Origin of the sequence: Acinetobacter sp. RW6, from assembly GCF_041956835.1 — a bacterium.
Lineage (GTDB): Bacteria > Pseudomonadota > Gammaproteobacteria > Pseudomonadales > Moraxellaceae > Acinetobacter > Acinetobacter calcoaceticus.
Genome location: NZ_CP167121.1, coordinates 1268771 through 1384113 on the forward strand (window position 1 = coordinate 1268771; position 115343 = coordinate 1384113).

Consider the following 115343-nt stretch of genomic DNA (forward strand, 5'->3'; position numbering starts at 1 on the left):
ATGCAAGATGTTAGGACAGGCTTATTAATACTTGAAAATAAAGAACTCGAAAATATTGCTGAAGTCTATTCTTTGGAACAAATTAGAGAAATACTTATTTTTGCTCTAACTGATAGTACTTCTGAATATTGGACAATATTAGCTTTAAACCTATTGAGTAAAAAAAACGAGTATATTTCTGATGAAATAATCTTAATACTTAAAGAAATAGCAGGCATGCCAAAAAAATATACACAAAAAACTAGACATGAGGCATTAAAAATATTTAAAAAACAACTTGTAAATATTAATTCTTGAGCCTATATGAATTGATTTTTCAAAGAATATAGTAGTTAATTTAACATAGGAATGGCTATGTGCTTTCTAATTGAAATTTATGATGGTTTATATGGTTTTAGACTTACTTGATGGTTTGATGTTTCAGGTTTTAAGCTCGAACAGTTTGGAGGATAGGGATGTGGTGGTGGAGAGGTTTTTTGAGGTATAAATTTTAAACTGAATTGTTTGAAAATATAGTTTTGTGAATTTCAATTTAAATTTTCCGTTAAACTTAAATACCTATATATGTAAATGAAAATTACGTTAATCTTTTCATAGGGTTGGAGTTGTATTGTGCAAAATATAAAAATTAAAGATGATTCATGTCATTTTTTTAATAAGCAAGAAACAAATAGTAAGCAACTTATTAAAGTTTGCTTTGACATATCTGGTTTTGATGATCTTCAACAAGTTTATGATTTTTTTGGCGAGAAAATATATGGAAATAATCGAGAGCATTTGAATGACATTCATCCAAATACAAAATATTTTGGAAGGAATTTGTCTGCATTTCATGACTATTTAAGAGGATATCTTATTGGTATTTTTTTAGAAAAAAGAGATGAAATTTTATCAGTGACTATAACTAATAAAAACAATAAAAACATTGATGAAGATTGGTTGGCTTTTTTTAATATAATAGTGCAAACTTTTTTTGAATCGCATAGAGATATAAAATATGGGCTTTATATGGAATTGGATTTTTCAAGAAGCATCGTAGTTAATATGATGAATTATTTTTCTTTTTTAATTTCTGATTATAATAATAGGTCTAAAGATGAAATAGATGCGAATGGCAATTATGTGTAAAATTTTTTAATTTGGTTTACTAACTTATGAATCTATTTAAAAATTTTAAATTATCTATATTAATAAATATTGATAATTAATTTGGTCTAAAATTATTATTTTGAATGTATGAAATTCATAATATTTTAGGTTTTTAGAAATTTACTTAGATGTTAATGGTTTTTTAAAACTAAATTTTCATTTTATTTATCTATTTCAAGGTTTTCCAATCTATAAGGTGTTTTATATGAATAACTTGGTGACTATGCTTTCTTCTATTAAAGCTGAAAAAAATTATTTTATTGAAAAATTAGAAAAAGTTAATGGGTACTCAGAAAAAGAAATATCTGAAATTGAAAAATTAAATAATATTTCTATACATGGGCAGTTAAAAGAGTTTTTAACAACAATGGGAAAGTGCTCTGGAGGCTTATTTATAGGTGATAGTTTTTATGTATACAGATATTATAGATGTGCTGGGTTTAATTTAGAAAGACAGAAAAATTTAATGAGTGATAAAGAATTAGCTATTAATTATCTCGAAAATGGAGAGGAAATTAGTTTAGTAGAGAAACAATATTTTGAAATTTGTGGTGAAAATGAGCACATGAATATTTTCTTCATGTATACGAAGGATGATAATGATTATGTTTATGAGTGGGATGAAAATAGTAATATAGTAAAAAGGTTTGGAACATTATTCGAGTACTTAATCAGATATAGAAAAAGTTTAGGTTCTGATTCGACCCAAGGAACAATTCGAGGTGATGAAGATCCTACTTTATTCGATGAGTTAACAACAGGAAGACTATTGCTTTCTAGCTAAATTTAAGTAGAAATAATACAACTTTATTTATAAAAATTCTTGCAACTTATATATTTAAACTATCTTATGAATTTTAAATTATTTTATCCAGAAATATTGGTTTTTAAATTTATAATCATTAAGTTAACTATTCTTAAGAAAGAATTTTTTATATTGTAAAAACTATTGGGGTTATCTGATGAAAGCAATAAGAGAATTAAATAAATTATTAAAATGTTATAAAACATATAGTATTGAAAATTTGGCGTATTCGTTAAAATCTGATGAAAAACATATACTAGATACCTTAGATGGGAAAGACATACTTTTTCCTCATCATATAGTGGGTATGTCTATATCTTATGCCCAATTGGCATTCTTAAAAATTGAAAATAATAATGCAGATATAGATGCTTTAAATAGTTTAAATCTTGCTTTGATGTATGCAGAGGTGGGAAGAGAATTACAATTAAAAGATTTTAAAATAAAACCTTTAGATAAAATGAATGTACATGAGTTAAAGAAGTATTTTTCAGAATTTTCTGCATTACTTTTTTGGGCGATTCTATTAAATAATAAAAATTTAGCAAAGAAATTAGCACGCCAAGTGGAGTTTTGCTTACAACAACAATTTTTATCTGACTTTCCTTTAAGTTATGACTATTTTTCATTATGGGCTTATTACAAATGGATTAATGAAGAATTTAGATTAGAATCAAAAATAGATGGAAAATTTAAAGATTTGATAAATAATTGGTCATGTGACTCAGTATTTTTAGAACCATTACTAATAGATATAGCAAATTTACACTGCGAAGAATTAATAGATAATGATTTACGTAAGTATCCTCCAAAATTTATTAGTCCTCCGTTTACTTTATTGCCACTTGAAATTCATGTGATTAATAAATTAAGAGCATTGGATGAATTAGAGGAAATATCTTTAAATCATCCTTTAATGAACACTCGTTCTGCAAAAATTAAAGTATTTGAAGTGATAGGTGATGATTTAATTGAAACGATACAGATAAATTTTTTGTAGCTGAATCAACCTACTCAAAAGTGTGGTTGCAAACAGCTGGGGTACAGGAGGATACAATGGCATGAATTTATATATCTACCGAATATATTGATAAATTTGAATTAATTATAGTCATTACTTAGAAATGGCTATGTATAGATGGGATATACCGCAGTGCAAATTATGATTGAACCATCAGTTCTTAGAACCAAATCTCCATTTTTTATTATTGCTAAAAATTTCTTTATTTTTGGATTGCTTTGGATTTTATCTTCATTCTTGTATGGTGTTTTTGACTATGAGTCATATTCTTCCATATTTATTTATCTAATTAGTTTCTATGCTATTTATTTTTTTGCATATTTAATATCTAAACCTATTCTTGCAGACCTTGATTCTAACACTCTTAATCGAGTTAAGTTTTTAAGCCTTATATTTTTTGCTCTTTATTATCTAATAATACCTCTACGGTTCTTTCTATTTGATATTCATAATGATTTATATGGTTTTAGACTTGGATTTGGATTCGTTTTTCCATTCTGGACACTAACTCCAATTTTTATCACTAATCTGAAGAATAAGTTTTATATTTATTTATGTGTCTTGCTATGCGCTCTAGAAGTAATTTTTTGGGTAATGTTTTTTAAAATGAGTGAGTCTGAATTTTACAAGAGACCTTCATTTGTTGCTATGTTCACAAGTTCTCTTATATTCGCATTAACTTTTCCTTGGTATTTATCTTGGCTAAGAGAAATAGACATCAATAAATGGGTTTTACCATTCTTTTTTAAAGAAGATAGATTTATATCTAAGCTAATATCATGGGGGGCAATAGGACTCGGTAGTGTCTTTATGTTTTTATTCTATCTTTTCTTCTAAAAAAGAATTCTAAAAAAAGGAGTACCTATGAGATCTTTGCATCAGGTGGCAGCTAGTGAAATAGCGGTAGTACCTTACTATTTGAAAGGCTATCAGCAACATGGCTTGCAGTACGGTATAAACGAATATGAAAGATGTGAACCATTAGGTGCGCAATGTGCAAATTGCCATACTATTCTATGGGTCACAGGACGTAGTGATCCTATTTTAAACGAGAAAAAACCTGAAAGTATTCCAGATAGCGGCCCTATTTATTGTGAGTATATTCAAGATAATCTTAAGCGTTTTTTAAGATCATTACCTGCTTGCCCAAATTGTCATCAACAGATTTATGATTTATTTGTTCATAATACGACATTAACTAGATTTGAAGATGGCAGTCCATATCCGAAATATCCAGAAGAATATTATGGTGTTGACGAAGAAAAGTCTGCACCAGTGAAAGACAAAGCCGTGTGGTGGTATGGTGATAAAGCTGAAGTTAAAAGACTTAATTTGAAATTGTTATAATATTTTTAAATATATGCTTGATAATTAATAAACTATTACTTGTGAAGATTTTGCACATAGTAGAATTACAGTCCTTTTATTAAGAACAGAGACACAAAGAGATGACGTTGTTTCCAATACCTGCTGATTTTATTGATGAAAAGGTGAACCTTTCATGGTGTGATATCAAATGGGGCTATGAAAATAATCTTCTCACTTCAGAAATACCAATAAAAAAAGCAGAAAATATTGTATCAACAGGGAGTTATACTAAAGCTGAACTTGAGCTGTCATTCCTTATACCGAGTGAATCAAATGACATCACTCCTTTTATTAATGAACTATGTCCTAACTTTAAAGAAGATGAATATGCGATTACCAATCAAAAATGGTTATATGTAATTCTTAGCTGGCTTTGGATTAATCGCGCAAGTTTTGAAGATCCTTTAGATGAAGTAGAAATTATTTATACAGATTTTGATTATCCAGCCGAAATGGATAGTTTTATTAAATATATGCCTCCTACAGATGGATATAATCCATCATTGTATTCTTATGCAGAAAATATTAATCGCTTAATGAAGAATTGGGAAAATTACTTACAAAAGAGTGCCCTAAAGTACAAATAAAGCACTGTATGATTTATGACATTTAAGAATATTAGGCAAATTTTTTAAATAGTGGAGAACCATCAAATGCTACAAGATATTGGGGATCAGTATCCAAATGGCGCAATTAATAAAGAAATTATTGAAAATTTTGCAGCTACCTTAGAGGTAGTATTTCCGCCAGAATATGTTGAACTTATTTCTCAACATGATGGCATCTATCCTGAAATTTCTAGCTTTGACTATGTTGATACTGACGGTGAGCTAAATATCAGTACAGTAGAGTTAGGAGGATACTTGCATGAACCTCGAATACAAGGAATGCAATTTCCTGAAGGCGATGATGATTATGCTGGAAAATTGATAGGATTTGGATCGACACCTGGTGGAAATTTTATTTGTTTTGATTACAGATTTCCTTGGATAAAAGATCAACCTAAGATTGTGCTTGTTTTACACGATGAATTCTATGATTTTGGAATGAATGAGGGTAAAAGAAAGATTCTGTACCTAGCAGATAATTTTGAAAATTTTATTAATGCTTTACATGAATTTATTGAGTATTAGCAATCTACGATAGTTTTTTGATTTTTAAATAATACTTTATTTAACAGTGCTCAATAGTTGAAAAATAGCGGTTTGGAGACAGAGCGATTGGTAAATTAAATATTAAAGGTTACTAATGATTTTATATGTTTGTAGTTATGTAGTAAGAACTCCATTTTTTTCAGAGAAAAGAATAGATTTAAAAGAAATGGGTTGGGAAAAATTATCAAATATAATTAAGAACGTTTTTTCTTTTGGAGGTAGTGTCATTATTCATAAGACAGATGCGGATTATTCTGAAGAGTCTGAGCGATTAGCATATAGTGATATTGATAGTTACAGCATGGTTTGTGACTCTAGATATGGTTATTTATTTGGATACAGTATTAGTGAAAATGAGGAATATCCGGCGGGTATGTATTTACGTCTTATAAACAGAAAAGCTAAAAACCCTGATGAGATTTATATTTTTGGGCCCCATGAAGATGAATGGAAAGCAAAATATGTTAACCACGATTTAGAATTAGCATTAAATTTTTTTAAAGATATTTATGAGTATGGCGATTTATTAAAAGAGTCAAAAATTATGCTTGAGTAGTTAATTAGAGTTTTAGTCAATATTTAATTTTAAGAAAATTAGCTTCTTCATGGAAAATCAGCCTTTATGAATAGTATTAAAAATAAGGAAGAATATCAAAAAGCATTAGCACATGTAATTCAACATGCTGAATCTAATGAAAATACAGTTAATTTGATTGACTACATTACAAATAACAAAGGTGATGTACCATTTTGTATAGGAATGTTAGGGATTTATGCTGAAGCCAATGCAATAGTATCTTGGTTTCGGGATAGTAATTTAATTGCTTTTAAACAGTGGTGTTTTATTACAGCTAGACTGAATCGTATGGTGTTTCAGTTTGATGCTATAGAATGGTTTCCTGCCTATAAACATTTATATGCTTTATTATCAGATAACGAAGAGATTATTTCTTGGTATAGTCAGCACCGAGTATCATATGATCGACTAGGCTCAATTAAAGACCGTGATAATCCACGTAAGCCCGATTTTCATGGGTACCAGTTGATCTTAGCTCTTAATCATGAGTGGGATAAATTACGTGAACGTTGTGAACTCATTTTGCAAACTGATTTAAAAAAGGATAAAAAGTATTTAATTGACCATCGTTTTTATCTTGCCTTAGCCAATGGTGATAAGGGTGAAATGGAAAATATTTTGACTGAATTAACTAGTCCAAAAATTGCCAAAGTCCGTAATTTTGAATTTGCATTTACTTTTACTGAGCATTTTATTGCTACTCATGCTGTAATTTATAGCAAATTAGCATGGAGAAATGGATATCAGTTAAATATAGATACTCCTTGGATACCTAAAGAATGGTTGCCTGTAAAGCCTTTACCTGAATATCCCGAGCCTTGGGAATTTATGCGCGAATTTGATATTTTCACTCCTTTTGAAGGTGAATGGAAAGATTGGTCACCCAAAAGGAACACTAAATAAGTTCTGAAAATTTGGCTATGTCCAAGATAAATAGTGGGCTAACAATCAGTAAATTGCACTACTTTTGGCATTAAAGAAGGCTCTCAAAGTTGCGGGCTTTTTTATTGTAGTGGTGTTTATTTATTTTATTGTTGACTGTTAAAATTTAAAAATATAGTTTGTCTTTTTTTATTTCAACGAACTAAGAAATTATGAATAAATATCTACTATTAATACTTGCAACATCTACTCTTTCTTTGACGGGTTGCGCACAAATGTTTCCAGCTCAAGCTACTAAACTTGAAAATGGAAATTATATGATTCAGACCACTTCTAATATTTTGGGTTCTAATGAAGCAATGGAAAACAAAGTAAACAAAAAGGCTGAAACTGTTTGTGATGGTAAAGGCTTTAGTGAAATAAATAATAACCATCAAACCCATAGCCAACAGATATATACAGCTCAAGTAATTACAACAGGCACCTATAAGACCTTCAATAAGACTATTAAATGTAATTAATCACTTTTATAGATAGCAATTAAACTCACTTCGGTGGGTTTTTTAATAGTTGATTTTAATTTGCCGAACTTCTTACAGCCCACGACGCCTACTTTGATTTGGTCTTGGCGGAGGTCTCTTTTTTTTAACATTCGTGTTCATAGTGGAGAAATTTCAAGATATTTAAATTTATCATAGTGTTAATATAAGCAAGTTTAATATTAATTAACTGTTATATGGATAATATGTATAAATTGCATAAGAATGAATCTCCGGAAATGATTCTAGCTTTTGAGAAAGCTATAAGTACATTTAAATATTTTTGGCGAGAACTCTATTGGGAATATCGACGAATTGTTCCTGCTCTAGAACTGGCTTATGTGAAATGTGCATTTACCCAAGAAAATCTTGAGGATAAAAATCAACCTTTGATTGAGTATATGTGGATTGATCAAGTTGATTTTGATGGGAGTACAATTTCAGGAACTTTGTTAAACGAACCTTATATTATTGATAATGTCCAAGCTGGTGAAACAGTAAGGCTTCCATTTGAGTCTATAGTTGATTGGATGTTTTTGTCTAATGGCAATGTTCATGGTGGGTTTACGATTCAAGAATATCGTAAAACTTTAGATGCAGTAAATCGTAAAGAATATGATGAGGCGTGGGGGATTGATTTTGGCAATCCTGATGAAATTTTTCTAGTTTATGACCAGAAAAATTATCCCGAAAATCTAGATGAACATCCCATGTGTAAGAGTATTTTGGATCAGTTCATAAATATTACAAATACAGACCCTACAATTATTACTGAAAAAGATGAAAGTGGTAATCAATTATTACATCGTGAAGTTATAGCCGGTAATTATTTATTTGTTCAAGAACTTTTAAGGTTGAATACTAATAAGTTAGAAGTGAATAATCAATCAATGACTCCTTTAGATTTGGCTCATAAAATGGGGTGGACCAATATTGTAAATTTACTTAATTAGCTTTGACCCAAACCCTCTAATGGAGGGTTTTTTTATGGGTGAAATTTATGAAAAATAAAATCAGCTTTCAAGTACTAATACGGTATATGCTATCTAGGATAAAATTCTCAATGATCTTGAGAATTGACCCAAAAAATTTAAGTTCATCTAATAAAGGTCAGCTTTTCTATTACACATTGCTTAAAATACATACAGAAACCTCGCTAAAACGAGTTGGAAGGCTACAAAGGCGAATGATACTTTAAGTTCCACTCTTCCCAATAAGTGAGGTGAGCAATGAAATTGTTAGCGTTGTTCAGTATGGGAGTTGCAGCGAGTTATTGGTATGAAACTATAAAAAATAGTAAGCCCGCTCTTCTGAAACCAACTTTTGATGAAATAGTAAAAAACTTTGTATTAGCAGAATTTAAAGCCTAATGCATTTAATAATCTTAATTAAATAAGAAGCTCATCAGAAGATGGGCTTTTTGCTTTACTGGAATATATAGAAATTGGTGCGAACGTATTTTGATATCATTATCTACTTTAATTTTTTATTTAATTCTTCAAACATCTTGTATTGTTCCTCAAATATTGTTTTATGATTTTCAATCGTCTTTAAATATTTAACACATTCAGGGCATTGATCTACAAGCAATGATTGCTCAAGCCTTACAAGGATCTCTCTATTTAAAGAGTGATGATTTTTATTTGCTGCATGTGTAAGCTTATCTTTGAGTTCTTTTGGTAAGCGCAAGCTATATTGAGAAGGAATCGGTTCACTATCACTGATGTTCTTCATGCTTATTCCATCCATGTAATAAATTATTATTTATAAAGTGAAGATAATTGTAGGACAATTTGAAAATAGTATATTGTTCTCATATTAGAATAACAAGATATCTTATTGATTAATATAAAAGTTGATTAGGTGAAATTAACTTGAACTATTTAGCTTTTTGGCTGCAAAAAGTTAAACAGGTTCGCATTAATGGTGGTGGAATTTACTGAATGAGTTATGGTGTAAATGGCCCCTAAATATTGATTATTGGCGGGGCTTTTTATTTTTTATTTGATATATTTGAGATTCAACATCTTGAGTAATTATTATGACGATTAGAATTGATTTAGTTCAGGGCAGGACAAGCTATCATGATCGTTATGATAGAAATCCTGATTTAGTGTTTATCAGTTTACAGACTTACGAAGATATCTTGCATGACCCAAACACCGATTTAAGCAAAAACTTTAATAATTTTTATGGTTGTGACGTCATTACAGTGAACTCTTTAAATATTGATTATATATTTTTTGAGAAAACCGATTTGGATGCGGCGCTTGAAAAGTATCTAAGCCAAAGAACTCAATTGGTAACTATTCCAAAGCATTTGCCTTCACATAGTACATCGGCTCCTACAAACTCCAATGTACGGTCTATTGAAGATGATTTCACTTTAGAAAATTTACAAATTGAAGAGAAGATAATTGTTGCTTACCAGCAGTATCAAGAAAGTAAAAATTAGATTTTTAAGGGCCGGAAGGCTCTTTTTTAATGGGAGTAATGTATGAACAATGAAGTCAGCTTTCATGTTCCAGTGCGGCCACGCTTCTAGGATAGAATTTTCAATGATATTAAGAGTTGATCCAAAAAATTTAAGCTTATTGAGCAGTAGGCTTTTTTTATTACATATTGCTTTAGTTATATACAGAAACTTTGCTAAAACGAGTTGGAACGCTACAAACGTGGATGATAAGTTAAATTCTACTCTTCCCCATAAGTGAGGTGAGCAATGAAATTGTTAGCTTTGATTAGCATGGGAGTTGCAGCGAGTTATTGGTATAAAACTATAAAAAATAGCAAGCTAACTCTTCGAAAACCAAATTTTGATGAAATCGTTAAAAAATTTGTATTAGCAGAATTTAAAGACTAATGCATATTAATAATTTTAATTAAATAAAAAGCTCATCGTAAGGTGGGCTTTTTACTTTATGTGTTAAGCTGAAATTCATAATTTTACGGTTTCTTATAATGTTCATTTGTATTGGTGGTGATTTAGACGGCGAAGTTGTAAATAACCGTGAAGGAACGTTCTTTAAGGCTAGTGAAATAGATACAAGTAAGGAATCTACTTACAATCGTCAAAGTTACATTATTGGTGAAAACACTTATCGCTTTTGGCTGTGTGCAGAGTTGACCTATGCTGAGACAACAAAAATAGCGAATGATTACTTGGCGCAAAAACATCCATACCTTTCATAATTCAGATATAAAAAATAAGCCCGCCAATTTTGGTGGGCTTAATCTATCTAGGGTGGTCGGCTAAATACTGGTTAAGTGGAAAAAACAATTAAAAAAGCCCCTCATATCTGAGAGACTAGTCATATCAATTTTCTGGAATGAATGGCTGTAATTTCTTAAATAACTAAACAAATCAAATTGATAAAAGTAGTTAATATTATAATAAATCAGTGCACTAATTTATTCTTTATAGTAGCAGAGCCTCAAAACAACGTCCAAGGCACTGTTAATAAGAAATTATTTGTTATTAGGATCAGGTTGTTCATTATTCTCAGGCAGATCTTTTACAGTGCCAGGAACTTGTGAAGGCTGAGTTTCAGTAGGTGGTGTTGCTGAAGAATGCTTGTTCATTTGAGCTTTGATGATATTAGTGTTGTTTGTTGTATTCTGAGAAAAACTTTTAAAACCTGACATTTTTATCTTCTTATCTTCACTAGGGAGAGTTCATAGTACGCTTTAAAAGCCTTTACATTGCGGTAGTTTTAAGACTTATATGTGTTGATATGTCCTAGAAAAGATCTTTATCTCGATGACTTATTTCATAAATAAAATCAATTATATATAACCTGTTGAGTCTTATCCTTTAAATTTTGAAATTACGTCATCCGAATTTCAAGTAGGGGTACATAAAGCACACATATATAAATGATTTCAAAATAGTGGATTAATAAAGTTTTAAAATTAATTCAATCTAGTTGCCTACAAAATATTGATAGTATAAAAATATCGTTAGGCATAATATGCATGATTAAATTGGAGCATATGAATGCTAAAAGACATTACAATTATTGATTTCCAAGGTAAAGAAAAAAGAGCACAGGCAAATTATATAGAAGTAAACACTAATAAAATCAATCATTCATCTAGAGTTCAGAGACCCAAAGTTGAATATATTTTGTTAAAAGGTGAATTTATTTACCCTACTTCAAATTCGATTTTCTACAGTTCTGATGGCAACAGCTATTATATAGAGTAAATATGACCCACTTCAGTGGGTTTTTTAATAGTTGATTTTGATTTGCCGAACTTCTTATGGTCCACGAAGCCCGCTTTGAATTGATCTTGGCAGTCTGCTAAAAGAATGCGCAGTAGAAGCATGATGACTGCTCCAATGGTGTCGTCAGCCTTGGGTGAGCTTAAAGAAAAATGTATGAATATAAAGCACATTAAATTTAGTCGCCAAGATGAGCTAAAAAACTTAGCTATCTCCTAAACAACGGGCTTTATCTTTTGATGGGATGAAAAATTAAACTGACTTAAAGGTCGCCGTGATATGGTATAAAAGCACCTCCAATAATAAGGATTATATATGTCAGACAATTCAACAAAATGGCTTTGTGTGGGTGGTGTTCTAAGTGGCGAGTGGAGAGAGCAGCAATTAGAAGCATTTGATGTTGATCCCAATGATTTAAATACTCATAGTTATGAACCAATGAAACTCATTAATCCTGTTACCAAGGCAGAACAGGATTTCTATGTATATACTGAGCTACAAGAACACGCATATGACAGGGCAATAAATTTTGCCTTATCCAAAAATCAATGAGAACGAGAGAGCACTTAGGTGCTCTTTTTTAAAGTTTTTAAATAATCTTGTGATTTTTACCCTTATAGATAATTAAGCAAATGGGTGTGCTTTAATGCATCAGGCATAAATAAAATGCTGAGCTTAATTACCCTTCTGAATTAGTTATGAAACTATTCTATAAATTACTAATAATCTGTAATAGTTGCGTCTTACACCACGCTATTTGGTGTTCATGGGACTTTTGTTGATCCCAATATAAGTTCATTTGGTATCCAGCTATATCAATGGGTAGTGGATGCACCTTAATTTGAGGGTAATTATCTTTAAAATAAGCAATTTGGCATTGAGGAATTGTGAGTAAATGGTCCGTTTGTGTAATTAATCGGATTGCCGTTTCATATTGTTGGCAGCGAAAGCTAATAGTTCTTTTGATACCTAGTTTAGATAAGAAGAAATCTTCAAAGACACGACCTGTGGGGCGAGAGGACACAGTAATGTGTTTGGCATCTAAATAAATTTCTTTTGTTAGGTCCGTAGATGATAATAATGGATGCTGCTTGCGGCTTATTACCACAAACTGGTCTTTATTACAGCATTCATAATCAATGCTATCCTCAACGGAATGTTGAACATCAATTGCAAAATCGATTTTACCCGTAGACAGCTCATACCTTAAGTTTTTACGATCAATGCGTACGCTATTTAACTGCAAATTAGGATTAAATTGGGTTAAGTGTTGAATAATAGAAGGCAAAAAAATCCCTTCATACTCATCAGTCATAGCGATTGTGAGATGCTTTAAATCTCGTGCTGGCACAAAGTCATGCGTGCTTTGAATTGCTTGATGCATAAGTTGCAATGACTGTTCAATTTTAGGCCATAACCGTTTGGCTAAAGGCGATGGAACAACGCCATGCCCATCTCGAATAAATAGTGGGTCATTAAAATGATCGCGTAAACGAGCCAGAGCATGGCTAACAGCAGGTTGGCTAAGAAATAGCTGTTCACTCGCACGTGTTAGATTTTTTTCTTTATAAATTGTGACAAACACCCGAAATAGATTGAGATCAATACGAGCAAGAGAGGCGACATTATTATTCATTTCATTCATGGTTTGTTATTCAAACAATTCATTTTATTCATTGTAGCAAGTTCGGTATGGTCAGGAAATAGCATAACAAATAGAGTGATTAAAACTGTGAATTTTGAACTTAGCGCTCGTGGCAAACAATATTTAGAAAAAGTTAAGCAATTCATGGCAACTGAAATTGAGCCTATTGAGGAAGAGTTTTGGGCTGAGGTTCGACGGACTTGCGACCATGAGGATTGGACCACATGGAAATGGCCGACCGCTTTGGAAACATTAAAAAATAAGGCAAAGGAAGCTGGTTTGTGGAATATGTTCTTACCTGATGACACATTAGGTGCGGGTCTGAATATTCAAGAATATGCTCATATCGCAGAACAAACGGGTCGTAGTTTTTTAGCCCCAACCGTTTTTAACTGTAATGCTCCAGATACTGGCAATATGGAAGTTTTATGGCGTTATGGGAATGAAGAGCAGAAAAAACAATGGTTAGCACCATTATTAAAAGGTGAAATTCGTTCAGTTTTTTGTATGACCGAGCCTGAAGTTGCATCAAGTGATGCCACCAATATGCAAACTACCGCAGTTATTGAGGGTGATGAAATCGTTCTCAATGGTCGAAAATGGTGGTCATCAGGTTTAGGTGATCCGAATGCTAAAATATTGATTGTGATGGCACGTACACCCGATGCAAATAAAGGTCAACACCAACAGCATTCGATGGTTTTAGTACCTATCGATACGGCTGGAATCAAGATTGAAAGAATGCTTCCAGTTTTTAATGAAACTGAGGCACCCCATGGTCACGGTGAAATTAGTTTTAATAATGTACGTGTACCCGTGAGTAATTTCATTAGCGAAGCTGGACAAGGTTTTGCAATTGCACAAGGGCGTTTAGGGCCAGGGCGAATACACCATTGTATGCGCTGCGTGGGAGCATCTGAACGTGCTTTAGAATTGGCAATTGATCGTGGTATGAACCGTACGGCATTTGGTCAACCAATTTTAGAATTAGGCGGCAATAAAGAGCGTATCGCAGATGCCCGAATTGCGATTGATCAAGCTCGATTATTGACTTTGTATGCAGCATGGAAAATGGATACTGTTGGGAATGTTGCAGCTATGACTGAAATTTCAGCCATTAAAGTAGTCGCACCCAATGTGATGCAACAAGTCATGGACATGGCGATTCAAATTCATGGTGGAATGGGAATATCAAATGATACACCGTTGGTTCGTTTTTTTGCTCTTGCGCGAACTTTACGTTTAGCGGATGGTCCAGATGAAGTTCATAAACGTGTTATTAGTAAAATCGAGTTAAAAAAGCGGGGATATAGCCACCATCGAGCAGAGGGGAAATAACCATGTCTGTGATTGATGTTGGTGGTCAGGTACGTCAGGGTGAAGAACTCAACATAACTGCTATACAAGAGTGGCTGTTTCAACAGGGTATTTATTTAAAAGGTACACCCAAAATAACTCAATATTCGGGTGGGGCCTCTAATTGGACTTATCGGATTGAATGCGATAATCACGATTTGATTTTACGTCGCCCACCATCAGGTACAAAAGCAAAATCTGCTCATGATATGGTGCGGGAATATCGGGTGCAAAAAGCACTTAAGCCACTTTATCCTATGGTTCCAGAAATGGTGGCATTGTGTACAGATCACACCGTTATTGGTTGTGATTTTTATGTGATGGAACGTATCGAAGGCATAATTCTTCGGGCTGATCTGCCCCAAGACCTAAGTTTAAGTAGAGATCAGCTCAAAGTTCTCTGTACAAATATGCTGGATTCTTTAATCGCCTTACATCAACTCCCTTATCAAGGCACTGATTTAGAAATGCTAGGTAAAGGCGAGGGTTATTGTCGTCGCCAAGTTGAAGGATGGGATAAGCGTTATGAAAAAGCATTAACGCCTGATGTACCAAATTTCAGTGAGATAAGACAATGGCTACATGCGCATGTCCCTCAAGACATTAAAACGTGTGTCATTCATAACGATTGGCGATTTGATAACCTCATTTTAGATCGTCAACAACCTACCTCTATTATTGGGGTGTTGGATTGGGAAATGACGACGCTCGGCGATCCACTTATGGATTTAGGATGTGCTTTGGCTTATTGGGTACAAGATGACGATAACGCAATATTGAAATCTATGCGTCGTCAGCCAACCTATTTACAAGGCATGTTTTTACGTCAGGAAGTCGTGGACTATTATCTGCAAAAAACAGGTTTACATACCAACAATTGGACGTTTTACGAGGTATTTGGCTTATTTCGTTTAGCCGCTATTCTCCAGCAAATTTATTATCGTTATTACCATAAAGAAACTCAAAATCCCGATTTTAAAAATTTTGGGAGTTTTGTCGAAAATTTATATGAGCGTTGTTTACAACTGACTTTACAAAACCCATGAACATAAGGAAATGATATGGCTACAAATTTATTCGATTTGACTGGAAAAATAGCCTTAGTTACAGGTGCAAGTCGTGGTATTGGTGAGGAAATTGCCAAACTTTTAGCTGAACAAGGCGCACATGTGATTGTGTCTAGTCGCAAGGTAGAAGATTGCCAACGCGTTGCTAATGAAATTATTGCAGCAAATGGTAAAGCGGAAGCAGTTGCTTGCCATGTAGGTAAACTAGAAGATATTGCAGAAATTTTTGAATATATTCGTAAAGAACATGGTCGTTTAGATATTTTAGTCAACAATGCAGCTGCCAATCCCTATTTTGGCCACATTCTTGATACGGATATTGGGGCCTATAACAAAACGGTTGATGTCAATATTCGTGGATATTTCTTTATGTCTGTCGAGGCAGGTAAATTAATGAAGGAACAGGGCGGCGGTGCAATTGTGAATACCGCATCTGTAAATGCCCTACAACCCGGAGACCAACAAGGTATTTATTCTATTACCAAAGCTGCGGTGGTGAATATGACCAAAGCCTTTGCAAAAGAATGTGGACCATTGGGTATTCGAGTGAATGCTTTATTGCCGGGTCTTACCAAGACCAAATTTGCATCGGCACTATTTGAAAATGAAGATATTTATACAAGCTGGATGAGTTCAATTCCATTACGCCGTCACGCAGAGCCACGTGAAATGGCGGGAACGGTAATTTATCTGGTGTCCGATGCTGCAAGTTACACCAATGGTGAATGTATTGTGGTTGATGGCGGTTTAACTATTTAGGGAGGAATAGCAATGTACGAACATTATTCAGATCAAGTGGTCTTAATCACAGGTGCGGCGAGTGGATTTGGTGCATTGCTGGCAGAGCAACTGGCAAAGTATGGTGCAAAATTAGTGTTGGGCGACTTGAATATTGAAGGGTTAAATACTGTAGTTGAACCGCTACGCCAAGCAGGAGTGGAGGTGGTTGCGCAAGTGTGTGATGTCAGCTGTGAAGCAGATGTACAGGCTTTGGTGCAAAGTGCAGTTACTCAGTTTGGTAGAATCGATGTCGGGATCAATAATGCAGGTATGAGTCCGCCTATGAAAAGCTTTATTGATACCGATGAAGCAGATCTGGATTTGAGTTTTGCCGTCAATGCCAAAGGTGTGTTCTTTGGAATGAAGCATCAAATTCGTCAGATGTTGCAACAAGGTAGTGGCATTATTCTGAATGTTGCTTCTGTTGCAGGTTTAGGCGCGGCTCCCAAATTGGCTGCCTATGCTGCGGCAAAGCATGCTGTGGTGGGATTAACCAAAACAGCAGCGATTGAATATGCAAATAAAGGCATTCGAGTTAATGCAATTTGTCCATTTTATACAACCACCCCGATGGTGGTCGACAGTGAACTCAAAGAGAAACAAGACTTTTTAGCGCAGGCCTCGCCAATGAAGCGTCTTGGCCATCCAAGCGAAGTGGTGGCAATGATGCTGATGATGTGTGCCAAAGAAAACTCATATCTTACAGGTCAAGCCATTGCAATTGATGGCGGCGTGACAGCTTATTAAAACATTTATTAAATACATCTTATTCATTTATTTAGGAAAAAATCATGACAATTAATTTAAACAATCGAGTGGCTATTGTTACAGGTGCAGGCGCTGGTCTAGGGCGGGAACATGTGCTGTTACTGGCTCGTTTGGGTGCAAAAGTGGTCGTGAATGATCTGGGTAGTGATGTAAACGGAAAAGGCGGCTCAACCATGGCGGCCCAAAAAGTCGTGGATGAAATTATTGCAGCGGGTGGCGAGGCGATGGCAAATGGCGCTTCAGTCACTGATATTGAACAAGTTCAACAGATGGTAGATGAAACAATTGCCCGTTGGGGACGTGTAGATATTTTAATTAATAACGCTGGAATTCTCCGAGATAAAACCTTTAGTAAAATGTCATTAGAAGATTTCCGTACAGTAATTGATGTGCATCTCATGGGGGCGGTAAATTGCACTAAAGCCGTATGGGATATTATGCGTGAGCAAAAATATGGACGTATTGTCATGACCACTTCATCCTCAGGTTTGTACGGCAATTTTGGGCAGTCAAACTATAGTGCTGCAAAAATGGCCTTGGTTGGGTTAATGCAGACGCTTGCTTTAGAAGGTGAAAAATCTAATGTTCGAGTGAACTGTCTAGCACCAACAGCAGCAACTCGTATGCTTGAAGGGTTGTTACCTGAAGAAGCACTAAAAGCTCTTGCGCCAAGTGCGGTCAGTCCTGCAATTGCGGCCTTGGTTAGCGAAGATGCGCCTACCCGTATGATTCTTTGCGCTGGCGCAGGTAGTTTCGAAGCTGCCCACATTACCCTTACGCAAGGAATTTATTTAGGTACAGATGAACAAGTTCCTCATGTTTTAGCACAACGTTTAGCTGATGTTTCAGACCGAACAGATGAGTTTGTGCCTGTCAGAGGAGGCGCTCAGGGTGAGCTTGAGCTGAAAAAGGCTTCATTAATGGCAGGAGAATAATTTTGACAAAAAATACATTAAGCATCGAGCAACTCTTTGAGTTACAAGGCAAGGTACTCGGTAGCTCAGAATGGATTGCAATAGAGCAAACCATGATCAATACCTTTGCTGATGTAACACTGGATCGTCAATTTATTCATGTGGATGAAGAAGCTGCTCGTCAAACTCCTTTTGGTGGCACGATTGCGCATGGTTTCTTAACCCTATCTTTGCTTTCAGCCATGGCCGCCCAAGTCATTCCTACTGTAAAAGGTCAGCAATCTGCCGTGAATTATGGCATCAATAATTTGCGTTTTATCAGCCCTGTGCATAGCGGTAAGCGTGTGCGTGGGCATTTTCACTTAAAGAATGTTTCCGAGAAAAATAAGGGCGTTTATCAACTGATCATGGAAGTCAGTATTGAAATTGAAAACCAAGCCAAGCCAGCACTTGTTACAGAGTGGCTTACACTTGTGAACGTATAGGAATAAACCATGAGCAATGAATTAATTCTCTCTCGCCGTGATGTAGATTTTTTGCTATTCGATTGGCTAAAAGTCGAAGAACTTAGTCAACGCAATTCTTTTGCAGGACAGGACCGTTTTGAATATACGTCTGTTTTAAACGTTTACGAGGCTTTGGCAACCGATTTATTTGCTCCTCATAATAAAAAAAATGACAGTAACGAACCTGTTTTTGATGGTGAGCGTGTGACCGTTAATCCTGAAGTCGGAGTCGCGCTTAAGGCCTTTGCTGATGCGGGTTTGATGAGTGCTGCTTTTCCATCAGATTGGAATGGTATGAACCTACCAAATACCATTGAGCGTACAGGTATGGCATATCTACTCGGTGCCAATTCAGGAACAGCAGGCTATGCCTTTTTAACCATTGGTAATGCAAATTTATTAATGGCCCATGGTGAACCTGAAAAAGTGAAACCCTATGTCAACGCCATGATGGAAGGTAAATGCTTCGGAACGATGTGTTTATCTGAACCACAAGCAGGTTCAAGTCTTGCTGATATCCGTACACGTGCGATTAAAACAGAAGATGGTCGTTATCGCTTGTTTGGAAACAAAATGTGGATTTCAGGTGGCGAGCACGATATCTCTGACAATATTGTTCATTTAGTTTTGGCAAAAATTCCAGATGAAAATGGACAATTACCAGCAGGTGTGCAAGGCATTTCTTTGTTTACTGTACCGCGCAAATTACTCGATGAAATTGGACAGCCAAGCGAACGCAATGATGTGGTGCTGGCTGGGATTAACCATAAAATGGGCTATCGGGGAACAGTGAATTGTGTGCTGAATTTTGGGGAAGGTCGTTTCACACCCGAAGGAGAAGCAGGTGCAATTGGCGAGCTAGTCGGCGAAGCTGGTAAAGGGCTGGCCTATATGTTTCATATGATGAATGAAGCCCGAATTTCGGTTGGACTTGGCGCGGCAGCATTGGGATATACAGGTTATCTGCATGCTTTAGATTATGCAAAAACCCGAGTACAAGGTCGCTCTCGTAGCGAACGTAATCCAAGTTCTCCACAAATTCCTCTCATTCAACATGCAGATGTTCGCCGTATGCTCTTAGCACAAAAAGCGTATGTCTCAGGTGCATTGGCACTCTGCCTCTATGCAGCCCGATTAACCGATGATATTCAATCACTTGAAAATGATGAGCAACGCAATCAAGCCAATCAATTACTTGATCTATTAACGCCTGTGGTGAAAAGCTGGTCTTCTGAATGGGGACTTGTGGCCAATGATTTAGCAATTCAAGTTCATGGCGGCTACGGTTATACCCGTGAATATAACGTTGAACAGTTTTATCGGGACAATCGACTTAACCCAATCCATGAAGGAACATTTGGCATTCAGGCACTCGATTTATTAGGCCGTAAAACTCGTCTTAATCAGGGGCTGTCAATGAAACTATTACATGAAAAAATCATGAATACGATTGAGCAAGTGAAAGCAGAGCCTTCTTTAAAAGATCATGCAGATCACTTAGCCCAAAAGTGGCAACTCATCCAAAATGTAACAGAGAAATTACATGCCTTAACCGATGTAGAACTCCAACTGGCAAATGCTGCTAATTATCTGGAAGCCTTTGGACATCTTGTGGTGGGATGGTTGTGGCTTGATCAGGCCGTAGTGATTCATAAGCTCATGCCAAACTCAACAGACCCTGATTTTTTGCACGGGAAGCTTGCAGCTTGTGATTATTTCTTTGGTTGGGAAATGCCAAAAATTATGAGTTGGTTAGCCGTACTTGATCCGGTAGAAACGACTCCACTCACTTTGCCGGAAGAATGGTTTTAGTAAGAACCATTTCTTAAACATGCCGTTGAACGGGTAGGAGGATAACCTGATTTTATAGAAAATACCTAATAACAATCATCATGTAAAAACAAACTTCGGGCGTTCGGTATAAGAGCGCCCTAATAAGTAAAAATAAAAATCTAGGACGGATTAAAAAGATGAAAAAGAAAACTTTAGTCATGGTAATGGCTTCATTTTGTACGAGCCCACTCTATGCAGCAGCATTTGATCGAACAGGACAATCAATTTCTGCATTTCTACAGCCGGGTAACTATTTTGAGGCCAGTTTATCTGTTTCAGACACTTCATTAGAAGGACAAGAAGCGGGTACGAACCCAACGCGTAATACTATTTCTGATATTGCAAATTCTGATTATCGTCCGAGTGCAGCTTTAAAATTACAATTAGCTCCGCAGTTTTCATTTGGCTTTCTTTATGATCAGCCATTTACATCCGACTCAGAATATTATGGAAAGAACAGCTTTGTTGCTACCCCGAACGATACGGTTTTAGTACCAGGCATTAATTCTGCAACACTTGCTCAAAAGACAGGTGGAGAAGTCGTAACAGGGAACACCAAATCAAATTTTGTTATGCAAAATTTTAGTCTGATTTTTGGTTATCAACTGAATAAAAACTGGAATTTTTATGCAGGTCCGGTTTATCAAACTTTTAAAAGTAACGTCAATTTAAGAGGTCAAGTTTTCAGTTTATATAATGGCTATGACTTTGATGCCAAAGAAGTGGGAGATTGGGGATGGACGGCAGGATTGGCTTATCAAATTCCCGAAAAAGCCATTAAAGCCTCATTAACCTATCGTTCAGAAATTATGCATGAAGTGACTGCCAATGAAAATGCACCAATGGTTGATATGTTAAGTACGCAACAAGGTCGTGATTTTCTTGATCAGCATTTGGCGTATATGGTTTCTATAGGGCAACTCACTGAATCACGTAAAGAAGCGCTCAATCATATTGTTGCGGGCTTACCAGGCGCAGGAACCTCAGGTCCAACTAAATTTAGAGCACCAGAGTCGGTTAATTTGGAATTTCAGACTGGATTACGCAAAGGCACTTTATTGTTTGGTAACGTACGCTGGGTTCACTGGAATGATTTTGAGTTTAAACCCTATCGTTTTGGTGAAATCTCAGAAGTTGTTGGTGTTTTATCAACACCAAGTCGTCCAAATGGTTTTAATCTGGTTCGTTATTATGACGATCAATGGTCTGCCAATCTTGGCATTGGTCAACGTCTAAGTGATAAATGGTCAGGTTCAGTTTCTGTTGGATGGGATTCGGGTGCAGGTGAGCGTGTTTCCACAGGTGGGCCAGCTAAAGGTTATTACAATGTCGGTCTAGGTGCGCAATATAGTCCAACTGCCAAATACTTTATTTCAGGTGGAATGAAGTATCTATGGCTAGGTGATGCCAAAGGCCAGCTTGGTGCTCAGGCAGGCAGTGAATATTATGTCGGTGAATATAAAAATAACTATTCAATTGGTTATGGTTTGAAAATTGGTTATAAATTTTAACTTAACAATAATGACATAGATGACACAGAAGAAAATCGAAATTCCTCTCTATCATAAAGGACGATAAGATGACAAATCAGATCTGGTTAGATGAATATAAGCAATGGAATATTGAAAGTACGATTACATTGCCAGATGAAAAAACTTCACTTCTCGATTTTTGGGACAACAGTTTTAGTAAGTTTCAGCAAAGAAATGCGTTCATATTTGCAGATAAATCTTTTTCTTATGCTGAAATCGATTTATATAGCCGAAAAGTAGCAACCTTCTTGCAAAGTTTAGGGTTAGAAAAAGGTACACGTGTTGCCGTAATGATGCCCAATATTATTCAATACCCGATTATTTCACTTGCCGTAATTCGGGCAGGTTACATTCTGGTCAATATTAATCCACTCTATACCGCACGTGAATTAAAGCATCAATTAAATGATGCAGGCGCAAAAGTCTTATTTATATTGGAACAGTTTTTACCTGTTTATGAGGCTATCAAAGAGCAGGTGCCGGTTGAGCAGATTATTACCACCACAATGACTGAAATGTTAGTCGAACAACCTGCTGAATTAGACACATCAGATTTAAAAAACTATAGTTTTAAGCAAATCTTATTGAAGGTAAATGCCCAAGATTATATACGTCCCCAACTTGTTCTTGATGATACTGTGCTTTTGCAATATACGGGAGGAACAACAGGTGTATCAAAGGGTGCGGAATTAACCCATAAAAATATTGTCGCCAATTTATTACAAAATAATGTGGTTTTTAAAAGCTATTTTGGTGACCGAGATGTTTTTGAAGATGAAATAGCGATCTGTGCTTTACCGCTTTATCATATTTTTGGTTTTACTGTGTGTTTATTGCACAGTGCAATGAATAAAGGTTATGCCACTGTTTTAGTTCCAAACCCGCGTGATTTAGATGCTCTCGTGCATTGTTTTGAAAAATATCGCCCTACAGTTTTTCCTGCCGTAAATACTTTATTTAATGCACTGCTTAATCATGAAGGCTTTAATAAATTGGACCATAGCCGTTTAGAAATTACCACAGGTGGCGGTATGGCAATTTTAAAATCCACTGCTGATGGATGGGAAAAACTGACTGGACGTATTATCCGTGAAGGATATGGCTTATCAGAAACCTCACCAGTTGCTACCTTTAACCCGCCCATCTCTAATCTGTTTAGTGGCACGATCGGTATTCCTGTACCGAGTACAGATATTGCTATTTTGGATGATGAAGGTAATCAATTAGCACCCGGTGAAACTGGAGAAATTGCAATTCGTGGCCCGCAGGTCATGAAAGGTTACTGGAATTTGCCTGAAGAAACTAAAGCTGTCATGACCGATGATGGTTTCTTTAGAACGGGTGATATTGGGTTCATGAATGAAAAAGGCTATACCAAAATCATTGACCGCAAAAAAGACATGATTTTAGTTTCAGGCTTTAATGTTTTTCCAAACGAAATTGAAGAAGTTTTAGCGCAACACCCAAAAATTTTAGAAGTCGCCGTGGTCGGCATTGCAGATGAAAAGTCGGGTGAAGTGCCTAAAGCCTTTATTGTTAAAAAAGATGATTCTTTATCGGTTGAAGAAATCCAGACCTATGCAAAAGAAAACCTGACAGGCTACAAACAACCACGCTATATTCAATTTATTAATGAATTACCCAAGTCGAATGTGGGTAAAATTTTAAGAAAAGAACTAAAGGTTTAATAAGAATTTTTAATTTTTTAATTAAAAACATAAGCATATGGAACTAGAAGCTCCATAAAGAAATGGAAAAAAAGGAATGAGATTATGGGTTCAGGATTAATTACCGTATTTTTACCAATTGCACTTGCAATTATTATGGCTGGTTTGGGTCTGGAGTTGACCATACATGACTTCAAACGTGTACGACAACACCCAAAAGCAGTTTTTATCGCATTATTTTGCCAACTGGTTATTTTAGTCAGCATTGCTTTTATTATTTGTAAGGTTCTTGCTTTACCACCCATGCTCGCCGTGGGTTTAATGCTACTTTCTGCATCACCAGGTGGCCCAACTGCTAATTTATTTAGTTATCTCTATAAAGGAGATATTGCTTTAAATATTACTTTAACCGCTATAAATTCGGTGATTGCTGCCTTTACACTTCCATTAATTGTGAATTTTGCAATACAACACTTTATGGAAAATGGACAAAATGTAGGATTACAATTCTCTAAAATCATACAAGTTTTCCTCATTATTTTAGTACCTGTGGGTATTGGGATGTTAGTCCGTCATTTTTCACCGCATATGGCTGAAAAGCTCAATAAACCTGTGCGTATTTTTGCTATCGTTTTTCTTGTATCAATCATCATATTGGCAGTGGCGCGAGATTACCAAAATCTGATGACATATATTGGACAAATTGGATTGGCTACTTTGCTTTTCTGCGTGTGTAGTTTAATGGTTGGCTATTTTGTTCCACGATTATTCGGTGTAAATAGCTTTCAGGCAAAAGCTTGTGCGTTTGAAATTGGGATTCATAACAGTACTTTAGCCATGACTATTGCTTTTACAGTAATGGCAAGCAGTATGGCCGCTATGCCAGCAGCAGTTTATTCATTATTTATGTACATTGTTGCAGCAATTTTTGGCACATTGCTAAATCGTCTAGAAAAGAAACAGATAGCACAAATATCAACTACCACCTAAAGTGAAATCAAAGCATCTTTAGTAATATCTATCAAATAAAGATATTTAATCATCAGCAAATCTTTACAGTTTGAATTAAAAAAGGAGGTCACTACCTCCTTTTTTAATTCTCAAGATCGAATATGTTGATGGCTAAGTAAATACCGTTATTCTCTGAACTGTCTCTTACATCAAAGAATATAAAAAATAATAAGTCTTTGTTTCGTGAGAGCCCTCACCACCAGCTTGATGGCAGCCAAGCTAGTGTACAGTCTAAGTGATGCTTATTGCTTTAAAGGAATCCAGCCAGGCATGCCTTGAATGATGGCCCAAAGCTTCTGTGGAATCTTGAGAGTATCTATCTTAGTTGGATCAAGTTCAATGTTCACTTCCTGTTCTTGTTTAAGATGATCGACCCAGTCTGGATTGATGATCAGCCCGCGTCCAACCGAAACCATAGATAGCCCAGTATCCAGTGCTTGCTTGGCTTGATCTGGTGTCAGAATGCCACCAGCGGCCAAAACAGGTACACGATCGTCGACCCGATTAATGATACGACTGATAATGGATGGTCCTGTTGGATCGTCGATAGGGCAGTCAGTCAACAGGTTAGCCAAAGAGACATGAATATAATCGACCCCGAGGTCCAACAATTGGTCAATAAAAGTAAGAGTTTGGTCAATACGGTAACCTTCATCGACTGTCTCTTCAGGTGAAAGGCGGACACCGATAGCAAATGGGCGGTCAGCATAATTGGCTATAATGCGCTTGATTTCTGCAACGACGGCTAATGGGAACCTCATGCGATTTTCTGACGAGCCACCCCATTCATCGGTGCGTGTATTGGTAGCTGGCGACAGGAAATTTTGCAAAAGAAAACCATGGGCGCCATGCACTTCGATGCCGTCAAAACCCGCCTCAATACCGCGTCTTGTTGCTTCACCGAATGCCTTGATCATCTGCAAGATTTCATCGCTTGTCAGTGCTCGAGGTGTCAGCGGTGCCATGAAAGGAGTAGCTTTCGTCAAGATAGCGCTCGAGCTCACAACATCTGCATCGGGAATGAGATGAGGTAGTGCCTTGTTGCCTGCATGAAATAGCTGAAGAATGGCTGGTGCGTCACCACTCTTTGCAGCGTCAGCAAGCCGCTTAAGACTTGGAATATAGCTGTCGTCAGCAGCAGAAAACTCATTTGTGAATCCAATACCATTAGCGGTGACTTGTGCACAGCCGCTAATGACCAAACCCACACCTTTAACGCGAAGACGGTAATAGGCTTCCTCTTCATCCGAGATTTGAAAATCATCAGTGCTTGACCAAGTTGTCATTGGCGACATCACAATACGATTGCGAAGAGTTATGCCTGAAGCAAGCTCAAGAGGATGGAAGAAGTTATTCAGAATAGACATCAAATAGACTCTAAAAATGTGTAAGTCTTAATGGTATATATTATAAACCTAGTGTCAATTAGGTACTTTAAGTAGACTAGGTATACTCACGTAAACCACCTCAAACTTCATTTTCATAGTAATTACTTGCCACACTGTATGATGTGACTCTCAATTAAGCTGGCTAAGCGAGTGGATTGAGAGCTTGTTGTTCAAGCGTTTAGATTGGTATAAAATTTAAACCTAGTACCACATTGGTGTGTAGTTGTTCAGGGAGAGTCATGGAACATTCGATGTTAGTTATTGAACCGCAGTGTTTTTCATCAGATTGCCCAAGCAGAGCCTTATTTGATCAAATTGCAGATAAATGGTCGATGATGGTATTGGCTGTTTTAGAGGATGGTCCACATCGTTTTAATGCGATTAAGCGTCGGTTGGAAGGTGTTACACAAAAGGCTCTGACCCAGTGTCTGCGCCGTTTGGAGCGTAATGGACTTATTTCCCGCCATGTGATTTCGTCTCCACTGGCTGTTCAATATGAAATCACGCCTCTGGGCAATACCTTGCAGCAACCCTTACGACAACTGCATGCGTGGACAATTGATAAGCTTCCAATGGTTGAACACGCTCGAAATGCATTCGATCTGCAAAATTCTGTATAAATAATTTCTAACCGTGCTCATATCCTAAGAAATAAGCTAATTTTTAATGAGGAGTTAGGGTAAAACTACAACTAGCACTAGGTTGTGAATTGTCTTCAATGCATCTGTAAACTACTGACTATTTTTTAGTAGTATCAATAGAAACTAAAACAGATAAATAAGGCATATTTTAAATATAAAAAGGCCATGTTTGAGCTTAATAAATTAAAAAAGATAGATTTTTAATTATTTACGATCCGCTTCTCAAGCATCTCCATAAAGGTTTTTAAAATAATATTGTGGTTTTTGCCTTTGTGAGTAATTAAGCAAATGGGGGTACTGTAATGCATTTCTCCCTTTGAAACAGCTTGCATAAAACCATCTTCAACCCATTTTTTAGCATAGTGGTCGGGTAAAAAACCTAAAAATTTTCCAGTTAAAATCAGAAATGCAATTCCTTCACGGTCACTTGCTGTCGCTTTACAGTCTAAAAGCTGGTGCAACTTTGCTGCTTCTGGTGTAATCGCATAATTGGGGAGTACCGCTTGCCAGGTTTTTAACTCATCTAAATTGAGGTTGCTACATTTGCCAAACAAGGGATGGTTTTTACCGCAATATAAAAATGAGCTTTCGCTATATAAATCAAAGTAATCAAGACCAGACAAAGGGGTAACAAGGGGAATTGCTCCTGCATGTAAACGATTATCTAGCACACGGCACTCAATATCTGAAAGTGTGCTCATACTAATGTTAATAATCACTTCAGAATGTTCTTCGGCAAGTTGTGCCAGCGTATTGGTAATGTAGCCACTTGGCATGGTCACAAGGTTGTTAATAATGCCTATATTAAATTCACCTTTTAGACGGTTATGCATTTGATTAACTTTAGAGCGAAAGTCTTCGATAGATGCGGTGAGCACTTCTATATATTCTAAAATTTCCCGTCCTTCATCCGTCAGGGCAAACCCTGCACGGCCACGTTGGCATAACCGAATGCCCAGACGATTTTCTAAATCACTCATATGCAGACTAATTGCAGAGCGGCTAATGCCAAGAATACTTTCGGCAGACGTAAAGCTATGACAGTCACAAACTGTTTTAAAAATTTTAAGTAATTTAATATCAAAATCAGTGACTTGATTTAATTTTTTAGGTTTCATTTAGTTTTGTTTTTTTAAATCTAAACTCAAGATAATTTGAATTTATCAAAACTATATCGCTATGTACACTCAAAAAATAGCCTCAAAACAAGAAGAGTGATTATGTTTGATATCGACAAATTAACTGATGACAACGCAGCATCGGAAACCGTTCAATCAAATGCTCAGATGAGCTTAAATTATCAAGCGCATTGGATGCCATTTTCTGCAAATCGTAATTTCCATAAAGATCCACGCATGATTGTTGGTGCTAAAGGATCTTATTTAATTGATAGCGCAGGCCGCGAAGTCTACGACTCTTTGTCGGGCCTTTGGACTTGTGGTGCAGGGCATACGCTTCCAGAAATTCAGCAAGCCGTGAGTACTCAGTTAGCCAAACTTGATTATTCTCCGGCATTTCAGTTTGGTCATCCATTATCGTTTCAGTTGGCTGAACGAATTATTCAGCATATGCCTGAAAAATTGCAGCATGTGTTCTTTACCGACTCGGGTTCAGAGTCAGCTGACACCGCAATTAAAATGGCGCGTGCCTATTGGCGAATTAAAGGCAAACCAAGCAAAACTAAACTGATTGGTCGCGCACGTGGGTACCATGGGGTAAACGTTGCAGGAACCAGCCTTGGAGGCATTGGTGGCAATCGTAAAATGTTTGGTCAGCTCATGGATGTAGACCATTTACCGCACACCTTGCAGCCCGATTTAAGTTTTACCAAAGGCTGTGCTGAAACAGGTGGTGTAGAACTTGCCAATGAAATGCTTAAGTTAATTGAGCTGCATGATGCATCTAATATTGCCGCTGTCATTGTAGAACCAGTTTCTGGTTCGGCAGGATGCATTGTGCCGCCGACTGGTTATTTAAAACGCTTAAGAGAAATCTGCGACCAACACGATATCTTGCTGATTTTCGATGAAGTCATTACTGGTTTTGGGCGAATGGGTAAATGGACTGCTTCAGAATATTTTGACGTTACGCCAGATATTTTAAATTTTGCCAAACAAATTACCAACGGCGCTATTCCGCTTGGTGGCGTGGTGGCAAGCCATGAAATTTATGATGCCTTTATGCAGCAAGATTTACCGGAACATGCGGTTGAGTTCACCCATGGTTATACCTATTCGGCGCATCCTGTGGCTTGCGCGGCTGCTTTAGCAACACTCGATGTTTTAGAGAAGAAAAATTTAATTCATCAATCGGCTGATTTGGCTCCAAGCTTTGAAAAACTTTTACATGAATTAAAAGGCGCTCCAAACATTCTTGATATACGCAACTGCGGGCTGATTGGTGCTGTGCAATTAGCACCACGTGATGGCGATGCGACGATTCGTGGTTTTGAAATTGGCATGCAACTTTGGAAAGCGGGTTTCTATGTGCGTTTTGGCGGCGACACACTCCAATTTGGCCCAATGTTTAATAGCACAGAGGCAGAGTTACAAAGACTCATGAACGCCGTAGGTGAAGCAATTTACCAAGTCAAATAACACTGATCGACTTAAAACTTAATTGGAAAAGATGAATAGACACAAGGAATAAAGATGAACACTTTAGAGAATTTTGACAGCAACGCGATTGCCAACACAGACACAGATTCAAGTCAGCAAACCGTTAAAGTAGTAGGGCATTTTATTGATGGTGGCCCCGTAACCAAAACTACCAAGAAACAGCCGGTTTATAACCCAGCGACTGGTGAGAGTACTAAAGATGTTGCACTTGCAGACGCAGAGCTGGTCAACCACGTGGTTCAAATTGCAGAGCAGGCTTTTCCAGCATGGCGTGATACACCAGTGATTAAGCGTGCACGTGTTATGTTTAAATTTAAGCAATTACTCGAAGAAAATGCTGACAAGCTTTGCCAGCTGATTGGCGAGGAACACGGGAAAATTTGTCACGATGCAAAAGGTGAATTACAACGTGGCATCGAAAATGTCGAATATGCATGTGGTGCGCCTGAGTTTTTAAAAGGTGAATATTCGAAAAATGTTGGGCCAGATATTGATTCATGGAGCGAATTTCAACCACTAGGTGTGGTTGCTGGGATTACGCCTTTTAACTTTCCAGCAATGGTCCCATTGTGGATGTTCCCAATGGCGATTGTTTGCGGTAACTGTTTTATTTTAAAGCCTTCAGAAAAAGCGCCGTCGGCTGCTTTATTTCTAGCTGAACTGTTAAAACAAGCAGGATTACCAGATGGTGTTTTCAATGTTGTAAATGGCGATAAAGAAGCTGTTGATGCGTTATTGCATCATCCAAAAATTCAAGCGGTGAGCTTTGTTGGGTCAACGCCTATTGCGGAGTACATTTACCGTACAGCAACGGCGAGTGGTAAACGTTGTCAAGCATTAGGCGGAGCCAAAAATCACGCCATTATTATGCCCGATGCTGACATTGATAATGTGGTGACTTCTTTGTTAGGTGCGGCATTTGGTTCATCTGGCGAACGTTGTATGGCACTGTCCGTGGCTGTGGCAATTGGCGATGAAGTTGCAGATGTTGTGATTGAAAAATTAAAACAAGAAATGAAGCAGTTGAAGTTTGGACACTATGCAGATGAGCGTAATGACTTCGGACCGCTCATTACGCAAGCACATAAAGACAAAGTACAAGCTTTTATTCAAAGTGCTGAACAACAAGGTGCTAAAATTGTTGTGGATGGTCGTGATGCAAAACCAGCAGGTTATGAGAAAGGTTTTTTTGTTGGGCCAACTTTAATTGATCAAGTTTCACCAGACATGACGAGTTACCAGCAAGAAATATTTGGTCCTGTTTTACAGGTCATTCGTGTACAAACCATGCAAGATGCAATGCAACTTATTAATGACCATGAATATGGTAATGGAACGTGTATCTACACTCGTGATGGCGAGGCTGCACGTTATTTTACCAGCCATATTCAAGTTGGAATGGTTGGGGTCAATGTGCCACTACCTGTGCCAGTTGCATATCATAGTTTTGGTGGCTGGAAACGTTCATTGTTTGGTGATTTATATGCGTATGGGCCAGATGGTGTGCGTTTTTATACACGCCGTAAAACCATTACGCAACGTTGGCCTTCGACTCAAGTCCGTGAATCCAAACAGTTCGCTATGCCTACATTAAATTGATGAATAAAAAGGGAAAACTCTGATTTTCCCTTTTTTGTTTCGTACAAGTTGGAGAAGTACATTTTTAAGACGGTTTTAAAATCAGTTTGTCAATTTGAAGGAATCGAATATGAACAATGATAAAACAACAAAATTAGGTGAAGGACTTTCTAACCGACATATCACCATGATTAGTATTGGCGGCGTTATTGGTGCGGGTTTATTTGTAGGTTCTTCTGCGGCAATTGCAAAAGCAGGGCCAGCTGCCGTACTCGCTTATATAATTACAAGTATTTTGGTTTTTCTGGTTATGCGTATGCTGGGTGAAATGGCGGTAGCGCAACCAGACACAGGTTCATTTTCTACATATGCCCGTAAAGCAATCGGCCCTTGGGCTGGGTTTACCATCGGATGGTTATATTGGTGGTTTTGGGTACTGGTTATTCCAATTGAAGCCATCGCAGGGGCTGAAATTTTACATGCATGGTTCCCACAAATTTCCAGTGCCCTTTATGCGTTTGCCTTTATTATTTTACTCAGCCTAGCTAACTTTTTTAGTACCAAAAGTTTTGGTGAATTTGAGTTTTGGTTTGCCCTCATTAAAGTCGTTGCAATTGTAGTATTTATCATCATCGGGGCAATGGCTGTATTTGGAATGTGGCCTTTAGCAAAAAATGTGAGTGGTATCGGCAATCTATTTTCAAATGGTGGCTTTATGCCACATGGCATGGGCGGAGTTGTATCGGCTATTTTAATCTCGGCATTTTCATTTTTTGGAATCGAAATTCTTTCAATTGCTGCGGCAGAATCTAAAAATCCCGAAGAAAAAATTAAACGTGCGACTAATTTGGTGCTTTACCGAATTATTTTATTCTTTGTTGTTTCTATTTTTCTTGCAGTTGCTTTGGTCGATTGGAGTTCGCCAGACTTACAAAAATTTGGCACCTTCCAGTTTGTGTTAATGAGCCTGAATGTTCCTGAGACTAAATTGATTATGGATGCTGTCGTTTTTATTGCAGTTGCAAGTTGTATGAATGCCGCAGTTTATACCTCATCTCGAATGCTATTTGCTTTAGGTACACGTCAGGAAGCCCCGAGAGTTGTGACAAAAATTAATGGAGCGGGCGTACCGACTTCGGCTGTGTTTTTATCTACTTTGATTGGTGTGGTCTGCTGTGCGGTCAACTATATGTTTCCAGGCCAAGTCTTTGGGTTCTTGCTCTCAACAACTGGCTCAATTGCGTTACTGGTGTATCTGGTGATTGCATTTTCACAATTGCGTTTAAGACAGAAATGGGAAAAAGAGGGTACAGCGGTATCTTTTAAAATGTGGTTGTTCCCATGGTTAACTTGGTTTGTGATTTTAGTCATTATGACTGTTTTAGGTTATATGTTCTTATCACCAGCTTATAGTTATGAAACTACTTTATCTTTGGGCGTAACTTTACTTGTGGTTGTTTGCGGGTTGTTCATCACCCGAAAGCGTAAAGCAACCAGAGCGGTTGCCATGAATTTAGATTAATTAAAAAGGCTTTACATATGAAAGGACGGGCAAATACCGTCCTTTCTGAAATTTCTAATGATTAGATTTATTTTGATAAGACAGTTTTAATCCAAAAACGATACTGTCGTTATTTGTAAATCTTCCAACAATATCACCATTTTGGCGTTTAGCTTCAGCATCTCCGAGCCATAAATATTTGCCGCCAAATGAGATAGCCCATTCGGGTAAAAAATGATATTGGAATCCAAGTCCGACTCCCCAATAACCATTAATTGGACCTAATGCATTTGCAGGGTCTCCAAGGCCTGAGTCCCAATTAATTGATGTGGATAGGACAAACTTTTCAGTCATTTTTCGAGCCAATCCAATTTGTGCAGACCATTGATCCTTCTCATAACTAATTAATGGAAACCCAGTATGGTCGGGACTCGCTGGTGCAGTTCGCTCTGCTAATTTGGCAGGCTTTAACTCGAAATCTTTCCATGGTACCCAACGGACATTTGCAGTTAATAAAGTTTTTTTATTCAAACCTGTTTGAAAATCAAAATTAATCGATTCTGGAGAGGTAAATATTACAGGTGAAATGTAAATATCATTACTTAATGCGCTAAATTGTTCTGTGCCTTCGGTTTTATGTCTGATTTCTGAACGATAGGTCAGGGCTGCTTTTAACCCTAATTCAGGCTTTTTAATATTTAATCCCATGACCCAACCAGTAGCATAATCTGAGTCTAGGTCAGCATTGTAATTTGCCATACCTTTATAAATGTGCCCACGTAATTGTACTTTACCTTGTATCTCTTCAATCGCAGGCCCTGCATAAATACCTAAATATTCATTAATATTCAGGCCAACTAAACCAGTCAAATTATGACTACTCAACGTAGCATTAGTTCCTTGTGCTAGGTGATTCACAGGCTGAGAGACAAAATCATTTTGGCCATGATGTTGAAGATCTATACTAAAGGGTTGGTCATAAAGAAGGCCAACACTAATATTTTCATTTAAATCAGTTTTTAATCCGCCTCTGAGGGATGAGTAGTTGTTGGTAATATTCGGAATATGTTGTGGATTTCCATGAGAACTTAGACCAGTATCTTGCCCACTTATTTGGGGAATAACATAGTTATAAGAAACGGAAGCATAGGTACCATCTTGAAAAAAATCAGTCACTGGCTGTCCAGATCTATCCAAAGCAGCAGCAGATGCTGTATTCATAAATGGTGATGTTGCTAAAATAAATAACGAGTAACGAGTAACGCGTGAATACATGAGAGCCTCAAATTCCTTTTGGGGCATACAACATTCTAATTAATTTTTTTTATTAGAACGCTGTATGAATATCATCAATATAGTGATTTCAAGCTAAGTACTTATGCTTGATTTAGTGTTTATGAATTCTTTCCTTTAATCTTCTCCTATTGAGTTATTTTTTATATTTCAGTTATGCACGGATGACACATCGGAAACCTATATGACTACTAGAAGTGTCAACAGCTTCAGGATGTCTGGCGGCTGGTCTGTATCGTCGACAATAATTAGGGGCGCAGAGGTGAGAACCTCCTTTAAGTACTTGCCGAGGGATAGAAATCTCAGGCATTGCGGGGTCATAACTTTGATTTTTCGCACCGCCGCGTGGATTGTGTCGTATACAGCAAGGTGAAACCGATTTAAATTGGTGGGTTGGCGACCAAAAATCTGCTGTCCACTCCCATACATTTCCAATCATGTCATATAGCCCATAATCATTTGGGGGAAATGTTTTTACAGGAGAAGTTCGTGAATAACCATCTTCCATTGTATTTTCATAGGGAAAGTCTCCTTGCCATGTATTGGCCATATGCTTGCCAAGAGGAGTGAGTTCATCACCCCAAGCGAATTCACAACCTTCAAGAGTTCCTCTAGCTGCATATTCCCATTCCGCTTCAGAGGGTAGAGATTTTCCACGCCATGATGCATAAGCCAAAGCATCACAATAAGCAATATGAACAACAGGATGATCATCTAAACCATGAATAGTTGATCCAGGGCCTTGTGGATTACGCCATGTCGTTCCAAATTCAAATTTCCACCAAGACCAATCTGTTAAATCAGTGGGCTTTAAAGGGGGAACAAATAGTAAGGAACCCGGTTGTAACATGTGAGCTGGAGCCCCCGGATAATCGTTTGGATTAGGAGGGAGTTCGGCAAAAGTGATGTAACCCGTTGCTTCAACAAATTGTTTAAATTGCAAGTTTGTAACAGGTGTTTTATCAATCCAAAAAGGAGAAACACTAACCTGATGTGCTGGGGCTTCTTCGGGATAATGGGTGTTTGAACCCATTAGGAAAGTACCACCATTGAGGTAAACCATATCATTCATATCAATATCTATTAATAGCTCGTTGTTGGTCTGTCTTACTCATTATCTAAATAGCACAGGAGTCTTATATCTTTTCATGGTTTCTAAGTGCCTCATTACAGCTTCTTTTAAAACCGGAATTTGAGGTTGCTTTAGAGGAGCCATTGCGTGCTCTTCTTTCGGATCAATAAGTAAGTTGAAAATCTTACCGCCGTATAGCAACGGTTGAGCTGTACCTTGAAAAGGACTTGCTTGTGGCCATGTATCAGGAATGTTAAAGCTTTGTTCTTTAACTAATAATTTATATTCGGCAATGCGAACACCCATAAAATTATCATTTGCCCAATAATATTGGACTCGACGGCGTGATTTTCCATCGTCAGCAACGAGGAATGATGACTGATCGATAGTATCCATATAGCGATCACTTGGCATACTATTCGTCGCACCAGCTAAGCCTAAGGCAGTCGCATAAATATCTGTCAGATCAAATAACCCTTCTGATATACGTCCAGGTTTTATTACTCCAGGCCAGAAGGCAATACCGGGAACGCGGACGCCTCCTTCAAAACTGGTCGCTTTTGCTCCACGAAATGGGGTGACCCCTGTATCTGGGAAGGCTTCTGTAAATGGGCCATTATCACTCGCTAAAATAATCAGCGTATTCTCTGATTGTCCTGACTTTTCTAATGCTTTTCGAATCTGTCCTATTCGATAGTCAATTTCCACTAAGGCATCTTTATATGGATATTTAGCAAGTGATTTGCCTACAAAATCAGGATGGGGATAATTATCATTGTGACAGCAACGTGCGCCCATATAGAGAAAAAATGGCTTATTACTATTTTTTGAATCATTAATAAAGCTAATTGCTTTATCTGTTAGTTTTTCATCCACGAGACGGATTGAGTCATTATCGATAGGAAAAACAGCTTTAGCTTCTTGTCCTTTAGACGCTTCAACAATGGCCATTATTTCACCTTCGGCAGCCCATTTTTTTCGAGCAGGATCCAGCATTAACTCTGGATTACGCCAAGGTTCTCGCCACGCCGTATAATCGTCAGATGAGGTCAGAATTCCATAATAATGATCGAAGCCCACATTTTGAGGTTGAGCTTCTTTGGTAGAGCCTAGATGCCATTTACCTATTGCTTGCGTTACATAACCAGCATCTTTGAGTTTTTGGGGAAGGGTTGTGTTGGGGTTAATACCTCTTTCATGAGCACCTTCGCCAGGTAGCATTGGACGTAATAGTCCTGTTCTGATGGGTAATTGTCCGGTTAAAATTGAAGCTCTGGTCGGTGTACAGGATGGTTGTGAATAGGCATTCATTAACTGTAGACCATCTTTAGCCATACGATCCATGTTTGGTGTAGCAGCACCGGTAGAAACCCCTCCACCGTATACTCCAAGATCGCCCCAACCAACGTCATCTAATAAAATAACGATAATATTAGGAGAGTGGCCAAACCGTTGTTTAAGTACATTTAATCGTTGTTGGGCGGATGACTCTTGTTTAGCGCGAGTAATGGATGGTTCTTGATTTGGGTGTTCGGTTTTAGTTTGAGCTAAAAATGTATCATCCGTCATCGCTGTAGTTTGAGCATTAATATTTTGTGCCAATGCCGATAGGGCGAATGCGGAAATTAGAGCTGTACTCATGCGTAATTTTGTAGTCAAGGGCATGATATGTTCCTGATAATTAGATGATATCTCTAACTTTTAGCTCCTGTAGTGTTGAGCTTAATCATTAGAAAATTAGTAACAGAAGAGAGTTGCATTAAAATAGGTGACCTAAATTAATTTACAAATCAATCTCTTAGAGAACAGAAAGCCCTGACTGATAATTTTTCTTCTTCAAATGATTTTTTAAGAAGTAAATAACTTTAAAAAAAATAGATGGCAATCCAAAATTGAACATAATTTATTCCTTTAATTAATCTATTCGGAATTCCCCAAACGTAAAAACTTAAGCCGGATTTGGAAAATCTTTAACGTAAACTATATTTTTTATAAGTAACTTTCAATTGATAAAAATTTATGAAAAATACATATATATATGATATTAAACATTATTTTTTGAAAATAGACCTAAAGCAGAAATGAAATGGCATAAATTAGAAATAGATGTTTAGTAAGGGAATACTCTTCCAAGAGAAGGCTATGGGGAGTGGCTGTAATAGAGGTGAAAAATAAATGGAAAAAGCTAACTCTGTATGTAAGTTATTGTTTAGTGTATGATAAATTTAGGATTAGAAGAGTAGTAGTTTATATTTTACTGAGATAGTTTGTGATTAAGACTTTCAAAATATTTCTCAAAGTTTCTTACTAAAATTTATTTATATTAATAGGTTTTATTGGTGTAAAAGTGAAGGAAAAATTTAATACAAATGGGAAAGTTCGAGTTGGGTTAATTAATCATATACTAGATAATTGTGATTTTTTTAACATTACCCGCGAAGAGTTAATAGATAAAATTAATTTAAATGAAAATCTATTGATAGATCCCAATTCTTTTGTTTTATTTGAATATTTAGAAAAAATAATACTTTTTTTATTTTCTAATTCAGATGATCCATTAAGTATATTAAAGTTTATTGAAAAAAATAACTCGGTAGCAAATGGGGTATTAGGTTATTTAATTGAAATTAGCTCATCCTTAGAAGAAGCCATAGAAACCTTTGAAAAGTATTGGGAGCTAAATGGTAGAATTGGTAAGGTTTTTTTGATTGAAAAAGATAATTATATTTTCTTGGAATGGGTATGCCTATTAGGCAGTCCTAAATTCATACAATATGCAACAGAATATAAAATTGCTTGGTGGGCTAGTATTGTTCAACTTGTAAAAAGTAATGAACAAAATGTTTTACAGTCAATACATTTTAAACATGATATTTTAAAAGCTGAAGATATCATCTTTTATAGAAATTTTTTTAAATGCCCTGTGTATTTTAACCAACCTGAATCAGCAATAATTTTATCAAAGAATGCCTTAAAACTACCCTTAAAAACAGCAAACCGTAGGTTGTATGAAAATGTTGAAAATTATGCGAAATTAATTATTAAAGAATCGGTAGGTAGTAGTGAGTTTACTAACGGTGTGCGTTCTATTCTATATGAGCAGTTACATATAAGTGGAAATTTTTCACGTGAATATATCGCAGAGAAATTAGGAATAAGTGTACGTACATTAAGTAGAAAATTACTTGAAGAGAATAGTAAATATAGTGATATTTTAGATGAAGTTAGATTTGATCTCGCAAAAAGTTATTTGGAAAATAATAATTTTAAAATATCTCTAATTTCGAAATCTTTGGGTTTTTATACCAGTAATGCTTTTATTACTTGGTTTAAATCTCGGACTGGTAAATCACCAAAGAAATATCGGGATGATTTTATTTGATCACAATTTTCTTTTTTTTTAATTCTCATTCTGAAAAAAGCTCAAAACATACTCTTCTTAACCATTGATTGCTTGGAGGATAAGAGACCACAAATGGTCTCTTTTTGCTCTTATCCCAAAATACAAATGAGTTATTTCTGAGTTGTATCCACAGAAACTAAAACAGATAAACCAGGACGCAACAACTTAATATCCGGTTGGTTCTCAACAAGTTTGATGCGTAACGGAAGGCGCTGAACAATCTTGGTAAAGTTACCCGTCGCATTCGTTGCAGAAATTGGAGAGAAAAATGCGCCCGTAGATGGTGAAAAGCTATCTACTACACCTTTTAACTCAACATTATAAGCATCTACATAGATATTAACAGGTTGTCCGATTTTGATTTTTTTTAACTCAATTTCGCGAAAGTTTGCTTCTACGTAGACTTGATTTAAAGGTACGACAACCATTAATGGATTACCAGCGCCAACAAAGTTACCGACGTTGGCAGACTTCTGACCAATCATGCCATCAATAGGCGCATGAACCTCTGTATAACTCAAATTTAGTTTTGCTTTATCAAGGGCGGCCTGTGCCTGTTTAAGGGCAGCTTGTTTAGCTTGTACTTGAATCTTGTATTGGTTTAATTGATATTGCGCATCGATTACTTTTTCTTTGCTGCTGTCTAAGTCGGCATATTGCTCAGTCAATGTGGTTTTTGACTGTTGCGTAATTAATCTAGATTCCGCCCCAAGAGCTTGTAGCTGCTCATAACGCGCCGTGTTGTCTTTAGTAAGTGTAATTCCTGCTTCTACTTTTCTAAGCTGAGCTTCTGTTTCTCGAATAACAGTCGGTTGTCTATCAACTGCGAGCATTGCTTCGCTTAAGTCCGCTTGTGCTTTTGCATAATTAGATTCAGCTTCAGCCAAAGCAGCTTGATAATCACGTGGATCAATGCGAGCTAAAAGTTGTCCTTTTTTTACAGTCTGATGATCTTTAATATAAATTTCTTCAATATTGCCAGACACTTTAGGGGCAATGGTTGAGTACTCTACATCCACACGTGCATCGTCTGTTTTAACAATCGAAGAGGGTAAAAATATAAGTTTTAAAACCCATAAAATGGATGCTAAAACGATGATGAATGCGATAACCATAACCCAATGCTTTTTGAGATATTGCACCTTTGTTAACTTAGGTGGTTCGATGTTGGTGGTATCTAGGGCTTCGAGAGTACTCATAAAGATTTTCCTGAGTTATGACTATTCATTAACTTAATGAGAGCAATACGTGGCGGATAAGTTCTAACGGGCAAAATCAGCATAACGATCAATAAAAACGCAGCCAATCCCGCTAAAAGTAGATATTGATCGCTAATGACTAAAACAGATTGCTGCACTTGAATCGCAGAATTTAGAGCAGATAAACCACCTGAAACACGTTCTGCGCCATTTTCAGTCAGTACAGGTGGGGTAAGAGGGTTAATAACAGGGCCTTGAATATTTTGGAAAACATGTTGGGCTGTATTTTCAATTAGTCGTGTTGAATGATATTCACCGCGTACTCGGTTCACCCAATCCAAAATACAAACGCCAAGTACGCCACTAATGGCACGTGGGGTATTAATCATTGGTGAAGCATAAATTGCCATGGTTGGATGTACGCTGTTTGTACCCATCATGAGCAACGAGAGCACTACACAGGTTTGCCCTAAACATGAAATGGCATGCCAAAAATAAAATTGATCTTGATTCCATGTGGTGTCGAGTTGACTTGCACCTAAACAGCCAGCAATCACCAAAAGCAAACCAAAGCCATGCACATATCGACTATCGACCCAAGCTTGATTTAAAAGCTTAACGACAATGGGAATATAGATAAATTGCAATGCCGCAATTTGTAAACCAATCCACATGGTTTGGGTAGGTTTATAGCCATGCACAGCACTCAGGTAATTGAGCGGTAATGTACTTGTCGACATCCCAATGATTACAAAGCAAAACAGTGCAAAGATAGCGTAAGCAAAATTTCGTATTTCGAGCATTTGCGGTTTAATTAATGGGGATGGAGAACGCCATTCATGTATCAAAAATAACGGTAATGTGATGACACTTATTAAAGCCAGTACACAAATTAATTTGGAATGGAACCAATCTAGATGATTGCCATGTAACAACATGGTGCTCAGGCTTGCCAAGCTAACAATGGCTAAAATAGCGCCTGTCCAATCGTAAGTCTTTATTCTTGAATAATTTAAAGGGTCTTGAGGAATTCCAAAATAAACCAGCGCAGCACTTAGCGCACAAAAAGGAATGGTTTGGAAAAATATCATTTTCCAGCCAATCACATCTAAATAGAAGGCAGAAAGTGCAGCACTTAAGTTGGGAAAGAATGTTGCAGTTAATGCGTAGCAGGCTAAGCCCCATAGACGAATATCTGGCCCCAAAAATCTGAGCGCACATGCCATGAGCAAAGGAATAGTTAAACCATTAGCAAGACCTTGTAAGGCGCGTAATAAATAAAATATTTCGATATTTGGACTAAAAGGAATTAAAACACTAGAGAAGAGGCAAAGCCCTATAGCAAAAAGAAGAACTCTCCGCATAGAAAAAATGACCGCCCAACTGGTGGAAAGTATCATTCCAATAATCATGGCGCTGGCATAAATACTGTTGACCCAATAACCCGAGTCGACACTAATTCCCATAGCTCCACGTATGTCGGCTAAGGTAATGCTGGTGATTCGGTTATTAAATTCGACAGTCATTGCAGCAAAAATTGCACCTGCCAAACCGATGAGGGGGCGTATATTCATCTTTTACCTTAAATTTTAAACACAAATTTATGCATGGAGCAGGCATTGCAATTAACTGTACCGATCGGTACTCTACTCTTTAATTAAATTTACGTCAATTCTCGATTTTGAACTTTTCGATGAGTTACACTACAAACGAAGTCGCTAAAATTGTTATAAGGTCACTATGTCTGGTTCATCGAAAGCTAATGAAAAAGATCAAAAAATTCTGGATGCAGCAACAAAATTTTTTCTGACTCATGGCTTTAGCGGCACCACAACAGATATGATTCAAAAAGAGGCGGGTGTTTCAAAAGCAACCATGTATGGCTGTTATAAAAATAAAGAAGTGATGTTTGCTGCCGTGATTGAACGACAATGCACAAACATGCAAGAGCAAATTATATTAGTCGAGACAAAAGCTGAAAACCTACGTTCTGCTTTAACTGAAATTGGAAAAACTTATCTGTGTTTTATATTATCGCATTCAGGTTTGGCTTTTTTTAGGGTATGTATTGCAGAAGCAGTCAGGTTTCCAGAGTTATCTGAAAAATTCTTTCAAGTTGGCCCACAGCGTCTTGCTAATATTATTGCGGGTTATCTTGAAAAATCAGCCAAAAATGGTGAAATTGAGTTAAATTCTTCTTCAGATGTCGCTGCGAATATATTTTTAGCGTTACTACGAAGTGATGCGCATCTTAAGTGTCTTACACATCCTAATTACGTCATATCGGATAGTGAAATTAGTTCTTGGGTTGAATATGCAGTTGGTTTTTTTATGAAAAATATCAATTACAATGAGAAGTTAAAATAAGTTTATAAGTACTTCTAGTCTCAAAATTGATAAGAATAGTTTCTATTTTTTGCTTATTTAAGAGTAAAACAACTTGATATTTAATCTATATGGATTATTCTTTTTCTTTAAAGGTTAATGCCTAAGAATGGGGATATTTTCTTAAGTTAATACCATTAATTTTAACTTGTACTGTGGAAGCTAATGAGTAAACAAACTAAAGAAAAATTGATAGAAGCAGCCATCATTCTTTTTTCACAAAATAATATTGAAACGCTATCAGTACAAAGAATTAATGAAACTGCTGGAGTTGCAAATAAGTCAGCTCTTTATTACCACTTTAAATCAAAATGGGGACTCGTGGAGGCTGCATTAGATCATGTTATGCAGCCTTATGTTATTGATAGTTTAGAGTTATTAAATGCTATTCCACCCGATAATGTACAAGTTTCTGATGTTGTAGATGCTTTAATGAAACCTATGATAAAAATACTTTTACAGCATAATGGCATTCATTACATAAAATTTTTCTCTAAAACGATTAGTGCCGGAGATGAAGGGCGCGTTATTGTTGCAAAAACTTTAGTACCTATTTCCAATAAAGCCGTAGGTCTATTACAACAAGCTTTACCAGATGCAGACCCTAATGCGATTTCACTTAAAGTACTTTTTACTTTTAACATCATTTTAAATGTGATCAGTGATGTTGGAATTGAGCATTTTTGGCCAACAGAGGTTAAAGATCATAAACTAATCGCCAAATATCTAAAAGATTATATTGAAGGTGGAATTCGTTTTAAAGTAGATCATTTTTATTCATAAGCCTCAAAAAATTTCCTATCTTTCACTGAGTAAGCATCGCTTCATCTCACCCTACATTTTTTATAGAACCAGTTTAGATAGTACGGTTTGAACTCTACTCTCTTGTGTAATCAGAATTGATAAAACTTTTTCTGTAGTGTTGATATTTTAATAAATGTTAATAAATATTTGATTTTATTTAAAAAAATAATTTTATTCATTGTTGATAAAAATAGCTTGATATTTAATCTAGTTGGATTATTATTTTAATCTAAATGGATTAGATCTCGAAAAAATTCGAGATTAAGAAATATAACAAAAAATCAAGTTTGTATCGCTTGGTCAACATGGAAAAGTATTATGGAAAAATTTAATCAGTTAAGGATTGCAATATTATTGACGGTGATCGGCTCTGTGGGTTTGAGCGCGTGCAATGATAGTGATGATTCTACTCAGGTAAATAAACCAACAAACCCAGGAACTGAGTTAACAGATTGCATGTGGCAAGATTCTGTAACAAGTAAACAGCATACGGGAGAAGACCCGTTAAATTATGCGTTTCCTGATTCTAATGTAACGTATTGGTCATCAGAATTTACGGTTCCAGAAGGTGCAAAAGTAATGATTGATGGGGATTATCCTTATTCGCGTCACTTTTCATTGGTGAGCTATACCGCAAAAGGTGAGCGAGTTAATTCCCTATTAGATGCAGCCATTTTACCAAATCAAGGTTCAATCAACCCGTTTGTAGTCGGGAATAACCGTCTTGGCAAAGCGCGTAGTTACTCAGCACAATTGCAATTAGGAGATTTACCAAATAATCCTCTAAATAATACGTTGTATGCCCCAAAAACAGGTGATGGCAAAGTTGCCATTTTATATCGTGTATATGTACCCAACAAAAATATGGATATTAAAGGAAATGTGAGTTTCCCTCGATTTAAAGTACAACTTGCAAATGGGGAAGTTAGAAAAGGCCAAGATGTTTGTAATGTTCTACAAGTAAAAAAAGCACCTATTGATCGTATATCGGCAGTACCATTAAAAAATACTGTAGATGCATTTAACCAAAATAGATATGTGGGTTTTCCTGCACAACAGGAACCGAAATGGTACAAAGCTTTTAGTGCTTTAGATAGCTTCAAATGTATTTATAAATTCGATCCTATTACAAAACAGCCGATTGATAAATGTGAAGGTTTGGCTGTCACACCAAAACTTGGTTTTTGGGCTACACCTGACAATGAATATGTTTATGCGACAGTAAGTAGACGATTAGGTAAAGTGATCGAACTTCGAGGTAAAGTTCCAACTACAGCGAAAACTTTTAATAATGATCCGTTTGTTCAAAAAACAGATGTACGTTATTGGTCAATTTGTACAAATGAAGTGATTTCAACCGCGACAAATTATTGTCTCTATGACGAAAATATTCAAAAAGTAGATAAAGACGGTTTCTATACCATTGTTGCTTCGTTACCAGAAGATCGACCAGCGAATGCACGAGAAGAGTGTGGCGTATATTTCCTTGAGCTAAGCCCTCGTGGTTCAGGCTATACAGCTGAGGATGGTAAAGCTTTCGGTCACTCAGACTTTGGTTTATTTATTATGCGTAATTTATTACCTGATAGCGCTTTTGCTCACGCCGTTCAGAAGGTGAAAGTACCGGGTGAAGAAAAAGCAGTAATGGGTGATTATTTGCCAGACATTCGCTACACCTCTAAAGACGCTTTTGAAACAAAGGGTTGTTCTTAAAATCTAGATGTAAAGAAAATCAACCAATCTTTTAATGAAAGATTGGTTTTTTCTTTGCTCAATAAGAAGGTTTAAATCAATAAAAATATTCCCAATCTTTATGGGATAAACAGCATATAAAATATTAAGGAAATTTTATGAAAATCAAAGTACTAACGGCTTCATTGTTATGCACTTTATCATTTAACACATTTGCAGAAACTAAAGTAGAGAAGGCCGTTATTGACTCCAATGCCTCTTACGGTAGTAAGTACAATCTACAAGATGCTGATGAGTTTAAAAATGCTGAAAAGGGTTTTATCGCTAAACCTACTGGCCAAATAAAAAATGAGCAAGGAGATGTAATTTGGGATTTTGATGCATTTAATTTTATTAAAGATCAAGCTCCCAATACTGTAAATCCAAGCCTGTGGAGACAAGCAAAATTAAATAATAATGTTGGTTTGTTTAAGGTGACGGACCGTGTTTGGCAAGTTCGGGGTTTTGATCTGGCAAACATGACCATTATTCAGGGGAATACGGGCTGGATCATTGTTGACACTTTAACCTCTAAAGAAACTGCTGAAGCGGCTATTAAATTTGCAAGACAGCATTTAGGTAACCAGAAAATTTCAGCGATTGTTTTTACGCATAGCCATGTTGATCATTTTGGTGGTGCTCTCGGGGTTATCTCTGCTGAAGAATTGAAGCAAAGAAAGATACCCATTGTTGCTCCTGAAGGATTTATGGAAGAAGCGACTAGTGAGAACATTATGGCTGGGCCAGCCATGAGTCGCCGAGCAACTTATATGTATGGTACATTTTTACCTAAAAATACAGAAGGTTTGGTCGATAATGGTTTAGGTAAAGCGGTAGCAGTCGGACAAATCGGAATTTTAGAACCGAATCAGTTGATTACGCAGAAAGAACAAAAATTAAATATCGATGGTTTGGATTTTGTATTCTATAACGTTCCAAGTTCAGAAGCGCCGTCAGAATTAACTTTTTCCATTCCTTCACTTAAGCTTTATAACGGCGCAGAGATTCTCTCCCATACGCTACATAATCTTTATACCCTAAGGGGTGCTAAAGTACGCGATACGTTAAAGTGGGTCGGTTATCTTAACCAAGCTTTAGTGCAAACCCAAAACTCAGAAGTTTTTATTGCCCAACATCACTGGCCAGTTTGGGGGCAACAAAATATTCAAGACTTTATTAAGACACAAAGAGATGTCTATAAATTCATTCATGATCAAACTGTTCGTTCTATGAACTCTGGTTTAAATGGTGCTGAAATCGCAGAGAAGATTAAACTGCCACCAGAGTTAGACCAAAAGCTATATGCTCACGGCTATTATGGAACCTTAAAACATAATACAAAGGCTGTATATCAATACTACATGGGTTGGTTTGATGCCAACCCGTCAAATTTAGACCCTTTACCGCCTAAAGATGCTGCAAAGAAATATATTGAACTGGCAGGTGGAGAGGCGAATGCTTTAAAAAATGCTCAGCAAGCTTATGACAAGGCTGAATACAGATGGGCTGCGGAAGTTCTAAAACATTTAGTATTTAATAACCCAAAGAATTTTCAAGCGAAAGAATTGCTGGCAAAAACTTATCGACAATTAGGATATTCAGCGGAAGCTTCGACTTGGCGTAATTTCTATTTATCGGGTGCACAAGAATTACAAGGCGTTACTCCAGTTAAGAATACTTCGGATTTATTAGGTTTATTTATTCATACGCCGACTGAAAAATTTCTTGAAGCGATGGCAACCAATCTGGATGTTGAAAATTTAAAAAATGAAAATCAGTGTATGAACTTAGTCTTGACCGATACACAAGAAAATTTTTCATTACGGATTGAAAACTCGGTCATGCTCTTTGATAAATATGACAGCGATAATCTACCTACAAACTGTCCAACGTTGAAGCTGACTAAACTTTTATATTTAAAGTTAATTACAGGTGAAGTGAGTGGTTCGAAAGTTTTATTTTCTAAGGAAAGCGAAATAAAGGGCAATCCGTTAAAAATTGGAAAGTTCTTTTCTTTATTTAAAAAGTCTACCAATATTTTTCCAATTGTGACTCGTCCAGAAAACTGAAACGATCAAAGATAGATTCCTAGGAAACTTAAGCTAAAGCATCCTTTAGCAATGATTTCAACTGATCTAGATCTGGCAGTACCTGATATACCTGACAATCAGGTACTGCATTTTTAACTTTATATAAACCAAATTATGAGATGTGCTGGTGTAAATTTGGAGGTTCTAACTTCTAGTCTCTTTAAAAAGTGAGCGTTACGTGAGAAGAGTAATTTTAGCTGCTACATTAAGTTTTGCCGTACTAGGTATGCAAGGTTGTCTTTCTTTGCCTAATAAAGTTGATGAAAAACCTGCTGAAAATAAAAATGAGTATTTTTCAGAAATTGTTAAATTCAAAGGTTTAAGCCAAACGCAAATTTATGATGCTTCTAAAAACTGGCGAAACAATGTTGTGGATTATGTTTCAAGTCGAAAGATTATTCAGGCAGATGAAGTAAATAAAGTACTGACCATTAAAGGACATGCAGGGCTAAAATTTGATAATTGTATGGACTGTCTAAGCAGAAATATGATTAAGGTAGCGGACGATTCTTTTAATTATATTTTGAAAATAGAAGTTAAAGATCATCAAGCTAAGCTTACTTTTAGCAATATAGAACCTCGTGACAACCGTAATAATCATTTTTATAAAGATAAAAATGCATCCATCAAAAATCAATTAAAGAACATTGTGGAAGACTATAAATTTCATATCTCACATCCGAATGCTCAACCTGTAGGCGCGAGTCCAATGTAGTTTTCTATATATTGGCTTTTAAAAAAATATAGTTGAAGAGGCCCCACATTGGCTCGTGAGAGATAAATGTCTAAGAAAAATAGGCATTTATCTTTGCTAAGTAGGTGATGTATATCTCTTTAATATAAAAAAAATAAATATTGCATATAAATATCTTGAATAAATATTGATTTCCTGTATGCTTAACTTAACTAGAAAAAAGACTTGTAGTAAATCTTCTTTAAGTATCGCAGTTTTAGTCATAATCCTTCGTTTTTTTCAGATCTTAAGCTCAATTCGTTATTATTTTTTCAAAGTTATATTTGTCATTTTAAAATGACTCAAATTATTAAAATCAAAGGATATATTATGTCTAATACAAGTAATGGTACAGTAAAGTGGTTTAACGAAACTAAAGGTTTCGGTTTTATTCAACAAGAATCTGGTCCAGATGTGTTTGCCCATTTTAAAGAAATCGCTTCTTCTGGCTTCAAAACTTTATATGAAGGTCAGCAAGTAACTTTTAATATCGCTCAAGGCCAAAAAGGTCCAAGTGCTGTGAATATTATTCCACAGTAATAAGCGATAAATAAAAAAGCCCTGAATATTCAGGGCTTTTTTATTTATTCTGAATCAACTTTTACCTGACGATGGATTAATCTTAATTCTAAATTTTCTAAGCTAACGACCTGATCATTTGAATCGACCAGCTTTAATTTAAGTAAATCATTTGTATTTTTGTGGAAAACTTTAACCACATCTTTATCAGCTTCAATAAAGTTGCTGCCAGACTCAAGCATTGCAAGTAATACAATATTTAAGCTTCTACCTTTTGGTGTGAGTAAATACTCTTTGCGCTCTCTAACGCCGATTTCCTTATAAATAGATAATTCAAATATTTCTAATTGAATAAGATGTTTTAGTCGATTAGATAAAATTTGCTTTGATATGCCTGTATTTTCTAAAAATTCATTAAATTTAGTTACCCCATAAAAAGCTTCTCTTAATAAGAGGATGGTCCACGTGTCATTCAATATTTCAGCAATTTGAAAAATTCCACACGCATCTGCCGAGAATCTAATATTTGGAATAATTTGATTTGACATTCAGTGGGGCTCCAATTAGCATGAGTCTACAATTTAGACCTAGGGTTGATTCAGGTAGCATTATGCCATTTATAAATATACAAACAATAGAAGGCTTACTAGATAAAGAAAGTAAGGCTGAACTTTTTAAGCGAATAGCAGATTTATTTGTAGAGATTGAAGGAAAGGGAAATGCTGCTTTTCGAGAGCATGTCTGGATACGAATTGATGAGTATCCTCCTGAACAGTGGCAATTAGGCCACTTACGACCAACAAAAGAGATGATTGAAATAATATCTAAAGCTAACTAACTATTATTGTTCCAGTGGTGTTCGGTGTAGAAATACCGACATAACAAACCTGAATTATTTTAGGGTAATTCAGGTTATTAAATAAATTTTAACTGTTAGAAAATTACTTCTGAAAGTTAATTTTCCTGTACTGATGAGGTGTTAAACCAAATTGCTTTTTAAAAGCCCTAACAAAGTTAGTAGACTCTTCATATCCAATCAAGGTTGCAATATCTTGAATTTTATATTGTTCTTTTGCTAAAAGTTTTTTGGCTTCTTTGAAACGAATCTCATTGAGAATTTGAAGAAAGCTTGTTCCTTGTATCTGTAAATGGCGTTTAATCGTTCTTTCAGACATATTTAAACGTTTAGCAATCTCGGGAAGAGATGGATAGTTTTTATTGAAATTATGTAAGAGTTCCATCCTTATCGAATTTTGTAAATGATATGTGGCATCTTTTACTATTAAACTTTTATCTTTTTCACAGTATTGAATAGCTTGTTGGAAGGCAACTAAATCACCTTGCGGATTGGGGTGTTTTAAATATTTTAAAGGAAAAGCTATAGCATTCCGCTTACTATTAAAATGAATTTTTGTATTTTTATTTAAAACTTCTTCATAATCTGAAGATTCACACCAATCTAGAAAAATTTCACAGTCCTCTAAATTTTCTTGAATGAGTAGTTCTAATAAATGAATTCCACCAAATAAAAGACTTTCAATTAAAAATGTTCTTAATTGTTGAGACTGCTGTTCGTCGCCTAATTTTACTGGGTGGACATCATCAAGATAAATGTATACAAGCTTTTCGTTGAAAGTCCAATTTGGTATGAAACTTTGAATGCGTGTACAGAAAAAATGTTGGCAAAGATTTAGTGCTGTTTCTACATCAACGCAGCTCAAAAAAGCAAACCCTAATGAACCATGGGCAGTTGGTCGTAAAGCATATCCATATTCTATTCCTAGCCGATAGTTACCAGTCAGCTGAAGTGCATTAGCTACTAATTTAGACCATTGATGTGCACTCATCTTTGCATCATGTTGCTTAATGTCTAATAAGGTTAGTCCTGTATTTTCTAGAAGAGTCACAGCACTAATATCGTATTTTTCACAAATCTCTAATAAAAGACGGGCATAAGAGATCGATATGGTCTCGTTAAATAATCCAAAAGGATCTTGCATATATTTAGTCTTGGCCTAAATTGATCATTAATATGGCATAACTACACCTATTGTGTGAAGAAGTTTTTTAATAACTTATAAAATAATATTTGATCATTTTGAGTTCCCCGATGTTAGATAAATATTCTTATGCCGTTGTTGAAAATCCAAGCACGATGAAACAGTTTCCTTTCAATGTAGCCTCAAGATTTTTTAATAAAGATGCACCGAATGCTACAGAAGCACAAATGGCATCCTTTAATTGCTTTAGACAAATTGGTGATCCTGTAGCAGATAATTTAGTTGAATGTATGCATAGAGTTGGATCTTCATCTAGGCATATGTTTAATCAGGCGCTTGAATATGGAATCGAAACGGTTGATAACCCACCCCAAGAACTCATAGATTTTTTTGCTGTAGTGGATGACTTCCCATATTGGGTAGATCATAAAAGGCTGGAGCGTGCTACTCGTTTTTATCAATTAATAGGTAAAGAGGCTTTTGCCATTTTTATTCCTGGTTTGGCTGTGAGTTATGTCGCTCCAGTTGCTAATCACGTTTTATTAAGATCGGGAGATCTTTATAAAAAAGCAGGAAAGCGTGCTGTAGAAACATTAAATTGGTTTAATGATGTCACTGCTCCGAATGGTATGTGCAGTCGTTTTAGTCCGGGATATAAGGCATGTATACGAATAAGAATGGTTCATGCACATATGCGAAAAGCGATGAAATCCAAAAATGACTGGGATTTTGATCAGTGGGATCAACCTATTCATCAAGTTATTTATACTGCAACAATTTTACCATTTGCCTTACTTACAACTTTGGGTGCAAATATTTTAGGCGTACTTTATGCGGAACAGGAGCGTGAAGATATTTTTCACCTGTGGCGTTTTATAGCACATGTTGTTGGGGTGCATCCTTCACTTGTTCCAACGAATGAACGAGATATTTGGCGTTTAACCTGGATGGAATTACATCAAGTTTTTATCCCTGATGAGACATCTGCCATGTTAGGAGGCGCACTCTGGCAATCCTTAGATGAAATAATACGTTTCGATCAGAATAAACTTATAGACCGTATTCAAAGAAAAATGATTCAAGATTATATTAGTACTCTTGCTCATTTAATGCTTGGTAAAGAGATAGCAAGCTCACTAACTTTTCCAAAAAAAACAATTACTGGTACCGCATTAGTTGGTGGCTCATTTGCTAAGAATTTTGTTATCACTTCAGTTGCACGCATTCTGCCTAATGGTATGGATCGTTTAGGCAAATATAAAGCTAAACAACGCAATGAGTTTATGCAACAAATTATCAAAAATACACAGGCAGATCTTAGTTATGAGAGGGGGTAAGGTAATATATTGAATAAAAGTATGGAATCTATTTAATAAAAAACTGCTTTCAGCAGTTTTTTATATTTAGGAGCAAATTCTAAATAATTAACTTATAAATTTTGAAGATGCTAAATATAAGATTCATATTGGATTGAACTTTTTTCTTGCAATGAAATCTGCAAATGAAAGGTTCTTCTTTATACGCTCTTTATATCCACCGACGGCGGAACCCCAAAAAAGCGTTTATATTCTCTAGAAAATTGCGACAAACTTTCATAGCCTACTTGCATGCTTGTAGATGAAATATCGCATTCTTCAGTGATTAATAAACGCCGTGCTTCGGTCAGTCTCATTCTTTTTTGATATTGTAAGGGGCTCATTGAAGTTATATCCCTAAAATGCTGATGAAAACTTGAAGCACTCATGCCCATTGTGCTTGCAAGTTCCTCAATACTAAATGATTTTGCAAAATTTGTTTTCAACCATTCAATGGCTTTCACAATTCGATGACCTGTAGTTCCCGCCGCTACAATGCGTTTAAGCCGATCACCTTGTGGACTCATCAATAAGCGATAAAAAATTTCCTTGATAATCAGGGGAGACAAGATTGGGATGTCTTGTGGTGTGTCTAGTAGTTTTAATAACCGTATAAAAGCATCATTCAGTTCCGAACTCACCACTCCAACAGCCATTCCTTTTTTTTCAGTATTTGTATCTTTAAAAGGAATATGCGCTTCAAGCATGATTTGGGCAAGTACATAGGGGTCTAGTCGTAGCACTATTGATAGATAAGGTTGTTCAACCGAAGCCTCAAGAACTTGAGCAATTACTGGCAGGTCAATTGCCGTAAAAAGGAAATGATTAGAATCATAGGTATAGGCTTCTTCACTGAGAATAACCTGTTTTTTCCCTTGAGCGATCATACATAGACTGGCATCCATCATACAGCTCGTTGGTTGGGTCAGTGTTTCCGCACGGAATAAAGTCAGTCCCATAATAGGCGTTTCGAATGTACCTTTTTCACGGGTCCATTGATCGATAAGTTGAGCCAGTGTTTCATTATTGCCTAGAGACATATTCGTCATTCAGATTTCACCTATTGTCATCTGTGTTTTTATTGTAGGCATTTCAAATAAGAAAAATAGAGAGAATTGCAACAATTCGGAGGATTAGGCAAATCTGTGAGAGGAATAGAACAACGTGTTACTACTTTCATTTTTATACTGATGAACATGGCAAAAAAGTCGATAGATTAAAGCCTGTTGATTCACCGTTCCCACAACATATTCACGGTTTTTCAAAATTAATAGCCGTCAATGAAGGTCCAGCCAAGAAATCGTCTTTATTTAAACATTAAACATGAGAGAAAAATATGACAATTGAAGTTCTAGGATATGCCGCGCTGTCATCAGAAACTCCTTTAGTTCCATTTAAGTTTGAACGTAGAACTCCACGTGAAGATGATGTCGTTATTCAAATTGAATATTGTGGTGTTTGTCACTCAGATTTACATCAGGCCAAAAACGATTGGGGATTTAGTTCTTATCCGTTAGTTCCGGGTCATGAAATTGTAGGGCGCGTAACCTCAATTGGCCCCAAAGTCACAAAATATAAAGTCGGTGAGTTGGTGGGAATTGGCTGTATGGTCGATTCATGCCGTACTTGTTCAGCTTGCCATTCAGGACTAGAACAGTATTGTGAACAAGGCAACATCCAAACTTATGGCGCTGTAGATCGTCATGACCAACGACCGACACAGGGCGGATATTCTCAAACCATTATTTGTAGTGAAGATTTTGTATTAAAAATACCTGAAAATTTGGATGCACAAGCTGTACCACCGTTGCTTTGTGCGGGAATTACCACATGGTCACCACTTCGCCATTGGAATATTGGAAAGAGCAGTAAAGTTGCAGTCGTTGGTTTAGGTGGCTTGGGGCATATGGCCATTAAACTTGCAAATGCTCTAGGTGCGGAAGTGACCTTATTTACCCGCTCAGCCAACAAAGAACAAGATGCAAAACAACTCGGTGCACATCATGTTGTGCTCTCAACAGACGAAGCTCAAATGAAATCAGTGTTAAATCAGTTTGATTTAATTATTGATACTGTGCCTTATGACCATGATCTTAAGCCTTATATTCCAACGTTAGCTTTAAATGGAACAATTGTGTTGGTTGGATATTTGGGTGAAATTAGCGCAAATTCAATCCCAATGATTTTGGGTAGAAAATCAATTGCTGGCTCGGTCATTGGTGGAATTAAAGAAACACAAGAGCTACTCGATTTCTGTGGTGAGCATAATATTGTTTCTGAAGTAGAAATGATTGACATGCAAAACATTAATGAAGCTTTTGAGCGCATGTTAAAGAGCGACGTGAAGTATCGTTTTGTGATTGATATGAAAACTTTATCTGATCATTAAGCTAGTTTGATCTTGACTGTGCATCTTTTTAGAAAGGTGCACAGCACATAGCTTTAATAACAATGTGAGTGTAGGTATTTATCTGAAAAGTATTATGATTTTTATTTCTTATTTATTTGAAGAAACTTCGATCACAATTTTCCCAAACGCGCCTTTAGAAAGATGGTTAAAGGCTTCAATAGCTTCTTCAAATTTATATCCATAGTTAATAACCGGTTTAATTTGATGTTCATTTAGAAACTTGTTCATACGTTCAAATGATCAGCGTACTGTGTTTTGAGAACTAGCATGTGTACCAACTTTGATACTGTATTTACAGTTTGATTTGCTACTACTGAAAAGCTATTACATGATTTAGAAGACCATCAGAGAGGATGGTTCTTTAAATAAAGTAAATCAGGTGAAGTGACAATTTGCTATGAATTTGTTAAAATTTAAAAACTTTATAACGAATGGTAAAATATTTATTGTTTTATCATGATTGTTAGGTGTTTTTTATTTTTTTGAGTATTTGTTTAAATATTGAGTTGGTTAGAATTATAAGAATTAACAGTTGTTCCTAAGTGCAAAATTTTTAGGAACTTTACAACCTTTGCATAGGTATTTTAATAAATATAAAGCTTATGCTTATTTAAATAATCTATTCGAAAAAATAAATTTTTGGTTAATGTTGTCGCTATAAATTAAATTATAGATAGTGGTTATTTTTTTGCATTAATAATGCAATTTGTGTGAAGGGTTTAGTAATTTGATTTTCAAATTTGTTTTAAAGTTTTTTTTAGCTATTTTGATAGGGATTATAATTTGTTTTTTGATTTGTGGAAAAGTAGATATTGAATGTTTGAAAGAACAGACTCGAAAGATTGTATCGTTAACAGAAAGCAAATCACAATCTAGCCTTAATGATTCTTCTTACAGAAAATCTGATATCAAACCTGATAGAAGGGTTGTTTGGCAAGCTAAACAATATTTTAAAAATAATACTAAGTCACCTGATTCTCTACAGTATCGAAATATCAAAAGTTTTTTTGGAAAAGATGGGAATAGCTATGCATGTGGAGAATTTAATATAAAAAATAGTCATGATAAGTATATTGGATTTAGACGATTTATTTTTAATGGTCATAGTATATTGATAGAAGGTGAAACTAAAATTTCCTTTGATAGCCTTATTAAGGATTTTTGCATTCTTGATAAGTTACCTCAATCTTAAAATATTATTAAATTCTTTTTTTAAAGACTTCTATTTTGCAGGACACGATAATAAATATAAGATCAATTAAATAGATATGGGAATTATTAATTCTTTATTTTAAAACAAAAAGGCTTAAATTGTTCGGATTTAGGCCTTTTGTATATTTTAATAAATAAGCGAGACAAGCATATTTTTAATAAATAATTCAATCTGTAAACCCCAAAATTTTCTGGTATAAATCTGCGAAGTAAGTTGATCTGGCCACATTATTTTCCTACTGTATAGCGTAACTTTGGTTGAGTTGCAGTCGCTGCTTTTACTACTATTGCTATTTCTGTTTATTTTTCATTTAAGAATTTCCTTAATTATGTAATTTAATGAAAAACAATAATTATTTAAATATTTTCTAGCCAAACTATACATTTTTGCCTGATATTTACAGTTAAAATTAAAGACGTAATGCTTCTACTAATAACCGAAATAAGGGTGAAGACTCACGACGGCTCGGGTAATACATGTAGTAACCTGAATAACTCATGTCCCAATCTTTTAATACCGTCACAAGATTACCTTTTTGTATTTCGGCCTCAACCATAATTTTCGGTAGCCAGACAATCCCTAACCCATCTAAACCCGCTTTTAACTGTAATCTTGCATGACTAACAACCATTGAAAACTCAGGAGATAGTGTTTGAATTTCTGAGTTTTGCTGTGAGTTTTTAAACTCCCATGATTGAATACGTTCATGACTGGGTAAGCGCAATCCAATACATCGATGTTGGTGTAGATCATCAGGAATTTGAGGAGCGCCGTATGTGTGCAAATAGGCGGGCGAAGCCAGAGTCATCATTTCTAATTCATGACTCACTTTAACCGAGATCATATCTTTATGGACATTTTCTCCCAATCGAATCCCAATATCGTAGCGATCCTTAACAATATCCGTAAAGGCATAGTCCATGGTCATTTCAAGTTGTATGTTGGGATGGTCATGTGAAAATTTCGATAATTTATCCCATAATAAAAAGTTGAGACTTATCTCAGTTCCATTAATTCGTAACTTACCGCGGGGTGAATCCCGAAATTCATTCAAGTTATAGAGCTTTTGTTCAATGCCTGTGATGAGAGGTTCAATATCATTAAGAAGTTGCTCACCTTCTTGTGTGAGGGAAACACTTCGAGTTGTTCGATTCAATAGTTTAATGCCAAGCCTTTGTTCAAGCATTTTAAGGGTATAGCTTAAGGCAGATTGGGATACACCTAATTGTCCCGCTGCTTTGGTAAAGCTCCTTGTTTGAGCAACAATAATAAAAGATTTTAAATCATCTAAATTTTCAGACATGCGGCACCTCGAAAATACTATTTTTTTTGTTAATAGAATTTTATTAATCAAAAATTCATATAAATGTAATCGAAATTGCCTAGCTAATACATTCCTTATTGTCGAGTTATAGTTATTTTTTAACCAATACCTTGTATGTACGTGGTGAGAGATAACGATGAAAACAGTTCGATTAAATAATGATGTTGAAATGCCTCTTGTTGGTTTTGGCGTGTTTCAAATGACAGATCCTGTGGAATGTGAACAAGCTGTATTACATGCGATAGAAGCAGGCTATCGACTGATTGATACGGCAGCCTCTTATCAAAACGAAACGCAAGTGGGTAATGCTCTTCGCCAAAGTCAAATCGCTCGTGATGAATTATTTGTCACTACAAAGTTATGGTTACAAGACGCCAGTTATGAAGGCGCAAAAGCACAATTTGAACGTTCATTGAACCGTTTGCAACTAGATTATCTTGACCTTTATCTCATCCATCAACCGATTGGTGATGTGCATGGCGCATGGCGAGCAATGGAAGAGTTATATGCTAAAGGTAAAATCCGTGCAATTGGTGTCAGTAACTTTCATCCTGATCGTTTAGCCGATCTTATCGCATTTAATAAGGTAAAACCTGCGGTCAATCAAGTTGAAGTCAATCCATTTAACCAACAATTGCATGCTGTGCCATGGATGAAATCTCGTGATATTCAACCAGAAGCATGGGCACCTTTTGCTGAAGGCCGTAATAATTTATTCAATCAGCCTGTACTGGTAACAATTGGGCAGAAATACGGTAAGTCTGTAGGACAGGTGGTTTTACGTTGGTTATTTCAACGAAATATTGTGTCTTTAGCGAAATCTGTGCGCAAAGAACGCTTGCAAGAAAATATCGATATTTTTGATTTCGAATTATCAACAGAAGATATGACCCAAATTGCAGCAATGGATACAGCAACCAGCGCATTTTTCTCACATCGTGATCCAGCCATGATTGAGTGGTTAGCCCATCGAAAAATAGATGTATAAGTTTAGATGAGGAATGATGATGAAAATTTTAAATACCATTTTAATGTCAGCAGTAATTACGACTTCTGGTGCTGCTTTTGCAGCAGATAAAAAAGACAACCCTTTTGGCCTAGTCTATGGTGGTGCAATTACTAAAAACGTTAAAGGGCAAGTCAATATTCATCCTGTGACTTATAAGCTGAATGGTTTAGATATTGTCGCTAATGTTTATACCCCAGCTAATTATGATGCCAATAAGAAGTATCCCGCAGTTGTAGTGGCACACCCAAATGGTGGGGTCAAAGAACAAGTTGCCGGATTATATGCACAACGTCTAGCTGAACAAGGTTATATCACTATTACGGCCGATGCTGCTTATCAAGGTGGCAGTGACGGACAGCCTCGTAGTGTAGATAAACCCACAAATCGTATTGAAGATGTGCATGGCATGGCAGACTTTATTACCCAATATGCAGGTGTAGATAGTCAGCGTTTAGGTTTACTTGGAATCTGCGGTGGAGGTGGCTACTCCTTGGCAGCAGCGGAAACGGACAAACGTTTTAAAGCAGTGGCTACCTTAAGCATGTTCAACTCAGGACGAGTTCGCCGTAATGGTTTTGCAGATTCTCAGTTAGACACGATTCAACAGCGTATAAAACAAGCCTCTGATGCTCGTGCTCAGGAAGCGGCAGGAGGTACGGTTCTCTATGCAGGTGATGCCGATATGACTGATGAGCAGATTGCCAAATTACCATTTGAGATGTATCGCCAAGGTTATGAATATTATTGGAGAACACATGCTCATCCGAATTCGACTTTTAAATATACCATGAGCAGTTTACTTGATCTGATGCGTTGGGATGCAACTGATCAAATCGAGTTGATCAATCAGCCCTTATTAATGATCGCAGGCAGTAAGGCCGATAGCCTTTATATGACTGAAGATGCTTTTGCAAAAGCCACAGGCACAAAAGATAAAACCTTATTCAAAATTCCAAATGCGACTCATATCGAAACATATTGGAAGCCTGAATATGTCAAACAGGCAATGGGTCAGTTGACCGCTTTCTATAGCAAAAATTTGAAATAGAAAACTTTGTGATTTGCATATTATAGGATGATAGGAAATATGATGAAAAATCAGGTGAATGCCTTACTTGTAATGAGTTCTCTTTCGGGAATGGTCTGGGCTGAAGACAAGATAGAACAGCAGATTACTCGAGCAGAGCAGCTTGCTATTCAATCAGCCCCAGACAATAACTTTTCAGGTAAAGCTGAATTTTCACGTTTCCCTGTAATGCCTTCCACAGGTAATGTTGCTCCTGCCATTGTTAGTTTTGAAACAGGAGCTATCACTCACTGGCATACACATCCTCATGGTCAATATTTAATTGTGACTGAGGGCGAAGGGCGTACACAGGAATGGGGTAAGCCTATTCAAACCATTCATAAGGGAGATGTGATCTGGTGTCCACCCAATGTTAAACATTGGCATGGAGCAAGTGAACATAGCCCAATGTCGCACATCGCCATGAGTCCTGTCGCTACCGATGGCAAAAGTGTTACATGGTTAGAAAAAGTAAATTTAACTGATGCTAAACCAACATCAGAATCTTCCAAAAACAGCAAATCAGTAGTGTTAAATCAAAAACAATTAAGTTTGATTCCAATTGCTGCATTTACTGCAAGAGGAGATATTGAAAAACTCAAGCCAGCACTAGTTAGTGGGTTGAATAGTGGTTTAACGGTCAATGAAATTAAAGAAGTATTTACGCATCAATATGCTTATGCAGGTTTTCCACGCGCGTTAAACGGGATGCTAACTTTTAAAAGCCTACTTGAAGAGCGTGAGAAAAAGGGTATCAAAGATACACAGGGCGCAATGCCAAGCACTTTACCAAGTAATACCGATTATTATCAGCTTGGTATAGAACGACTCGCTTATCTGAATAAAACCTCTATCGAAGACAATTCAAAACCGCTGTTCGATAATTTTTCACCTACGATGGATCACGCTTTGAAAGCCCATTTGTTTGGTTATCTGTTTAGCCGAGATAACTTGCCTCCTTTAGAACGTGAATTAGTTGTTGTGAGTACGCTATCTGCATTAGGAGATGTTAATGCGCAATTACGTTCGCATTTAAGAATTACTCAAAATCTTGGTGTAGATGCTACTCAAATGCAGAAAATTATGATGACTTTACAGCAAGCCGTGGGCAATGATTTGGCAAACAATGCTCAAAGTGTTGTACAGCAATTAAAATAATTGAGATGAGAAAGAAATGATGAATACCAACTCGATGTTCGGCAAAGTGCTGCTCTCAATCTGTATTGCGGCTTCAATTTCAGCCTGCTCAATCAACCCTCTGCAATCAAATATTTTAAAGATTGCCCAACAAGGTAATTTTGCAGCGGGTGGGAAAGTGATCCAAACTGCGGGTCAATTTGATGATAAACAATTGTTTACCCCTCAAGGTCAAACTTTGCATGGTGACCATGCTTCTGTATTTTATCAAATTCCTGAAAATGCCCGTCCTCATCCACTGGTTTTTTTACATGGTGCAGGTCAATCGGCCAAAACGTGGGGAACAACCCCCGATGGTCGAGAGGGATTTCAAACAATTTTTCTACGTCAGAATTTCCCGATTTATGTAGTAGATCAGCCACGCCGTGGACAAGCAGGCCAATCGACTGTAGCGGCGGAACTACCTGCAACGACTAACGACCAAGCTTGGTTTAATATGTTTCGTATAGGGCAATATCCTAATTTTTTTAATGGTGTACAGTTTTCAAAAAATCCAGAAGCTTTAAATCAATATTTCCGTCAAATGACTCCAAATACTGGAGCTTATGATGAACAGGTAATTAGCGATGCAATGGTTGAGGTTTTGAAGAAATCGGGAGATGCCGTACTCATTACACATTCACAAGGTGGTGGACCAGGTTGGTGGACAGCAATCAAATCTAGTCAGGTTAAAGGCATCGTGGCGTATGAACCAGGCAGTGGTTTTGTTTTTCCTGAAAATGAACTGCCTGAGCCGATGTCGAGTGCTACAGGAACAGTGGCTCCGACCCCTGTAAAAATGGCACAGTTCGAGAAGCTGACCAAAATGCCAATCATTATTTATTATGGCGACAACATTCCCACTGAAAAAAATGGCTATGCAGGACAGCAAAATGCAGGGCAAGACAATTGGCGTGTGCGTTTAAAAATGGCACAGCTTTGGGTTGATAAGATTAATCAACATGGTGGACACGCTCAATTAGTCCATTTGCCAGAAATTGGTATTTATGGAAATACTCATTTTCCTTTTTCTGATCTGAACAACGGACAAATTGCACAACTGCTTTCAGAATGGCTTAAGCAAAATAAACTGGATTAAAAAAAGAGGGAATACCATGTCAAGCATTCTGCGGATGATGTGGCTATTCTTGTATACACTCTGCTTAACTGCTTGTCCAAGTACAGAGAATACAGGAGTTGCCCAAACCATAAGTCCTTCTTCAAATCCAAATGTGCAAGGCAATGCTAAAGCCTTGATTGTTTATCTGTCTCGAACCAAAAACACTGAAGCTCTTGCCAAAATGGTACAAGACAAAGTAGGTGGGGAATTGGTGGCTTTAGAGTTGCAAAACCCGTATCCAGAGAATTATCAAGCGATAGTTCGTCAAGTCGATGAGGAAAATCAGAAGGGTTATTTACCATCCTTAAAAACTCAAATCGATAACATTGGGCAATACGATGTCATCTTTGTCGGTTTTCCAACATGGGATATGCAGTTACCACCACCAGTCAAAAGTTTCTTGAAACAGTATGAAGCCGATCTGAATGGCAAAACCATTGTCCCTTTCAATAACAATGCTGGTTATGGCATGGGACAGAGTCTTACTCAATTCAACCAATATTGCCGCGGCTGTCAAATGGTCCAAAGTATTGAGTTAAGAGGTGGAATTGAACGTGATGGGATTTTATTTGTGATGGAAGGAGAAAGAGCCAATCAAGCTAAAACTGAAATTGCACAATGGCTACAAAATTTGTCAGTGAACCATCCTCTTATTCATCAGCTATTGCAAAACCATGCAACGAACTAATTCTTTTTTATCTAAGCAAAATTTATAGAGTTTCTCAAATGCCAACATCATCTGCCCCTATCTCACATTCTAAAAACACCATACAGACCTCAAGTTGGTTCTTTATGATGATTTTAGGTGCATTAATGGCATTTACGTCACTTTCTACAGATATTTACTTACCAGCCATGCCACAAATGGCACATGAATTAAATGGGAATGTTGAGCTGACAGTTACAGGGTTTCTGGGTGGCTTCGCATTGGCACAGTTAATATGGGGCCCAATGAGTGACCGTATCGGACGGAAAATTCCTTTATTCATTGGCATGATTCTTTTTGTAATTGGTTCAATTGGTTGTGCATTATCACAATCAATTGAACAGATCGTATTTTGGCGAGTTTTTCAGGCTTTTGGGGCATGCACAGGTCCTATGCTTGGTCGCGCTATGATTCGAGATTTGTATGCTCGGACCCAAGCTGCTCAAATGCTTTCAACTCTAATGATTATTATGGCAATCGCTCCGATTGCTGGACCACTATTAGGTGGACAAATCATTAAGTTTAGTACGTGGCATAGCATTTTCTGGTTGTTAGCAATGATTGGTGCAGTAATGTTTATATCGTTATTCTTTTTGCCCGAAACTCATGCTCCCGAAAAAAGAACCACAACCTCAGTGATGAATACGTTTAAAAATTACGGTCAATTACTTAGTAATGCGCAATTTATGCGTTATACATTGTGTGTGACATTTTTCTATGTTGCTGCTTTTACTTTTATTGTTGGCTCACCCTTCGTTTATATTTCTTTTTATAGCGTAGATGCACAACATTATGGCTGGTTGTTTGCACTCAACATCATTGGGGTGATGGGATTGAGTTTTGTGAATCGTAATTTGGTCAAACGATTTAGCCTCGATCAACTACTCAAATTTACCACTGCGATTGCCATGTTGGCACTCTTAATTCTTTGCGTTTTGTTCTATGCCCAAATTGGGGGAATCTATAGCATTATTGCCATGGTTTTTGTCTTTTTTTCTATGAATGGCATGATTGCAGCTAACTCAACCGCGGCTGCACTAGATGGTGTACCTGAAATGGCTGGTTCAGCATCGGCACTGATTGGTTCATTGCAATATGGAAGTGGAATCATTTCTTCTCTTTTGCTTGCATGGCTATCTACGGGCACACCTACGACCATGATTGTCATTATGACAATTTTTACAGTACTGAGTGCAGTAATGGCGTTTATTCCTCATAAACATTCGTAAAGAAGATTTTATTAATGAATCTGATTCATAAGGGCTATAACTTTTAAGGTGTTAATCATTCGAAAATCAATACCTATAATGGTTTCATTACCATCTTAAGTGAATAAGAGAGAAAAATGAAAAATGTCATTGTGGTTATAGGTGCAGGTTCAATTGGACAAGCAATTGCTCGTCGAGTGAGTGTAGGCAAGCACATTTTGTTGGCTGATTTAAAAAAAGAAAATGCGGAGGCGGCAGCCAAAGTACTCAGTGAAGCAGGTTTTGAGGTAAGTACAACTCTTGTTGATGTTTCATCACGTGAGTCTATACAACAGCTTGTTCAACGTGCTGTATCACTTGGTAGCATTTCGGGTGTTATTCATGCGGCAGGTGTTTCTCCATCTCAAGCTACACCTGAAGTGATTCTGAAAGTAGACTTATATGGTACCGCAGTGATTTTAGAAGAATTTGGAGAGGTGATTGCAGCAGGGGGCTCTTGTATTGTGATCTCTTCACAATCTGGACATCGAATACCGGCGTTGACGATTGAGGAAAACAAAATTCTCGCAACAGTACCGGCTGATGAGCTGTTAAACCAGCCAATGTTGCAACTCAATCAAATTAAAGATTCATTGCATGCATATCAGATTTCTAAACGAGGTAATTCTTTACGCGTGATGGCGGAAGCTGTCCGTTGGGGTAAGCGTGGTGCACGGGTTAATACAATCAGCCCAGGAATCATTATTACTCCTTTAGCAAAAGATGAATTTACTGGTCCTCGAGGTGAAGGATATCGAAAAATGCTTGAATTATCACCTGTGGGACGTGCAGGAACGCCAGATGAAGTTGCCGCCGTGGGTGCATTATTAATGGGGCCAGAGGGTACTTTTATCACTGGCAGCGATTTTTTGATGGATGGTGGTGTAACTGCTTCTTATTGGTATGGTGAACTCGCACCAACAGCTTCCTAAGCAACCTTCATTCAGACCACAGAAGATAATTCTAAGTATGTGTTTATACAAGCACAGAACATAGTTGAATATTAGAAAGTATTAATCTTGAACAAAGTCAGAAATCTAGGGGCTAGATGTCTGACTTTTAAAGCTTTAAAGAATTTACGAATAACATAAAAAGAGGGTTCGATTCTTGTCGATGTGGATAGTAAAGATAATATCCTTCATATGTCATAGCCCAATCATCTAAAACTTTAACCAGCTCACCTGATGCAAGTTCATCTTGGATTCTATCTTCTTGAACCCAAATGATACCTAAGTGATCTTTGGCTGCTTTAATGAGCATAGGAACCTGATTAAATGTGAGTTGTCCATCCACATGTTTATCAAATATTTGACCATTTGAGTCTTTAAAATCCCACCCCATGATTCCACCTTTTGTAGGCAACCGCATATTAATACAGTTATGTGTAATCAGGTCATCAGGAGTTATGGGTATTTGATTCTGTTTAAAATATTCTGAACTTGCGACAACTGCCATTTTGATATCATGAGATATACGTCTAGATATCATGTCTTTATCTATATGCATTCCTATGCGTATACCCATGTCATAACGTTCAGCAACAATATCGGTAAATTTATAGTCAGTCGCAATTTCAACATTAATTTCAGGATATTTTTTAATAATAGGAATTAATTTATCCCAAACTAAATAATTAATAACATGATCTGTAGCATGTATTCGTATATTCCCCGCCAATGTATTATGAAATTGACTAAGGTTATTTATTTCTAAATCAATTTGGCTTAATAGAGGCTCAATTTTTTTGAGAAATTGTTCACCAACTGGCGTAGGGGAGACACTTCTTGTAGTTCGATGCAACAGACGAAGATTTAACTGGTTTTCTAAGGATTTAATTGTATGGCTTAAAGCAGATTGCGACACGCCAAGTTGTGCAGCAGCTTTAGTAAAGCTACCTGTTTGAGCAACTAATATTAAAGCTTTGATATCATTTAAATTATCAATCATTAGTGGCTTCTCTATAGTCATCAAAATTCTTATAACATATTAAATTTTATAGCTGTAAATGTAAAAATGATTTATGAATATTATTCATAAACCCTTGCTATTTTTTGATCTTAATCAATCTATAGATAAATTTTATCATTTGTTCATGAAATTGATAAATGAGATTAAAAATGCAAAAGCGTAAATTAGGTGAACTAGAAGTTTCTGCAATTGGTATGGGTTGTATGGGATTAAGTTTTGGCTTAGGTGAGGCAAAATCAAAACAGGAGGGTATTGCTCTGATCCGTAAAGCCTACGAAGACGGAATAACTTTCTTTGATACTGCTGAGGCCTATGGCCCCTATATAAATGAAGAACTAGTCGGGGAAGCACTTAAGCCCATTCGAGATCAGGTTATTATTGCAACTAAGTTTGGCATGATTTCTGATATAGGAATCAATAGCCGCCCAGAAAATATTCGTAAAGTGTGTGAAGACTCGTTAAAACGTCTACAGACAGACTATATCGATTTATTTTATCAACATCGTGTTGACCCTAATGTACCTATTGAAGACGTAGCAGGAACGATTCAAGAGCTTGTTGATGAAGGTAAAGTTAAATATTTTGGTTTATCTCAAGCAAGTGCGATAACAATTCGTAAAGCTCATCAGGTATTTCCAGTCACTGCTGTGCAGAATCAATATTCTCTCTGGACACGTGAACCTGAAAAAGATGTATTACCTGTTTGTGAAGAGTTAGGAATTGGATTTGTGCCTTGGGGGCCTTTGGGTACAGGTTTTTTAACTGGGACGATTAATCCAGATACAACTTTTGACCCAAAGACAGATTTAAGAGCAACTTTCCCTCGTTTTACCCGTGAAGCCATGGTTGCGAATATGCCATTGGTCAATAAAATTGCAGAAATTGCACATAAAAAGCAAGCAACATCAGCTCAAATTGCACTTGCATGGTTACTTGCACAAAAAGATTTTATCGTACCGGTTCCGGGGATCGATAAAGAACTTTATTTAGCTGACAACATTCGTTCTGCCGATGTTCGGTTGAGTACAGAAGACTTAAACGAGATAGAGGTGATTCTTGCTTCAATTGAGATCGAAGGTGAACGCTTATCTAAAGAACTTTTAGATATGGATGATCAGTAATCCATATAAATTGGTAATATTTGAAGGTAGTATGCCGATTTCTTTCTAATTACGATGCATGGGGAGATGAGTTCTTCCTATGCATCTCACACCAGTTATGCACCATACAAACAAAAGATAGAGAACTTATATTGATGTTGTAAAAGTAGAATTTAAATTGTTAAGCCATTATTTAAGGTTTTTCTTAATTATGTAATTTAATGAAAAACAATAATTAATTAAATATTTTCTAGCCAATTTCACATTGACACCTTAAATATTGAAGATTACCATTTGCATACTGGCCTACATTGCCAGTCGGTTTTAGCAGACCGCATGTAATACCGCATCAGAATTATTCCTTCTGAGGGATAGTTTTGTGTGTAAGCTCCTAGTCTCCTCCCGTAGCGGTAGGACGGGAGAGGGACACCCTCGGGTGTGCTTGTGTATTACCAAGTCTGCTAACCCTCTTTCGTTCTGCCACCATAATTTATAATGTTTTGGCAGAACTCCCAATAAAAAGGAGTTGGCTTTGTACATTCATCATTTCTTGGCAGCCATTGCCAAAAGCTATAACGATACAACTTAAATCATATTATCAGCTTGATTACCTTTAGGGTTTTTAGGCTTTAAGTCATTACGGCTCAAAAACTTGCATCAACAATAAAACTTGAGATGTGCCAAGCACAGTCTTTGTGGCTTTGCTATGCCTTTTATTTGATAGAAAAAGTATCTCATTTATATACAACAAAAATTTATTTTATAACGGTAAAACTATGCCACATTCAGATCTTCCATTTCGTGCTTTAAGCGCGCTTCATACATCCCGTTATCTTTTTAACAATTATGGCTTTCATAATGTCGGGGTAGACCGAATTATTGAAACTGCAAAGATGCCGAAAGCCACGTTTTATAACTACTTTCACTCAAAAGAAAGGCTCATTGAAATGAGCTTAACCTTTCAAAAAGATGGACTTAAACATGAGGTCATTTCGATTATCTATGTTCAAAAAGAATTAACCCTGCTTGAAAAGCTTCGCAAAATTTACTTTTTACATGCAGATTTAGACGGACTCTATCATTTGCCTTTCAAAGCTATTTTTGAGATTTCAAAAACACATCCCAAGGCGTATCAGGTGGTCGTTGAATATCGAAACTGGTTGATCAAAGAAATTTATAATTTACTTTTAACAATTAACCCAAATGCTTTAAAGCCAGATGCCCACATGTTTTTATTTGTGATTGATGGGGCGATGGTTCAGCTTTTAGATGTAAATAGCGTGGATGACAGGGAAAGGCTGCTGGATTATTTTTTGGCGGGGTTTGTGTAAATTAAAGTTTGACGCAACAGTTGGAGACAATGCAAGAAAGCTGAATATTTCTTAGGTTTTCTATCTTTGCGTCACTGAATCCAAATTTTCTATAAACCGACTTAAGCCCTTTAACGGGCTTAACATGCTAACTTCTCTGGTGAGTTAGAATTTTTTAACTAAATTTTATTTAATATATCCATTAAAACTGATATTTGATCTTTGCCGATTTTATTCTCAATTTCTTGTTGAACTTTCTTCCAGTGAGGATAAGAGTCTTTCAATAATTGATGGCCTTCTTGCGTTAGCTTTAAGGTAACTTCTCTTTGATCGCTTTCTCCGGGTAATAACTCAACCAATTTCATTTTAGCTAGAACCTTTACATTCCGTCCTATTGTAGATCGCTCTAACTCCATCATTTTGGCCAAAGTCGAAAGGCTAATCGGTTCCATTCTTTTAATCATTGATAAAAGAGAAAATTGGGTAATATTAATTCCAAACTCGGCGAGAGCAGTATTGTATTGATGGCTTAAGCGTCGTGAAGCACTACGTAGAATGGCGCTGTAACAAGGTAAAATCATAATTTCAGTTGCTTTTATCAAGTTAAATCTATTTTGCCACAAAGCGTAATTCTTGTAAGGAGTATATATTTTTACTAATATGCGGGTATATACCCGTATTTTTTAGTTCTTATGGTGTTTGAAAAATGAAAATTGTTGAATATACAAATAAGTATCAGGATGAGGCGATTAATCTAATTTTGAAAATTCAAAATGATGAGTTTAAAGTAGATATACAATTAGATGAACAACCTGATCTGCTTGATATCACAAAATATTATATTCAATCTGGAGGAAATTTCTGGTTAGCTTTAAATGACCAAGATGAAGTTGTTGGCACCTTGGGACTCCAAGCCTATGATTCCAAATCAGCAATTTTGAAAAAATTCTTTGTTAACTCAGAGCTAAGAGGGGAAAAAGTTGGAAAGGCTTTGTATGATGAACTCATAGCATTTGCTCAAAACAAGAAATTTGAAACGATTGTTCTTGATACTCCATCAAAGGCCACTAGATCGCATAAATTTTATCGACAAGCTGGTTTTATAGAAATTGCTAAAAGTGATCTTCCATTTAACTATATTTATCCAGATCGAGACTCTTTAATTTTTCTGCTCAAGCTTTAAATTTTAATAATCAGAAAGACTGCATTTAAGAAAACGCTAATGATTTGAATGAAATTATGTTATTTTCCGGCTTACATTGATGAGAATAAGTTTTCATGTACCGGTTTGGGATCATAATAGGCTTGCTAGCAATATTGCTACAGAACTTTGTGTTCTGGCAAAGCCTATTGCCCAATGAAATGCATCAGCAGTTGGTATGTGCTCAAATTGTAGAAGTAATGCACCATTCTAAAATGAGCTCGGAACCACATTCATCTCATCATCTATCAACGCATGTAAATAAAAAAATTTCAAACAAGAGCGCCCAACACGATTCAAGCACAAGCTGTCATTTTTGTTATTTGTATAGTCACATTGCAACAATTGATGGCTTCAAATTATCTCTGTTTGAAATTGGAGTGACTGTTCGCTTAATCATATTAGCAACCATCACTTATATATTATTTTATTTACGGCGTTTATTTCTCTCGCCCCAAGGCCGTGCTCCACCTCAACAACTTTGTTTTGCTTAATTGGTTAATGGGTACAGATAAGTCCCTCATTCATTACTAAACAGAGTTTGTCATGTCTAAATTTTTACTCAATCCACTTGCGTGGAGTATCTTGTTTGCTCAATTTTCGATGTCGGCAATGGCACAAAGCCAACCTAATAATCAGACGACTGAATTAGAGAAAATTACAATTAAGGCTGAAGATGTTGCCGAGACTTCTTTTTCTTCAACAGGATTAACTCAATTTGAACACAGCTTATTGAGTGTTCCATTTACTAAGTCTCATGTGTCGGCAGAAGATATTAAGAACAATAATATTCAGCGGGTGAGTGATGCGTTATCACGAGTGAATGGCGTAGTTTATCAGGATAGTTATGGTGGCGGTTTTTGGGATAACTACTCATTTCGTGGCTTTAGTACCGACCCAAATATGGGAACCAGCTATTTACGTAATGGTTTGAGTTCTTTAAGTGGCATCCATACCCCAAGAGACATGGTCAATATCCAAGCAATTGATTTCTTAAAAGGTCCAATGGCTGCCATGTATGGACAAGGTGCTATTGGTGGCATTATGAACATTACGACTAAACAACCCGAGTGGACGCAAAAAAATGAGGCGAGTTTAAGCGGCAGTACCTTAGAAGAATATCGGGCTTCTCTAGACAGTACAGGCGCATTAAATGATGCACTGGCTTATCGCTTGGGATTGGCTTATGAAAATAACCAGAGTTTTAGAGATCATGTCGATAGTCAGCATTACTTTGTTGCTCCACAGCTCGCATGGAAAATATCGGATCAAACACAACTCAATCTCGACACCGAGTTTTCAGAACATCAAGGTGTTTTTGATCGTGGTATACCGATGGTTAATGGACAGTTTGTTGTCAACAAGAAGACCTTTTTAGGCGAACCATCGGATGGTGACATTAAGGTTAAAGATCAGATGTATCAGTTACGTTTGAATCATCAATTCAATGAGAACTGGAATAACACCACCGCTCTTAGCTATAACCATGGGGAACGAGCAGGAACCTCAACTGAAATTTCAAGCATTGCGGCAGATGGACAAACCGCAAATCGTTTTAGACGTTACCGTCAATTTGAAACAGATACATTTCAGCTTCAGTCAATTCTGCGCGGAAAGTTTAATACAGGGGCGGTAAAGCACGAACTTGTTGCAAATGTCGAAGCTGGCCACTACACCATAGATCAAACTCAACTGCGTAATGCCGTGGGTACATCAAGCCCAATTAATATTTACAATCCAGTGTATGGGCAAAATATTTTAGCGCTGGCTAGAACCACGAAAAACTCTAAAGAAATTCAAAATATGCTGGGAGTGAATTTACAAGATCAGATCTTTTTAAATCCCGAATGGAATGTACTGATTGGGGGACGTTTTAACCATCTGGAACAACAAATTGATGACTATAAAACAGGTCTTTCAGATCAACAGGACTTTACGCCGTTTAGTCCACGCGTGGGTGTGAACTACCAGCCTACGACAAAACTTTCCTTTTATAGCAACTGGGGTAAATCTTTTGAGTTAAATACGGGGCTTAATAAAGACAATCAACTTTATGACCCAGAGAAAACTCAAAGTTGGGAAATTGGAGCTAAATACGAATATCTACCGCAAAGCTGGTTGGGGTTAACCTATTTTGATTTAGATAAACAACATCTATTGACCGAAGGTATTACCGATAGTTATGTAGATAGTGGCCGTGTACAAAGTCATGGTGTAGAAGTCGAATTAAAACATCAATTCAATGATCATCTCCGTGTGGGAGCCAATTACACTTTTACAAAGGCATCGGTCATTGAAAGTGAAGTTGATACAAAAGGTGCTCGCCTTAAAAACATTCCCAAACACACCGCAAATTTAAATGCAGATTATCAGTTTGAACTATTGGGTAGAGAAGCTGGTTTGGTAGGAACAATCAACTATTTTGGCAAACGCAGTGCGAACTACATAGATAATGGAACCAGTTTGCCAGAATTTACGGTGGTGAATGTTGGGGGCTATATGCAAGTTCGTCCTGATCTGCGAGCGCAATTGAACATTGATAACGTGTTCGATAAGGATTATTACGTTTCGAGCTATACAGATGAATGGGTACAACCTGGAGAGCCGTTAAAGGCAATTTTATCTTTGACTTGGAACTTTTGATTAAAAAAGGAGTTAGGCACAGTTTTTCAGTCTAACTCCTTACTAAAATGAAGACTTATGATTTAGAAGGGATGTATTTACGCATTGTAAGGATGAATAGCGTAAATAATATGCTAAAACCGAACACAGGTAAGCTTAGGCCTAATACTAGACTCACCAATATTAATGATAATTTTTGTGGGCCAGTTGCACGTTTCCAAACCAATAAGCTTTGACCAACAAAGTGAGTTGTCATGAGTTTTAAATTTGAGTTTTTAAACGCGGCTTTATATGCATAAATAATCATGATACAAAGCGTAAGCGCATAAAGTGCGAGAACCAACTGATTTATCCAACCAAATAACATACCAATATGGGCATCTACTCCCCAACGAGTGAGTTTTGCCACCAGTGAGTAGTCTTTAAAAGCAATTTGATCGATGACTTTATGTTGTTCCATATCAATTGCGATGCTGTCAGCTTGAGTTGGCCATTTACGCTGAATTTCGGCCACTGTCCAAGCTTGATTTCCACTGGTGGGTGGTTTGATTTGTATTTGTGCCGCCTCAATGCCATGTGCTCTAGCTATTGAAAGAGCGGTATCGTACTCACCTGACACAATATTTAAATTAAGATTTTCACTGTGTGGCATCTCGTGATGTTCATGGTGCATCACTGTAGGTAAATTATCTGTCTGAAGAGAAGTTGCTAATGTTGGGGTTTGCCAGTTGAGCCATTGACGAGCAACCCGAATATTATCTCCAGCCCACTCGGACCATGTAAGACCCGTAATGGCAATGAATAATAAAAGTGGAAATAAAACTAAACCAAGCGTGCTATGCCATCTCAATAATTTATTTTTTTGTGTTTGTCTGATTTTAAGATTTTGACGGCGCTTCCACCAATTATATAAGCCAGTTAAAGTTAAAATGGCTAACCAGCTTGCAGCCAGTTCACTGTAAAAGCGGCCCCATTTTCCTAGTAATAAATTGCTATGTAATTGATCGAGCGTAGTCCGAAACGGCAGTACTCCACTGGTCCCATAGACAGCTAAGTGGCCTTTGGCTTTAAGCGTAAAGGGATCAATGAAAACAGCTTCACTGGTAAAATGATGTATCGGGTCTGAGAAAATGACACGAGTTGTCTGATCAGAGCTTGGGGCTGGTCTAACTTCAATTACCTGTGCAGACTTAGGCATCACTTTTTTTGCAGCTTCAATTTGCTGACTGAGCTGATATTGCGCCTTATTTAGCGGTTCAACATACAGAACATCTTTATAAATAGATTGTTCAAGTTGAGGTGTAATTGCATAGAGTAAGCCAGTGAATGCAGCGACCAATATAAATGGTGCAATAAAAATACCAGCATAAATATGAATTAAACGATAAAGACTACGCCAGAAGGATGAATGGGTCAGCATCAGAAGATAATGTCTATCAGGTGTTGGGCGGATTATAACGACTTATTTCTCTTAATGTTGATCGAGCTGTAACTGCTATTAAATTATTTGATTAGCTCTTATGTAGACAAATTGGCCTAACAATTAAGCAGTTTTTATTGCTTGGTAAATTTTATGCCTTTTTTAATTACTATTTAAGACCTTATTTGATAACTCTACAACTTATAATTCAAACTGTTTTACTTCTTTATTAGTATTAAAAAAACCGCTTATATTAAAATAAGCGGTTTTTTTAGAATAAAGTTTTATTGCAGTCCAAAACTAGTGATGGCCTTGTGAAACGCCACCATTTCCATCAGGAAGACTAATTCGAATATTTTGCATCATGCCTTGATCTTCATGATCTAAAATATGGCAGTGCAATACAAAGTCACCGATGTAGCGTTGGTACTTGGTTCTCACAACGACTTTATAACTGGCTCCTTGTGCGTTTTTAACCCAGATTGTATCTTTCCATGTCCCTTTTAGACCGCGATATTGTGGGTCGGGAGCTGCCGTTTTGTCATAGTCATCCACGGCGTTTATATCGCTTACATCTTTACCGTTAGGGTCATATACTGCCACCACTTGAAATGGGTTTACATGAATATGAAAAGGGTGGCTGGCTAATTTAGAAGTGAGTATCCATTCATCAGTTTTACCTAACTCGAGCGTACGGTCAATTCGGTCTGGTTTGTATGGTTTTCCATTCACCTGAAACTGAGTTGGATTAGCCTTAGTATCAATATTAAATTCTAAAAATTGTCTATTCGATGTTGCTGGTAGGTCCTGATGAGGAACAAAGTGACTGAGCTTTAGATTTTGTTGTAAATCTTGAAGCACTGCGGGACGCATATCTGGGGCGATATTTCGGTATGCATTATTGCTTAAAGCCGTTGTTAAAGACTGCGTTGCAGAGCTGGCTTTATTGACTTGAACTATACCGAGTAAGTGTTTCTGTGAAAATGTACGGTCCACGTTAGCAGAAGCCGAAGCCGCTTCATCAATTAAACAATAACGACCTTCTTGAGGGAATTGAATTAATGCGTCGTAACGATAACCTGGTTGAAAGACGGTTACTGTTTTGTCCATAACTTGTTTGAGGGTTAGACCGTCGGCTGCGATGATGTGTTGACTTACAATAGGTCCTGTACAACTTTCACTTAATAATTTCTTTTCACCCATTGGTGTCAAATTGAGTTTAGATGGAATATTTTGCATTTGACGAACGCTCAGGTTGATACTGTCGCGGACACCAGCATGTACCATTCGCCAACGCTCAACTTCTCCTGCAACCGCTTGAGTGATGAAGGGTTGAACTTCTCCATTGATGCTCGTATATCGTCCTGATTTTCCCCAATCGCCAGGGCCAAAACCTTGATAATCTCTAATTTCACCAATTTGATTGTTTTGGCAAATATAGTTGCCATTTTGATCAGTTTCGATTTTTCCGTTAGCATCGTAGCAAGCATATTGGATTTGCTGAAAAACCAGAGTTCTTTCTTTAAACCCATAAGTGAGTAAATCTAAATCACCTGTCTTATTTGGGGTAGGCTGGCGATATCCGCGAATAATTAACGCACCTGCCATGCCACTTGCAACTTGAATAGCAGTTGAACCATGTCGATGCGGGTGATACCAAAATGTTCCTGCGGGATGATCGGGTGGTATGTTGTATTCATATTGGAAATTAACACCCGGATTAATCGAAACTAAAACGTTATCACTATTTCCGGCTGGGTTAATCCATAAACCATGAGTGTGCATGTTAGTGCCATCAAAACAATGTGGTTTATTCACATCAAAATGATCGCCAGTACAACTTGGGTCTTTAGGAAATTTTTTGTGAGTAATCGGGTCTATATCAAGTTGATTATCTAAATTTGCCCGTACAGTTTCTCCGGGAAATACTTCAATTGTCGGAGCAATATAAGGCGTATTGGGCTGTGTATTTGTACCTTGATAACTACGTAAAAGGACTTCGTCATAACGATTTGTCGCTGGGTTCCAAAGTCTGTTTCTCGTTTTTTTAACTTCCCAAGTAAACAATGCTTCATTTGAAGATTGCATTTGCGGTGCATTTGTTAATGACACTGTAGGATTCGGTGCAGCAAGTAATGCGACATGATTACGTGCAACAGCCATATCGGGTGGGTCTTCTAATACACGTTCAGAAGAATCATTTGCTGATGCAAACCAACTAAGCAAAGTTAAAGGCGTGCATAATATTAAATGAGCTATTTTCATAATGAATATAGGCCTTAAAAAATCAGGCCTCTCCCTTAAATTATTATTTTGAAGTTTCTAAGCGAACCTGAGAAATACTGAGTCCTTGAGAGCTTAATTCTTCTTTCACTTGATCAAGCGTTAAATCAGTAGCAACAAACTGAACTTCTAAGTCTTCAGCAGGCATGCCTAATTGCTTAACCTGATCACTAACTTGATAAACCAATTGACCCATAGCACCTTTACTCGAGTGTCCGCCATGGTCATGATCTAGTACACCGAAATAGTTGATTGTAGAGACGTAAACCTTTTGCTCAAGTTTATTTTTAGAAGATAGATAAATCTTATAAGTTAGATTTGGAGTACCAATCATTTGAACATTGTCTAATATTAAATAGGTTTGTCCCGATGAGAGCGTTGTTTGAGTAAGTTGACTTGAGTTCTCTAAGAAACTTGCAGTTTGAGGGTCTAAGGCTACTTTTTGAGTTACACCCATAAGTTTAATAGTTTTATTGCTGCTCACTGGCTTATGATTCATTTTAAATAAGTTTGCTTTTCCTGCACTTTGACTACTCATAACAGGTGCTTCAACTTTACAAGCATTTTCATTGGTATATCGCACTGGGATTTTACCAGGGGTGAATACATCAGCAATGGTCATGGTGACTTTGTTGCCGTTTTCATCTGCAAATGTATATCGAGTGCCATACCAACTATCTGGCATACCTAAATTTTTCTTTGCCCATTCAAGTGTAATCGGTTGCCCATTCGCTTTTTTATTTAGCCAGCACTGCCACAAGCGGTCTATATTGGCATGGTGCATATAAAATACAGGGTCTAAGCCTGCAATCGGTACAAATCCCATATCTGGTAGCACACAGTTTTTACCGACTGCACAGTGCATTATCCCATGAGGTTGAGATTGTAACTGTTTCGAAAACCATTGAAAATTATCAGATTTAAATGCTTGAGCAGCGCTGGCATTATCTGGATCTATGGCGCTGATGTTGGTATTTAAACCTGGGGTACGGAACTGATCATATAAAGTACCAGCCTGTTTACCGCGGACTAATTGAGGGAGTGCTAAGCCTTTACCATTAGCCGCTTTTTCTTCGTAATAGTCCCAATAAGGAAGGGAGTAATTTTGCCCCACATATTTACGTACTGTTCGCTCGTAAAAATAAAGCATCATACGGTGCCACGGTAAGAAGTTTAGATTGTCGTAAGTTGGAGTGCTATGTTGGCAGGTGCCCCAAACCTCATCGGTAAAGCCATCATTTGGGACTATTGAATTTTGAATATGTTTATAGTAACTATCACATACTGCTTTACTATATATCTGTAAGCACTGTGGCATACGGTATTGATTAACATAATAATCTTTGTCTGTTGCATGTGTACCTGTGCCAAAATAGCCATGCGTATTGGCCCAGTAATTAAAGCTTGTACGAAACTCGGGTGATAAGGGGGGAGCATTATTATTTGCCCGCATTTTTTCCAAACCTTTTTGTAATGCACTTACTTTGGCTGGATCTTTTGCGAACTCCGTCGCACTCATTCGTAGTGAGTCAGCATGGGTTGTTAAGCTCATGCTAAATAATAGAGTGCCTAAAATATAATAATTTCTCTTCATGATTTTAAATCCTTGTCATGTTTAATGTTCTTATATTTGATTATTTGTAATGTATGAATTTACCCTTGGTTTGGATAATTCTTAACCTAATCTAGCATATAAAATAGTTTTTATTAAAGTTTTATATTTAATATTAATAATGATGAAAGTTAATTTTATATCCTGTAATTTTTTAGAAAAACTTAATTATTTAATATTTTGTTTTTATTGAAATTTAAAAGATAGTTAAAATAAAGTTAATTATATTTTTGTGTAATGTATTTTGTTTTTTTAAATTTATAGGTCTAAAGTCTCATTATTATCTAGAATATTAAAGCTAAAACCCTCTGATTAAATTTAAATATTGGAAAGTGAGTAATTTTATTTTAACGGTTGTAAAGAAAATTCTAAAGAATTTAGAAATGACTATCTATCTTCTAAGTTTTAAAAATCACAATCACGTGATTATTAAGTTTATTTTGTAATTCTGGCATTTTTATTGCTTAATCGTTCCTATCTTCAGTACAACACTTGATTTGACTGCCGTATTACTTATGCTTCAAATATTCTTGATCACTTATAGTGTGTTTTTCACATGAAAATGCACCAAATAGATACATCTTTTTATTTTTTGCACTGTATTTGTGCATTGGGTACTGTAATGAAGTTTTTGGTTTCAATACTCACTTTACTCATTCTATGTGGATGTTCTTCAGCTGAACAAAAGGCAAAAACACAAGAAAAGTTAGGGGCTCATTCGATATGTGTTTTTGATAGTACAAATACAAAAGTCTGTGTAGATAAACCAGCACAAAGAATTGTTTCTTTGTTTGAGTCGGGCTTAGATGGTCTCTACATGCTAGGGCAAGGCCATAAAGTGATTGGTATACCGGCTGAGGTGTACATACAGCCTTTACTATTTAATGCCTATTCAAAAATAGATAAGCGAATTGCCAATAGAGAGCTTGCTACACCTTCGCAAGGTGCAAATGCCACCAATATTGAAAGTCTCGTGCTGTTAAAACCAGATCTGGTGATTTTGGGGAGCGGACAAACCCAAACAATTGAACTGTTAAGGCAGTTTGGCATTGCTGTATATGTCATGGAGTCCGGCACTTACCAGCAAGTGAAAGAAGAACTTTCTGAAATCGCTGTGCTTAGTGGTGCCCAAAAGCGTGCTCAAGAAATTTTAAGTTTTTCTGATGAAATTGTGGCAGAGGTCACAGCCAAAACTGCACGTCAGCCAAATAAGCAATCGATTTATTATGCATGGTCTGGAGGGCGAATTTTTTCTACCTCTGGCCGCAAGTCTATTACTAATGACTTTATTGAGCTGGCGGGTGCTTTTAATATTGTTCAGACCGATGCAAATCAACCCAATGTGAACCCCGAGACCTTAATTGAATGGAACCCAGACAATATCGTGCTTTGGAACACCAACCCAAAACTGATTTATGAACGAAAAGAATTACAAGGCTTAAGCGCAGTACAAAACCGAAAGGTCTTTAATTTGAGTCCTGCATTTATATATAACCCGCACACCATCAAAATTATTATTACGGCGATTTATTTGAATCACAGTATTTATCCTGAACAGTCGGATTTACCTGTAAGTGCTTTGCAACAGCGCATTTTAACTAAGTTATATGGTGAGCACTTAGCTCAGGAGCTAGTGCAATGAAGATGGAAACACTAAAGTATTATTGGTTTTATCCGTTACCATTCATCATGATTTTTATCTCGCTGCTCATTGGGCCAACTCAGACGTTGAATGCATGGGACTATTTGCTGTGGGGTGTGCAAGCAGTTTTCGGTACATCATATTTTGATGCTGAACAATTTAGACTGATGCAAAACATTCTGGTCAATGTCAGATTACCCAGAATTTTACTGACCTTTATGGTGGGTGCTGCATTAGCAACTGCGGGAAATGGTTTACAGGCATTGTTTCGTAATCCTTTAGTTGACTCATATGTACTCGGTATTTCATCTGGAGCGGCGTTCGGTGCGGCTTTGGCACTTTCTTTGAATTGGCTTTCACCCAATCTATCCGCCTTTATTTTTGGTGTTTGCGCCGTTGCCTTAACGTATTTATTTGCACGTCAAAAACATGAAAGCCAGACGTCTTTAGTGATGGTAATTTTATCGGGCATGATTGTTTCTGGGCTGTTTTTGGCAGGACTTACAGTTATTCAATACTTAAGTGATCCATTTAAATTGCAAGCCATTGTGCAATGGACCATGGGCAACTTACATCAGGCTTCTTGGCAAAAGGTTCAATATGCTGTGCTACCGATTTGCATTGGACTTGCCGGATTATTTGCTATGCGTTGGCGTTTAAATTTAATGGCACTGGGTGCTGAAGAGGCACAGGCTGTGGGTGTTAACCCTCGGTGGGAACAGCTTCTTTTAATTGCTCTGGTGACCGTTTGTACATCAACTTCTGTGGCTGCGGCGGGTATTATTAGTCTATATGGACTCTTTATGCCGCATATTGTGAGAATGTTGGTTGGGCCAGACCACCGCTATAGCATTCCTGCCAATATGGTACTGGGTGGTAGTTTTCTACTCATGATTGATAATTTTTCTCGGGTTTTACTTACCTTTGAAATACCGATTGGTATTTTTACCATGCTACTTGGCGCGCCGTTTTTCTTATTATTAATGAAAACACAGAGGACTCATTGGGCATGATTCAAATTGATCAGTTAAATTATGCCTATGGGCACAAACAGGTTCTCAAAAATATTCATCTGGAGTTTCCTGAAAATCAGTTTTCAGTGATTTTAGGGCGTAATGGCTGTGGGAAATCAACACTTTTTAAATTGATGGCGGGCCTAGAACCTGTAAAAGATGGGTTGATTCGTTACTCTGGGAAACCACTATCAGACTTTAAAGGAAAAGATCGGGCCGCATTACTCGGCTTTTTACCGCAGTTTCATAAAACCGTATTCCCATTTTTGGTTAAAGATGTGGTGATTACGGGACGTGCGGCTTTTAGCCGATATCGTCCTTCAAAGTCAGATTGGGAACGTGTAGACCAAGCATTGCTTGATTTAGACATTGAGCATTTACGCGACCGTCCTTATACCGAGCTATCGGGTGGTGAAAGGCAATTGGTCATGATTGCGCGTATTTTGGTGCAAGCACCGAAAGTCATTTTGCTCGATGAGCCAACTAATCATCTTGATGTTTATTATCAGTCTTATTTAATGAAAAAATTGCGTCAGTTGTCGCGTCAAAACTTTACTGTTATTGCGATTATGCATGATCCCAACTTAGCATTTTTATTTGCAGATCATTTATTTTTTATGCGGCAACATGAGGTGATTAAGCCTGAGTCTAAAACCCGAGTCACCGATCCGAAGTTTTTAAAAAGTGTCTATGATGTCGAGTTCCATGAAGCCATGATTCAAGACAAAACCATTGTTATCCCTGATCATTCTTGGCTATAAATATGACATTTCACTATCAGCTAGCGGACAAATCAGACTATGCATCTGCGTTAGAGTTTGCACTTTATACTAGACAGCTTTTATTCCCAGAAATCTATCATGGGCAAGTTCCTAAAGATTTAAAAAATTTTGGGCAATATTATGTCAATGATCCATTAGGTTGCTTTATTACGGTAAAAGATAAAAACCGCATTATTGGCACCATCGCATATCGGGCGTATGACCATCGTTTTGATCTAAATTTGCCATCTAAGACGGTAGAAGTGGTTAAGTTATTTGTATTGCCTGAATACCGCCGTAATGGCATCGCAACTCAACTATGTGACATGTTGTTTAGCCATGCAAAAAAGAATGGAATTACTACCTTGTATTTGCACACTCATCCATTTTTGCCAGCGGCTGAAGAGTTTTGGACTCTACAAGGCTTTGAAGTTATTAAACGAGAATGGATCGAGACGTATGACACCATTCACATGAGTAAATCTTTATAGTGTTTCATTATGTGCATGAAATCTTTTTAGAAAGTGGGTAGGAGGATAGCCCATAATTTTACTGAACATTGCTGTAAAAGCTGCCGAGTGTTCATAGCCCAAACCAAAAGCAATTTCCGTAATTGAGATATTCTCTTTTAACGCGTTTAAAGCATAGATGATGCAGACCCGATTACGCCAAGCCTGAAAGGACATGCCAGTTTCTGACTTAAACCAGCGATGAAAAGTTCGTTCACTTTTATTATTCTCATGCGCCCAATCTTTAGGGCTACTATGAATATCGGGGTGTTTCATAAACTCAGCGCATTGTTGAGATAGTAATGTGTTGTGAGGCAATGGAATAAACAGAGGCAACGCGGGTGCAGCTTCTAATTCATATAATAAAAAATCAATAAGAGCGCCGTCACGGCCTGAATGTGAGTAATCAATAGGTAGCTGATTTGCCTGAATGAGCAATTGATGTAGCAAAGGCGAGACTTGTATAACCTCGCAATATGTTGCCTGTCTTGGGGCACTATTTGCTTCTATATACAAACTATAAGTACTGACTTTAGACAACCATACCCGATGTGGTTTGCCTGCGGGTATCCATACACCACTATAGGGTAAGACAAGCCATTGGCCATCTTCGGTTTCAACTTTCATGAGGCCTTCAGGTGCATATAAGAACTGAGCACGGCGATGGCTATGCGTATCTAGCAAGGTATCAGCAGGATAATCTGATCCTAATGCTAGTACTGCTTGTGGTAGATGATCTACATCGTTAATTGGAATATTACGCATATATTTTTGGCTGAAAAGAATAAAAAGATGGCTTTTCTACGTTAGTTTGCCATATAGCTATTTTATATCATGCCTCTATAAACGTGAGGAAGATGATCATGCTATATGAGCTATTTTTATTTGGGCTGCTTTCCGGCGTAACCACTTGGTTATTTGGCTTTGGCGGCGGCTTTGTTGCTGTACCTTTGCTTTACACGGTGATTATTCAAAAGTGGAGCAATGAAAGCAGTGTTGGGATACATGCTATGCAAATTGCCGTAGCCACATCAGCCTTTGTCATGCTTTGCTCGGCTAGTTTTGCAACCTTTCGGCACTATCGTTCGGGACATATAGATTGGCAAAAGATCCGCTTTTTATGGGGTGGTATCGCATTTGGTGGAATTGTTGGTGCGGTAATGGCCTCATTATTTAATGGAAACTGGCTTCGCTGGATATTTATGGGCTATGTGTTCGTAACGATTATTGATTGTTATTACCGACCGGGTTTTATGGTGGCATCAAGGCAAAAGCAAAACTATGGTCAAAACAGTGAACTCATTAAAGGGGGAGTTATCGGCTGGGTTGCGGCAGTTTTAGGTGTGGGAGGAAGCGTAATGACAGTTCCTTTATTACGGCGGCGGGGGCGTTCTATGGCAGAAGCAGCGGCTATTGCAAATATTCTCACCTTACCTTTGTCTTTAACTGCAACGCTGACCTATTGTGTATTGTCACTTTGGCAATCTACATGGGCACCTAGTGGATTTATTGGCCTGATTTGGTTTGAAGCTGCTTTATTCTTGGTTGCTGGAACATGGATTGGGCTATATTTTTCAGAAAAATTTATTTCAAAACTACCAGATTTATGGCGGGCAAAATTATATCCGCTACTTTTAGTCATGGTTCTACTTGTAATGGTTGTTGTAAATTAAATATTTATTTCAACAATTTAAATAACAAATTCAATTAAAAACTGAATATCTGACCACTCTAAAACTGCAAATTTTATGTCTTAAAGGGCTTTGAAAAAAGTTTGAAAAATAGACTTGAAATATATAGTGGCTTTATGCCACTATATATTCATCGAAGGTCATCAGACAAAAAGAGGATGATATGGCTATCCAGCTTTTAGATGCGGCAAGAAATGAAATTCCAGTGAAATTTATGCAGTTTTCTGGTGGCGAGCGTCATGTTCAAATTGATGAGACAACCTTAGGTTCACTATCTGGCAAGGTATTGGTCCGCGCGCAAATGACCTCAAGTCACGATGTGATGGACTATTTACTGCTTGAAAATATATTGCTGAATCAGGGTCTAACCGTTGACCTAGAAATTCCGTATTTTCCATACGCACGTCAGGATCGTATTTGTGCCGTAGGCCAAGCATTCTCACTTGATGTGATGACGAAACTACTCAACATTAATGCAGACAAAAAAGCCGGCAAACAAGGCAAGGTGACTGTATGGGATTGCCATAGTGAAGTTACTACCGCATTACTCCGTGCTAATACTTCTTTTAGTGAAGTTGTAAATGTGAGTTCAGTAGAAATCATCAAAAAGAGTGAAGCGCTGAGTGCATTGTTAAAAGATGAAAAAACAATACTGATTTGTCCAGACAAAGGTGCAAAAGCACGTACACAAATGGTTGCAGATGCTTTTAATTCTGAGCGCAAACAACCAATCACTATTGTTCAGTGTGATAAAAAACGCGACCCAGTGACTGGCAAAATTTTAGGTACACATGTACATGCGACTGATTTATCGGGCCTAACAGCGGTCATTACCGATGACATTTGCGATGGTGGTGCAACCTTTATTGGTATTGCCAAAGAACTCCGTCGCCTCAATTGCAATAAGGTCGTTCTATATGTGACCCACGGTATTTTTAGTAAAGGATTAGAAGTTTTTGATGGGCTGCTAGATCAACTGTTTACTTCAGACAGCTTTCCGCAACAACCATCAGACAAAATTTCAGTAATTGCTTTTGCAGCAAAATAAAGAGAATAAAGATGACTATTAAACTTAATCCATTAAATGCTATCGATTTTTATAAAGCTGATCACAGACGTCAGTATCCAGTAGGTACAGAGTACGTGTACGCAAACTTTACGCCACGTTCATCTCGTCTCGCAAAAATGCTACCTGACTTCGATGATAAAGTTGTGTTCTTTGGTCTTCAGGGTTTTATCAAACACTTTTTGATAGATACATGGAATGAAGGTTTTTTCCAACAACCTAAAGACAAAGTAGTGGCTGCATACAAACGCCGTATGGACACATCATTAGGTGAAGGCGCAGTACCGGTTGATCATATTGAAGCGTTACACGACTTGGGTTATTTACCATTACGCATTAAAGCATTGCCAGAAGGTAGCCGCGTCAATATGCGTGTACCTGTGCTCACCGTCATTAATACCGACCCGCGTTTCTTTTGGTTAACCAACTATATTGAAACTGTGTTAAGTGCTGAGCTTTGGAAAAGCTGCACTACCGCGACGATTGCCTATGAGTACAAACGCTTATTAACGCAATATGCTGTAAAAACTGGCGCACCACTCGATTTTGTAACTTTGCAAGGACACGATTTTAGTAGCCGTGGTATGAGTGGGATTTATGATGCAGCGCAATCAGGTGTTGGGCACTTAACCAGTTTTATTGGAACAGACTCGGTTGCTTCAATTGACTACGCCGAAGAATATTACAATGCCACAGGTGTGATTGGAGTTTCTGTACCTGCAACTGAACATAGTGTGATGTGTATGGGCACAGAAAACAGTGAGCTAGAAACATTTAAGCGTTTAATTTGCGAGCTTTATCCGTCTGGTGTTGTCAGTATTGTGTCTGATACTTGGGACTTTTGGCGAGTGATTACCGAGTTTACAGTGGCTTTAAAACCTGAAATTCTGGCAAGACAACCCAATGCTTTAGGCTTGGCTAAATTGGTTTTCCGTCCAGACTCTGGTGACCCTGTCAAAATTATTTGTGGTGACCCAGATGCCGAAGTCGGCAGCCCAGCGTACAAAGGCGCGGTTGAATGCTTATGGGAAGTGTTTGGTGGTACAACGACTAACCAAGGCTATAAAGTACTGAATGAACGAGTTGGGCTAATTTACGGTGACTCGATTACCCTAGACCGTGCTCAGCGCATTTTGGAAGGACTAGAAGCCAAAGGTTTTGCTTCAAACAACTTGGTGTTTGGTATAGGCAGCTTTACCTATAACTACTTAACTCGCGATACCTTTGGGTTTGCTGTTAAAGCGACTTGGGGGCAAGTGAATGGTGTAGGCCGAGAGCTGTTTAAAGACCCAATTACTGACTCAGGTGTAAAAAAATCTGCTAAAGGTCTATTACGCATCGAAGAAAATGAAACTGGCTTTACCTTGTTTGATGAGCAAACAGCCGAACAAGAACAAGGCGGAGCACTAAAAACAGTCTTTGAAAATGGTAAACTCCAGTATGAGTGTACGTTGGATCAAATTCGCGAGCGTTTATCCATCGCATAACTGATGTTTAGATGAGTCGTTACATGGGTATCGGCTCATCACTTTATTGAGAGGCTGAACGTGACTATTCAAACTGAACAAGAATTCCTTGCCAGTTATGATCGCCGAGATTATGACGCACCTTTACTCACTGTAGATATGGCTATTTTCTCGGTATTTAATGGTCAGTTGCAGGTATTACTCATTAAGCGACCAAACTTTCCAGCCAAAGACCAATGGGCTTTGCCGGGTGGTTTTGCCGATTTAAAGCATGATCAAGACTTGATGGCTACGGCTTATCGTAAGCTGGTCGAAAAAACAGGAATTGCTTCACCTTACTTGGAACAAGTTGCTTCTGTCGGTAATGCTAAACGTGACCCGCGTGGCTGGGCCGTGACGATTTTGTATTTTGCTTTAATTGATTTTAATGCCTATCAACAACAAGCATTAGCTGAGTACAGCGAATGGGTGCCTGTAGCAAAAGCACAAGATTTAGCATTGGCGTTTGATCATAATGAGTTGCTTAACTTGGCATTAGAGCGTTTAACCAATAAAACCCGCTATACTGCATTGCCCGCCAGTCTCATGCCTGAATTATTTACGCTAACTGAGCTACAAACATTTTATGAAATTATTCTTGGGCAATCTTTAGATAAAAAAGCGTTTAGACGCCGTATGATAGAAGCGGGTGCAGTTGAAGAAACCAACCAAAGTAAAATTGTGGGCAAACGGCCAGCTCAGCTTTACCGCTATGCACTCGATTCTTTCGATTTTATATTTCCTCGCTCACTCGAATTACCTAGAAATAAAGAGGGTGAAGATAAGCAAAACAATGAGCTCTCTGACTAGCGCATATTGATGCGCTTTGATTTATAATGCCGCGCTTATGATTGATGTCATGTTTTGATCAGCACTTTGCCTATGTCACACGTTTCTCCCTGCTTCCAGCAAAAACAGTTTTTTGTGTTGGTGGAGTATCTCACTTCACTGCATGAAATTTATCCTGTGAAACATGAGTTTGCAGGATATCCGGCAGCAATGACATTGGCAGATCGTGTACATTCAGATCATGATATTGCGCCGCTTGAAGCCAGCAAAAGTTATCCTGACTCAATAGAGAAAGTCTTACACTTTTCAGGTAAGGCACGAGATATACAAGACTTTGAGTATTTTTTAGAGCAAGCTCAAGCAGCTAATATTCAAAACTTGTTATTGCTTACAGGCGATAAACTCAAAGAGCATCATAATGGGCGAGATGGACAGTCTCGTAGTCGTTACTTAGAGTCAGTAAACGCCGTAATGGCAGCCAAGCAGTATGGCGGGTTTCGCATTGGGGTTGCTTTTAACCCATTTAAATATGTCGAAGCTGAGCGTGATGCGCAGTATTTAAAACTACATAAGAAGCTTAAAGCAGGTGCTGACTTTATCATTACCCAATTGGGCTATGACATTGAAGCCTTAAAACAAGCTAAATCATTTTTAACAAAACATAGTTATGCGCAGCAAATATTGGCTTGTGTGATGCCACTGACTTTAGGTCGTGCCAATTTTATGGTGAAGCATAAAGTCGCGGGTATTGTAATTACCCCACACATGTTAAAAGTCTTGGCAGATGAAAAACAGGCAGGGCATACAGATCGCGTTTATTTACGCTGTGCTTTACAGATTTTGATTTGCAAACACTTAGGATTTGCAGGAATTCATTTATCTGCTTGCCATAAGCCAGAAGAGCAAATGCTGCTTGAAAGCTACATTGAGCAATACAGACATCTGGAGCTTGAAGCCTTAGAAGAGCTTTGGAATTCACTTTGGCAAGTCACTACAGGCAAAGAGTTTTCGCCTGAAATTGCTCGTTTTTCTCGCCAGCCATCATCTAAACAATTAATTAAATATCGCCAGCTACATGTTATGCATGAAGCAATGTTTGGATCAAAAATTGCCAAAGGTGTTGGACGGTTTATTTTTAAAGCATCCTTTTGGGAAAATGCTTTAGTCGCCAAAGTATTGCTTAAAACAGAAGTGCTGAGTAAACATAGCCTAGTCGGCTGTGAAAGCTGTGGTCAGTGTCGCCTAAGCGATACTTTATATATTTGCCCTGAAACGTGTCCAAAAGGTTTAGCTAATGGGCCTTGTGGCGGTACAACTTTAGACCGCTGCGAATTTGGTGACCGTGAATGTATTCATTCAGTCAAAGCAAGACTTGCAAAAGCAGTTGCACAAACTGAAATACTAAAAGAGAAATTGATTCCAACAGTACCACTTGAAACGAGAGGAACCAGTTCTTGGAAAAACTGGTATTTAGCGACTGAGGCTTAAGTTTTATACTACCCCTTGATTTGTTGTTGCTAAAAAATCAAATCATATGCTAAAGCACGGCGATAATTTAAAAATAACAATTGTTTGCCTTAATTATGTCCAATCAAAATGGCTACCGAGGAGTATACTTAAAGCAAATCTTTTGCGTTAAAGGAAAGGCTGTCTCAATGAAAAAATTGGTTGCTGTACTTACTGTAATTGTTGTTTTAACTGGATGCGTTTACGACCCTGTGAATTACGACAAAATACACGACCAAGAGTTCCAAGACCACCTCAGGCAAAATGGTTAGTAATAAAAAAACCCACTCAATGAGTGGGTTTTAGTTTTTAAAAAGCGCACTGCACCATTTGAGTGACAAACAGATTCATACCTTCGCACAAAAATTCTCACAATATTAAATATGAATATTTCCCTTTAAAAGTTTATTTTATAATTCGCCGAACGTATTAAGGCACAAGAAGCCCCATTAAATATCAATTATTGACGGGTTCTTTATTTTTAATATTGAAAAAATAAGGCGTAGAGTTATATTAAATACTTTAAAATAAGAGGGAAATAAAAATGTTTATTATGTATGACGATTTTTACATCAATACAGATAGTATCAACTACGCCAAGGTTTTAAGTGAAACCTCTCAGGTAATTTTTTACTTTGGACCGACAAAAGACAATGAGGAAGGATCGAGTGTTACTTTACAATTTGGTGATATTTATCAAATTACGGAATTTTTAGAATCATTTAATCAAAATACTTAGCCCTCTTCGAAGGGTTCTTTAATGGGTATCTTTATAACCTGTAAAGTCAGTCTCTACCATCCCAGTTGAAAAGATACGCTGTTACTGAAAGCTAAATGAGTTTATTTAGTAGTAGATTAAACACTAAAATAATAAGATACGGAGAATAGATTTTTTATTAAAATTATATAAAATTTATGTAATCCAATATTTTGTAATGAGCACAAGAATTTTATGGGTAGAATATTATTAATTTTTATAAGTTTATTGATTATTGGCCCAGTGTACAGTGCTGATGATTTTTTCGAAAAAAAACCTTCTATCTTAATTGGTAAGGATGAAGGGATTCAAAATAATAACAGTCGTGAGAAAGTAGATTTTTTTGAGTTATCAAATCAACAAAAAATAGATCGTACAAATCAAATTTTTAAAAGGGCAGAGCGAGGTAATGACGCTCTATTCCAAACGGCGAATATGACTGATTATGATAAATCACAATATTACAGAGAAAATAAGTATGCTAATAATAGGGGTTATTCACCATACATTGAATCTACACCTAATAGAAAAGTAATTTCAGAAGAAGAATATCAACAGGAACTTGAGCAAAAAAGAAAAGAGAGAAAAGTTGATCGAACCCTTCTGTACCTATTGGACAAGTAATTTCACAAGAGGCATATCAACAGTTAAAAGAGCACCATACAAAGACACAATTGGTTGATAGATGTATTCAATTTTAGCTACTGAAAAATAAAATATCTTAGAGGATATCACTTTCTAAATGAATGAAATATTCTGTTGAAATTGATTGTTAAAGAATAGGCTCACTTCGGTGGGCTTTTTATATAATGAGCATATAAAGACTAGAAAATTAATATTTTTACGAACAAAATATAGCTATTACCTACCAAATCGAAAAATAGATATGTTATAGAAAAGGATGGGATGGGTATTAAGTTCAAAGGAAGCACTCAACCGATCTTCTTAAAATTCGATGGATTTCGTTAAATAGGTAGACGATGACCGCACTTTTAGAAAAGGATTTCAGTCCATCTGAGTTTACGTTGTTTTCTGAAATATTATGGAAACTTGGCTCAGGGAAAGGGCAATGTACTTTACGTGAAAATATCATTGCAGATATTGCCACCTTATTACGGGCTGATTTTGCCGCATCTTATATTTGGGATTCAACACATAATTTATCGAAAGAAGGCGTGATATGGAAAATCGACCCAAAAGCCATGGAGGACTATGAGTGTGTTTGGCAATTTGCTGACCCAATTACCACACAACTTCGTAAACTCCAGAAACCAACGTTTGTAAATGAAGTTATGCCTCTTGAAGACCTTAAAAAAACAGGCTATTACAATGAGTTTTTAAAAACCTATGGTTTGTACCACGGCATAAATATTTATTTTGTGCGAAATGGTATGGATATTGGTGATTTACGCATTTGGCGTGCACAAGACGCCGACATGTTTGGTGAGCGTGAAAAAAGGATATTAAGCCTACTTGAGCCTTATTTTACTCAAGCCTTACCAGCTGATTTATCAACACAATATGGTCTTACCCCGCGTGAACAAGAAGTAGTTCATTTGGTATCTAAAGGTTTAAGTGATAAACATGTGGCGAATTTACTTGGCATTAGCTTTACCACATTAAGAACTCATCTAAACAACGCCATGAGAAAAATAGGCTGCAATAATCGCACTGAAATGGCTTTACTCATTCAACATTAAAGCAAAGCAATCCTCAATTTTGAGGATACGAATTATCGAGCAATTTGTACTAAGTTCTTAAGATCACAACTTAAATGGATTTTAAGTCATCATGTCAAATGCAGTTGAAAAAAATAATTGGATTGAAACACTCGATTTAGCAAGTGCTTCAGTAGATGTCATCACTAAACTGATCCATGATAGAAAAGTATCTTGTGAAGAGATTGTGCATCATTACTTCAATACTATTGAAAAACAGCAATCTTTAAATGCATTTATTAGCACAGATAAAGCTTCAGCAATTCAACAAGCTCAATATTGGGATAAATACTTACTTAGTGGAAAACCGTGTCCAGCCTTAATGGGGATTTTAATTGCGGTTAAAGATAATATTCATGTTGAAGGTTTCCCTAACAGTGCAGGCACACCAGCTTTAGCCCACTTTAAGCCTCAAAGCTCTGCACCGATTATTCAAAAGCTCATTGATCACGGCGCGATCATTGTTGGTAAAACCAATATGCACGAATTGGCCTTTGGGGTAACGGGTTATAATACTGCCATGCATATTGAAGGTATTGTGGGTACACGAAATGCGGTAAACCCATTACATATTGCTGGCGGGTCTTCTTCAGGTAGTGCTGTGGCTGTTGCCGCGGGAATGGTTCCGATTGCGGTTGGTACGGATACAGGTGCTTCGATTAGATTACCAAGCGCTTTAAATGGTTGTGTCGGCTTTCGTCCAACGGTAGGAAGATATTCACAAGAGAGTATTACCCCAATTTCACATACGCGGGATACCGCTGGCCCTATGGCACATACAATATCTGACATTATCTTAATTGATCAGCTCATTACTCAAGAGCAAAGAAAAAAGCCATTACTGCCAAATCAAATTAGACTCGGTATCAATCCATATTTTTGGAATCATTTAGATGAAGACGTTCATCAACAAGCTCATATTGCACTTGAACTTTTAAAAGATGCGGGAGTCGAAATTATTCCTGTCGATATGCCGAATTTGGAACAACTCAATCACGCTATTTCATTTCCCGTGGTCATCTATGAAGGCAAATATGACCTTATTCAATATTTAAAACATCATCATATAGACCTGACCTTAGAGTCGGTGATCGATCAGATCTCAAGCCCAGATGTACAGGCACTTTTTAAACAGAATATCCTTCCCCAATTAATTCAAGATCATATGGGTCAACTTGCTCCTGTTTTACCTTTGTATGAAAAGGCGATGAATGAAGCTCGTCCTCAATTGCTTGAACTCTACCAAAACACTTTTAAAGCGCATAACTTACATGCTTTATTGTTTCCAACATCACCTATTGTTGCACCACTGGCAAACGAACAAGTCAGTTCAATTGAAAATTTCCAAACCCTGATTCGAAATACAGATCCAGGAAGTAATATCGGATTACCTGGACTGAGTTTACCCATTGGAAAGGGGGCGAAATCGAAACTACCAATTGGGTTGGAGATTGATGGTTTACCTCATCAGGATAGTGAAATACTTGCGGTTGGAATGACTTTAGAAGAAATTTTTAGGGTTATAAATAAGTAAAAAAATAAACTGATAATTCTCTATTTTCTAAATAAAAAAGAGTTAAAAGTAACTCTTTTTTAAGATTAATTTTATTCGTTAATAATGCTTGGTTTCTTAAGGATAAGTTGGATTTGGTCTGGAAATTTTCATGTTATTCCACTTAATATAGTTAATCATAAATTTATTAAAATACATCTTTAATAAGTTTTGTTTAACTATTTTGATAAATAAGAACATTTATATTTTATGTTTCTATAAATATTATAAAACTTATCGATAACTCTTTTTAAAATTACATATTACCTTAATTAATTCTACATAAGCACTACAAATTGAAGGCTGATTTTTAATATTGGTACAATGAATTTTCCTGTCAAATAATCACTTTGATAAGAAAAGTAACCACATTAAGTTGTTGATTAAAATTAATAAATTAAATTTCTAGATAATGGGTTATAAATAGAAATTTCAAAAAATATAAAATTACATAATTTTTAAACATATTTTTTATAGCATGCAATCTATTGGCGTAAATAGAAAAAATATATGTCAAAACGGTCAATGATATTTAATCGATTTAAGAATCATAATTTGCACCAAATTTTACGCTGTCACGATTCATTGAATAAACCAAGTGAAAAGTTACGTAAAAAAGACGCTAATAGTTTATTGGTGTAAATAAAAAATCGAATATTACAAATAAACGGAATGAATATGGATAACGTAGCTCAGCTAGAAACTGATACTAATTTCCAAAGTCGAAAAAAGATAACTTGGGGTGTTTTTAGTGTCCTTCTGTTATTTTTAGTCGCGGGCATTATATATTATTTTTTTGTATACCGATTTTATCAATCTACTGATAATGCTTATGTGCAAGCAGATGTTACTTGGGTAATGCCAAAGATTTCAGGCGAAGTGATGGAGTTATTAATTAACGATAATCAGTTTGTAAAAAAAGGGGAAACTTTAGCTGTCTTAGATCATCGTGATTACCAAGCCCGTTACGATCAGGCTAGCTCTGTCGTGAGCTTAAAAGAAGCAGCGCTAGGTGTACAACAACAAAATGAAAAGTCTGCCAAGTCTTCAATTACTGAAGCAAATAGTGGCGTTGTTGCAGCACAAGCAGACTTATCTCGCTTAAGAAAAGATTTTGAACGTTATCAAGATTTATTAAAAGATGGAGTAATTACCCGCCAAAACTTTGAAGGGGTTCAGTCTCAGTATTTAACTGCTCAGGCACAGCTAAGCAAAGCACAAGCCGCAGTAAATGCAGCAGAAGCTCAGTTGGGTAGTTTACAGGCCAGTAGAGCGCAACTTTTGGCAGATATTCAAAGTGCCAATGCAAACTTAAACCTTTATCAAATTGATTTGGCTTCATCAAAAGTGGTGAGCCCAGTCGCAGGGAAAATAGGAAGCCTTGCGATCCAGAAAGGTTCGCGTGTTTCTCCGCAAACCCGCTTAATGGCGATCATTCCAGAAAATAGTTTGTATGTACAAGCGAACTTCAAAGAAACCCAAATTGAAAAAATGCATATTGGTCAGAAAGTTAAATTAAAACTTGATGCTTACCCAAGCCTGACTTACAGCGGAACAATTGAAAGCTTTTCTCCAGCTTCAGGCGCAACTTTCTCACTCATGCCACCAGACAATGCCACAGGCAACTTTAACAAGGTTGTACAACGTATTCCTGTACGCATTGCCATAGATTCAAGTCCGCATATTGATCTTATAAAACCTGGAATGTCGGTTAGCGCTACGGTTGACCTAAGAACTTAATAATAAAATTTTTAGGTAATAAGAAATGAATAATCATATTGACGCTGAGTGGAAGTTTCCCGCAAAGACGGCTTGGGCAATTTTTGCTGCCATGATTTTTGGCAACTTTATGGCGATTCTTGATATTCAGATTGTGGCGAGTTCTTTAAACGAAGTTCAAGCTGGCATGAGTGCAAGTCGTTATGAAGTGACTTGGGTGCAAACGGTTTACTTAATTGCCGAAATTATTGCGATTCCAATGTCGAGTATTGTCTCACGGGTGCTTTCAACACGGGTGTATTACACCATCTGTGCAATTGGCTTCACCATCAGCTCATTACTTTGTGCGTTGGCATGGAACTTAGAAAGTTTATTGGTTTTTCGAGGTATACAAGGTTTTATGGGCGGCGGGATGATACCGACTTCCATGACTGCGTTGTACTTACTTTTCCCAGAAGCAAAACGTTCATTGCCTTTGGTCATGTTTGGAATGATCAGTACCTTAGGTCCGGCCATTGGCCCAACCATTGGCGGCTGGTTAACCAATAACTTTTCATGGCACTGGATGTTCCTGATTAACATCATTCCGGGCATTATCATTGCCACGGTGATCTACTCAGGTCCAAATATCGACCGTGCGAATCATTCACTCATCAAAAGCATGGACTGGCTCAGCCTGATTGGTATGGCGATGTTTTTGGGTGGGCTTGAATATTTCCTTGATGAAGGTGCACGTCATGACTGGCTTGCAGACACAGGCGTTCGGGTTGCTTTTATGATCTGTGTTGTGGGCGGCATGATCTTCTTCTCTAGAAGTTTTACCCAGCCTAAGCCATTGCTCGATTTATCCGTATTTAAGAATAAAAACTTTACCTTAAGTGCCATCACAACTTTTGTGATTGGGATGGCGCTCTATGGCTTGGGTTACATGATTCCCGTGTTTCTGGGGCAAGTCCGTGAAATGAACAGTAGCCAAATTGGTCACGTCATGATGGTGACGGGCATTGTCATGTTCTGCTTTGCGCCGTTCCTTGCGTGGCTCATTCCCAATTTTGACACTCGCAAAACTGTATTTATTGGAATGATTCTGGCTGGTTTTGGTGTATGGCTCAATTCTCACCTCAGCATTCACAGCGATTATGACTTTATGTTTTGGCCACAAATTTACCGTGGCATTGGCCTCATGATCTGCCTGATTGTGGTTTCGCATTTAGCCATGAGCACTTTGCCGCTGAGTAAAGTTGCCGATGCCAGCGGTATTTATAACCTGATGCGTAATATCGGCGGAGCGGTTGGACTGGCACTGATTAACTCATCATTAGACTGGCTTACTGCGCTTCATGTCACCCAAATTAATCAGTCGATGACCCCGCAGAACTGGATCTTTACAGAAAGACTCGATCAGCTCACGGCGCAATATCAAGAGGTCGGCTCAAATGCACAGCAAATCGCGCTTAGTGTGATCTATCGTGACATTCATTTTCAAGCACTTACATCTAGTTTTAATGATTTATTACGCATGCTCGCAATCATCATGTTTGTGACGGCCTTTTTAACCATCTTTATGGATCGGGGGAAGAAAATGAATATGTAGCTATTTAGAAATAAAGGGCAGCTTTCAAAGAATGAAAAACAATAGGGCATATCAAAACATATCCCTTCATAGAAAAAGAACATTGATAGAGTTTTCTAATATCGGTAGATGAGATTGGGGAACTCGCAAATTAGAGGTGGAAGGTTAAAGGATTATGATTAATACAACGTATAAATTGATTTCAAAATTGAACCTGAAAAACACGACTTATGGTCAATATTTTGAAAAAGAGCAAATCGATACTGACCGATTAAAAGTGATGTATTCCATTTACGAACAGTATTATGAAAATACGAGATTTTCTATTTTCGTAGATGATTTTAAAAATAAAAGTGGTGCGATCTTAATTTTTGACTCGGAAACAGATGAGATTGTGGGGTTCTCGACTGTTGTTGTGCAGCACTTCTATTTAAACGGTAAGGACTACACCGTGTTATTTAGCGGTGATACGGTCATTTTGAAGAAGTTTTGGGGCACGCGTAGTCTGCAAAGTACCATGCTCAAACTCATGATTAAGCTTCGAATCAAATATCCATTTAACGAACTCTATTGGCTACTGATTTCTAAAGGCTACAAAACCTATCTCTTACTCGCCAATAACTACTATGTGTACTACCCAAATATTAAAGATGAAAATCAGCATCTCTCGGAAGTGGTTGAGCACTACTGTGAGAAATTCTTTGGCGAATATTATGATAAAGATGCGGGCCTCTTAAATTTTGGAGATGACTATCAACCATTAAAAGGTGAGGTCGCACCGATTACTGCCGAAATGAGACAAAAGAACCCAAATATTCATTTCTTTGAGCAAATGAATCCAACATGGAGTGCGGGTACGGAATTACCGTGTATTGGTCGATTAGGCTGGAAAGATCTTGCGCGTTTCCCAGTAAAGCTCATCACCAAACCCACGAGTAAGGGAAAATTTGAAGCCTGTGTAACACATAAAACAAAACGTAGAGAGGCCATCCAATGAAATCTAATGAATGGCTGACCACGGGTTCACATCTTATTTTAAAAAAATGGTGTGATGCATCTGACCGTAACTTCCAAAAACGGTTTAATGCGTTAGAAGCAACACAACGCCAAATCCTGCATTCGATTTTACAGACCTCTACGTTTGCTAAAGATAAGAAAGTTCAAAACTATGAGCAGTTTGTAAAATCATTTCCTGCGACACGTTATAGCGCTTGGCGAGATGACATTCAGCGCTATCGCGATCAGAAACTTTCATTGTCTAGCAGTAAGCTGGTTCGCTTTCAGCCGACCAGTGGCTCGAGTGAACAGATCAAGTTTATTCCCTATACCAAGCTGTTTTTAGATGAGCTTGACCATGCAATAGCACCTTGGATGGCGAGTCTATACCGTAAATGTCCGCAGCTTCGTTCGGGCACGCATTATTGGTCGGTGTCATGGCTACCTGAAAGTCAGCGTGAAGTTTTAAAAGATAAAAACCTAAATGATGATAGTGCGCTACTGGGTGTGGGTAAGCGAATTTTATCTAAGTTTACCCAAGCGGTTCCAAGTAATGTTGCATTTGCAGCCAATGCTGATGATGCACTCTTTGCAACCATTTGCTATTTGGTGGCAAACCGTAACTTAGCCATGATTTCTGTATGGAGCCCAACGTTTGCGTTGCAATTGCTTGAACGTTTAGAGTCGATGCAACAGGAAGTTATAGAGGTTTTAGAAACTGGTTTATGGGGACATCGCCAAAGCTCATTAAGAGAAGTAAATGCACCGCATAGTGCTGAAAGCGCTCAAGCTTTAATTGACAGTTCAAATGGCGAACAAGTTGACTTCAAACAGCTATGGCCTAAGTTAAGTTTAGTGTCGAGTTGGGACACAGCAGGTTCAAAAGCTTGGGCCGAAAAATTAAAAGAGAAGTTACCCAGTGTTCAGTTTGAAGGCAAAGGTCTGTGGGCGACGGAAGGTGTAGTCACTATTCCTTATAACGACCAATACCCACTGGCGTATCAAAGTCACTTCTATGAGTTTGAATATTTAGAAGGTGACAAACAAGGTCAGATCATTCCGTCGTGGGAACTGAAACAAGGCGATGTGGTGAGCCCACTCATTACATCTGGTAATGGCTTACTTCGTTACTGTATGGATGATTGCTTACGCGTGACTGGCTTTATAGAGCAAATCCCGTGTTTTGAGTTCCAAGGCCGCCGTTTTGGTGTAGATCTGGTCGGTGAGAAACTCGCACCTGAAACCGCCCAACAGTTGTTGTCGCAGTTAAATGAAACAGAATCTAAAGCTATTTCCTTATTGGCGATTGATACCGAGCAACACGTTAAGCCGTTTTATTGCGTGCTTTTTGAAGGCGAAATCCATCACAGTATTAGCAATGAATATATCGACAGTATCTTGCGTCAAAACTTCCATTACGAACTTGCTCGGAACTTGGGACAGCTCGACCAGCCTCAGATTCGTCAGGCCAATAATGGTTGGAATGCCTACAAGAAACTGGTCATGTTTGACGGCATTATCGAAGGCAATATCAAGCCTGAACCACTCAAAAAAGTCACCCTGAATAGTTTGGAACAACTATGAAAGGGATGAAGCAATTTAATACTCGGTTTTTAACACTGCGACACGCCTTGTATCTTGGCGTGTTGGTTGTGTCGAATGTACAAGCCATGACTCTAGACGAGGCTTTGTCTGCCAGTTTAAGACATGAAAGTCAGCTTGAGGTCAGCCGTTTAAGTGTGAACCAGTCAACCGCTATGCTTGAGCAGGCTAAGCAGCGCGATGGACTCAAAGTCAATTTAGTCGGGCAACTTGACTATGAAAGAATAGATACGCCTTCACAAGTCCTATTTCCAACAGAAGGAAACCGTAAAGGTCGAAGTTTGCAATTGCAGGCAGATTATCCGATTTATACCTCTGGACGACACCGCTTAGGAATTGATGTTGCCGAAAGCCAGCTTTCAGCCCAAAACCAAGGTTTATCTGACCAGAGATCGGAAACCATCTTAAATACCGTGATGGTGTATACCGACGTATTAAAAAAGAAAGCCATTTTAGAACTCAGACAAAAGACCATGGCGAATCTGCAACGGTCTTTATATGAATCGAAACGCCGTTTTGATGTGGGCATGATTACCCGTGCTGACTTGGCTCAGGTTTTGGCACAAGTTGCACAAGGCCAAGCCGATATTACACAGGCTCAATCTAACTTGACCGTAAGTGAAGCACAGTTTTATCAAGTTACGGGTGTAACGCCTGACAACCTTATTGCCATTAAACAACTACCCGCTATTCCCGCTAACTTAGATGAAATTTTGGCTCAAACCAAGAATCATCCAGCTTTAATGCGTAGCAAATACGAAAAACAGGCCGCAGAGAAACAATATGCTTTAACCAAACGTGAACTCTGGCCAACGGTCATGCTCACCAGTCGTGCCGGAAAGCAAGATGAAGCAAGCTATATTGGCTCCGAAAGTAATAACTATATGGTTGGGGTGCAACTCAATGTACCGCTCTATGACGATGGACTAAATCGGGCCAATGTCAAAAAAGCACAGGCCGATATAGATTTGGCTAACCAAAAAACGCGAAGTCTTGAACTGGATTTGAATAAGCGTACCCGTACGAGCTATGCGCAGCTTCAAACCATCCGACAAAATAAAGAAGCACTGGCAAATGCCATAGAGGCAGCATCTATTGCATTTGTCTACACACGTAAAGAGTTTGATGTCGGCACGAAAACGACTTTTGATTTATTGAATACCGAGCAGAAGCTACTTGATGTACAAACCCAAAAAACAGTGAATGACCAAGACGAAGTCGTGTTTGTCTATCAGCTACTCGATCAAATGGGGCGTTTAAATAACTTGGTTCCTACACAGACCGCACAACAGGTGAATAATGAATAAAACAAATCCATCACTTGCTGACAACACGCTTATTACCCGAGAAGCAACTTTGGCAGATGATCAGGCTTTAAGAGACTTGATCGCCGTACCCATGACCACTAAAGGCATTCAAATTAGCTTTCAGCGTGAACCCAGTTATTTTCAAGCTTCCGACATTGTGTATCGACATAAACTGCATGTGGTGATTGAAGACACAGAGAGTCAGAAGCATGTTGCTTGTTATAGCAATGGTCATCGCCCATGTTATGTCGATCGGAACGTACAAAACTTACGATACGCGGGTGATTTACGGGTAGACCACAACTATCGGGGGAAATCACTGGTTAAGGTTTTAGCAAAGCATGTAAAACAAACCATGCATGAACCGAATTATAGCCAAATGATTATTTTTGACGATAACCACGCGGCGCGCGCTGCCATTCAAACCGGCAAAACGGGAATGCCTGATTATTATGATGAAGGACTCATCGAGACATTAACTCTGACCGACACTGGTGCAACACGAAAAATCACGGCTTTTTTAAAGCAGGCTAATCAAAGTGATCTTAAAGATATACATACATGTGTAGCTGAAGCTGAACATATAACAGCAATGAATCAGTTTGTTGCCGACATGGCGGAGTTTTATAATTTTATTCCAGCCTATAACTTTGAAGAACTGGCCCAAGGACATCACTATTTTTCAGGAATAAAACTCTCAGATTTTTCACTTTATTTTAAGGGTGAAAAACTGGTGGGCATGTTTGGCTTGTGGGATCAGCATAGTATTAAGCAAACCAAAATTTTGCATTACAGTTCAGTCATTGGAATTTTTAGACCCGTTTATAACTTATTGACTCCGCTGACCAAAGGCATGCGTTTGCCTAAACTCGGTGATTCAATAAAGTACCATGTGCTACACACCTTAATGTGCCATCCACAAGATTTGGCTTTGCATCATAAAATGCTCGAAGATGCCTATAACAAGTCAAAACAGCAGGGTGTTGGTGTGGTGAGCTTTACGCTTTCACATAAAGACCCGCGTTATCAGTTAAACCAGTTTTATAAAGGTGAGCGTTTAACAGGCATGCACGGTTTTATTAGTTATGAAGGCGACCCAAGACCACATTTTGATAAAAACCTGATTCCATATTTAGAAGTCGGGCGTATTTAACCTTGAGATAGGTTCGCCGTAGATCATAAATGAGCAAAAATTTGCTCAATTCTTAGGAAAGTTAAATAGGATTGAGCAAATATATGCGCAAAATGGTGAATGTTAGCTAGAGCAAGAATCTTTTTTCATGGTGATTTTGATTACGTTACAAAATCAAGTTAATTGTTTTGTATTTTATAAACCTAGCTAATTCGACCTTTTTACCCCAACCTATCTTGCGCCGTTGAAACAATTAACATGGTTTGAAGATAATAATCTACACGCGAGTGATTATTGTCCTTATGTGAGTTATGCGCGTTAAAGGCTGCATCATGAAGTTTTACGACTCGAGCGATCGGATTCAAACTACAACGAATTAAATATTCTTCGCGTGTTTCAGTTTCCCGTTTAGTTAATGCATCAACAGCATCACGGACTTCTTTTCCGAATAAACTTTCGATTTTGTCTAGCGTAAGAGGTGTGTCCTCAACGGTATCGTGTAGAAGGGCTGTAATGATATAGATTTGTGAAAATCGATGCTTAATTAATGAATTGACCACACCTTTAATATGGTAATCAAAGTAATCAAAGTAATCAAAGTAATCAAAGTAATCAAAGTAATCAAAGTAATCAAAGTAATCAAAGTAATCATGAGAACCATACTTTTGACCTTGATGAGATTCTTTTGACAATTTCTCTGCTAATTCAACTTCATTTTGAGTCATTTTTTGCTCTTATCACTTTAAGTATATTACACGGCCTAATGTGTGAGATTGGTCGCTTAAGTCATAATTTTATACTGAATAGCCACTCATAAAAACACTTCTTAATAAGAGTAATCACTCATTTTTATTTATTCATTCTTCGTTGATATGAGCCAATCTAGACCTTAAGTTTTTGAAATTTTAAACTTTAACTTAATGATATAAGGGTAGATTAGAAATATTACTTAAGAATTTCCTTAATTATCTAATTAAATGAAAAATAATAACTATTTAAATATTTTCTAGCCAATTTCACATTGACACTTCAAATATTGAAGATTACCATTTGCGGGCTGGCCTACATTGCCAGTCGGTTGTCGCAGACCGTTTTAAGACCACATCAGGATTATTTCTTCTGAGGAATAGTTTTGTGTGCACATCTCGTTCCCTCCCGTAGCGGTAGGACGGGAGTGGGACACCCTCGGGTGTGCTGGATGTCTTAACCAGTCTGCGAACCCACTTCCGTTCTGCCACCATAATTATAATGTTTTGGCAGAACTCCATATATAAGGAGTTGGCTTTGCACATCCATTATTTCTTGGCAGCCATTGCCAAAAGCTATAACGACACAGCTTAAAACATTTAAGGGAGCTTGATCGCCGTAAGGCTTTTTCAGGCTTTAGCTCGTTATTACTTAAAACTTAGCAACAATTAAAACTTGAGATGTGCTGCGCACAGTCTTTACGGCTTTGCTATGCCTTTTTTATCTCATTTATATACAACAATAATTTTTTATAACGGTAAAAATATGCCACATTCAGATCTTCCATTTCGTGCTTTAAGCGTGCTTCATACCTCTCGCTATCTTTTTAATAAACACGGCTTTCATAATGTAGGGATAGACCGCATTATTGAGTCGGTGAACATCCCTAAAGCCACCTTTTATAACTACTTCCACTCAAAAGAACGTCTCATTGAAATGAGCCTAACCTTTCAAAAAGATGGTTTAAAAGAAAAGGTACTTTCAATTATCTATGTCCAGAAAGACTTAACGCTAGTTGAGAAACTCCGAAAGATTTACTTTTTACATGCAGATTTAGACGGGCTTTATCATTTGCCCTTTAAAGCGATTTTTGAAATTGCTAAAACCCATCCAAAGGCTTATAGGACCGTAGTTGATTATCGAAATTGGCTGATTAATGAAATTTATCATTTGCTTCTAACATTCAACGAAAATGCCTCAAAACAAGATGCACACATGTTTTTGTTTGTGATTGATGGGGCAATGGTTCAGCTTTTAGACCCAAATAAACCAGATGAACGGAAGAGATTACTTGAGTATTTTTTGTTGGGGTTTGGGTGAGTTCCATCTAATACCAAAGTCAAGTAGCTGTCTTCTTAATTAGTGAACTATATTATATTTATTAATATAGTTGTGGATTCTAATATTTGTAATTGTACTTAATAATAGCTGTAAACATTGATCTGCATAACAATACTACGCGGGTCTTGGCTATCCTACTATAAATGAAGATAAGACTTCAAAATGACTTTAAGAGAATAATATGTCTGAGAATCGAATTAAATCAGCTCTGTTTTTAGATGGCTGGAACTATGAATCAGGTAACAAAGATAATTTACGCAGAAATGCCACAAGTATTATTGCTAAAGAATTTGATATATCAATGAAAGATAAAATTTTTTGTCCAATATGCTCAACTCCCTTAACTAGAAAGCCTTTAGTGGAAGATTTTTTTACAAATGGCAGAGAAGCTTTTTTTTCACACTTACCTTCTTATCGTGAAGTTGACTGTAGATTAAGAGTGCCTAAACCAGAAGGTCAATTGTATGAAACAGAAGAAGAAGCAAGGGAAGCGATTGAAAATAAACAATTAGCTATCATCCATAAGTTTAAATCAGAGCCTCCAGTAGAAAATGATTCTGAATCAGAAGAATATGATCAAACAGCGGTAGAAGATGAGGATGGTCCAGTATCTGCTATTCCAATCGCAAGACATACTGGTGAAACATTAAATTTACCGACTAAAATTACTACAGTAGCAGGCATTTGTAGAAAATTTGATGAAAATTACTATAAGTATTTTTATATGCCAAATTCAAATGTAGCAATTCTACTACATGAATTACTTCATAGCGTTGAAGATGTTATTGAAGAAGATGATGAACCCAAATTGTATTTTGGTGTAATTAGAAGCTCACATGTAGGTGGAGCAGGTTCAGATAGTAATGTAAGGATGACAAGATTGGTTTCTAATCCAGCAATTAAAGATTTTTATCTTAAAGGTTTAAATGGCGTTCAAAAGAAACACGGAATTAATGATAATTCTGAAGGTCGAATTATACTCTTTTGGGGGAAAATTACGGTCAATGGTATTGGCCTTTGTGTTGAAAATCTTGAGTGGGGTGAGTATGGCCTATTACCCGAGAAATATAATTCAATACTATTAAATTGATCGTAAAAAGAGCCCATTCTCAAAAAGGTGGGCTTTTAAGCTACTAAATAAAATTAATGTATTTACACTTAAAGAAAATTTAATAAAATTTTAAAAATCAAATATAATTATTAAAATATTTAAAGGTTAATAAAGCAGAATAGTATGATGTTTGATATAGAAAATTTTGACTTCAGTGAGATTAACTCTGCTTTATCTCATTTAAAACAAGAAGAAATAATGACCTTAGTTAATGATTACTATAGTGGTGTAAAAGTAAGTGATCTTATCGAACAATATGAAATAGCTGTCCTCAGCTCTAAACTTGTTTCATTATTTCCACCAGTAAAGATAAATATCGAATGCGAGTTTTGTGATGTTCCAATGATTACAAAGCTTAACTCTAAGAGTTCATATGAACAGCTGAGTCGAAAAGATATTATTTGTCCAGAATGCCAGCATCAACAAAATAGAACCTGTAATTGTCTAAAATGTAAAGAAAAATTAAAACTTGAAGAATTGAAAAAAAAACGTAAGCAAGAAAGTCTTAATAATAAAAAAATTGCTTACTTAGAACAGCTTCAAAAAATTCCTTCTGTAAGTGAAGAAGAATTATCTTTAACTGATAAAATTTACTTAGCAAGCCTATTAAGAGAGTGCTTGCATGAAGATGCTGAATATATTGAAGAAGTTGATCAAAAAGGTACAGCTATTACTCCTTATCTTGAGTTTACATCTGAACTTTTGCAACACTTATTATCTAGAAGGCTTATTATTCCTTACTTAATAAATGATCTTGATCAATTTCGAGAGAAAGAAGATGGATCAATAACTTATCTTATTTATTATATTAAATATAAAATTAATATTCAGCCTAAGGACGGAGATTATCAAATGATGCTTCATCGTTTGATGTATCCGAGATCAGATGAATTTTCAGAAGATTCTGCTTTTTGCTATGAGTTTTGGAAGAAAATTGCATTTTATGAAAGTATGCAATATCTAATGTTTAAAATGGAAAGTGTACGTTATGATTTTTCTCCAGGTACTAAAACATATACCGTCTTTCAGAATTTGGTTAACAATTTCTCCGTAGGTCAAATCTATAATATTATCTATAGAGCTATTGCAAACAGTACAGAGCAATATCAATCAGGAAAAATTACTAAAATCCATGCACAAAATATGGTTATCTCATCTTGTGAAGGGCAAGGTGAAAGAGCTATTGCTAATAATTGGGATCTTACAAACTACGCAAGAGTTAAAGATTTACCCCAGTCGCAAATAAGCAAAATCTTCTTTGACTCAATACTTCAGATTTCATATCTTGGGTTTTCGGAGAAACCCACACCTCGTTTATAATTAAAAATACTAATATTTGATGGCTAATTTTGCTTTATTAAAAGTTTTAACTTTATAAACTTTAGTCATCATATTATTAGTGGGTTTGATAACATTTCATTCGTGATTAGGATTTTTAGGGAAGAATTCATTCCATGCTTCTGGATCTACAGGGTGATCTGCATCAAATTTTTTCCATCTGTCTAGTCCTACTACATATACATTTTTATCTTTTGCTTCACGGATAGAAAGCAAAACCCATCCTCGTTTCAAAAGATGATTAACTTCTTGAATGCTAAAAACTTCTCTTAATTCTTCAATATTGTTTAAGCTCATTTTATAACTCGCAAATAATGAGTGGGTCATTATAGTTTTATTTACTAGATTACTGTCAACAGAAACATTCTTGCATTTGCACCGAAGGTTTTCAAAATTCGCTATAATTAATTGTAGTGAAGCATCATATTTAATGCGCAGAATTAGTAAAAATTAGCAAATGTTATTCAAATAACTTTGAGAAGAAATATGAAAGATATTGATATTTTAGAAATAAAAGAAATTGGCGATTATGAAGAAGGCTTATCGTTATTGTTAGAAGATTCTGTAAATAATGGAGCTTCAATAGGTTTTCTGGCTCCTATAGAAAAGAACGAGGTCTTAAATTATTGGCATGAGGTCAACCATAAATTAGCACAAGGTTATAGCCGCCTATGGATTGCCATAAAACAAGGAAAGATTGTAGGCAGTGTTCAATTGTCCTTAGTGAGTAAAAAGAACGGAGTTCATAGAGCTGAAGTTGAAAAACTCATGGTTCTGACAACAGCAAGAAAACAAGGAATAGCAACGTTACTACTGAATGAACTAGAAAATTTTTCAAGAGAAATCGGTTTGCGATTACTGGTCTTAGATACACGGGAAGGCGATGTTTCCGAGCTTTTATATAGCAAAATTGGATTTGTTCGTGTGGGCGTAATTCCAAATTTCGCATTAAGCTCAAATGGGAGCTATGATGGCACAGCGATTTATTATAAAAGGCTTGTTTGAAAACCTTCATAAAAGGCTAGCCACAAGTTGTAAACTGAAAAGAACACACAAAATTTTTGGCTAGAGATTACTCTATTTTTTTTCGTGCTCGGTTAAAAGTAGATGTATTTGAATAACCTAATTTTCTTGCTATTTCTTCTCGGCTTAATACTTGGTTCTTAAAAAATTTAAGTAATTTTTCCTCGCGTACTTCTTTATATAATTTTTGAAAGTTATATCCTTTTTCTTTAAGCATTCTTTGCAAAGTACGTTTAGTTAAATTTAATTTTTTAGCAACTTGCTCAAGGTTCAATAGGCCATTTAAATCATCATATAATGCATTTTTTACACGAAATTGAATTTCCTGAAATTTTGATATTTTATTTAATTCATTTTCACAGATCACTTGTAACTTTTTAGATGTTAATGGGTCAGCCATAATGAGTGGGTTATTAAGAATTTGGCTAGATGTTATGAGGCAGGTATTTTTTTGATTATAATTTATTTTTTCAAACGTTGAGCTTAAAAGGTCGTGAAAACGTGTGAAATATTGTGGATATTCACATTCTAAATTAATGATAGGTTTAAATGAAGGAAAGAAAATTCGGACTAAAGAAACAAACCCAATTAAAAAAAATGCGAAACAAAACTCATAAGTTGCAACATCTAAAGGGTTATCCCAGTCAAGTGTTCCATCTTCATAAGTAATTTCATAATAACTTAAATCCTTTTCTACATATAAATTTAAGTTTATAAAAGTACACTGTATTTTTACAAATTTATTGATGGTTTCTAGAGCATCCTTTACATCGTTAGATATGACAGCGGTTAATCCTAATAAGCCATGTGAGGTAATTTTTAACTCTTTGGCAGCATAAAATCCAAGACCGAGTTCTTGTGTCAAGGTTGTGCAATTTCTAATAATGGTTTTAAAGTCAGAAATATTAACCTTATAATCCAAATCATTTAATCGATCTAAATCAACACTTGTATTCAAGAAAATCTCATCCGGATTAATATTCCACTTTTGCACAAATTGTGAAAGTAAATGAACATATGAACCTAAAATAAAGTGCTCGGTACTATGTCTAGGAATACTCATTTTTTGCAGAAAATCCATTTTTAGCCTGTATTTGATGAAAAAATAAGACATTACTATCAATTTGAAAACATACATTCATCCGATTTTTAGCCATTTCCCAATTTTTTGTCGCCTAATGTGCTGTTTTGGCACGTAATGTTTGGGCAGTTCTATATTAAATAATTAAAAAGCTCAGTATATTTTTTTTAACTCTTAAGTATAAGGAAATTGAATATTTAAGAGTGTAGGGACATCAATTTAAAAAAAATGAAAAAGCTTGGAGCTTAGGATGAAAAAGAAATATAGGAATGCTGTAATTCTTACATTCAGTTTAGTTATTAACAGTGGAGCTGTGGTAAATGCAGCTTTTAGCGATTCAAGTACTAGCAAGTCTTCTTGGCTAAATTGTAACGTAAATTCATGTACAGAAGGTGGTAGTACTTCCGTAAAATCAAGTTATGCAAAAACGAAGTATCCAATTGTATTGGCTCATGGAATGGCAGGTTTTTCTGCGGTTGGCCCTTTACAATACTGGAATGGTATTACTGAAGATTTGGTGGCTAATGGAGCTAATGTTTATGTGGCTCAACAAGCTTCCTTTAACTCTTCTGAAGTGCGTGGTGAGCAATTACTTCTACAAGTTAAACAAATTTTAGCAATTACAGGTGCAGAAAAAGTTAACTTAATTGGCCATAGCCATGGTAGTCAATCTGTTCGTTATGTTGCTGGGTTAATGCCTAATAAGGTTGCTTCAGTAACCTCTGTAGGCGGACCTAACAAAGGTTCACCTGTTGCCGATATCGTTTATAACTTAACCAAATCACCTGTAGGCCCAATATTAGAACCAGTACTTGGTACAGCAGTTAACGTCTTTTTTTCTCTAGTAGGTGTTGGTTCAGGCCATTATTACGATCAAAATAGTGTTGCTGGCTTAAACTCTTTAACTACAGCTGGAGCAGCCGATTTCAATAAACGCTTTTCTGCTGGTGTGCCTGTTACTCAGTGTGGCTCAGGCGATGAACTTGTTAAGGGTGTTCGTTACTATTCTTGGGGTGGAACGAGTCCTGCAACTAACATATTAGATCCCTTTGATTCTGGATTATTGGCTTTATCTCTACTTATACCTAGCGAAAGTGATGGCTTGGTATCTAGATGTTCAAATCATCTTGGTACGGTGATTCGTGACAACTACGCATTTAATCATCTTGATGAAGTTAATCAGACGCTTGGTTTGGTTGGTTTTCTACAGAATCCTGTCACCCCGTATCGTTTACAAGCCAACCGCCTTAAAAATTTAGGACTATAGTTTAAGTGTTAAAGGAGCTTACGGCTCCTTTAATAAAAATTATTTCTTAATTAAAAGTAAAAATGAGAGATAGCTACCTTGAAGAATAAAGTATTATTTATAGTTCTTATTATTATATTTTTGGGTTTAATATACTGGTTTTTTAAACCTGATCATCAAAATTTAACAAGTTCAAGTAGTAATAAATCAGACTCTTATACTGAATCTAAATATAGCCAAGAAAGTATTAGTCCAAATAAAGGTACACCTCAACTTTCAGCTTCACTACAGGGCACAGAAATTGATTGTCCAATTCAAGTTGATAAACAAGGAAAATTAATTTTAACAGTTGGAATACGAAGTTGTTTTGATTACTTTTTTTCAAGTTTAGGTGAAAAAAGTGAAAATGAGCTTGTATCTAATATTCGTCAATATTTAACCGCAAACTTGCCAGATGAGGCTGCTAAATATGCAATATACTTATTAGATCAATACGTGGCTTATAATCATGCTTTAAAAAATCTAACACCAGAAAGCAATTTTACAGCCAATGATTTTAATGCGTATCAACGGTTAGTAAATCAGATAAATAGTTTTCAGCAAAAGTTTTTCAAGCCTAAAGAGATAAATGCTTTGTTTGGTAATGAAAGAAATCTAAATCAATTTAACATCGAGCAGATACGAGTTTACGCAGACAAGTCTTTAAGTACGGAACAAAAAGCGAGCCAAATATCGCAATTAATTGACAAACTTCCAGAAAGTTTAGGATCAGGAGTAAAAACTGCCATGCAATTTCAAGAATTGCAGCAACTTACTCAAGAAATTAAGGGAAAAGGTGGAACATCTGAAGATATTAGAAATATGCGTGAAAATTTGTTAGGGACAGAAGCTGCAAAACGTTTGGAGAAAGTTGATCAAGAAGAAGCTGTATGGGGTCAACAAGTAAATAGTTATTTAAATGAGAGAGATCAGATTTTAAAAACTGGCATGAGCAATGAAACTAAGCAACAGTCCGTTGAGGAGTTGAGAAAAAGATACTTCGGTACAAACGAAGAGCAATTAAGAGCGCAAGCTTATGAAACAATGCACGACCAAAGTAACAATTAAATGTAGCAGCTACAAATGGCTTGTTTGAAGATGGATTTGGGAAACTATAGGTGAGATTTGCTTTTTATTAAACTAGATGTTTAACAATTTAGGACTCTTATGGGCATTTTGAAAAAAATTATTTTGCTAAGCTTTGTATTTCTTTTAGGCTTTTTTATATGGCTTGGTTATTTAGTTTTTATTGTTGTTTGTGATAAATAATTCAAATAAAATTTAAGTATCTGATTTTATTAACTATAAGTTATTGAGATAAGAATAAGGAAGTTAAATGATTTTAAAGAAATTTATATTCATTATTTTTTTATTAACGCTTGTGAAAAATGAGGCATTGGCTGATTCATCTACTGAAATACTTCTAGATGAGGGAAAAGATTATTTTGAAGGCATTAATGGTAAAGATCGAGATTACGCTAAAGCTTTAGAACTATTTTTAATGGCTGCAAAGCAAGGAAGCCCATTAGCAGATGCTCGAATTGCATATATGTATCAAACAGGAGTTGGGGTCACTCAAGACTATTCCGAAGCTTTTAAGTGGAATCTTAAAGCTGCGAATAACGGAGAATTACAAGCACAATATAATTTAGCATTGATGTATCAAGATGGTTTAGGTACAGAAAAAAGCGATACAAATGCCTTTAAATGGTTTAAACAAGCAGCACTTCAAGGTGAGGTTTCAGCTCAAGTAAGCTTAGGATTAATGTATCAAAATGGTGAAGGCGTTGATAAGAATGTAGATAAGGCATTCTTTTGGTACAAAAGCGCTGCTGCACAAAATGATTTCATGGCTTTTTATTACATGGGAACTTTTTATGAAGAAGGAATCAGTGTTAAAAAAGATGAAAAACTTGCATTTGAATATTATCGGAAGGCTGCATTGTTAGAGTATGGAATTGGTCAATATGAATTAGCTAGATGTTATGAATATGGAATTGGAACAGATAAGAATATGAGCAAGGCGATCGAGTGGTATCGTAAAGCAGCTAAGAGAGGCAGTGACGAAGCTATCGAAAAATTGAAAGAACTAGAGAGCAAAAAAATTTAGATTCTAATCAATGGAAAGCTGCCAAGGCTATTTGGAACTTATGTATCCAAATTCGCCTTTTCTACCTCAGTATTCATTCATCGTTCAACGCACATTCAAAATTACTTGGGTTTTCTTTACATCTTACCTTTTTAAGAAAATTCATCATTTTAGGGTCATAAATGCCTGCCTTTGTTAGCTGTATACGTGCTTCGCGCATCATTTTCATATAATTTAATTGTTCATTTTTAGGAATATCCATCCAATATTTTGAAGGAATATCACTTTCATATTTGGCAATAATGCCAAACGTTCTATTTAATTGACTGGCGACCCAAGTTCTCGATTTTTGTCCAAAACCCGCTGGAAACTGATCTTTACGAATAATGAAATTTGCCGAAATTTGAGTTAAAGGAAAACGAATGATTGCTCCTTTCTCACCTAAACCTTTGTAGAGTTCAAAAGGTTTAAATGCAACAATAGGAGCGGGCACAATATCAATTTCATGGTTATTAAACTTCGCACCCGCATTGGTAACATCTACAGATACAGCCTGACCTCCGACATGTTGAACAAGCTTAGGTTGGGCTTCATCATATTTAAATACCCCAATTTTTTTACCAGCAGCTTTAGCGAGTGTATTGATACTTCTATCATTTACAAATAAATATGCAGGACCAATTGTCCCTAAGCCTGCAATTTCGTAAGGACCTACAACCATGTTTTTTGCTGCCATAGGCGAGGACAATAGCTTATAGGCATTAATTGCCGTTTTCATATTTGTTAATGCGCCAACAGCATCTAAAGATCCTGTATATTTATTAAACTGACGCCCACGTAAACCACTAATAATAGCACCATCACATTTTCCGACTTTTAAATCTTCAGCCGCAACGCGTTCATCAACATATGCTTTTAAAGATATATCAGCTCCCCAATTTTTGGCTTCGAGTGCATAATCTTTGGCCAAAGCGAAAGCATCTCCCGATTTACCAACTGGGTCAAAAACACAGACGGCTTGTTGCTTGGCATAAATAGTTGTTGTTAAACATGTGCTTGCAATAAATAAAATAGTTTTAAAACGATCCATATTTAGTTATCCATTATTTAAATTATAAAAATTATTTTATAAATATGGGGCAGATTAGATATGGCATTTCAACAAAAATTTTAAGGGAAAAAGTCAAAAGACAGCTAAGAGAGGCAGTGACCAAGCTATCGAAAAGTTGAAAAATATATAGCCCAAGACTTAGATAAATCAAATTTTTACAGCTCTAGATATTTTTTCAAATAGTGACCTGTTAAAGATTTTTCTGCTGAAAGCAAACCACTAACTGTTCCAGAGAACACCAATTCACCACCTTTGTCACCAGCCAATGGACCAATATCAATAATCCAATCTGCTTGACTTATAATGTCTAAATTATGTTCAATAACAATGATCGTATTACCTTTTTCAACTAAGCTATTTAATAAACTAATTAATTTTTCAGTATCAGAAGGATGTAAGCCTGTGCTCGGTTCATCTAATACAAAAATATTATCTGTTTCATTGAGTTCTTTTGAGAGTTTTAATCTTTGACGCTCACCACCAGAGAACGTATTTAAGCGTTGGCCGATTGCAATATAGTCTAATCCCAAGCTCACCAGAGAATTAAATTGCTGCTGTAAATTGTGATCTTCAAAAAAGTGACTTGCTTCTGTAACCGTCATTTTCAGAATTTCAGCAATGTTTTTACCTTTATAAAGATACTGTAACACCTCTGGGTCATATCCTGAGCCGTGACAAAGGTCGCACGTCATTTCAACATCATCTAAAAATGCGAGTTCAATTCTCTCGATACCTGATCCTTTACATTGAGGGCAAGCACCTTCGCTATTAAAACTAAAGAGCTTGGCACTCACTTTATTTGCTTTTGCAAATAGTTGACGAATCGGATCAAGAAGGTCTAGATATGTCAGTAAATTTGACCGAATACTTGCAGTAATTGCAGATTGATCAATGACTTTTGTTTCAGGATATTGTTGCGGTAAGACTTTACTGATTAATGTACTTTTTCCAGAACCAGCAACTCCTGTAATAACCGTTAGGCAGTTCTTAGGAATATCGACATCAATATTTTTTAGATTAAATAAATGGGCATTTTTAATTGAAATCCATTGATTACTCATGCGTGGTGTTTTCTTATAGACATTTGGTCTTCTAAAAAACTGGCCTGTTAAACCTGATGAGTTCTTTAACTCTGCGAAAGTTCCTTGGTAAATAATTTGACCACCGTGGATGCCAGAAAGAGGGCCCATATCAATGACATGGTCAGCTGTTCTAATAAGATCAGGGTCATGTTCAACCAATAAAACACTATTTCCTTTATCTCTAATCTTTTGAATGATTTTGATAATATTATCTAAATCTTTTGGATGAAGACCGATACTTGGTTCGTCAAAGATGTAGAGTAGGTCAACTAAACTATTACCCAAATGTTTAACCATCTTGATTCGTTGTGACTCACCACCAGATAATGTATTGCTCACACGATTAAGATTTAAATAACTGAGACCAACCAAGTTTAAGTTGCTCAGTTTATTGATGATTTCATGCAGAACAGTTTCAAATTTTTCACTTTTTATCGATTCTATAAACTCTAAAAGCATTGATACAGATAGAGCTGTACATTCAGCAATATTTTTACCGTTAATCTTACAAGATAAAGATTTTTGATTAAGTCGTTGTCCCTTACATAAAGAACATTCTTTGGTTGTAATAATCTCCTCAAGTTTATTTCGATAACGATTTCTTTCCTGCGCTTCACCTTTTAAAAAGTTACGTTCAAATCGGGTCACCAGTCCTTCATAAAGTGCTGTTTTTCTCCATTTACTTGTTGGATTTAAAGGCTTGTGCTGAGGAGCATACAAAAACAAGTCCCATTCTTTTTCACTGTAATCTTTTAATTTTTTATCTAAATCGAAATAACCGGAGTCTGCATATCGCGTCCAACGCCATGCAGTAGGTTGATAGGTAGGGAAATTGATTGCACCTTCTTCATTTAAGGATTTATCTAAATCTAATATTTTATATATATCAATGGTTTGCTCTAAACCAATACCTTCGCATTGTGGACACATGCCATTGGGATGATTGAAAGAAAAAACATTTGAATAACCAACAAATGGTTCACCCATACGTGAAAATAATAAGCGAAGATTGGCGTAAATATCTGTAATTGTTGCAACGGTTGAGCGGATATTACCCGTTAAAGGCTTTTGATTAATAATGACAGGTACATTTAAATTCTCAATTTTATCAACATCAGCGACCCCAAAATGCTGTAAACGATTGCGGACAAAGCTATCTTGAGTTTCATTAATTTGTCTTTGAGCTTCTGCACCAATAGTCTCAAAAACTAAAGAAGATTTACCTGAACCAGAGACACCAGTAAAAACGACAATTTCATGTTTTGGGATCTTTAATGAAATATTTTTAAGATTATTTTGTCTGGCTCCATAAATATTTATTGTTCTTTTAGTCATGTGTGATCACTTGAAATTAAAGATTTAAGGTAAAGATAAAACAAAATTTATGAAAAGGATGTATATGTTTATTAAGTAAATAGTTTAAATATTAACCTGATAAGCATTCTAAAATTGACAAGATTAAAGATGAAATTAGAAAAATTTCTTTAGATTATGAAAAGCTTTTTGTAGAAGAAGTTGATGAAAGTGGTAGCACTATAGTCAATCAACTCTATGATATTCTAAATGAATTTGAGAATTATTATGCAGATTTTTTACGATAGATGATCCAGATATAAAAAGTAAGAAAGATCAGAGTAATGATCAATTGATCAGAATTCAAAATTTTTATCACAAAATTTATGGTAATACTGAAAAAAAATACCTTCTTTAGTTAAAGAATCAATTGTAGCCTTTTTTTCTACAATCTGTTGAAACTGAGCCTGTTTATCAAAGATTCATAGTTAATTAAATTGGCTATGAATCTTTTTTATAAGTGAACAAATATGCCAGTTGTAAATATCCAATTATTTGAAGGTCGTGATGAAGCAAAGCCAGCTATTGCAAAAGATGTTACGGAAGCAATATCTAAACATGCAAATATCGATCCGAAATATATCTATGTAATTTTCAATGATGTGTCCGTTGAAAATTGGGCAATATCTGGAGAATTATTTTCAGAAACACTGAAAAAACAAGGATAATTTTCCTGTAAGTAGGTGTATGTGTACACCTACTTACGCTAGCAGAAATAAAGGTATTAAGATGAATAATGAAATTATATCTGTATTTAAATTAAATATAGAACGCGAAAATTTACCAGCTTTTAAGAAACTAGTTGAAAAGATTGTCAATAAAACTAAAGAAGAAGCTGGAACATTAACATATGTGTACAGTATAGATGAGAAGCAAAATAGTATTCATATTGTAGAACGCTATATGGAAAATTCTCTTTTATCGCATATAGATGTAACTTTTGCTCCTTTTGCGGAAGAATTTCTGCAATTGGCGACAGTTACAGAACTGACTGTTTATGGAAATCCAAATGCGATTGAACAAGAAAGATTAAATAAATTTGGTGCAATTTATCTTACACCTTTTGATGGATTTTCAAAGTAAAGGTAATAGATAAAATGAACCTGTATATCTATGATCATTGTCCATTTTGTACAAGAGCACGAATGATTTTTGGTCTTAAAAAAATCGAGTACACAGAAGTCATTCTGAATAATGATGATGAAGAAACCCCTATTAACATGATAGGGAAAAAAAGTTTGCCTATTTTAGAAGTTGAAAAAGGCCAATATATAGGTGAAAGTTTAGAAATTATAGAGCTGATAGATAAGAGATTTGGTAAACCCAATTTAGTTCTAGAACCAAATAACGATATAGAAAATTGGATCAATCAATCAACCTCTTTAATATACGAATTGGCAATTCCTCGTTGGGCTTTTTCGAATTTTAAAGAATTTTCTACACTTTCTTCTAAGATTTACTTTATCAATAAAAAACAATCGCTCTTAGGTGATTTCGCAATTTTATTGAAGCAAAGTAAAGAAAAAATTACAAAGATTAATGATCAACTAGAAGTATTAAATAGTCTGATTAATACTGAAAATGAGACTGTTCTATCAGGTTGTTGTTCATATACCCATATAAAGCTTTTCCCACTTTTACGTTCATTATCAATTGTTAAAGATATTCAATGGCCAGATCAAGTCTCCTTATGGATGAATGAAATGTCAAAACAATCTGGAATATCTTTGCATAATGATATAGCCCTTTAGGTCAATTAATATAGGCAGTATTATGAATAAGTTACTGAGAGTTTCATTAGGTATTGTATTGACAAGTCTTAGCCCAATCATTTTTGCTGGTAACGCTGTTAATGAAATTGGGCAAGATTATGTGTTCCCGAATAAGATAAAAGGATTTCCTGAAAAACTATCTGATTTTAGAGAGTTAGAAATTAAGAAGTTTAAAACGAGCGATAATGTAAATATTGCTTATTGGGAGGCTGGTGAAGGTGCTCCGATTGTTTTTGTACCGGGTTGGTCTGCTAATGGAGCTGAATTTATTAATGTCATATATCTATTAAGCAAACATTACCATGTATATGTTATAGATCCGAGAAATCAAGGTTTATCGGATAAAGTTAATTATGGTTCACGAATTTCTAGATTTAGTATGGATCTAAAAGAATTTTTAGATCATGAAAAACTTGAAAAAACTAATCTAGTGGGTTGGTCAATGGGGGCCTCTGTTATCTGGGGTTACATTGACCTCTTTGGTACAGATAAAATTAGTAAGTTAGCCTTTGTAGACGAACCTGTTTCTATCTATTCGCATGAAGATTGGACAGAAGAAAAACGTTTAAATTTGGGAGCAATGACTACCTCTCCAGAACGTATGATAAGTGCTTTCACAAAAAATGAACCAACTAACCAATTGGTAGTAGATATGAATGTATTTTCTAGATACCAAGTTCAGGATTCAGCTTACTTCCAAAATTCTGAAAAATTCTCACAAACTGTGATTAAAAACTCACCTGAAAAAATGGCTCAAGTATTATTTGATCATGCTACAAATAATTGGGAAGATGTTATTCAGTACAAGATAAATGTACCAACTGCAATCTTTACTGGTAAATATAGTAATAATGTTCCAAGTCAAAAATGGATGAATTCAAAAATTAAGAATTCTAAATTATTCATTTATAATGATAATGATGGAGATCATTTCTTGGCCTTCAAAAATCCTATTAGATTCTCTAAGGATATAAGTGAATTTGTTCAAGGAAAAAATTAATAGAGTTGAGACAAAAAGAGCTAACTGATCATAAAGGTAAGTACTTTGATGAGATCAGTTAGCTTTATATTGACTTGTTTCCATAAGTTTTATTTAGGATTATATGAAATATGATTTCTAGTGCTCTTTCTTTAGATTCTTTAAAAAACTTAATTTATTTTATTACCGCTGCTGAATTAAAAAGTTTTACAAAAGCTGCCGATGAATTGGGGATATCGAAATCTGCTGTTGGAAAAAGTATAAGCCGATTGGAACAAAAACTAGGAGTCCAATTAT

111 protein-coding genes and 1 pseudogene (1 of these 112 cut by a window edge) are annotated in these 115343 nt (G+C 36.6%); 86 read left to right on the plus strand and 26 right to left on the minus strand.

The genetic code is table 11. The features are described 5' to 3' along the window. The 14 genes and pseudogenes from ACB088_RS05960 (at position 1) to ACB088_RS06025 (ending at position 8865) form a co-directional block, all read left to right on the plus strand. Positions 1–297 (plus strand): hypothetical protein, encoded by a 297-nt coding sequence (locus tag ACB088_RS05960; protein ID WP_375038297.1) that lies wholly within the window; start codon positions 1–3, stop codon positions 295–297. 91 nt (positions 298–388) lie between these two features. Then, a pseudogene (locus tag ACB088_RS05965) lies at positions 389–487 on the plus strand (TetR family transcriptional regulator); the annotation flags it as partial. A 125-nt stretch (positions 488–612) separates the two neighbouring features. After that, positions 613–1128, plus strand: a complete 516-nt coding sequence (locus ACB088_RS05970; RefSeq protein ID WP_375038298.1) for a hypothetical protein — start codon at positions 613–615, stop codon at positions 1126–1128. A 226-nt stretch (positions 1129–1354) separates the two neighbouring features. After that, a complete protein-coding gene (locus tag ACB088_RS05975; protein ID WP_375038299.1) occupies positions 1355–1933 on the plus strand; it encodes an SMI1/KNR4 family protein in 579 nt (192 codons plus the stop codon). A gap of 178 nt (positions 1934–2111) precedes the next feature. Then, entirely contained in the window at positions 2112–2954 is an 843-nt protein-coding gene (locus ACB088_RS05980; protein WP_375038300.1) for a hypothetical protein, read from the plus strand. Positions 2955–3092: 138 nt separating this feature from the next. Further along, positions 3093–3812 (plus strand): hypothetical protein, encoded by a 720-nt coding sequence (locus ACB088_RS05985; RefSeq protein ID WP_375038302.1) that lies wholly within the window; start codon positions 3093–3095, stop codon positions 3810–3812. A 27-nt stretch (positions 3813–3839) separates the two neighbouring features. Beyond that, on the plus strand, positions 3840–4322 hold the full coding sequence (locus ACB088_RS05990; RefSeq protein WP_375038303.1) for a hypothetical protein: 483 nt from the start codon (positions 3840–3842) through the stop codon (positions 4320–4322). Between the two features lie 101 nt (positions 4323–4423). Next, entirely contained in the window at positions 4424–4930 is a 507-nt protein-coding gene (locus ACB088_RS05995) for a DUF2247 family protein (RefSeq protein WP_375038304.1), read from the plus strand. A 66-nt stretch (positions 4931–4996) separates the two neighbouring features. Next, complete coding sequence (locus ACB088_RS06000) at positions 4997–5476, plus strand: SMI1/KNR4 family protein (protein ID WP_375038305.1); 480 nt, start codon at positions 4997–4999, stop codon at positions 5474–5476. A gap of 115 nt (positions 5477–5591) precedes the next feature. Further along, entirely contained in the window at positions 5592–6053 is a 462-nt protein-coding gene (locus ACB088_RS06005; RefSeq protein WP_375038306.1) for a hypothetical protein, read from the plus strand. 66 nt (positions 6054–6119) lie between these two features. After that, complete coding sequence (locus ACB088_RS06010; protein WP_375038307.1) at positions 6120–6977, plus strand: Imm49 family immunity protein; 858 nt, start codon at positions 6120–6122, stop codon at positions 6975–6977. Between the two features lie 191 nt (positions 6978–7168). Beyond that, positions 7169–7477, plus strand: a complete 309-nt coding sequence (locus ACB088_RS06015; RefSeq protein ID WP_375038308.1) for a hypothetical protein — start codon at positions 7169–7171, stop codon at positions 7475–7477. 257 nt (positions 7478–7734) lie between these two features. After that, positions 7735–8448 carry a DUF2314 domain-containing protein gene (locus tag ACB088_RS06020; RefSeq protein WP_092706142.1) on the plus strand — a complete coding sequence of 238 codons (714 nt, stop codon included), beginning with the start codon at positions 7735–7737 and terminating at the stop codon, positions 8446–8448. 276 nt (positions 8449–8724) lie between these two features. Beyond that, entirely contained in the window at positions 8725–8865 is a 141-nt protein-coding gene (locus ACB088_RS06025; protein ID WP_004642928.1) for a hypothetical protein, read from the plus strand. A gap of 103 nt (positions 8866–8968) precedes the next feature. Here the strand turns inward: ACB088_RS06025 and ACB088_RS06030 are convergent, their stop codons facing one another. After that, positions 8969–9229, minus strand: a complete 261-nt coding sequence (locus tag ACB088_RS06030) for an Arc family DNA-binding protein (RefSeq protein ID WP_199991279.1) — start codon at positions 9227–9229, stop codon at positions 8969–8971. A gap of 307 nt (positions 9230–9536) precedes the next feature. On the opposite strand from ACB088_RS06030, the gene ACB088_RS06035 reads away from it, so the two are divergent. The 3 genes from ACB088_RS06035 (at position 9537) to ACB088_RS06045 (ending at position 10687) form a co-directional block, all read left to right on the plus strand. Continuing rightward, a complete protein-coding gene (locus tag ACB088_RS06035; protein ID WP_375038309.1) occupies positions 9537–9950 on the plus strand; it encodes a hypothetical protein in 414 nt (137 codons plus the stop codon). A gap of 267 nt (positions 9951–10217) precedes the next feature. Further along, positions 10218–10358: a hypothetical protein gene (locus ACB088_RS06040; RefSeq protein WP_092705963.1), complete on the plus strand. Its 141-nt coding sequence runs from the start codon at positions 10218–10220 to the stop codon at positions 10356–10358. 98 nt (positions 10359–10456) lie between these two features. After that, a complete protein-coding gene (locus tag ACB088_RS06045) occupies positions 10457–10687 on the plus strand; it encodes a hypothetical protein (protein ID WP_005040408.1) in 231 nt (76 codons plus the stop codon). 276 nt (positions 10688–10963) lie between these two features. Here ACB088_RS06045 and ACB088_RS06050 read toward each other — a convergent pair whose 3' ends face one another. After that, complete coding sequence (locus tag ACB088_RS06050; protein ID WP_166645289.1) at positions 10964–11140, minus strand: hypothetical protein; 177 nt, start codon at positions 11138–11140, stop codon at positions 10964–10966. A 352-nt stretch (positions 11141–11492) separates the two neighbouring features. Here ACB088_RS06050 and ACB088_RS06055 point away from each other — a divergent pair, with 352 nt between their 5' ends. Beyond that, positions 11493–11702, plus strand: a complete 210-nt coding sequence (locus ACB088_RS06055) for a hypothetical protein (protein WP_375038310.1) — start codon at positions 11493–11495, stop codon at positions 11700–11702. A 333-nt stretch (positions 11703–12035) separates the two neighbouring features. Continuing rightward, on the plus strand, positions 12036–12272 hold the full coding sequence (locus ACB088_RS06060) for a hypothetical protein (RefSeq protein ID WP_045431740.1): 237 nt from the start codon (positions 12036–12038) through the stop codon (positions 12270–12272). Positions 12273–12429: 157 nt separating this feature from the next. Here the strand turns inward: ACB088_RS06060 and ACB088_RS06065 are convergent, their stop codons facing one another. Next, positions 12430–13365, minus strand: a complete 936-nt coding sequence (locus ACB088_RS06065; RefSeq protein WP_133745935.1) for a LysR family transcriptional regulator — start codon at positions 13363–13365, stop codon at positions 12430–12432. A gap of 87 nt (positions 13366–13452) precedes the next feature. Here ACB088_RS06065 and ACB088_RS06070 point away from each other — a divergent pair, with 87 nt between their 5' ends. From ACB088_RS06070 to ACB088_RS06115, 10 genes are all read left to right on the plus strand, one after another. Continuing rightward, positions 13453–14703, plus strand: coding sequence for an acyl-CoA dehydrogenase family protein (locus tag ACB088_RS06070; RefSeq protein ID WP_375038311.1), 1251 nt, complete (start codon positions 13453–13455; stop codon positions 14701–14703). Positions 14704–14705: 2 nt separating this feature from the next. Beyond that, positions 14706–15767 carry a phosphotransferase family protein gene (locus tag ACB088_RS06075; RefSeq protein ID WP_375038312.1) on the plus strand — a complete coding sequence of 354 codons (1062 nt, stop codon included), beginning with the start codon at positions 14706–14708 and terminating at the stop codon, positions 15765–15767. A 15-nt stretch (positions 15768–15782) separates the two neighbouring features. Then, on the plus strand, positions 15783–16547 hold the full coding sequence (locus tag ACB088_RS06080; protein WP_375038313.1) for an SDR family oxidoreductase: 765 nt from the start codon (positions 15783–15785) through the stop codon (positions 16545–16547). A 12-nt stretch (positions 16548–16559) separates the two neighbouring features. Then, complete coding sequence (locus ACB088_RS06085) at positions 16560–17315, plus strand: SDR family NAD(P)-dependent oxidoreductase (RefSeq protein WP_375038314.1); 756 nt, start codon at positions 16560–16562, stop codon at positions 17313–17315. A 44-nt stretch (positions 17316–17359) separates the two neighbouring features. Then, the gene (locus tag ACB088_RS06090; RefSeq protein ID WP_375038315.1) at positions 17360–18271 is read left to right on the plus strand and encodes an SDR family NAD(P)-dependent oxidoreductase; all 912 of its coding nucleotides are present in this window, start codon (positions 17360–17362) and stop codon (positions 18269–18271) included. 2 nt (positions 18272–18273) lie between these two features. Beyond that, entirely contained in the window at positions 18274–18735 is a 462-nt protein-coding gene (locus tag ACB088_RS06095) for a MaoC family dehydratase (protein ID WP_375038316.1), read from the plus strand. Between the two features lie 9 nt (positions 18736–18744). Then, entirely contained in the window at positions 18745–20568 is a 1824-nt protein-coding gene (locus tag ACB088_RS06100) for an acyl-CoA dehydrogenase (RefSeq protein ID WP_375038317.1), read from the plus strand. A 158-nt stretch (positions 20569–20726) separates the two neighbouring features. Next, positions 20727–22100 (plus strand): OmpP1/FadL family transporter, encoded by a 1374-nt coding sequence (locus ACB088_RS06105; RefSeq protein ID WP_375038318.1) that lies wholly within the window; start codon positions 20727–20729, stop codon positions 22098–22100. Between the two features lie 68 nt (positions 22101–22168). Beyond that, positions 22169–23809 carry an AMP-binding protein gene (locus tag ACB088_RS06110; RefSeq protein WP_375038319.1) on the plus strand — a complete coding sequence of 547 codons (1641 nt, stop codon included), beginning with the start codon at positions 22169–22171 and terminating at the stop codon, positions 23807–23809. 84 nt (positions 23810–23893) lie between these two features. Then, positions 23894–24778, plus strand: coding sequence for a bile acid:sodium symporter family protein (locus ACB088_RS06115; RefSeq protein WP_375038320.1), 885 nt, complete (start codon positions 23894–23896; stop codon positions 24776–24778). Positions 24779–25041: 263 nt separating this feature from the next. Here ACB088_RS06115 and ACB088_RS06120 read toward each other — a convergent pair whose 3' ends face one another. After that, positions 25042–26166 (minus strand): NADH-dependent flavin oxidoreductase, encoded by a 1125-nt coding sequence (locus ACB088_RS06120; protein WP_375038321.1) that lies wholly within the window; start codon positions 26164–26166, stop codon positions 25042–25044. Positions 26167–26426: 260 nt separating this feature from the next. On the opposite strand from ACB088_RS06120, the gene ACB088_RS06125 reads away from it, so the two are divergent. Beyond that, a complete protein-coding gene (locus ACB088_RS06125) occupies positions 26427–26807 on the plus strand; it encodes a helix-turn-helix domain-containing protein (protein ID WP_092705926.1) in 381 nt (126 codons plus the stop codon). Positions 26808–27028: 221 nt separating this feature from the next. Here ACB088_RS06125 and ACB088_RS06130 read toward each other — a convergent pair whose 3' ends face one another. Next, positions 27029–27946 (minus strand): LysR family transcriptional regulator, encoded by a 918-nt coding sequence (locus ACB088_RS06130; protein ID WP_375038322.1) that lies wholly within the window; start codon positions 27944–27946, stop codon positions 27029–27031. 96 nt (positions 27947–28042) lie between these two features. On the opposite strand from ACB088_RS06130, the gene ACB088_RS06135 reads away from it, so the two are divergent. The 3 genes from ACB088_RS06135 (at position 28043) to ACB088_RS06145 (ending at position 32546) form a co-directional block, all read left to right on the plus strand. Continuing rightward, positions 28043–29425, plus strand: a complete 1383-nt coding sequence (locus ACB088_RS06135; RefSeq protein ID WP_375038323.1) for an aspartate aminotransferase family protein — start codon at positions 28043–28045, stop codon at positions 29423–29425. A 54-nt stretch (positions 29426–29479) separates the two neighbouring features. Next, complete coding sequence (locus ACB088_RS06140; protein WP_375038324.1) at positions 29480–31045, plus strand: CoA-acylating methylmalonate-semialdehyde dehydrogenase; 1566 nt, start codon at positions 29480–29482, stop codon at positions 31043–31045. Positions 31046–31154: 109 nt separating this feature from the next. Continuing rightward, positions 31155–32546 (plus strand): amino acid permease, encoded by a 1392-nt coding sequence (locus tag ACB088_RS06145; protein WP_375038325.1) that lies wholly within the window; start codon positions 31155–31157, stop codon positions 32544–32546. A 54-nt stretch (positions 32547–32600) separates the two neighbouring features. Here ACB088_RS06145 and ACB088_RS06150 read toward each other — a convergent pair whose 3' ends face one another. From ACB088_RS06150 to ACB088_RS06160, 3 genes are all read right to left on the minus strand, one after another. Then, on the minus strand, positions 32601–33800 hold the full coding sequence (locus ACB088_RS06150; protein WP_375038326.1) for an OmpP1/FadL family transporter: 1200 nt from the start codon (positions 33798–33800) through the stop codon (positions 32601–32603). Between the two features lie 172 nt (positions 33801–33972). Next, positions 33973–34890: a formylglycine-generating enzyme family protein gene (locus ACB088_RS06155; RefSeq protein ID WP_017389697.1), complete on the minus strand. Its 918-nt coding sequence runs from the start codon at positions 34888–34890 to the stop codon at positions 33973–33975. Between the two features lie 42 nt (positions 34891–34932). Beyond that, positions 34933–36555, minus strand: coding sequence for an arylsulfatase (locus ACB088_RS06160; protein WP_375038327.1), 1623 nt, complete (start codon positions 36553–36555; stop codon positions 34933–34935). Positions 36556–37237: 682 nt separating this feature from the next. Between ACB088_RS06160 and ACB088_RS06165 the strand changes: the two genes are divergently transcribed. Beyond that, the gene (locus ACB088_RS06165; RefSeq protein WP_375038328.1) at positions 37238–38272 is read left to right on the plus strand and encodes an AraC family transcriptional regulator ligand-binding domain-containing protein; all 1035 of its coding nucleotides are present in this window, start codon (positions 37238–37240) and stop codon (positions 38270–38272) included. A 131-nt stretch (positions 38273–38403) separates the two neighbouring features. Here the strand turns inward: ACB088_RS06165 and ACB088_RS06170 are convergent, their stop codons facing one another. Continuing rightward, positions 38404–39492, minus strand: coding sequence for an HlyD family secretion protein (locus ACB088_RS06170; protein ID WP_375038329.1), 1089 nt, complete (start codon positions 39490–39492; stop codon positions 38404–38406). Further along, on the minus strand, positions 39489–41066 hold the full coding sequence (locus ACB088_RS06175) for an MFS transporter (RefSeq protein ID WP_375038330.1): 1578 nt from the start codon (positions 41064–41066) through the stop codon (positions 39489–39491). Before ACB088_RS06175 ends, ACB088_RS06170 begins: the two co-directional genes overlap by 4 nt. A 166-nt stretch (positions 41067–41232) precedes the next feature. On the opposite strand from ACB088_RS06175, the gene ACB088_RS06180 reads away from it, so the two are divergent. The 6 genes from ACB088_RS06180 (at position 41233) to ACB088_RS06205 (ending at position 47775) form a co-directional block, all read left to right on the plus strand. Further along, complete coding sequence (locus ACB088_RS06180) at positions 41233–41859, plus strand: TetR/AcrR family transcriptional regulator (protein WP_375038331.1); 627 nt, start codon at positions 41233–41235, stop codon at positions 41857–41859. Positions 41860–42042: 183 nt separating this feature from the next. Then, positions 42043–42660 (plus strand): TetR/AcrR family transcriptional regulator, encoded by a 618-nt coding sequence (locus ACB088_RS06185; RefSeq protein WP_003651867.1) that lies wholly within the window; start codon positions 42043–42045, stop codon positions 42658–42660. A 339-nt stretch (positions 42661–42999) separates the two neighbouring features. Continuing rightward, positions 43000–44394, plus strand: coding sequence for a hypothetical protein (locus ACB088_RS06190; RefSeq protein ID WP_375038332.1), 1395 nt, complete (start codon positions 43000–43002; stop codon positions 44392–44394). Positions 44395–44531: 137 nt separating this feature from the next. Beyond that, positions 44532–46481, plus strand: coding sequence for an alkyl/aryl-sulfatase (locus ACB088_RS06195; protein WP_375038333.1), 1950 nt, complete (start codon positions 44532–44534; stop codon positions 46479–46481). A 199-nt stretch (positions 46482–46680) separates the two neighbouring features. Beyond that, complete coding sequence (locus tag ACB088_RS06200; RefSeq protein WP_375038334.1) at positions 46681–47217, plus strand: DUF4468 domain-containing protein; 537 nt, start codon at positions 46681–46683, stop codon at positions 47215–47217. Between the two features lie 348 nt (positions 47218–47565). After that, positions 47566–47775, plus strand: coding sequence for a cold-shock protein (locus tag ACB088_RS06205; protein ID WP_005040451.1), 210 nt, complete (start codon positions 47566–47568; stop codon positions 47773–47775). A 44-nt stretch (positions 47776–47819) separates the two neighbouring features. On the opposite strand, the gene ACB088_RS06210 is transcribed toward ACB088_RS06205, so the two are convergent. Beyond that, complete coding sequence (locus tag ACB088_RS06210; RefSeq protein ID WP_062848470.1) at positions 47820–48302, minus strand: helix-turn-helix domain-containing protein; 483 nt, start codon at positions 48300–48302, stop codon at positions 47820–47822. A gap of 62 nt (positions 48303–48364) precedes the next feature. Here ACB088_RS06210 and ACB088_RS06215 point away from each other — a divergent pair, with 62 nt between their 5' ends. After that, complete coding sequence (locus ACB088_RS06215) at positions 48365–48592, plus strand: tautomerase family protein (RefSeq protein WP_004642882.1); 228 nt, start codon at positions 48365–48367, stop codon at positions 48590–48592. A gap of 103 nt (positions 48593–48695) precedes the next feature. On the opposite strand, the gene ACB088_RS06220 is transcribed toward ACB088_RS06215, so the two are convergent. Beyond that, the gene (locus tag ACB088_RS06220) at positions 48696–49754 is read right to left on the minus strand and encodes a helix-turn-helix domain-containing protein (RefSeq protein ID WP_375038335.1); all 1059 of its coding nucleotides are present in this window, start codon (positions 49752–49754) and stop codon (positions 48696–48698) included. A 110-nt stretch (positions 49755–49864) separates the two neighbouring features. Here ACB088_RS06220 and ACB088_RS06225 point away from each other — a divergent pair, with 110 nt between their 5' ends. After that, positions 49865–51091: an oxygenase MpaB family protein gene (locus ACB088_RS06225; RefSeq protein WP_375038336.1), complete on the plus strand. Its 1227-nt coding sequence runs from the start codon at positions 49865–49867 to the stop codon at positions 51089–51091. A gap of 179 nt (positions 51092–51270) precedes the next feature. Here ACB088_RS06225 and ACB088_RS06230 read toward each other — a convergent pair whose 3' ends face one another. Beyond that, positions 51271–52158: an AraC family transcriptional regulator N-terminal domain-containing protein gene (locus tag ACB088_RS06230; RefSeq protein ID WP_375038337.1), complete on the minus strand. Its 888-nt coding sequence runs from the start codon at positions 52156–52158 to the stop codon at positions 51271–51273. A 287-nt stretch (positions 52159–52445) separates the two neighbouring features. Here ACB088_RS06230 and ACB088_RS06235 point away from each other — a divergent pair, with 287 nt between their 5' ends. Continuing rightward, entirely contained in the window at positions 52446–53498 is a 1053-nt protein-coding gene (locus tag ACB088_RS06235) for an NAD(P)-dependent alcohol dehydrogenase (RefSeq protein ID WP_375038338.1), read from the plus strand. 108 nt (positions 53499–53606) lie between these two features. On the opposite strand, the gene ACB088_RS06240 is transcribed toward ACB088_RS06235, so the two are convergent. Next, positions 53607–53747, minus strand: a complete 141-nt coding sequence (locus ACB088_RS06240; RefSeq protein WP_375038339.1) for a hypothetical protein — start codon at positions 53745–53747, stop codon at positions 53607–53609. A 499-nt stretch (positions 53748–54246) separates the two neighbouring features. On the opposite strand from ACB088_RS06240, the gene ACB088_RS06245 reads away from it, so the two are divergent. Then, entirely contained in the window at positions 54247–54711 is a 465-nt protein-coding gene (locus ACB088_RS06245; RefSeq protein ID WP_375038340.1) for a hypothetical protein, read from the plus strand. 430 nt (positions 54712–55141) lie between these two features. On the opposite strand, the gene ACB088_RS06250 is transcribed toward ACB088_RS06245, so the two are convergent. Beyond that, on the minus strand, positions 55142–56035 hold the full coding sequence (locus ACB088_RS06250; protein WP_375038341.1) for a LysR family transcriptional regulator: 894 nt from the start codon (positions 56033–56035) through the stop codon (positions 55142–55144). A 157-nt stretch (positions 56036–56192) separates the two neighbouring features. Between ACB088_RS06250 and ACB088_RS06255 the strand changes: the two genes are divergently transcribed. The 7 genes from ACB088_RS06255 to ACB088_RS06285 all read left to right on the plus strand — a co-directional run bounded on the left by ACB088_RS06255 (position 56193) and on the right by ACB088_RS06285 (position 63312). Beyond that, positions 56193–57044, plus strand: coding sequence for an aldo/keto reductase (locus ACB088_RS06255; protein ID WP_375038342.1), 852 nt, complete (start codon positions 56193–56195; stop codon positions 57042–57044). A 19-nt stretch (positions 57045–57063) separates the two neighbouring features. Then, the gene (locus tag ACB088_RS06260; RefSeq protein ID WP_375038343.1) at positions 57064–58113 is read left to right on the plus strand and encodes an alpha/beta hydrolase; all 1050 of its coding nucleotides are present in this window, start codon (positions 57064–57066) and stop codon (positions 58111–58113) included. A gap of 39 nt (positions 58114–58152) precedes the next feature. Then, entirely contained in the window at positions 58153–59289 is a 1137-nt protein-coding gene (locus ACB088_RS06265; RefSeq protein ID WP_375038344.1) for a carboxymuconolactone decarboxylase family protein, read from the plus strand. Positions 59290–59305: 16 nt separating this feature from the next. Further along, a complete protein-coding gene (locus ACB088_RS06270) occupies positions 59306–60406 on the plus strand; it encodes an alpha/beta fold hydrolase (RefSeq protein ID WP_375038345.1) in 1101 nt (366 codons plus the stop codon). A 16-nt stretch (positions 60407–60422) separates the two neighbouring features. Beyond that, a complete protein-coding gene (locus tag ACB088_RS06275) occupies positions 60423–61115 on the plus strand; it encodes a flavodoxin family protein (protein WP_375038346.1) in 693 nt (230 codons plus the stop codon). 38 nt (positions 61116–61153) lie between these two features. Beyond that, positions 61154–62362 (plus strand): multidrug effflux MFS transporter, encoded by a 1209-nt coding sequence (locus ACB088_RS06280; protein WP_375038347.1) that lies wholly within the window; start codon positions 61154–61156, stop codon positions 62360–62362. 116 nt (positions 62363–62478) lie between these two features. Continuing rightward, positions 62479–63312 carry an SDR family oxidoreductase gene (locus ACB088_RS06285; RefSeq protein WP_375038348.1) on the plus strand — a complete coding sequence of 278 codons (834 nt, stop codon included), beginning with the start codon at positions 62479–62481 and terminating at the stop codon, positions 63310–63312. Between the two features lie 127 nt (positions 63313–63439). On the opposite strand, the gene ACB088_RS06290 is transcribed toward ACB088_RS06285, so the two are convergent. Then, a complete protein-coding gene (locus tag ACB088_RS06290) occupies positions 63440–64327 on the minus strand; it encodes a LysR family transcriptional regulator (protein ID WP_375038349.1) in 888 nt (295 codons plus the stop codon). A 170-nt stretch (positions 64328–64497) separates the two neighbouring features. Here ACB088_RS06290 and ACB088_RS06295 point away from each other — a divergent pair, with 170 nt between their 5' ends. Together ACB088_RS06295 and ACB088_RS06300 are read left to right on the plus strand one after the other, a co-directional pair. After that, entirely contained in the window at positions 64498–65469 is a 972-nt protein-coding gene (locus ACB088_RS06295; RefSeq protein WP_375038350.1) for an aldo/keto reductase, read from the plus strand. A gap of 755 nt (positions 65470–66224) precedes the next feature. Next, entirely contained in the window at positions 66225–66779 is a 555-nt protein-coding gene (locus tag ACB088_RS06300; RefSeq protein WP_375038351.1) for a TetR/AcrR family transcriptional regulator, read from the plus strand. Positions 66780–66937: 158 nt separating this feature from the next. On the opposite strand, the gene ACB088_RS06305 is transcribed toward ACB088_RS06300, so the two are convergent. Next, a complete protein-coding gene (locus ACB088_RS06305) occupies positions 66938–67360 on the minus strand; it encodes a MarR family transcriptional regulator (RefSeq protein ID WP_213074552.1) in 423 nt (140 codons plus the stop codon). 104 nt (positions 67361–67464) lie between these two features. Here ACB088_RS06305 and ACB088_RS06310 point away from each other — a divergent pair, with 104 nt between their 5' ends. From ACB088_RS06310 to ACB088_RS06320, 3 genes are all read left to right on the plus strand, one after another. Continuing rightward, positions 67465–67941, plus strand: coding sequence for a GNAT family N-acetyltransferase (locus tag ACB088_RS06310; protein WP_199991316.1), 477 nt, complete (start codon positions 67465–67467; stop codon positions 67939–67941). Positions 67942–68036: 95 nt separating this feature from the next. Next, on the plus strand, positions 68037–68453 hold the full coding sequence (locus ACB088_RS06315; protein WP_348635023.1) for a DUF2946 family protein: 417 nt from the start codon (positions 68037–68039) through the stop codon (positions 68451–68453). 52 nt (positions 68454–68505) lie between these two features. Beyond that, the gene (locus tag ACB088_RS06320) at positions 68506–70602 is read left to right on the plus strand and encodes a TonB-dependent receptor (protein WP_375038352.1); all 2097 of its coding nucleotides are present in this window, start codon (positions 68506–68508) and stop codon (positions 70600–70602) included. A gap of 55 nt (positions 70603–70657) precedes the next feature. Here ACB088_RS06320 and ACB088_RS06325 read toward each other — a convergent pair whose 3' ends face one another. The 3 genes from ACB088_RS06325 to ACB088_RS06335 form a co-directional block, all read right to left on the minus strand. After that, positions 70658–72001: a PepSY-associated TM helix domain-containing protein gene (locus tag ACB088_RS06325; protein ID WP_375038353.1), complete on the minus strand. Its 1344-nt coding sequence runs from the start codon at positions 71999–72001 to the stop codon at positions 70658–70660. Between the two features lie 300 nt (positions 72002–72301). Further along, complete coding sequence (locus ACB088_RS06330; RefSeq protein WP_375038354.1) at positions 72302–74266, minus strand: multicopper oxidase family protein; 1965 nt, start codon at positions 74264–74266, stop codon at positions 72302–72304. Positions 74267–74309: 43 nt separating this feature from the next. Beyond that, the gene (locus tag ACB088_RS06335; protein WP_375038355.1) at positions 74310–75878 is read right to left on the minus strand and encodes a tyrosinase family protein; all 1569 of its coding nucleotides are present in this window, start codon (positions 75876–75878) and stop codon (positions 74310–74312) included. Between the two features lie 640 nt (positions 75879–76518). Between ACB088_RS06335 and ACB088_RS06340 the strand changes: the two genes are divergently transcribed. The 4 genes from ACB088_RS06340 to ACB088_RS06355 are packed head-to-tail and all read left to right on the plus strand — an operon-like array spanning position 76519 to position 79803. After that, positions 76519–77538 (plus strand): ABC transporter substrate-binding protein, encoded by a 1020-nt coding sequence (locus ACB088_RS06340; RefSeq protein WP_375038356.1) that lies wholly within the window; start codon positions 76519–76521, stop codon positions 77536–77538. 2 nt (positions 77539–77540) lie between these two features. Further along, positions 77541–78551: a FecCD family ABC transporter permease gene (locus ACB088_RS06345; protein WP_375038784.1), complete on the plus strand. Its 1011-nt coding sequence runs from the start codon at positions 77541–77543 to the stop codon at positions 78549–78551. Next, positions 78548–79312, plus strand: coding sequence for an ABC transporter ATP-binding protein (locus ACB088_RS06350; protein WP_375038357.1), 765 nt, complete (start codon positions 78548–78550; stop codon positions 79310–79312). Before ACB088_RS06345 ends, ACB088_RS06350 begins: the two co-directional genes overlap by 4 nt. 2 nt (positions 79313–79314) lie before the next feature. Continuing rightward, on the plus strand, positions 79315–79803 hold the full coding sequence (locus ACB088_RS06355) for a GNAT family N-acetyltransferase (protein ID WP_375038358.1): 489 nt from the start codon (positions 79315–79317) through the stop codon (positions 79801–79803). Here ACB088_RS06355 and ACB088_RS06360 read toward each other — a convergent pair. Further along, the gene (locus ACB088_RS06360; protein ID WP_375038359.1) at positions 79798–80586 is read right to left on the minus strand and encodes a helix-turn-helix domain-containing protein; all 789 of its coding nucleotides are present in this window, start codon (positions 80584–80586) and stop codon (positions 79798–79800) included. The two genes, ACB088_RS06355 and ACB088_RS06360, sit on opposite strands and share 6 nt — an antisense overlap. Before the next feature lie 98 nt (positions 80587–80684). Between ACB088_RS06360 and ACB088_RS06365 the strand changes: the two genes are divergently transcribed. From ACB088_RS06365 to ACB088_RS06430, 14 genes are all read left to right on the plus strand, one after another. Beyond that, a complete protein-coding gene (locus ACB088_RS06365) occupies positions 80685–81494 on the plus strand; it encodes a sulfite exporter TauE/SafE family protein (protein WP_375038360.1) in 810 nt (269 codons plus the stop codon). 181 nt (positions 81495–81675) lie between these two features. Continuing rightward, the gene (locus tag ACB088_RS06370) at positions 81676–82560 is read left to right on the plus strand and encodes a phosphoribosyltransferase family protein (protein WP_375038361.1); all 885 of its coding nucleotides are present in this window, start codon (positions 81676–81678) and stop codon (positions 82558–82560) included. 11 nt (positions 82561–82571) lie between these two features. Beyond that, positions 82572–84065 carry a nicotinate phosphoribosyltransferase gene (locus ACB088_RS06375; protein WP_375038362.1) on the plus strand — a complete coding sequence of 498 codons (1494 nt, stop codon included), beginning with the start codon at positions 82572–82574 and terminating at the stop codon, positions 84063–84065. Positions 84066–84125: 60 nt separating this feature from the next. Next, positions 84126–84893 carry an NUDIX domain-containing protein gene (locus ACB088_RS06380; protein WP_375038363.1) on the plus strand — a complete coding sequence of 256 codons (768 nt, stop codon included), beginning with the start codon at positions 84126–84128 and terminating at the stop codon, positions 84891–84893. A gap of 72 nt (positions 84894–84965) precedes the next feature. Then, positions 84966–86360 carry a methylenetetrahydrofolate reductase C-terminal domain-containing protein gene (locus tag ACB088_RS06385; RefSeq protein WP_375038364.1) on the plus strand — a complete coding sequence of 465 codons (1395 nt, stop codon included), beginning with the start codon at positions 84966–84968 and terminating at the stop codon, positions 86358–86360. A 970-nt stretch (positions 86361–87330) separates the two neighbouring features. Further along, positions 87331–87759, plus strand: coding sequence for a hypothetical protein (locus ACB088_RS06390; protein WP_125739898.1), 429 nt, complete (start codon positions 87331–87333; stop codon positions 87757–87759). Positions 87760–88115: 356 nt separating this feature from the next. After that, positions 88116–88835: a response regulator transcription factor gene (locus ACB088_RS06395; RefSeq protein WP_375038365.1), complete on the plus strand. Its 720-nt coding sequence runs from the start codon at positions 88116–88118 to the stop codon at positions 88833–88835. 91 nt (positions 88836–88926) lie between these two features. Then, positions 88927–90387 carry an indoleacetamide hydrolase gene (gene iaaH, locus ACB088_RS06400; RefSeq protein ID WP_375038366.1) on the plus strand — a complete coding sequence of 487 codons (1461 nt, stop codon included), beginning with the start codon at positions 88927–88929 and terminating at the stop codon, positions 90385–90387. 696 nt (positions 90388–91083) lie between these two features. Beyond that, positions 91084–92145, plus strand: a complete 1062-nt coding sequence (locus ACB088_RS06405) for an HlyD family secretion protein (protein ID WP_003651829.1) — start codon at positions 91084–91086, stop codon at positions 92143–92145. A gap of 25 nt (positions 92146–92170) precedes the next feature. Then, the gene (locus ACB088_RS06410) at positions 92171–93718 is read left to right on the plus strand and encodes a DHA2 family efflux MFS transporter permease subunit (RefSeq protein WP_375038367.1); all 1548 of its coding nucleotides are present in this window, start codon (positions 92171–92173) and stop codon (positions 93716–93718) included. 187 nt (positions 93719–93905) lie between these two features. Further along, a complete protein-coding gene (locus tag ACB088_RS06415; protein WP_170834031.1) occupies positions 93906–94694 on the plus strand; it encodes a hypothetical protein in 789 nt (262 codons plus the stop codon). Further along, positions 94691–96277: a GH3 auxin-responsive promoter family protein gene (locus tag ACB088_RS06420; RefSeq protein WP_375038368.1), complete on the plus strand. Its 1587-nt coding sequence runs from the start codon at positions 94691–94693 to the stop codon at positions 96275–96277. The genes ACB088_RS06415 and ACB088_RS06420 overlap by 4 nt, the downstream gene beginning before the upstream one ends. Continuing rightward, positions 96274–97602, plus strand: coding sequence for a TolC family protein (locus ACB088_RS06425; protein WP_375038369.1), 1329 nt, complete (start codon positions 96274–96276; stop codon positions 97600–97602). Before ACB088_RS06420 ends, ACB088_RS06425 begins: the two co-directional genes overlap by 4 nt. Further along, a complete protein-coding gene (locus ACB088_RS06430) occupies positions 97595–98755 on the plus strand; it encodes a hypothetical protein (RefSeq protein WP_375038370.1) in 1161 nt (386 codons plus the stop codon). The genes ACB088_RS06425 and ACB088_RS06430 overlap by 8 nt, the downstream gene beginning before the upstream one ends. A 200-nt stretch (positions 98756–98955) precedes the next feature. On the opposite strand, the gene ACB088_RS06435 is transcribed toward ACB088_RS06430, so the two are convergent. Further along, entirely contained in the window at positions 98956–99459 is a 504-nt protein-coding gene (locus tag ACB088_RS06435; protein ID WP_375038371.1) for an HD domain-containing protein, read from the minus strand. A 787-nt stretch (positions 99460–100246) separates the two neighbouring features. Here ACB088_RS06435 and ACB088_RS06440 point away from each other — a divergent pair. From ACB088_RS06440 to ACB088_RS06450, 3 genes are all read left to right on the plus strand, one after another. Beyond that, positions 100247–100801 carry a TetR/AcrR family transcriptional regulator gene (locus ACB088_RS06440; protein WP_375038372.1) on the plus strand — a complete coding sequence of 185 codons (555 nt, stop codon included), beginning with the start codon at positions 100247–100249 and terminating at the stop codon, positions 100799–100801. 202 nt (positions 100802–101003) lie between these two features. Beyond that, a complete protein-coding gene (locus ACB088_RS06445) occupies positions 101004–101912 on the plus strand; it encodes a hypothetical protein (protein WP_375038373.1) in 909 nt (302 codons plus the stop codon). A gap of 144 nt (positions 101913–102056) precedes the next feature. Then, positions 102057–103253, plus strand: a complete 1197-nt coding sequence (locus ACB088_RS06450) for a hypothetical protein (RefSeq protein WP_375038374.1) — start codon at positions 102057–102059, stop codon at positions 103251–103253. Between the two features lie 96 nt (positions 103254–103349). Here the strand turns inward: ACB088_RS06450 and ACB088_RS06455 are convergent, their stop codons facing one another. After that, positions 103350–103598, minus strand: a complete 249-nt coding sequence (locus ACB088_RS06455) for a hypothetical protein (protein WP_375038375.1) — start codon at positions 103596–103598, stop codon at positions 103350–103352. Between the two features lie 159 nt (positions 103599–103757). On the opposite strand from ACB088_RS06455, the gene ACB088_RS06460 reads away from it, so the two are divergent. Then, the gene (locus tag ACB088_RS06460) at positions 103758–104276 is read left to right on the plus strand and encodes a GNAT family N-acetyltransferase (protein ID WP_375038376.1); all 519 of its coding nucleotides are present in this window, start codon (positions 103758–103760) and stop codon (positions 104274–104276) included. 67 nt (positions 104277–104343) lie between these two features. On the opposite strand, the gene ACB088_RS06465 is transcribed toward ACB088_RS06460, so the two are convergent. After that, on the minus strand, positions 104344–105375 hold the full coding sequence (locus ACB088_RS06465) for an AraC family transcriptional regulator ligand-binding domain-containing protein (RefSeq protein ID WP_375038377.1): 1032 nt from the start codon (positions 105373–105375) through the stop codon (positions 104344–104346). 250 nt (positions 105376–105625) lie between these two features. On the opposite strand from ACB088_RS06465, the gene ACB088_RS06470 reads away from it, so the two are divergent. The 3 genes from ACB088_RS06470 to ACB088_RS06480 all read left to right on the plus strand — a co-directional run bounded on the left by ACB088_RS06470 (position 105626) and on the right by ACB088_RS06480 (position 108770). Further along, entirely contained in the window at positions 105626–106642 is a 1017-nt protein-coding gene (locus tag ACB088_RS06470) for a lipase family alpha/beta hydrolase (RefSeq protein ID WP_375038378.1), read from the plus strand. Positions 106643–106720: 78 nt separating this feature from the next. Then, positions 106721–107728, plus strand: coding sequence for a lipase secretion chaperone (locus ACB088_RS06475; protein ID WP_375038379.1), 1008 nt, complete (start codon positions 106721–106723; stop codon positions 107726–107728). Between the two features lie 268 nt (positions 107729–107996). Beyond that, the gene (locus ACB088_RS06480) at positions 107997–108770 is read left to right on the plus strand and encodes a tetratricopeptide repeat protein (protein ID WP_375038380.1); all 774 of its coding nucleotides are present in this window, start codon (positions 107997–107999) and stop codon (positions 108768–108770) included. 73 nt (positions 108771–108843) lie between these two features. On the opposite strand, the gene adeT1 is transcribed toward ACB088_RS06480, so the two are convergent. Beyond that, positions 108844–109839: a putative multidrug efflux protein AdeT1 gene (gene adeT1, locus ACB088_RS06485; protein ID WP_309951022.1), complete on the minus strand. Its 996-nt coding sequence runs from the start codon at positions 109837–109839 to the stop codon at positions 108844–108846. A gap of 176 nt (positions 109840–110015) precedes the next feature. Then, entirely contained in the window at positions 110016–112277 is a 2262-nt protein-coding gene (locus tag ACB088_RS06490; RefSeq protein ID WP_375038381.1) for an ATP-binding cassette domain-containing protein, read from the minus strand. 488 nt (positions 112278–112765) lie between these two features. Here ACB088_RS06490 and ACB088_RS06495 point away from each other — a divergent pair, with 488 nt between their 5' ends. From ACB088_RS06495 to ACB088_RS06515, 5 genes are all read left to right on the plus strand, one after another. After that, positions 112766–112963, plus strand: a complete 198-nt coding sequence (locus ACB088_RS06495; protein ID WP_045432204.1) for a 4-oxalocrotonate tautomerase family protein — start codon at positions 112766–112768, stop codon at positions 112961–112963. 61 nt (positions 112964–113024) lie between these two features. Then, positions 113025–113378: a putative quinol monooxygenase gene (locus ACB088_RS06500; protein WP_375038382.1), complete on the plus strand. Its 354-nt coding sequence runs from the start codon at positions 113025–113027 to the stop codon at positions 113376–113378. 14 nt (positions 113379–113392) lie between these two features. Continuing rightward, the gene (gene grxB, locus ACB088_RS06505; RefSeq protein WP_375038383.1) at positions 113393–114046 is read left to right on the plus strand and encodes a glutaredoxin 2; all 654 of its coding nucleotides are present in this window, start codon (positions 113393–113395) and stop codon (positions 114044–114046) included. A gap of 22 nt (positions 114047–114068) precedes the next feature. Beyond that, positions 114069–115067, plus strand: coding sequence for an alpha/beta fold hydrolase (locus ACB088_RS06510; protein WP_375038384.1), 999 nt, complete (start codon positions 114069–114071; stop codon positions 115065–115067). A 110-nt stretch (positions 115068–115177) separates the two neighbouring features. After that, on the plus strand, positions 115178–115343 hold the 5' portion of the coding sequence (locus ACB088_RS06515; RefSeq protein WP_375038385.1) for a LysR family transcriptional regulator. 758 nt of this gene lie beyond the right edge of the window; only the first 166 of its 924 coding nucleotides appear in the window; the start codon lies at positions 115178–115180; its stop codon lies beyond the right edge, outside the window.

What these genes read in the sequence shown, in the direction of transcription:
- ACB088_RS06445 (WP_375038373.1), top strand. Translation starts at nt 101,004, where the DNA reads ATGTCTGAGAATCGAATTAAATCAGCTCTGTTTTTAGATGGCTGGAAC.
- ACB088_RS05975 (WP_375038299.1), top strand. Translation starts at nt 1,355, where the DNA reads ATGAATAACTTGGTGACTATGCTTTCTTCTATTAAAGCTGAAAAAAAT.
- ACB088_RS06290 (WP_375038349.1), bottom strand. Translation starts at nt 64,327, where the DNA reads ATGATTGATAATTTAAATGATATCAAAGCTTTAATATTAGTTGCTCAA.
- ACB088_RS06395 (WP_375038365.1), top strand. Translation starts at nt 88,116, where the DNA reads ATGACCGCACTTTTAGAAAAGGATTTCAGTCCATCTGAGTTTACGTTG.
- ACB088_RS06345 (WP_375038784.1), top strand. Translation starts at nt 77,541, where the DNA reads ATGGAAACACTAAAGTATTATTGGTTTTATCCGTTACCATTCATCATG.
- ACB088_RS06105 (WP_375038318.1), top strand. Translation starts at nt 20,727, where the DNA reads ATGAAAAAGAAAACTTTAGTCATGGTAATGGCTTCATTTTGTACGAGC.
- ACB088_RS06010 (WP_375038307.1), top strand. Translation starts at nt 6,120, where the DNA reads ATGAATAGTATTAAAAATAAGGAAGAATATCAAAAAGCATTAGCACAT.
- ACB088_RS06160 (WP_375038327.1), bottom strand. Translation starts at nt 36,555, where the DNA reads ATGCCCTTGACTACAAAATTACGCATGAGTACAGCTCTAATTTCCGCA.
- ACB088_RS06430 (WP_375038370.1), top strand. Translation starts at nt 97,595, where the DNA reads ATGAATAAAACAAATCCATCACTTGCTGACAACACGCTTATTACCCGA.
- ACB088_RS06140 (WP_375038324.1), top strand. Translation starts at nt 29,480, where the DNA reads ATGAACACTTTAGAGAATTTTGACAGCAACGCGATTGCCAACACAGAC.
- ACB088_RS06335 (WP_375038355.1), bottom strand. Translation starts at nt 75,878, where the DNA reads ATGAAGAGAAATTATTATATTTTAGGCACTCTATTATTTAGCATGAGC.
- ACB088_RS06130 (WP_375038322.1), bottom strand. Translation starts at nt 27,946, where the DNA reads ATGAAACCTAAAAAATTAAATCAAGTCACTGATTTTGATATTAAATTA.
- ACB088_RS06045 (WP_005040408.1), top strand. Translation starts at nt 10,457, where the DNA reads ATGTTCATTTGTATTGGTGGTGATTTAGACGGCGAAGTTGTAAATAAC.
- ACB088_RS06265 (WP_375038344.1), top strand. Translation starts at nt 58,153, where the DNA reads ATGATGAAAAATCAGGTGAATGCCTTACTTGTAATGAGTTCTCTTTCG.
- ACB088_RS06255 (WP_375038342.1), top strand. Translation starts at nt 56,193, where the DNA reads ATGAAAACAGTTCGATTAAATAATGATGTTGAAATGCCTCTTGTTGGT.
- ACB088_RS06275 (WP_375038346.1), top strand. Translation starts at nt 60,423, where the DNA reads ATGTCAAGCATTCTGCGGATGATGTGGCTATTCTTGTATACACTCTGC.
- ACB088_RS06450 (WP_375038374.1), top strand. Translation starts at nt 102,057, where the DNA reads ATGATGTTTGATATAGAAAATTTTGACTTCAGTGAGATTAACTCTGCT.
- grxB (WP_375038383.1), top strand. Translation starts at nt 113,393, where the DNA reads ATGAACCTGTATATCTATGATCATTGTCCATTTTGTACAAGAGCACGA.
- ACB088_RS06360 (WP_375038359.1), bottom strand. Translation starts at nt 80,586, where the DNA reads ATGCGTAATATTCCAATTAACGATGTAGATCATCTACCACAAGCAGTA.
- ACB088_RS06420 (WP_375038368.1), top strand. Translation starts at nt 94,691, where the DNA reads ATGAAATCTAATGAATGGCTGACCACGGGTTCACATCTTATTTTAAAA.
- ACB088_RS06080 (WP_375038313.1), top strand. Translation starts at nt 15,783, where the DNA reads ATGGCTACAAATTTATTCGATTTGACTGGAAAAATAGCCTTAGTTACA.
- ACB088_RS06225 (WP_375038336.1), top strand. Translation starts at nt 49,865, where the DNA reads ATGTTAGATAAATATTCTTATGCCGTTGTTGAAAATCCAAGCACGATG.
- ACB088_RS06230 (WP_375038337.1), bottom strand. Translation starts at nt 52,158, where the DNA reads ATGACGAATATGTCTCTAGGCAATAATGAAACACTGGCTCAACTTATC.
- ACB088_RS06030 (WP_199991279.1), bottom strand. Translation starts at nt 9,229, where the DNA reads ATGAAGAACATCAGTGATAGTGAACCGATTCCTTCTCAATATAGCTTG.
- iaaH (WP_375038366.1), top strand. Translation starts at nt 88,927, where the DNA reads ATGTCAAATGCAGTTGAAAAAAATAATTGGATTGAAACACTCGATTTA.
- ACB088_RS06435 (WP_375038371.1), bottom strand. Translation starts at nt 99,459, where the DNA reads ATGACTCAAAATGAAGTTGAATTAGCAGAGAAATTGTCAAAAGAATCT.
- ACB088_RS06040 (WP_092705963.1), top strand. Translation starts at nt 10,218, where the DNA reads ATGAAATTGTTAGCTTTGATTAGCATGGGAGTTGCAGCGAGTTATTGG.
- ACB088_RS06330 (WP_375038354.1), bottom strand. Translation starts at nt 74,266, where the DNA reads ATGAAAATAGCTCATTTAATATTATGCACGCCTTTAACTTTGCTTAGT.
- ACB088_RS06470 (WP_375038378.1), top strand. Translation starts at nt 105,626, where the DNA reads ATGAAAAAGAAATATAGGAATGCTGTAATTCTTACATTCAGTTTAGTT.
- ACB088_RS06310 (WP_199991316.1), top strand. Translation starts at nt 67,465, where the DNA reads ATGAAAATTGTTGAATATACAAATAAGTATCAGGATGAGGCGATTAAT.
- ACB088_RS06295 (WP_375038350.1), top strand. Translation starts at nt 64,498, where the DNA reads ATGCAAAAGCGTAAATTAGGTGAACTAGAAGTTTCTGCAATTGGTATG.
- ACB088_RS06000 (WP_375038305.1), top strand. Translation starts at nt 4,997, where the DNA reads ATGCTACAAGATATTGGGGATCAGTATCCAAATGGCGCAATTAATAAA.
- ACB088_RS06500 (WP_375038382.1), top strand. Translation starts at nt 113,025, where the DNA reads ATGAATAATGAAATTATATCTGTATTTAAATTAAATATAGAACGCGAA.
- ACB088_RS06320 (WP_375038352.1), top strand. Translation starts at nt 68,506, where the DNA reads ATGTCTAAATTTTTACTCAATCCACTTGCGTGGAGTATCTTGTTTGCT.
- ACB088_RS06480 (WP_375038380.1), top strand. Translation starts at nt 107,997, where the DNA reads ATGATTTTAAAGAAATTTATATTCATTATTTTTTTATTAACGCTTGTG.
- ACB088_RS06300 (WP_375038351.1), top strand. Translation starts at nt 66,225, where the DNA reads ATGCCACATTCAGATCTTCCATTTCGTGCTTTAAGCGCGCTTCATACA.
- ACB088_RS06385 (WP_375038364.1), top strand. Translation starts at nt 84,966, where the DNA reads ATGTCACACGTTTCTCCCTGCTTCCAGCAAAAACAGTTTTTTGTGTTG.
- ACB088_RS06060 (WP_045431740.1), top strand. Translation starts at nt 12,036, where the DNA reads ATGTCAGACAATTCAACAAAATGGCTTTGTGTGGGTGGTGTTCTAAGT.
- ACB088_RS06280 (WP_375038347.1), top strand. Translation starts at nt 61,154, where the DNA reads ATGCCAACATCATCTGCCCCTATCTCACATTCTAAAAACACCATACAG.
- ACB088_RS06260 (WP_375038343.1), top strand. Translation starts at nt 57,064, where the DNA reads ATGAAAATTTTAAATACCATTTTAATGTCAGCAGTAATTACGACTTCT.
- ACB088_RS06340 (WP_375038356.1), top strand. Translation starts at nt 76,519, where the DNA reads ATGAAGTTTTTGGTTTCAATACTCACTTTACTCATTCTATGTGGATGT.
- ACB088_RS06495 (WP_045432204.1), top strand. Translation starts at nt 112,766, where the DNA reads ATGCCAGTTGTAAATATCCAATTATTTGAAGGTCGTGATGAAGCAAAG.
- ACB088_RS06075 (WP_375038312.1), top strand. Translation starts at nt 14,706, where the DNA reads ATGTCTGTGATTGATGTTGGTGGTCAGGTACGTCAGGGTGAAGAACTC.
- ACB088_RS06220 (WP_375038335.1), bottom strand. Translation starts at nt 49,754, where the DNA reads ATGCAAGATCCTTTTGGATTATTTAACGAGACCATATCGATCTCTTAT.
- ACB088_RS05995 (WP_375038304.1), top strand. Translation starts at nt 4,424, where the DNA reads ATGACGTTGTTTCCAATACCTGCTGATTTTATTGATGAAAAGGTGAAC.
- ACB088_RS06250 (WP_375038341.1), bottom strand. Translation starts at nt 56,035, where the DNA reads ATGTCTGAAAATTTAGATGATTTAAAATCTTTTATTATTGTTGCTCAA.
- ACB088_RS06055 (WP_375038310.1), top strand. Translation starts at nt 11,493, where the DNA reads ATGCTAAAAGACATTACAATTATTGATTTCCAAGGTAAAGAAAAAAGA.
- ACB088_RS06120 (WP_375038321.1), bottom strand. Translation starts at nt 26,166, where the DNA reads ATGTCTATTCTGAATAACTTCTTCCATCCTCTTGAGCTTGCTTCAGGC.
- ACB088_RS06125 (WP_092705926.1), top strand. Translation starts at nt 26,427, where the DNA reads ATGGAACATTCGATGTTAGTTATTGAACCGCAGTGTTTTTCATCAGAT.
- ACB088_RS05960 (WP_375038297.1), top strand. Translation starts at nt 1, where the DNA reads ATGCAAGATGTTAGGACAGGCTTATTAATACTTGAAAATAAAGAACTC.
- ACB088_RS06015 (WP_375038308.1), top strand. Translation starts at nt 7,169, where the DNA reads ATGAATAAATATCTACTATTAATACTTGCAACATCTACTCTTTCTTTG.
- ACB088_RS06180 (WP_375038331.1), top strand. Translation starts at nt 41,233, where the DNA reads ATGTCTGGTTCATCGAAAGCTAATGAAAAAGATCAAAAAATTCTGGAT.
- ACB088_RS06270 (WP_375038345.1), top strand. Translation starts at nt 59,306, where the DNA reads ATGATGAATACCAACTCGATGTTCGGCAAAGTGCTGCTCTCAATCTGT.
- ACB088_RS06170 (WP_375038329.1), bottom strand. Translation starts at nt 39,492, where the DNA reads ATGAGTACTCTCGAAGCCCTAGATACCACCAACATCGAACCACCTAAG.
- ACB088_RS06190 (WP_375038332.1), top strand. Translation starts at nt 43,000, where the DNA reads ATGGAAAAATTTAATCAGTTAAGGATTGCAATATTATTGACGGTGATC.
- ACB088_RS06065 (WP_133745935.1), bottom strand. Translation starts at nt 13,365, where the DNA reads ATGAATGAAATGAATAATAATGTCGCCTCTCTTGCTCGTATTGATCTC.
- ACB088_RS06110 (WP_375038319.1), top strand. Translation starts at nt 22,169, where the DNA reads ATGACAAATCAGATCTGGTTAGATGAATATAAGCAATGGAATATTGAA.
- ACB088_RS06440 (WP_375038372.1), top strand. Translation starts at nt 100,247, where the DNA reads ATGCCACATTCAGATCTTCCATTTCGTGCTTTAAGCGTGCTTCATACC.
- ACB088_RS06185 (WP_003651867.1), top strand. Translation starts at nt 42,043, where the DNA reads ATGAGTAAACAAACTAAAGAAAAATTGATAGAAGCAGCCATCATTCTT.
- ACB088_RS06205 (WP_005040451.1), top strand. Translation starts at nt 47,566, where the DNA reads ATGTCTAATACAAGTAATGGTACAGTAAAGTGGTTTAACGAAACTAAA.
- ACB088_RS06240 (WP_375038339.1), bottom strand. Translation starts at nt 53,747, where the DNA reads ATGAACAAGTTTCTAAATGAACATCAAATTAAACCGGTTATTAACTAT.
- ACB088_RS06315 (WP_348635023.1), top strand. Translation starts at nt 68,037, where the DNA reads ATGTACCGGTTTGGGATCATAATAGGCTTGCTAGCAATATTGCTACAG.
- ACB088_RS05985 (WP_375038302.1), top strand. Translation starts at nt 3,093, where the DNA reads ATGGGATATACCGCAGTGCAAATTATGATTGAACCATCAGTTCTTAGA.
- ACB088_RS06005 (WP_375038306.1), top strand. Translation starts at nt 5,592, where the DNA reads ATGATTTTATATGTTTGTAGTTATGTAGTAAGAACTCCATTTTTTTCA.
- ACB088_RS06325 (WP_375038353.1), bottom strand. Translation starts at nt 72,001, where the DNA reads ATGCTGACCCATTCATCCTTCTGGCGTAGTCTTTATCGTTTAATTCAT.
- ACB088_RS06085 (WP_375038314.1), top strand. Translation starts at nt 16,560, where the DNA reads ATGTACGAACATTATTCAGATCAAGTGGTCTTAATCACAGGTGCGGCG.
- ACB088_RS06365 (WP_375038360.1), top strand. Translation starts at nt 80,685, where the DNA reads ATGCTATATGAGCTATTTTTATTTGGGCTGCTTTCCGGCGTAACCACT.
- ACB088_RS06350 (WP_375038357.1), top strand. Translation starts at nt 78,548, where the DNA reads ATGATTCAAATTGATCAGTTAAATTATGCCTATGGGCACAAACAGGTT.
- ACB088_RS06150 (WP_375038326.1), bottom strand. Translation starts at nt 33,800, where the DNA reads ATGTATTCACGCGTTACTCGTTACTCGTTATTTATTTTAGCAACATCA.
- ACB088_RS06510 (WP_375038384.1), top strand. Translation starts at nt 114,069, where the DNA reads ATGAATAAGTTACTGAGAGTTTCATTAGGTATTGTATTGACAAGTCTT.
- ACB088_RS06490 (WP_375038381.1), bottom strand. Translation starts at nt 112,277, where the DNA reads ATGACTAAAAGAACAATAAATATTTATGGAGCCAGACAAAATAATCTT.
- ACB088_RS06115 (WP_375038320.1), top strand. Translation starts at nt 23,894, where the DNA reads ATGGGTTCAGGATTAATTACCGTATTTTTACCAATTGCACTTGCAATT.
- ACB088_RS06090 (WP_375038315.1), top strand. Translation starts at nt 17,360, where the DNA reads ATGACAATTAATTTAAACAATCGAGTGGCTATTGTTACAGGTGCAGGC.
- adeT1 (WP_309951022.1), bottom strand. Translation starts at nt 109,839, where the DNA reads ATGGATCGTTTTAAAACTATTTTATTTATTGCAAGCACATGTTTAACA.
- ACB088_RS06370 (WP_375038361.1), top strand. Translation starts at nt 81,676, where the DNA reads ATGGCTATCCAGCTTTTAGATGCGGCAAGAAATGAAATTCCAGTGAAA.
- ACB088_RS06410 (WP_375038367.1), top strand. Translation starts at nt 92,171, where the DNA reads ATGAATAATCATATTGACGCTGAGTGGAAGTTTCCCGCAAAGACGGCT.
- ACB088_RS06455 (WP_375038375.1), bottom strand. Translation starts at nt 103,598, where the DNA reads ATGACCCACTCATTATTTGCGAGTTATAAAATGAGCTTAAACAATATT.
- ACB088_RS06390 (WP_125739898.1), top strand. Translation starts at nt 87,331, where the DNA reads ATGGGTAGAATATTATTAATTTTTATAAGTTTATTGATTATTGGCCCA.
- ACB088_RS05990 (WP_375038303.1), top strand. Translation starts at nt 3,840, where the DNA reads ATGAGATCTTTGCATCAGGTGGCAGCTAGTGAAATAGCGGTAGTACCT.
- ACB088_RS06285 (WP_375038348.1), top strand. Translation starts at nt 62,479, where the DNA reads ATGAAAAATGTCATTGTGGTTATAGGTGCAGGTTCAATTGGACAAGCA.
- ACB088_RS06025 (WP_004642928.1), top strand. Translation starts at nt 8,725, where the DNA reads ATGAAATTGTTAGCGTTGTTCAGTATGGGAGTTGCAGCGAGTTATTGG.
- ACB088_RS06465 (WP_375038377.1), bottom strand. Translation starts at nt 105,375, where the DNA reads ATGGATTTTCTGCAAAAAATGAGTATTCCTAGACATAGTACCGAGCAC.
- ACB088_RS06355 (WP_375038358.1), top strand. Translation starts at nt 79,315, where the DNA reads ATGACATTTCACTATCAGCTAGCGGACAAATCAGACTATGCATCTGCG.
- ACB088_RS06035 (WP_375038309.1), top strand. Translation starts at nt 9,537, where the DNA reads ATGACGATTAGAATTGATTTAGTTCAGGGCAGGACAAGCTATCATGAT.
- ACB088_RS06155 (WP_017389697.1), bottom strand. Translation starts at nt 34,890, where the DNA reads ATGAATGATATGGTTTACCTCAATGGTGGTACTTTCCTAATGGGTTCA.
- ACB088_RS06100 (WP_375038317.1), top strand. Translation starts at nt 18,745, where the DNA reads ATGAGCAATGAATTAATTCTCTCTCGCCGTGATGTAGATTTTTTGCTA.
- ACB088_RS06210 (WP_062848470.1), bottom strand. Translation starts at nt 48,302, where the DNA reads ATGTCAAATCAAATTATTCCAAATATTAGATTCTCGGCAGATGCGTGT.
- ACB088_RS06195 (WP_375038333.1), top strand. Translation starts at nt 44,532, where the DNA reads ATGAAAATCAAAGTACTAACGGCTTCATTGTTATGCACTTTATCATTT.
- ACB088_RS06460 (WP_375038376.1), top strand. Translation starts at nt 103,758, where the DNA reads ATGAAAGATATTGATATTTTAGAAATAAAAGAAATTGGCGATTATGAA.
- ACB088_RS05980 (WP_375038300.1), top strand. Translation starts at nt 2,112, where the DNA reads ATGAAAGCAATAAGAGAATTAAATAAATTATTAAAATGTTATAAAACA.
- ACB088_RS06235 (WP_375038338.1), top strand. Translation starts at nt 52,446, where the DNA reads ATGACAATTGAAGTTCTAGGATATGCCGCGCTGTCATCAGAAACTCCT.
- ACB088_RS06175 (WP_375038330.1), bottom strand. Translation starts at nt 41,066, where the DNA reads ATGAATATACGCCCCCTCATCGGTTTGGCAGGTGCAATTTTTGCTGCA.
- ACB088_RS06145 (WP_375038325.1), top strand. Translation starts at nt 31,155, where the DNA reads ATGAACAATGATAAAACAACAAAATTAGGTGAAGGACTTTCTAACCGA.
- ACB088_RS06405 (WP_003651829.1), top strand. Translation starts at nt 91,084, where the DNA reads ATGGATAACGTAGCTCAGCTAGAAACTGATACTAATTTCCAAAGTCGA.
- ACB088_RS06020 (WP_092706142.1), top strand. Translation starts at nt 7,735, where the DNA reads ATGATTCTAGCTTTTGAGAAAGCTATAAGTACATTTAAATATTTTTGG.
- ACB088_RS06215 (WP_004642882.1), top strand. Translation starts at nt 48,365, where the DNA reads ATGCCATTTATAAATATACAAACAATAGAAGGCTTACTAGATAAAGAA.
- ACB088_RS06375 (WP_375038362.1), top strand. Translation starts at nt 82,572, where the DNA reads ATGACTATTAAACTTAATCCATTAAATGCTATCGATTTTTATAAAGCT.
- ACB088_RS06050 (WP_166645289.1), bottom strand. Translation starts at nt 11,140, where the DNA reads ATGTCAGGTTTTAAAAGTTTTTCTCAGAATACAACAAACAACACTAAT.
- ACB088_RS06425 (WP_375038369.1), top strand. Translation starts at nt 96,274, where the DNA reads ATGAAAGGGATGAAGCAATTTAATACTCGGTTTTTAACACTGCGACAC.